Annotated in this window: 94 protein-coding genes and 5 tRNA genes (2 of these 99 running past the window's edge); 33 read left to right on the top strand and 66 right to left on the bottom strand. The window is 35.1% G+C overall.

Annotated features, from left to right (window positions below):
• From QY331_06075 to dnaK, 14 genes are all read right to left on the bottom strand, one after another.
• Positions 1-113, bottom strand: partial view of a T9SS type A sorting domain-containing protein gene (locus tag QY331_06075; GenBank protein ID WKZ70814.1) — the 5' end (the start) only. It extends 3,049 nt beyond the left edge of the window; 113 of the gene's 3,162 nt are visible here — the first part of the coding sequence; the start codon lies at positions 111-113; its stop codon lies beyond the left edge, outside the window.
• A gap of 22 nt (positions 114-135) precedes the next feature.
• The gene (locus tag QY331_06070; GenBank protein ID WKZ70813.1) at positions 136-1,266 is read right to left on the bottom strand and encodes a terpene cyclase/mutase family protein; all 1,131 of its coding nucleotides are present in this window, start codon (positions 1,264-1,266) and stop codon (positions 136-138) included.
• A gap of 43 nt (positions 1,267-1,309) precedes the next feature.
• Positions 1,310-3,379, bottom strand: coding sequence for a TonB-dependent receptor (locus QY331_06065; GenBank protein ID WKZ70812.1), 2,070 nt, complete (start codon positions 3,377-3,379; stop codon positions 1,310-1,312).
• A complete protein-coding gene (locus tag QY331_06060) occupies positions 3,369-5,528 on the bottom strand; it encodes a TonB-dependent receptor (protein ID WKZ70811.1) in 2,160 nt (719 codons plus the stop codon). The genes QY331_06065 and QY331_06060 overlap by 11 nt, the downstream gene beginning before the upstream one ends.
• A gap of 5 nt (positions 5,529-5,533) precedes the next feature.
• Positions 5,534-6,193: a YdjY domain-containing protein gene (locus QY331_06055; GenBank protein ID WKZ70810.1), complete on the bottom strand. Its 660-nt coding sequence runs from the start codon at positions 6,191-6,193 to the stop codon at positions 5,534-5,536.
• A 135-nt stretch (positions 6,194-6,328) separates the two neighbouring features.
• Complete coding sequence (locus tag QY331_06050; GenBank protein ID WKZ70809.1) at positions 6,329-7,648, bottom strand: aminotransferase class I/II-fold pyridoxal phosphate-dependent enzyme; 1,320 nt, start codon at positions 7,646-7,648, stop codon at positions 6,329-6,331.
• A gap of 285 nt (positions 7,649-7,933) precedes the next feature.
• Positions 7,934-9,067, bottom strand: coding sequence for a cystathionine gamma-synthase (locus tag QY331_06045; GenBank protein ID WKZ70808.1), 1,134 nt, complete (start codon positions 9,065-9,067; stop codon positions 7,934-7,936).
• 40 nt (positions 9,068-9,107) lie between these two features.
• Positions 9,108-10,469, bottom strand: coding sequence for a pyridoxal-phosphate dependent enzyme (locus QY331_06040; protein ID WKZ70807.1), 1,362 nt, complete (start codon positions 10,467-10,469; stop codon positions 9,108-9,110).
• Positions 10,470-10,566: 97 nt separating this feature from the next.
• Complete coding sequence (locus QY331_06035; protein ID WKZ70806.1) at positions 10,567-11,541, bottom strand: cysteine synthase family protein; 975 nt, start codon at positions 11,539-11,541, stop codon at positions 10,567-10,569.
• Positions 11,542-11,584: 43 nt separating this feature from the next.
• On the bottom strand, positions 11,585-12,490 hold the full coding sequence (gene fmt, locus QY331_06030; protein WKZ70805.1) for a methionyl-tRNA formyltransferase: 906 nt from the start codon (positions 12,488-12,490) through the stop codon (positions 11,585-11,587).
• A gap of 5 nt (positions 12,491-12,495) precedes the next feature.
• Positions 12,496-13,044 (bottom strand): peptide deformylase, encoded by a 549-nt coding sequence (gene def, locus QY331_06025; protein WKZ70804.1) that lies wholly within the window; start codon positions 13,042-13,044, stop codon positions 12,496-12,498.
• Complete coding sequence (locus QY331_06020) at positions 13,044-13,958, bottom strand: hypothetical protein (protein ID WKZ70803.1); 915 nt, start codon at positions 13,956-13,958, stop codon at positions 13,044-13,046. The genes def and QY331_06020 overlap by 1 nt, the downstream gene beginning before the upstream one ends.
• Positions 13,955-15,916 (bottom strand): M1 family metallopeptidase, encoded by a 1,962-nt coding sequence (locus QY331_06015; protein WKZ70802.1) that lies wholly within the window; start codon positions 15,914-15,916, stop codon positions 13,955-13,957. Before QY331_06015 ends, QY331_06020 begins: the two co-directional genes overlap by 4 nt.
• Before the next feature lie 114 nt (positions 15,917-16,030).
• Positions 16,031-17,968 (bottom strand): molecular chaperone DnaK, encoded by a 1,938-nt coding sequence (dnaK, locus tag QY331_06010; GenBank protein ID WKZ70801.1) that lies wholly within the window; start codon positions 17,966-17,968, stop codon positions 16,031-16,033.
• Positions 17,969-18,260: 292 nt separating this feature from the next.
• Between dnaK and QY331_06005 the strand changes: the two genes are divergently transcribed.
• Both QY331_06005 and QY331_06000 read left to right on the top strand, forming a co-directional pair.
• The gene (locus QY331_06005; GenBank protein ID WKZ70800.1) at positions 18,261-19,037 is read left to right on the top strand and encodes a biotin--[acetyl-CoA-carboxylase] ligase; all 777 of its coding nucleotides are present in this window, start codon (positions 18,261-18,263) and stop codon (positions 19,035-19,037) included.
• Between the two features lie 14 nt (positions 19,038-19,051).
• On the top strand, positions 19,052-20,206 hold the full coding sequence (locus QY331_06000) for a cysteine desulfurase family protein (GenBank protein WKZ71300.1): 1,155 nt from the start codon (positions 19,052-19,054) through the stop codon (positions 20,204-20,206).
• A gap of 14 nt (positions 20,207-20,220) precedes the next feature.
• Here the strand turns inward: QY331_06000 and accD are convergent, their stop codons facing one another.
• From accD to QY331_05945, 11 genes are all read right to left on the bottom strand, one after another.
• Positions 20,221-21,060, bottom strand: a complete 840-nt coding sequence (gene accD, locus QY331_05995; GenBank protein WKZ70799.1) for an acetyl-CoA carboxylase, carboxyltransferase subunit beta — start codon at positions 21,058-21,060, stop codon at positions 20,221-20,223.
• Positions 21,060-21,788 (bottom strand): DUF1573 domain-containing protein, encoded by a 729-nt coding sequence (locus QY331_05990; protein ID WKZ70798.1) that lies wholly within the window; start codon positions 21,786-21,788, stop codon positions 21,060-21,062. The genes accD and QY331_05990 overlap by 1 nt, the downstream gene beginning before the upstream one ends.
• Positions 21,785-22,441: a tRNA (adenosine(37)-N6)-threonylcarbamoyltransferase complex dimerization subunit type 1 TsaB gene (gene tsaB / locus QY331_05985; protein ID WKZ70797.1), complete on the bottom strand. Its 657-nt coding sequence runs from the start codon at positions 22,439-22,441 to the stop codon at positions 21,785-21,787. The genes QY331_05990 and tsaB overlap by 4 nt, the downstream gene beginning before the upstream one ends.
• On the bottom strand, positions 22,434-22,859 hold the full coding sequence (gene tsaE, locus QY331_05980; protein WKZ70796.1) for a tRNA (adenosine(37)-N6)-threonylcarbamoyltransferase complex ATPase subunit type 1 TsaE: 426 nt from the start codon (positions 22,857-22,859) through the stop codon (positions 22,434-22,436). The genes tsaB and tsaE overlap by 8 nt, the downstream gene beginning before the upstream one ends.
• Positions 22,856-24,424 carry a bifunctional response regulator/alkaline phosphatase family protein gene (locus QY331_05975; GenBank protein ID WKZ70795.1) on the bottom strand — a complete coding sequence of 523 codons (1,569 nt, stop codon included), beginning with the start codon at positions 24,422-24,424 and terminating at the stop codon, positions 22,856-22,858. The genes tsaE and QY331_05975 overlap by 4 nt, the downstream gene beginning before the upstream one ends.
• 16 nt (positions 24,425-24,440) lie before the next feature.
• A complete protein-coding gene (sprA, locus tag QY331_05970) occupies positions 24,441-31,325 on the bottom strand; it encodes a cell surface protein SprA (protein WKZ70794.1) in 6,885 nt (2,294 codons plus the stop codon).
• A gap of 196 nt (positions 31,326-31,521) precedes the next feature.
• Positions 31,522-32,211, bottom strand: a complete 690-nt coding sequence (locus QY331_05965) for a metallophosphoesterase (GenBank protein ID WKZ70793.1) — start codon at positions 32,209-32,211, stop codon at positions 31,522-31,524.
• A complete protein-coding gene (locus QY331_05960; protein WKZ70792.1) occupies positions 32,211-33,578 on the bottom strand; it encodes an acetyl-CoA hydrolase/transferase C-terminal domain-containing protein in 1,368 nt (455 codons plus the stop codon). Before QY331_05960 ends, QY331_05965 begins: the two co-directional genes overlap by 1 nt.
• The gene (locus tag QY331_05955; GenBank protein ID WKZ70791.1) at positions 33,579-34,700 is read right to left on the bottom strand and encodes an alanine dehydrogenase; all 1,122 of its coding nucleotides are present in this window, start codon (positions 34,698-34,700) and stop codon (positions 33,579-33,581) included. It abuts the gene before it with no gap.
• A 79-nt stretch (positions 34,701-34,779) separates the two neighbouring features.
• On the bottom strand, positions 34,780-35,730 hold the full coding sequence (locus QY331_05950) for a D-glycerate dehydrogenase (protein ID WKZ70790.1): 951 nt from the start codon (positions 35,728-35,730) through the stop codon (positions 34,780-34,782).
• Position 35,731: 1 nt separating this feature from the next.
• A complete protein-coding gene (locus tag QY331_05945) occupies positions 35,732-37,351 on the bottom strand; it encodes a nucleoside recognition domain-containing protein (GenBank protein ID WKZ70789.1) in 1,620 nt (539 codons plus the stop codon).
• Positions 37,352-37,481: 130 nt separating this feature from the next.
• Here QY331_05945 and QY331_05940 point away from each other — a divergent pair, with 130 nt between their 5' ends.
• A complete protein-coding gene (locus QY331_05940) occupies positions 37,482-38,243 on the top strand; it encodes a carbon-nitrogen family hydrolase (GenBank protein ID WKZ70788.1) in 762 nt (253 codons plus the stop codon).
• Between the two features lie 148 nt (positions 38,244-38,391).
• Here the strand turns inward: QY331_05940 and QY331_05935 are convergent, their stop codons facing one another.
• The 9 genes from QY331_05935 to QY331_05895 form a co-directional block, all read right to left on the bottom strand.
• Complete coding sequence (locus QY331_05935) at positions 38,392-39,633, bottom strand: NAD(P)/FAD-dependent oxidoreductase (GenBank protein ID WKZ70787.1); 1,242 nt, start codon at positions 39,631-39,633, stop codon at positions 38,392-38,394.
• A 168-nt stretch (positions 39,634-39,801) separates the two neighbouring features.
• Positions 39,802-40,251 (bottom strand): NYN domain-containing protein, encoded by a 450-nt coding sequence (locus QY331_05930; protein WKZ70786.1) that lies wholly within the window; start codon positions 40,249-40,251, stop codon positions 39,802-39,804.
• Positions 40,251-42,830 (bottom strand): putative LPS assembly protein LptD, encoded by a 2,580-nt coding sequence (locus tag QY331_05925; protein ID WKZ70785.1) that lies wholly within the window; start codon positions 42,828-42,830, stop codon positions 40,251-40,253. Before QY331_05925 ends, QY331_05930 begins: the two co-directional genes overlap by 1 nt.
• A 27-nt stretch (positions 42,831-42,857) precedes the next feature.
• Positions 42,858-43,811, bottom strand: a complete 954-nt coding sequence (locus QY331_05920) for an ROK family protein (protein ID WKZ70784.1) — start codon at positions 43,809-43,811, stop codon at positions 42,858-42,860.
• Positions 43,812-43,822: 11 nt separating this feature from the next.
• Positions 43,823-44,428 carry a hypothetical protein gene (locus tag QY331_05915; GenBank protein WKZ70783.1) on the bottom strand — a complete coding sequence of 202 codons (606 nt, stop codon included), beginning with the start codon at positions 44,426-44,428 and terminating at the stop codon, positions 43,823-43,825.
• Positions 44,425-45,414, bottom strand: a complete 990-nt coding sequence (locus QY331_05910) for a Gfo/Idh/MocA family oxidoreductase (GenBank protein ID WKZ70782.1) — start codon at positions 45,412-45,414, stop codon at positions 44,425-44,427. The genes QY331_05915 and QY331_05910 overlap by 4 nt, the downstream gene beginning before the upstream one ends.
• Positions 45,414-46,622 (bottom strand): DUF5103 domain-containing protein, encoded by a 1,209-nt coding sequence (locus tag QY331_05905; GenBank protein WKZ70781.1) that lies wholly within the window; start codon positions 46,620-46,622, stop codon positions 45,414-45,416. The genes QY331_05910 and QY331_05905 overlap by 1 nt, the downstream gene beginning before the upstream one ends.
• Positions 46,623-46,626: 4 nt before the next feature.
• Complete coding sequence (locus QY331_05900; GenBank protein WKZ70780.1) at positions 46,627-46,857, bottom strand: hypothetical protein; 231 nt, start codon at positions 46,855-46,857, stop codon at positions 46,627-46,629.
• A gap of 240 nt (positions 46,858-47,097) precedes the next feature.
• Positions 47,098-47,937 carry a DUF4097 family beta strand repeat-containing protein gene (locus tag QY331_05895; GenBank protein ID WKZ70779.1) on the bottom strand — a complete coding sequence of 280 codons (840 nt, stop codon included), beginning with the start codon at positions 47,935-47,937 and terminating at the stop codon, positions 47,098-47,100.
• 111 nt (positions 47,938-48,048) lie between these two features.
• Between QY331_05895 and crcB the strand changes: the two genes are divergently transcribed.
• The 4 genes from crcB (at position 48,049) to QY331_05875 (ending at position 50,350) form a co-directional block, all read left to right on the top strand.
• Entirely contained in the window at positions 48,049-48,414 is a 366-nt protein-coding gene (crcB, locus tag QY331_05890) for a fluoride efflux transporter CrcB (GenBank protein ID WKZ70778.1), read from the top strand.
• A 2-nt stretch (positions 48,415-48,416) separates the two neighbouring features.
• The gene (locus QY331_05885) at positions 48,417-48,764 is read left to right on the top strand and encodes a DUF190 domain-containing protein (GenBank protein ID WKZ70777.1); all 348 of its coding nucleotides are present in this window, start codon (positions 48,417-48,419) and stop codon (positions 48,762-48,764) included.
• Positions 48,765-48,771: 7 nt separating this feature from the next.
• Entirely contained in the window at positions 48,772-49,536 is a 765-nt protein-coding gene (locus tag QY331_05880; protein ID WKZ70776.1) for a phosphatase PAP2 family protein, read from the top strand.
• Between the two features lie 373 nt (positions 49,537-49,909).
• Positions 49,910-50,350: a universal stress protein gene (locus tag QY331_05875; GenBank protein ID WKZ70775.1), complete on the top strand. Its 441-nt coding sequence runs from the start codon at positions 49,910-49,912 to the stop codon at positions 50,348-50,350.
• 3 nt (positions 50,351-50,353) lie between these two features.
• Here the strand turns inward: QY331_05875 and QY331_05870 are convergent, their stop codons facing one another.
• The 5 genes from QY331_05870 to QY331_05850 all read right to left on the bottom strand — a co-directional run bounded on the left by QY331_05870 (position 50,354) and on the right by QY331_05850 (position 58,411).
• Positions 50,354-51,574, bottom strand: a complete 1,221-nt coding sequence (locus tag QY331_05870) for an alpha/beta hydrolase (protein WKZ70774.1) — start codon at positions 51,572-51,574, stop codon at positions 50,354-50,356.
• 126 nt (positions 51,575-51,700) lie between these two features.
• On the bottom strand, positions 51,701-53,083 hold the full coding sequence (locus QY331_05865) for an NAD(P)(+) transhydrogenase (Re/Si-specific) subunit beta (protein WKZ70773.1): 1,383 nt from the start codon (positions 53,081-53,083) through the stop codon (positions 51,701-51,703).
• Positions 53,084-53,093: 10 nt separating this feature from the next.
• Positions 53,094-53,378 carry an NAD(P) transhydrogenase subunit alpha gene (locus QY331_05860; protein ID WKZ70772.1) on the bottom strand — a complete coding sequence of 95 codons (285 nt, stop codon included), beginning with the start codon at positions 53,376-53,378 and terminating at the stop codon, positions 53,094-53,096.
• Positions 53,379-53,418: 40 nt separating this feature from the next.
• Complete coding sequence (locus QY331_05855; protein ID WKZ70771.1) at positions 53,419-54,564, bottom strand: Re/Si-specific NAD(P)(+) transhydrogenase subunit alpha; 1,146 nt, start codon at positions 54,562-54,564, stop codon at positions 53,419-53,421.
• A 208-nt stretch (positions 54,565-54,772) separates the two neighbouring features.
• Entirely contained in the window at positions 54,773-58,411 is a 3,639-nt protein-coding gene (locus QY331_05850) for an alpha-amylase family glycosyl hydrolase (protein ID WKZ70770.1), read from the bottom strand.
• Between the two features lie 312 nt (positions 58,412-58,723).
• On the opposite strand from QY331_05850, the gene tnpA reads away from it, so the two are divergent.
• The 5 genes from tnpA to QY331_05825 all read left to right on the top strand — a co-directional run bounded on the left by tnpA (position 58,724) and on the right by QY331_05825 (position 64,840).
• A complete protein-coding gene (gene tnpA / locus QY331_05845; protein WKZ70769.1) occupies positions 58,724-59,161 on the top strand; it encodes an IS200/IS605 family transposase in 438 nt (145 codons plus the stop codon).
• Between the two features lie 225 nt (positions 59,162-59,386).
• Entirely contained in the window at positions 59,387-61,999 is a 2,613-nt protein-coding gene (gene mutS / locus QY331_05840; protein WKZ70768.1) for a DNA mismatch repair protein MutS, read from the top strand.
• Between the two features lie 3 nt (positions 62,000-62,002).
• Positions 62,003-62,635: a DUF1684 domain-containing protein gene (locus tag QY331_05835; GenBank protein WKZ70767.1), complete on the top strand. Its 633-nt coding sequence runs from the start codon at positions 62,003-62,005 to the stop codon at positions 62,633-62,635.
• A gap of 15 nt (positions 62,636-62,650) precedes the next feature.
• Complete coding sequence (gene aroF / locus QY331_05830) at positions 62,651-63,667, top strand: 3-deoxy-7-phosphoheptulonate synthase (protein ID WKZ70766.1); 1,017 nt, start codon at positions 62,651-62,653, stop codon at positions 63,665-63,667.
• 87 nt (positions 63,668-63,754) lie between these two features.
• A complete protein-coding gene (locus QY331_05825) occupies positions 63,755-64,840 on the top strand; it encodes a prephenate dehydrogenase/arogenate dehydrogenase family protein (protein WKZ70765.1) in 1,086 nt (361 codons plus the stop codon).
• Positions 64,841-64,874: 34 nt separating this feature from the next.
• Here the strand turns inward: QY331_05825 and QY331_05820 are convergent, their stop codons facing one another.
• The gene (locus QY331_05820) at positions 64,875-66,056 is read right to left on the bottom strand and encodes an ATP-binding protein (protein WKZ70764.1); all 1,182 of its coding nucleotides are present in this window, start codon (positions 66,054-66,056) and stop codon (positions 64,875-64,877) included.
• A gap of 182 nt (positions 66,057-66,238) precedes the next feature.
• Positions 66,239-68,803, bottom strand: a complete 2,565-nt coding sequence (locus QY331_05815) for a S9 family peptidase (protein ID WKZ70763.1) — start codon at positions 68,801-68,803, stop codon at positions 66,239-66,241.
• A 157-nt stretch (positions 68,804-68,960) separates the two neighbouring features.
• On the opposite strand from QY331_05815, the gene QY331_05810 reads away from it, so the two are divergent.
• The 17 genes from QY331_05810 to QY331_05730 all read left to right on the top strand — a co-directional run bounded on the left by QY331_05810 (position 68,961) and on the right by QY331_05730 (position 82,421).
• Positions 68,961-69,404, top strand: a complete 444-nt coding sequence (locus QY331_05810) for an NADH-quinone oxidoreductase subunit A (GenBank protein ID WKZ70762.1) — start codon at positions 68,961-68,963, stop codon at positions 69,402-69,404.
• A gap of 2 nt (positions 69,405-69,406) precedes the next feature.
• Positions 69,407-69,898 carry an NADH-quinone oxidoreductase subunit NuoB gene (nuoB, locus tag QY331_05805; protein ID WKZ70761.1) on the top strand — a complete coding sequence of 164 codons (492 nt, stop codon included), beginning with the start codon at positions 69,407-69,409 and terminating at the stop codon, positions 69,896-69,898.
• Positions 69,895-70,425 carry an NADH-quinone oxidoreductase subunit C gene (locus QY331_05800; protein ID WKZ70760.1) on the top strand — a complete coding sequence of 177 codons (531 nt, stop codon included), beginning with the start codon at positions 69,895-69,897 and terminating at the stop codon, positions 70,423-70,425. Before nuoB ends, QY331_05800 begins: the two co-directional genes overlap by 4 nt.
• 73 nt (positions 70,426-70,498) lie before the next feature.
• Complete coding sequence (locus QY331_05795; GenBank protein ID WKZ70759.1) at positions 70,499-70,852, top strand: four helix bundle protein; 354 nt, start codon at positions 70,499-70,501, stop codon at positions 70,850-70,852.
• Positions 70,853-70,911: 59 nt separating this feature from the next.
• On the top strand, positions 70,912-72,027 hold the full coding sequence (locus QY331_05790) for an NADH-quinone oxidoreductase subunit D (protein WKZ70758.1): 1,116 nt from the start codon (positions 70,912-70,914) through the stop codon (positions 72,025-72,027).
• Complete coding sequence (gene nuoH, locus QY331_05785; protein ID WKZ70757.1) at positions 72,027-73,097, top strand: NADH-quinone oxidoreductase subunit NuoH; 1,071 nt, start codon at positions 72,027-72,029, stop codon at positions 73,095-73,097. Before QY331_05790 ends, nuoH begins: the two co-directional genes overlap by 1 nt.
• Before the next feature lies 1 nt (position 73,098).
• Complete coding sequence (locus QY331_05780; GenBank protein WKZ70756.1) at positions 73,099-73,716, top strand: NADH-quinone oxidoreductase subunit I; 618 nt, start codon at positions 73,099-73,101, stop codon at positions 73,714-73,716.
• A gap of 5 nt (positions 73,717-73,721) precedes the next feature.
• A complete protein-coding gene (locus tag QY331_05775; GenBank protein WKZ70755.1) occupies positions 73,722-74,219 on the top strand; it encodes an NADH-quinone oxidoreductase subunit J in 498 nt (165 codons plus the stop codon).
• Between the two features lie 14 nt (positions 74,220-74,233).
• Entirely contained in the window at positions 74,234-74,545 is a 312-nt protein-coding gene (gene nuoK / locus QY331_05770; GenBank protein WKZ70754.1) for an NADH-quinone oxidoreductase subunit NuoK, read from the top strand.
• A gap of 3 nt (positions 74,546-74,548) precedes the next feature.
• Positions 74,549-76,648: an NADH-quinone oxidoreductase subunit L gene (nuoL, locus tag QY331_05765; protein WKZ70753.1), complete on the top strand. Its 2,100-nt coding sequence runs from the start codon at positions 74,549-74,551 to the stop codon at positions 76,646-76,648.
• Between the two features lie 33 nt (positions 76,649-76,681).
• Complete coding sequence (locus tag QY331_05760) at positions 76,682-78,283, top strand: NADH-quinone oxidoreductase subunit M (protein ID WKZ70752.1); 1,602 nt, start codon at positions 76,682-76,684, stop codon at positions 78,281-78,283.
• A 12-nt stretch (positions 78,284-78,295) separates the two neighbouring features.
• Positions 78,296-79,807, top strand: coding sequence for an NADH-quinone oxidoreductase subunit N (locus QY331_05755; GenBank protein ID WKZ70751.1), 1,512 nt, complete (start codon positions 78,296-78,298; stop codon positions 79,805-79,807).
• 66 nt (positions 79,808-79,873) lie between these two features.
• The gene (locus QY331_05750; GenBank protein ID WKZ70750.1) at positions 79,874-80,284 is read left to right on the top strand and encodes an Rrf2 family transcriptional regulator; all 411 of its coding nucleotides are present in this window, start codon (positions 79,874-79,876) and stop codon (positions 80,282-80,284) included.
• Positions 80,285-80,299: 15 nt separating this feature from the next.
• Positions 80,300-80,602, top strand: a complete 303-nt coding sequence (locus QY331_05745) for a hypothetical protein (GenBank protein WKZ70749.1) — start codon at positions 80,300-80,302, stop codon at positions 80,600-80,602.
• A 2-nt stretch (positions 80,603-80,604) separates the two neighbouring features.
• Entirely contained in the window at positions 80,605-80,955 is a 351-nt protein-coding gene (gene erpA, locus QY331_05740; GenBank protein WKZ70748.1) for an iron-sulfur cluster insertion protein ErpA, read from the top strand.
• 144 nt (positions 80,956-81,099) lie between these two features.
• A complete protein-coding gene (locus QY331_05735) occupies positions 81,100-81,711 on the top strand; it encodes a superoxide dismutase (GenBank protein ID WKZ71299.1) in 612 nt (203 codons plus the stop codon).
• A gap of 83 nt (positions 81,712-81,794) precedes the next feature.
• On the top strand, positions 81,795-82,421 hold the full coding sequence (locus tag QY331_05730) for an LON peptidase substrate-binding domain-containing protein (protein ID WKZ70747.1): 627 nt from the start codon (positions 81,795-81,797) through the stop codon (positions 82,419-82,421).
• 51 nt (positions 82,422-82,472) lie between these two features.
• On the opposite strand, the gene QY331_05725 is transcribed toward QY331_05730, so the two are convergent.
• From QY331_05725 to QY331_05700, 6 genes are all read right to left on the bottom strand, one after another.
• A complete protein-coding gene (locus QY331_05725; GenBank protein ID WKZ70746.1) occupies positions 82,473-82,880 on the bottom strand; it encodes a F0F1 ATP synthase subunit epsilon in 408 nt (135 codons plus the stop codon).
• Positions 82,881-82,887: 7 nt separating this feature from the next.
• Positions 82,888-84,297 (bottom strand): F0F1 ATP synthase subunit beta, encoded by a 1,410-nt coding sequence (atpD, locus tag QY331_05720; GenBank protein WKZ70745.1) that lies wholly within the window; start codon positions 84,295-84,297, stop codon positions 82,888-82,890.
• A gap of 151 nt (positions 84,298-84,448) precedes the next feature.
• Positions 84,449-84,997: a 2-oxoacid:acceptor oxidoreductase family protein gene (locus QY331_05715; GenBank protein WKZ70744.1), complete on the bottom strand. Its 549-nt coding sequence runs from the start codon at positions 84,995-84,997 to the stop codon at positions 84,449-84,451.
• A complete protein-coding gene (locus QY331_05710; GenBank protein WKZ70743.1) occupies positions 84,997-85,821 on the bottom strand; it encodes a thiamine pyrophosphate-dependent enzyme in 825 nt (274 codons plus the stop codon). Before QY331_05710 ends, QY331_05715 begins: the two co-directional genes overlap by 1 nt.
• The gene (gene vorB, locus QY331_05705) at positions 85,818-86,897 is read right to left on the bottom strand and encodes a 3-methyl-2-oxobutanoate dehydrogenase subunit VorB (protein ID WKZ70742.1); all 1,080 of its coding nucleotides are present in this window, start codon (positions 86,895-86,897) and stop codon (positions 85,818-85,820) included. Before vorB ends, QY331_05710 begins: the two co-directional genes overlap by 4 nt.
• Positions 86,894-87,181: a ferredoxin family protein gene (locus tag QY331_05700; protein WKZ70741.1), complete on the bottom strand. Its 288-nt coding sequence runs from the start codon at positions 87,179-87,181 to the stop codon at positions 86,894-86,896. Before QY331_05700 ends, vorB begins: the two co-directional genes overlap by 4 nt.
• Before the next feature lie 334 nt (positions 87,182-87,515).
• Here QY331_05700 and QY331_05695 point away from each other — a divergent pair, with 334 nt between their 5' ends.
• Positions 87,516-90,572 (top strand): S8/S53 family peptidase, encoded by a 3,057-nt coding sequence (locus QY331_05695; protein ID WKZ70740.1) that lies wholly within the window; start codon positions 87,516-87,518, stop codon positions 90,570-90,572.
• 56 nt (positions 90,573-90,628) lie between these two features.
• Here the strand turns inward: QY331_05695 and lipA are convergent, their stop codons facing one another.
• The 6 genes from lipA to nth form a co-directional block, all read right to left on the bottom strand.
• Positions 90,629-91,534, bottom strand: a complete 906-nt coding sequence (gene lipA, locus QY331_05690) for a lipoyl synthase (GenBank protein WKZ70739.1) — start codon at positions 91,532-91,534, stop codon at positions 90,629-90,631.
• A gap of 119 nt (positions 91,535-91,653) precedes the next feature.
• Complete coding sequence (sucB, locus tag QY331_05685; protein WKZ70738.1) at positions 91,654-93,303, bottom strand: 2-oxoglutarate dehydrogenase, E2 component, dihydrolipoamide succinyltransferase; 1,650 nt, start codon at positions 93,301-93,303, stop codon at positions 91,654-91,656.
• 24 nt (positions 93,304-93,327) lie between these two features.
• Positions 93,328-95,436 (bottom strand): dehydrogenase E1 component subunit alpha/beta, encoded by a 2,109-nt coding sequence (locus QY331_05680; GenBank protein ID WKZ70737.1) that lies wholly within the window; start codon positions 95,434-95,436, stop codon positions 93,328-93,330.
• A 21-nt stretch (positions 95,437-95,457) separates the two neighbouring features.
• A complete protein-coding gene (gene lipB, locus QY331_05675) occupies positions 95,458-96,156 on the bottom strand; it encodes a lipoyl(octanoyl) transferase LipB (protein WKZ70736.1) in 699 nt (232 codons plus the stop codon).
• Positions 96,134-97,537 (bottom strand): dihydrolipoyl dehydrogenase, encoded by a 1,404-nt coding sequence (gene lpdA / locus QY331_05670; GenBank protein ID WKZ70735.1) that lies wholly within the window; start codon positions 97,535-97,537, stop codon positions 96,134-96,136. The genes lipB and lpdA overlap by 23 nt, the downstream gene beginning before the upstream one ends.
• A gap of 213 nt (positions 97,538-97,750) precedes the next feature.
• Complete coding sequence (nth, locus tag QY331_05665) at positions 97,751-98,467, bottom strand: endonuclease III (GenBank protein ID WKZ70734.1); 717 nt, start codon at positions 98,465-98,467, stop codon at positions 97,751-97,753.
• 120 nt (positions 98,468-98,587) lie between these two features.
• On the opposite strand from nth, the gene glmM reads away from it, so the two are divergent.
• Positions 98,588-99,937 carry a phosphoglucosamine mutase gene (gene glmM / locus QY331_05660; GenBank protein WKZ70733.1) on the top strand — a complete coding sequence of 450 codons (1,350 nt, stop codon included), beginning with the start codon at positions 98,588-98,590 and terminating at the stop codon, positions 99,935-99,937.
• On the opposite strand, the gene QY331_05655 is transcribed toward glmM, so the two are convergent.
• The 13 genes from QY331_05655 to QY331_05595 all read right to left on the bottom strand — a co-directional run bounded on the left by QY331_05655 (position 99,932) and on the right by QY331_05595 (position 113,086).
• A complete protein-coding gene (locus QY331_05655; protein ID WKZ70732.1) occupies positions 99,932-100,840 on the bottom strand; it encodes a DUF58 domain-containing protein in 909 nt (302 codons plus the stop codon). The genes glmM and QY331_05655 overlap by 6 nt on opposite strands.
• Positions 100,840-101,346, bottom strand: coding sequence for a tetratricopeptide repeat protein (locus QY331_05650; GenBank protein WKZ70731.1), 507 nt, complete (start codon positions 101,344-101,346; stop codon positions 100,840-100,842). The genes QY331_05655 and QY331_05650 overlap by 1 nt, the downstream gene beginning before the upstream one ends.
• Before the next feature lie 118 nt (positions 101,347-101,464).
• Positions 101,465-102,514 (bottom strand): [FeFe] hydrogenase H-cluster radical SAM maturase HydE, encoded by a 1,050-nt coding sequence (gene hydE, locus QY331_05645; GenBank protein ID WKZ70730.1) that lies wholly within the window; start codon positions 102,512-102,514, stop codon positions 101,465-101,467.
• Between the two features lie 257 nt (positions 102,515-102,771).
• Positions 102,772-105,477: a T9SS type A sorting domain-containing protein gene (locus QY331_05640; protein WKZ70729.1), complete on the bottom strand. Its 2,706-nt coding sequence runs from the start codon at positions 105,475-105,477 to the stop codon at positions 102,772-102,774.
• A gap of 52 nt (positions 105,478-105,529) precedes the next feature.
• Positions 105,530-106,471 (bottom strand): LD-carboxypeptidase, encoded by a 942-nt coding sequence (locus QY331_05635; GenBank protein WKZ70728.1) that lies wholly within the window; start codon positions 106,469-106,471, stop codon positions 105,530-105,532.
• Positions 106,472-106,783: 312 nt separating this feature from the next.
• Positions 106,784-108,421 (bottom strand): T9SS type A sorting domain-containing protein, encoded by a 1,638-nt coding sequence (locus QY331_05630; protein WKZ70727.1) that lies wholly within the window; start codon positions 108,419-108,421, stop codon positions 106,784-106,786.
• Between the two features lie 32 nt (positions 108,422-108,453).
• Positions 108,454-111,369: a TonB-dependent receptor gene (locus tag QY331_05625; protein ID WKZ70726.1), complete on the bottom strand. Its 2,916-nt coding sequence runs from the start codon at positions 111,367-111,369 to the stop codon at positions 108,454-108,456.
• 209 nt (positions 111,370-111,578) lie between these two features.
• Positions 111,579-112,385: a lysophospholipid acyltransferase family protein gene (locus QY331_05620; protein WKZ70725.1), complete on the bottom strand. Its 807-nt coding sequence runs from the start codon at positions 112,383-112,385 to the stop codon at positions 111,579-111,581.
• Positions 112,386-112,463: 78 nt separating this feature from the next.
• Positions 112,464-112,535 (bottom strand) — tRNA-Glu (locus QY331_05615).
• A gap of 118 nt (positions 112,536-112,653) precedes the next feature.
• Positions 112,654-112,725: transfer RNA gene (locus QY331_05610), tRNA-Glu, on the bottom strand.
• Between the two features lie 55 nt (positions 112,726-112,780).
• A tRNA-His gene (locus QY331_05605) sits at positions 112,781-112,854 on the bottom strand.
• Positions 112,855-112,911: 57 nt separating this feature from the next.
• Positions 112,912-112,985: transfer RNA gene (locus QY331_05600), tRNA-Arg, on the bottom strand.
• 26 nt (positions 112,986-113,011) lie between these two features.
• Positions 113,012-113,086: transfer RNA gene (locus tag QY331_05595), tRNA-Pro, on the bottom strand.
• A gap of 189 nt (positions 113,087-113,275) precedes the next feature.
• Between QY331_05595 and QY331_05590 the strand changes: the two genes are divergently transcribed.
• Positions 113,276-114,499, top strand: a complete 1,224-nt coding sequence (locus QY331_05590; GenBank protein ID WKZ70724.1) for an ABC transporter permease — start codon at positions 113,276-113,278, stop codon at positions 114,497-114,499.
• Positions 114,499-115,343, top strand: partial view of an FtsX-like permease family protein gene (locus QY331_05585; GenBank protein WKZ70723.1) — the 5' portion only. Its footprint extends 379 nt past the window's final position; the window shows 845 of its 1,224 coding nt (coding positions 1-845); its start codon is at positions 114,499-114,501; its stop codon lies beyond the right edge, outside the window. The genes QY331_05590 and QY331_05585 overlap by 1 nt, the downstream gene beginning before the upstream one ends.

Here is a 115,343-nt window from a genome sequence, read left to right as displayed (position 1 = left end):
TTAGCCAAGTACTCCAATCCACGTTCAATCATTTCATCTGATGTGTATTGGGCAAATGATAAATTAAAAACTAGAAGAAAGGAAATTGTTAATAAATGAAACGTGTGCTTCATATTATCTCCTTTTATGTTAGACTTACTCAATTCTCAATGTTTTTTGTGTACTTATATTATGAGGCAACCCAGCTATTGTTTCTAAAGCAAGGAGTGAGTATGCTGTTACCAATACTGGATTGTTCTCCCACCACCGTCCGTTCGAGTTTACCCAAGACCCATCAGAATTTTGTATTTTTATCAATTGATCTGCTAAATCACTTCTCCAATTAGCTTCACCCTTGGGGGTATTTAACTCTTCGATACCCATAACTGAAAGTGCTTTCGCCATTGTTTGATAGTAATAGTAAAGACCTTGTAAACCCATACCGGGGTTCTCTTCAACAGAATAATTATTTTTTATCCAATTAAATGCAGCCTGAACTCTTTCATCATCTTTTGATACCTTTGCAAAAATCATACTCTTAAGTCCGGCATAAGTCATCCCACCATAGGATATGGTTTCTCCAGCCTTACTTTCCCCAGGTCTGTACATAAAACCGCCATCGTTCGATGCATATGCCTGGTCATTTGTTTTATAGTTTTGTGTTCTTTCTAAAAAAGTAATTGCTTTATCAAAAAATATTTTCTTTTGTTCTGGATCAACTTTTGTTTGTAAAGCATCGGCTCTATCCAAATCTTGAGACTCATAACTAATTGCTTCCAAAGCCCACTGCAAATTTGAAAGGTCCGGAGCCTTATCCATTTTACCATATGATAAACCGCCATAATAAATACTATCAACCGTTAAACCTAGTTCTTCATCCATCTGCATAGACATTAAAAATTTCTTACCATTCAAAATAATATCAGAATATTCTGCGACTCCCAAATCTTCAAAAGTCATGACACAAATTGCGGTAGTATAAGTTTTCATATCATCCGCATAAATCCCGCCATCTGTTTGTACCAGTTTGGTCAGAAAATCTATACCTTTTTTAATTGTAGTGTCTTTAATTCCAATTGAAGGGTGGGCTCGTAAAAAAGATGACAAAACTAAGCCCGTGATAGCAGGATGATGTTGCCATGAGCCGTCATCTTCTTGCACAGATGCTAAGTACTTGAGTCCGTTTATTACCGAATGTTCTATTTCTTTTTGAAGAGATACATCAACCTGTGCATTCGCAATACTAAATGAAGTTAATAAAACAAATACATTTACCCATTTTTTCATATGACCTCAGAAAGTAATTTGTAAATATTAAAAATATACTATTTTAATATCGTAAAGCTAGCCCTAAAGTAAGACTCCTCCCGGGACTGTATAAACCTGATCCGTGAGTTTTATATAGTTCATCAAAAACATTTTCAAAATTAAGGAATAAGTCAAGGTACTCGTTTATATCAGCCATAAGCGATATGTTTTGCGTCATATAACCGGAAGTGCCGTCAATACCAATTCTATAGTCTCTGATATCGCGTTGACTAATTCGTTTCTGCGCTGAAGCAAAAAGCATATAATATTTAATTGAGAGAATCTCGTAGTTCCAAGTTACAGAAAAATAACCATTTAACGGTGGAACTCTCGAAAGTGGTTCATTTGCTGAAAGATTCTGTCCATATGTATAACTTATATTCCCTGTAAAGATCAGGTGATTTGAAAAATACCACTGAAAAAATGAATCAAATCCGCTCAACTCAGCTTCTCCAACGTTTTGCCTACTATAAGTTTGAAACCCGAATAAAGAGTCTGCTCCATTGAAAGTAGTTGGCCTAGGCTCTAGCAGATCAGTTATTTTTGAATAATAAATCGATAAGCCGGCTTCAATTTGAGACTCTCTGAATTTAACACCTATTTCGATATTGTGACTTTTTTCAGGATCAAGATTTGGATTAGGTGTATCGTACCTGGCAGCATCACCGGAACCTGATTTACCGAATGATGTGATGTCATCGACATTGGGCGCCCTGAATCCTTGCGAATAAGCCAGCACCAAATTTAATTTATTAGTAATAAGTGCATACATTACTGAGGCAGCAAATGTAAATTCACCTTTATCGCTGGATACAAGGCCAAATGGATCACCAATGTTTCCTTCAAATTGGAATTTAGAATACCGAACACCGGAAGTTAAGGCAAATCTGCCCAACTTTATTCTATGTTGTAAAAAAGCACCGAAGGTTTGGTATGATGAATTATCGGTAAATGTTGGTTGTTCTTTGATTTTAGTATTTGCGTCTGCATCAATTATAAATCGTTCACTATTTATCTTATCTCTATAGAACTCCACTCCGTAAGAAAAAATATTTTCGTCATATTTTGATATGAGAGTGATTTGACCACCTATTGTATTTACTTCATCTTTATCATTTGATTCTAAATTTGGAGTTTTACTTGAAATAATTTCTCGACTTTCTTTTTGATAATTATACGATAAGTTAGCACTCAGATCAGTGATTAATGATGAGATATTTTGGTTGGTGTAGCTCAAGTAACCTAATTGCCTAACCTGAGGATTAAATAAATATTTAATATCATTTCCGGCAGTTAATCTATCGGTTCTTGGTACCTCATTCTGACGGGTAAAATTATAATTGAGACTTAACTTCCCGTTATCTTTGAAGTTATAACTCATTGCGCCATTTAAGTCGATTCCATCAAAATTTGTAAACTCTTGTTCCTCAACTTTACCGCCGGCATTAAGATTATTAAACTTCTTATAGGTACCGCCAACTAAAAAACTAATATCACCAAATTGGTTTGAGTAATTAAGATTCTGATATATGGATTCATCAGCCGTACTTGTCCTAGTATAGGAATTTATATTATGTACAAAATTATCGGGTTTCTTTGTAATAATATTTATTACGCCACCAAGCGCATCACTTCCGTAAAGTACTGATCCAGGACCATGCATAACTTCAACCGATTTAATTAATCCAGGATCAATAGTATTTAGATATTGATTTGGACCGTATCTATATGTCGAGTTATTTAATCTAATCCCGTCAATTAAAATTAACACCTGGTTCCCCATAAATCCCCTAATTATGGGTGAACCTCCGCCGTAATTAGTCTTCTGCATATAAACAGAAGAATATCTTTGAAATACATCAGGCAGAAGCCTCACATTTTGATCAAGAAAATCATTTTGCTGAATCACTGTTACTTCATTAGGAGTATTAAATGTATCCATTTCATCTCTTAACGCCGTCACGGAAATCTGATCTAATTGAAAAGAGAGAATGGTTGAATCTTTTGGACTAACTTCTTGCCCAGATAAAGGCAAAAACACAAAGGTGAAAGAATAAATAAAGAGAAGGTAAGAAATGATTTTAAATTTCATAACTCACACCAAATATTAGGTATCTTGTTGCAGCCGGATATAAATATTTAGTCCCGTCGGAGATATATCCTGTGCTATTATATTCTTTATCCAACAAATTAAAAATGCTTAAAGAAAAAATCATGTTTTCCCATGTATAGGCAAGTTTTGCATTTGTAATCAAATAGTTATCCAGCATTTCAGTATTGTTATCATCCAAATAAATATCATTTACTGAACTAAAAATTATTCCGGCCGAAAGACCAAAATCAAAAGAATAATTAAATCCAAAATTAGTGACATGTTTAGGAATTCCTTTTAACTGCTTGCCATTATAGATACCCGATTCAAAAGTTACTTCCGAGTATGTATAATTAAGCATGGCAGTTAAGTTCTTCCCAAAATCAATATTCGATCCAAATTCAATACCGCGATGTTTAGTCTTTGCAATATTCTGATATTTGAATGTGCTCAAATCAAAATCAATTTCATCATCAATATCAATCTGATAAAATGATAATTGAAGTTCCAGAGCCGAACTTTTAGATAAACTTATACTTTGATATGTGCCAAATTCATAATTATTACTTTTCTGTGGTTTAAGATTTGAATTCGCGAACGGATCTGCCTGGTAAGGTGAAGTAGTATAAGCATCCGGACCGATGGGGATAAAAATTATAAAGTCCAATTTTTTTAAATCAGTCAGCTGATCGATAGTGGGAGCTTTAAATGATTTATTATAATTAAAATACAAGCTCGCCTTATAATCAGAGTTATTGGAGTACAAATAATTCAGACCAATTTTAGGACTAAACGCATTGTTGTCCGAAGAAATAATCGAATCTGGTTGTGAACTATTATATTTATCAAAAATATTATCGAAACGAACACCTAAGTTAAATCTAAGTCCTTCCAAAATATCTATACTGGAATTTACAAAAGCTGATAGCTCAGTTCTAGTTCCTTCCGAAGCAAAGACTTGATTTCCCCTTGTAGCATTTGAACTTTCATAATCCTCTTTGAATCCTTTATAGTAATCAAAATAACTACTGCTGTAATCAGAATAATTAACTTTTGTGCCTGCCACAAATTCCGCAGGGAAATTTGAAAAGTTGGAATTGAATAATATCTCACCGAATATTTCATTACTACGTAATTCTCGCTGCTTGGTATCTCCATATTGCGAAGTATCATAAACTCCAATTATTGAAAAATCTTGTGGATTTATTATCGGGGCAAAATTAGTAAAGGTTTGTGTCTTGTCTTCCGTCCTGTTCATGATACCAAGTTGCAAACGCAAACTAGAATATTCGTTTATATTATATTCCAAACTGGGTGAAAAAATGAATCTATTTTCCTTTCTTTCATCATACTTGTAGTAGGCGGATGAAAGATTTCTTTTCTCGTTCAATTCAGTTTCAGTAATTGGTCCTGGAAGTTCGCTATCGTTAATTTGGTTATGTGTTACCAAAGATAAGTTGAGATTATCGGTTAATTTAAATCTAATATTACCTCCGAATGATGCGTGCATCCAATCACTATGTTCTCGGAAACCAATTGCATCGTCATATGCACCATAGAACGAATATCGGTGATCACCAAACGAAGAATTTCTATAAATACTTGAGTTGAACTGACCGTATCCCCCGCCATTTAAACTTAGAATAGTTTTCTCCAAACCTGCTAAAGTGTTAATGTTAATTACACCTCCAATTGATGCATCTCCATACAATGAAGAGGAACCACCTCTTAATATTTCTATATTATTCAGAACTTCTGTTGGGATAATTTGCCAATTAGCTAAGCCACTTTGAGAATAATTAGTTTCTATACCATCCACAAGTAAATTGATATATTCGGCTTCCCCACCACCATAGAATCCTCTAGTGGTAACTACGGGATGTTTACCCAACCCATCTAAACTTACCGAGAAAAAGCCGGGTGTAAATTGTAAAGTTGAAACCAAGTCGCGAACAGGATAATTCGCTAATTGGACAGCGGATAATTTATTGATTGATGAGGTTGACTGAAGCAAAAATGTTTCATATCTATTTCCAGTTACAACAATTTCATTATAAGAGTAATTATGAACCGTGTCTTTATCAATAACTTGACAATATGTCTGAATATTAAATAGAATCAAAAAAACGAAAAGAGGTTTTATAGTCATATAGTTTATTCCTTGTTGAGCTGAATTAAAATTTTGACATCAGTTCTTTTTGGTGGAAGAACTTTTGGATTAGCTTCAAATAAAGTATCATCAATTCCACTTTTACTACCGTTATCAATAATGGTAGTTAAATCATTATATGTTGTTATTATTGATTTAACATTATCCGCCGCATAGTGACCGCTTTTTGAAAAAGAACCTGTGTAAACCCAATTAATATTATCAACAGTTGAAGAATCAGTAATATTAATTAAAGTATTTTCGGCAGGAATTCTAAAAAGGTCTCCATCGACTTCCCATTCCACAAAAATATTCAAGGAGGGACCAATAATATTTGGTGTTCGTGGATCATAATTTAAATCTTTATCTGTCTCCAAACCTAATAATAAAAGAGCACTATTCAGGTAGGACGGAACAACATTAGCAATAAATACAGATTCGTGATCTTTTCCACCCGGTGCGCACACCATTACCTCAACAAGACCTTCTGTCATATTTACCCAAGCCGGAAATTCAAGTGTTTTAGTTGTGGTGTTAATTAGAATATTATCAATTCGGTAAGTATTATCTGTGATTTTTTCAACAAGTTTAGTCGGATCATTTTGTGCTTGTAAAAACTGGTGAAAAATGATAATGGTAATTGTTAAAGTTAATCTTGATTTCATTTTTATGCCCTCTATTTATAACTTAATGAACAGGAAATAAAAAATCAAACTAATTTTACTAAAATTCAATTGACTAAATCACCTGTGATCTAAATCATATTAGTATCTTAGAAGATTTAGGCGGGAAACAACTTTTTACAATTGTTTTAACGCTTCATCCAAATCCAAAAGTATATCTTCTGTATTTTCTAAACCAATAGCTAATCTGACACCACCGGCGTCTATTCCTCTCGCTTCAAGTTGATCTGGTGGAACAACCGAATGTGTCATTGAAGCTGGATGTTCAATTAAGGTTCTTGTGTGACCCAGACTAACCGCAAGTGTCATAGTGTATGCATGATCTGCTACGTAATCCATAAACTTTGCGCCGATTAATTTTCGCTGTTCAGCCGAATCACCTTTTAATGTAAAATAGATCATACTACCGGGGGCAAAGTTTCCGTTGAAATCTACCATTTGTTGTTTTGCTAGTTCATGGTATTTATAGCTTGGTAAACCTGGATAATTCACAAAATATATTTTAGGATGTGCTTCTAGAAATTCTGCGATTCTCATTGCAGATTTAATTTGCTGTTTTTGTCTTAACGGTAATGTCGGTAATCCATAAGTTAAAATTGCCCATGCACTTTTAGTATTCAGCACTGCTCCAAAATCCTTCCGATAAAGTAAAATCATATCGCGGTATTTTTTCGGTCCGACAATTACTCCACCCATATCGGTACCAAAACCACCGATACCTTTTGTTAATGAGTGAACTACAAAATCAGCCCCGAGTTCGATAGGTCGTTGGCAGAATGGAGTTGAAAAAGTATTATCAACCACAATTTTTATGTAATCTTTTTCCGTACGAGTTTGATTAACTTCATCCACAAGTTTCTTGAGTTCTATGAGATCAATAATATCTAAATTTGGATTAGCTGGAGTTTCTAAATAGACTACTTTTGTTTTTTCATTTACAGTATTGCTAAAATTATTTAGATTAGTTAAATTTATTGGTTTTACACCAATATTGTATCGTGGATACCAGTTATTGAAAAGTGAAATTGTACATCCATATAAAGTTGAGTGAGTAATTATTTCATCACCGCTTTTTACCAAAACCCCAAGAACAGCAGAAATCGCTCCCATTCCGCTTGCAAAAGTTACAGCCATCTCCCCTTTCTCGACATAAGCGAGATTTTCTTCAAGCATATCTTTGTTCGGTTCTCCAAGACGATCATAAATAAAAATCGGCGCTTCATCTCCAAAGTTCTCTGTATTTGCAAATTGCTGAAATCCTTGTGCTCCACGCTCAACTGAATCTAATCTAAATGTAGTTGAAGAAGAAATTGGCGCGGTTACATGATGTGAGTAATCCCATTTATCCGAAACATTTTTTCCATAAATAACATGTGTCTCCATTGAATATTTGGAGTCCTCTATCTTATTATTCTTTGTGATCGTAGTGTCCGTCATTTTATCCTCCCTATTGATTTTTCTTAAACAAAATTAAGGATTTCTATGTCCTTAGAAAATAGAAAAAGGGATATCCTTTGATTTTTATTTAGGGTTAATTCTATTTGGAAATTTTTTTAAAATTTGTGAGAAATTGTGAGAATACGATCAAGAAAATATTACATAATACAATTGCCGCTGAAAAAGCAGTTTACTAAGAAATATCATAGGTTATCGGCTTTTTCTGCTCGATCTGTGCGCTATGTGGATGTTAGATTAGCTTATAATCTTTTCACAGTCGTAAATTTATTTAAGTGCCTGTTCAATATCAGCAATTAAATCTTCTGCATCTTCGATTCCAACAGAGAAACGAACAAGACTATCTGTCAATCCCATTTTATCACGTTCTTCTTTTGGAACTGAAGCATGAGTCATTGATGCGGGATGACAGACCAAACTCTCAACACCACCGAGACTTTCAGCTAGTGCAAAAACCTTGACTCCGTTTAATACTTTTTTGGCTTTTTCGAATGTGCCAAAATCAACCGAGATCATGCCGCCAAATCCAGTCATTTGTTTTTTTGCTAGATCGTGTTGAGAGTGAGATTTTAAACCGGGATAAATAACTTTTTCGGCATAACTTTGTCCTTCCAAATACTCTGCAATTTTCATCGCATTTTCATTATGTTGTTTCATTCTTAAGGCAAGAGTTTTAGTCGAACGCAGAGTAAGCCAGCAATCAAAAGGAGAAGGCACGGCACCTATAGCATTTTGCAGATATCTTAAACGTTCATTAATTTTTTCGTCATTCGTAATTAATATTCCGCCTACAACATCGCAGTGTCCATTAAGATATTTTGTAGTGCTGTGTAAGACAACATCGGCACCCAACAATAAAGGATTTTGAAAATAAGGACTCATAAATGTATTATCGACAACTGAGATTAAGTTATTTTTCTTTGCAATTTCAGTTGTTCCTTTTATATCAGTCAAGTTTAACATCGGGTTTGTCGGTGTTTCGATGTAAACCATTTTTGTGTTGTCCTTAATTGCATTCTCGATATTTTTTAAGTCAGATGTATCCACCCAAGAAAAGGATAAACCATAATTTGTCATGTTCAATTCAAGTTGACGATAAGTTCCACCATAAACATTGTTTGAGATAACTACATGATCACCTTGTTTTGATAATCCCATCAAAGCCTGAACAGAAGCGAGTCCTGATGAGTAAGCTACACCATACTTCCCTTTTTCCAAAGTTGCTATATTTTTTTCCATTGCCTCGCGAGTCGGATTATGAGTTCGGCCATATTCATATCCTTTGTGTTTACCAAGTTCTTCTTGATGATATGTAGAAGTTTGATATATCGGAATTGTTATTGCACCGCTTAGCGGTTCAGGTGTTTGTCCGGCATGCACAGCATCAGTTTGAAAACCCATTTTAATTTCCTATTTAATATTTTCTATTGACAATTTTCAATTAACTAAAATCAATTAAATCATATCTTGTAATTATATCTGTAATTCGTCCAAAATCACTAACTAAAATTGCATTTCTATCTTTCAACATTTTTTTCACTTCTTCAATTTCTGTTTTGGCATCAATTATTGGGAATGATTCTTCCATAACTTCCGATACTTTTACGTTCAATAATTTTGAATCTTCCACCAGTTTTCCCATTAATTTATTTTCACGTACGGATCCGACCGGCTTTAGATGTTCATCGAATACGGGAATTTGTGTGTACCCATATTTATTAAAAATTGAGACCGCATCTTTCACTAAATCACTATCATGAACGTAACAGATATTTTCAATTCCTCTCCGTTTCTTCTCGTCAGAAACATCACGCAGAATTTTCATTTCTACTTCGAGCATTCTATTATTTTTTAACCAGCTTTCATTGTGCACTTTGGAAAGATAACGTTCACCGGTATCACAAACGATGAAGACGGCAACATCATTTTCAGTTAAATCTTTCGCAATATCCAAAGCTACTTTAACAATTGTTCCAGTACTGCCACCACAGAATATTCCCTCTTCTTTGGTTAAACGACGAGCCATCGCAAATGATTCTCGATCACTTACATTTATTATCTGATCGATGTATTGAAAGTGAACATTTTTCGGTAGGCAGTCTTGTCCAATTCCTTCAACTAGATAGGGTGTACCTTTAATAAGTTCGCCGGTTTCCTTATACGTTTTGAAAATTGAGCCAAGCGGATCAGCTCCGATAACTTTTATATTGGGATTTTTTTCTTTTAGAAATCTTCCCGTTCCGCTTATTGTTCCACCGGTTCCGATACTTGCAATAAAATGAGTAATCTTACCATCGGTCTGTTTCCAAATCTCAGGTCCGGTCGTTTGATAATGTACTTCGGGATTTGCGGGATTTGAATACTGATAGGCAAAAATAGAATTCGGTGTTTCATCGGCAATTCTTTTTGCTACGTTTACATAATAATCCGGATGATCCGGTTCAACTGCATTTGAAACAACGATTACCTCCGAACCAAGTGCACGAAGGTAATTTATCTTTTCATCACTTACTTTATCTGTCACAACAAAAACAGCTTTATACCCCTTTACAGCTGCAGTTAGAGCAAGTCCAATTCCCGTATTACCGCTGGTTGCCTCTACAATTGTCCCACCCGGTTTAAGTTTCCCCGATCGTTCGGCATCTTCGATCATTGATCTACCGATTCTATCTTTTACACTTCCACCGGGATTGTTAGATTCGAGTTTAGCAAAAATTTTTGGCTTTAACCCATTGTTAAGTTTATTTAATTGAATTAAAGGCGTGTTTCCTATTAATTCGGTTATATTATTCTTATAATCCAAAACTACTACCCTCTAAAATGAGATTTGATGTACAAATTTATAAAGAATTGTTGGGGAAATAAAAATTTCGGGAATAGTTTTAAAAAATACTAACCATCTATATTAATTCATTTTCTTTCAACCATTGGTCATTGTAAATTGTGCTGAAATATTTATATCCCGAATCGCAAATTATTGTCACAATATTAGCTTCTCTATCTATTTCTTTAGCGAGTTTTACAGATGCCCAAATATTTGCCCCGCTTGAACCTCCGGAAAGAATCCCTTCTTCGTTTGCCAATTTTTTGGTCCATTGGAAAGCTGTTTTATCTTCAACTTGATACATGTCATCAAGTAATTCAAGTTGTGCGGTTTTGATTAAGAACTCATCACCAATCCCTTCAATTTTATAACGGTACGGTGTAATGAGTTTTTTTTCTTTAAAGTAGTTATAGAATATCGAACCCATCGGATCAATTCCAATAAGTTTAATATTGGGATTTTTCTCCTTGAAAAATTTTCCCATTCCGCACAACGTTCCCCCGGTTCCCACACCAGCAACAACATAATCAATCTTTCCGTTCATCTGTTCCCATATTTCGGGTCCGGTTGTTTTATAGTGTGATTCGTTGTTATCTAAATTATTATGCTGATCAATGTAATAATAATCGGGATGTTCATCAGCTAAGTTTTTTGCATAATTATTATATGATTTTGGATGTTCATGAGGAAGACTAGCATCGACTAAAAGAACATCAACACCGAGTACCTGAAGCATTTTAATTTTCTCTTTACTCGTAGTATCGCGAATAACGATTTTAAGTTTATAGCCCTTTTGTCTCGCAACAATTGCTAAGCCCATAGCAGTGTTACCTGATGAGTTCTCAATAATAGTATCACCCGGTTTTATCTTTCCTTCTCGTTCGGCTTTTTCAATCATGTATAAAGCAATACGATCTTTTATGCTTCCACCGGGATTTGTAAACTCTAACTTTGCCCAAATTTTTGCTTTTAATTCTTTTGAAATATTATCTAGTTTGACTAGAGGTGTGTTGCCAATTGAATCAAGTAAGTTGTAAGTTTTATTTCGCAAAATTGAATCCTATAATTTTAATTACGAAGTGCGGTAATTATATTTAGTTTATTAATCTATATCCTCTTAAAAATTCTTCGGCTGTCATACGTTTTCTTCCTTCGGGTTGAATTTCCAATATTTGTAAGGTTCCTTCACCACAACCAATGAAAATTTCTTTTTTATCTTCAAAAATTTCAGCAAGTTGAAGTATAGGTAAATCAACAACTTTGGATTTATATACTTTGTACTGCTTATCATCCAAAACGAAAAATGCACCAGGGTAAGGAGAAACTCCGCGAATTAGATTGTGAATATCCAGAGCAGCTTTTGTCCAATTAATTTCGCAAATCTCTTTAGTGATTTTGGGGGCTGGTGAAGCAGATGAATCATCTTGTGATTGCTCGTTAACTTCGCCCTTTTCAATCATAGAAATAGTTTTAAGTAGAACTTCAGCACCCACTTCTTTCATTTTATCATTTAAAGTTTCAAAATTATCTTCAGGATCAATTGCAATTTTTTCTTGAAGAATCATATTTCCCGTATCAACTTTTTCTTTTAAGAAAAAAGTTGTAACACCTGTTTCCTCATCACCATTGATTAGTGCCCATTGAATAGGAGCTGCACCGCGGTATTTAGGAAGCAGTGATCCGTGAAGATTGATAGAACCATACTTTGGAAGAGTAAATACTTCAACCGGAAGAATTCGAAAAGCAACAATTACAAAAAGATCGGCATTAAACTTTTTCAGCTCTGTAATGAATTGTTTTTCTTTTAATTTAGTTGGCTGTAGTACCGGAATGTTTTTTTCGATTGCAAATTCTTTAGCGGGAGTAAAGCTAACTTTTCTTCCTCTGCCCCGTTCTTTATCAGGTGCAGTTACAACTGCTGAAATTTTAAATTCACTTTCGTAAATCTTAGAAAGCGAGGCAACGGCAAAATCGGGAGTACCAAAGAATACAATTCTCATTTACTTTACTGCTTCTCGGTTATTGGGTAATCTACTTCAACTTTTCTATCGGAAATATCTTTTAATTCTTTCTGTAATTTCTTTTTGATTTTTTCATTAACACGGTCAGGAATCATTTTACCTATTAGATGATCATATTCATGAAGAATTACTCGCGCAAACAATTCATCTGCCTCAAGTTCTTCTTCCTGCTCATCAGTATTTAGATATTTTACTTTGATAGCAGCTGCACGATCAACATCAGCTCTTAAGTTTGGTAAACTTAGGCAACCTTCTTCAATTGTTACTATTTCATCCGATTCCAAAACTATCTCGGGATTAATCATCACTATTGGCTTGAAGGTTTCATATCCTTCTACTTCTTGTAAGTCGATCACAAATAAAGACTTATCAATTCCAACTTGATTGGCAGCTAAACCAATTCCATTTGCATAGCGCATAGTTTGAAACATGTCTTGAATATTTTGGATTAAATCGTCATTTACTGACTTAACTTTCTCCGTCTTTTTGCGAAGAATTGAATCACCGTAAACGGTTATTGGAATGATTGCCATTAATTAACTCCAACTTTCTGTTCTTTTGCTTTTAATTCGACAACTTCGGCGCTAAGATCTTTATATAGAAGAACTTCCGTAGCACAAAAATACATTCTAATAAAGAGTCGAAATATAATCAACATTTGCTGAACAATAAAAGATAGTATCAAGAAATAAAATGGTGTTCTTGGTATATATGCTTCAAGAAGATTATAAAAAATTGCGCCTGATGCTCCGATACAGGCTATAATTAAAAACACAGTAAATGTTTTATTAAAATTATTTTTAATAAAAATTACCGCTCTACCAATAGACTGAAATGTTTTTGTGGAATCATTAAGTGCCATATATACTTTGCTGTAGTCAGATATAATTGTAGTTAACCCAATAAAAAATACTAAAAGTATATACCGAGCCAGCCGGATAATAAAATCCGCCATTTGGTTCTCAGTTTCAGCAAATCCCCATTCAATTAGAAGTCCTAAATAATCATGAATTATAAACGCAGCTAAGAATGGCACTAATGAGATGAAAGCTATTTTTGTAAATCTTAACCAATGTTTAACACCACCATAAAAAAAATCAACCATGTGATTCTTTTCAGGAAAATTAAATATTGAAATCAGCCCACCGATATAAAAAATTTGAATCAGTATGTAAACACCAACCATACTGTAAATCATAAATGGAATTTCACCGATACTTGATTCATATATATTTCTAAATTGGATATACCAAGTGAAATCAAATTCCAACGCTAATTGGTCGCTCATTAATGAATGTGTCAGATTATCCATTAATAAATAATAAATTGGCATGCTTAACAAGAATGCCGCAAGAGAATTTGTTCCCCACAATAGAAAAACAAATTTGGCATTTTTGAAGATACTGCGAATTCCAAGTATCAAAGACTTTTTAATGGTAATAGTCATCCAATACTCCCAAAAACTTGTAAAGCATTTTGAACCCAGAAATACCACCGAATTGCAATTGAAAGTGAAGCCCAATATTTACTTTCAATTATATATGAGTTATTAGCATAATTTATATCAAAAATATTTTTTCTATGTGGATCAACTTCGGCGGCAAGGACTTCACCTTTGCTATAAACGATAAATTCTTTCCACCTGTCTTTGCCATCCCAATCGATATATGAAGTGTCACTTTCTGTGTAGATTGCAATTTCTGTCTGAGTTATTCCTTCCTCAAGTCTCTCTGCCAAAATCTTGTAGGAAGTATCATTAATTTGATAAATGCTGCTTATGCTGTAATCAAATTTATTTTCTTTGTTTATAAAACTATCAACAAACCAAGTAAGATCTTTTCCGCTATAATCATTAATTTCATTTATGAGATCACTTCCAGTCACATGGTTGAATTTATATTTATTATAATATCTTGAAAGAATATCCAGAACATTTTTTCTGTGAATGTATTTTTCAAGCGAATGCAATGTTAAACTTGGTTTGGCATACGTATTTGTAATTGAAGACCGATAATTAGGTAAGAAAAAACTTTTTTCGTTCAGATTACCCAATCCATCATTTGCATAGTACAACGAAAGATTAGAGACATAATGATCAATTTCAAAAGTTCGCAGAGTATAAATCAACGGAATTTCTCTGAAAGCAAGAAACTTAATACCATAAATTGGAAAGTAATCTATGAAACTAAAACTAAGAATTGGCTTACCATAATATTCATCAAGAATAACTTTTTCTAAATAAGTTGTAACTCCTTCATCGAGCCATCCCTCATAAGTTTCATTACTGCTGACTGCTGCGTAAAAATATTGATGAATTATTTCATGAATTATTGTTGATTCCGGTCTTTGTAATTCTATTGGTGTAAACAAAGGAGTGAAGTAAGTCACAATTTCAGGGTATTCCATTCCTCCTAAGTTTGAACTCCTTGGAACATCGACAAGTGTTAAGTTATTGTAGGGATATTCGCCAATATATTCTTCTAAATATTCTAAAGTATTTTCGACTGCGGTAAATTTTCTCTCAATTAGATCTTCGTTTTCCGGTTGTATTAAAAATTTAATATTAATTTCTCGTCCGTATTTACTTTGAAATATATTTTCATAAACAAGAAATTCGGGTGAAGCTGTCCATGCAAAATCAACAACATTTTTGGCAATGAAGTTATACGTCTTATCTCTTTCACCTTCTAGAAATGAGATTAATGATCCGGTTGTTCCTATAATGTAATCATTTGGTATGGTGATCGTAACATCATAATCGGCAAAATCAGAATAAAATTCAGCGTAAGGATGATATTGACTGCAAGTCCATTCCCCATTTTTAAATACGCCTAATTTTGGAAACCACTGAGCAATAAAATAAAATTCACGTCCCGCGGCATAACCAAATCGAATTAAACTTCTTGGAATCTTTAATTCGTATTCAATGCTAATTGTAACTGAATCCCCAGGGTTAATAGAATTACTTAATTCAATTTTTGCCACAGTACTGTCGAATGGATTTTCAACTTCGGGTTGGATATAGATAAACTCTTTTTCTTCTTCACTTACTCGTAAATTTTTAATATTAACTTTAGTTTTTTCGAGTTCATCAAGGAATATATTCTTTGTTAACTCAGTTTTGTAATTACTAAAGGCATTTGCGTAAAGATGAAACTGCAGCTCGTTAGTCGGATGTTTTGTTGTGTTATGCCAAATTATCCTTTCTGATACAATTAGAAGCTTATTGTGAGGATCAAATCTTACATCCAATTTATAATTTGTGTTAGACTTAATCTTATTTTCTAAAAGTACTGAGTTAGTTTGTCTAAAATCTAATTCTGGTGGTGTATTTTGAAAAAGATCTGAAGATTCTTGTGAGTAGAAAAATAAACTGAGCAAAATAAGCGGGAATATAAAAAGCATTCTTTTCATAAAATAAATATATAAAATCTGTCACTGACAGTATATAAAAAGAAACCCCGCCTGAAGCGGGGTCTCTGACAAAAGAGTAAGCCTAAGTACATCTAATGTCTAATTTTATTTACCGTCTTTTTTTTCTTCATCATCCATTACTTCGTAGGATGCATCTTCAACATCTTTTTCATTCGATTTCTCACTTTGAGGTTCACCTTGATTTTGTTGCTGTTCATTACCAGGTTGAGCTCCCGGTGCACCTTGCTGTTGATACATCTTTTGAGAAATTTCACTAAATACTTGAGTGAGTTTATCAGATGCTGCTTTTATTTTATCAGTATCATTTGTAGCAACTGCATCTTCAAGATTTTTTACTTCATTTTCTAATTTAGATTTATCGTCAGCGTTTAACTTGTCACCAAGTTCAGTAATTTGCTTCTTAGTTTGGAAGATCAAATTGTCAGCTTGGTTCTTAATCTCGATCGATTCTTTTTTCTTTTTATCCTCAGCAGCATGTTCTTTAGCATCTTGCTTCATCTTTTCAATTTCATCTTGATTTAATCCACTCGATGAAGTGATTCTAATACTCTGCTCTTTTCCGGTCGCTTTATCTTTAGCCGCTACATGTAATATACCATTGGAGTCAATATCAAATGTAACTTCAATTTGAGGAATTCCTCGTGGTGCCGGTGGAATTCCTTCTAAGTGGAATCTACCAAGTGTTCTGTTATCATTTGCCATCGATCGCTCACCTTGAAGAACATGTATTTCGACCGATGGTTGGTTATCCGAAGCGGTAGAGAATACTTCACTCTTTTTAGTTGGTATTGTTGTATTGGCATTAATCAATTTAGTCATCACTCCGCCTAAAGTTTCAATACCGAGTGATAGTGGAGTAACATCAAGCAATAGTACATCCTTAACATCACCGGCAAGAACACCACCTTGGATGGCCGCACCGATTGCAACAACTTCATCCGGGTTTACACCTTTATGCGGTTCTCTACCAAATATTTTTTTAACAAGTTCTTGTACCTTAGGAATTCTTGTCGAACCACCAACTAGAATTACTTCATCAATTTGTGAGGCGGTTAAACCTGCATCTTTTATTGCACTTTCACATGGACCAACTGTTCTTTCAATAAGATCATCTGTTAATTGTTCAAATTTAGAGCGGCTTAAATTAATATTTAAGTGCTTTGGACCGTCTTGAGTTGCAGTGATAAAAGGTAAATTAACATCTGTTGAACTTGATGAAGAAAGTTCAATTTTAGCTTTTTCAGCTGCTTCTTTTAATCGTTGTAAAGCCATCGGATCTTTTCTAAGATCAATACCTTCTTGCTTTTTAAATTCATCAGCTAGGAAGTTTATAAGTCTTTGATCAAAGTCATCGCCACCTAAGTGGGTATCACCATTTGTGGACTTAACTTCAAACACACCTTCACCTAACTGCAATATAGAAATATCGAATGTACCACCGCCTAAATCATAAACAGCAACAATTTGTTCTTTGTTCTTTTTATCAAGACCGTATGCTAAAGCAGCAGCAGTCGGTTCATTGATAATTCTTTTTACTTTTAATCCGGCAATTTCACCAGCATCTTTAGTTGCTTGTCGTTGTGAATCGTTAAAATAAGCCGGAACAGTAATCACGGCTTCAGTAACTTCCTGTCCGAGATAATCTTCAGCTGTCTTTTTCATCTTTTGTAAGACCATTGCTGAAATTTCCGGAGGTGAATATTTTCTATCATCAATTTGAACACGAGCAGTTTTCCCGTCACCTTCAACAACTTTGTACGGGACTTCTCCTATCTCAGTGCCAACCTCATCAATTCTTCTTCCCATAAATCGTTTGATAGAAAAAATTGTATTATTTGGATTAGTAACAGCTTGTCTTTTTGCCGGCTGTCCAACTAATCTTTCACCACTTTTTGTGAAGGCAACAACAGATGGTGTCGTTCTTCCACCTTCCGAATTAGGAATTACGACAGGCTCGTTACCTTCCATTACGGCAACGCAGCTGTTCGTCGTTCCAAGATCAATTCCAATAATTTTTCCCATAATTCTAACTCCTTTTTATTTTAATTACTTCTTAATTTCAGATTTCTTCTTTTTGTCGTAACTTTGTATTAATAAATCTGCTGCAATTTTTTGTGATTGTAAATTTGTCATAATTTTTAATTTATTATTACAGTTGCAATCAGTATGCCAAGAAATTATATTCTATAAATTATTGTTATATAATAAGTTAGCTTTTTGATAAAAAAATCATTATTACGCCATATTGTCAGCAAAGTTCATAAATTAACATAGATTTTCATTAGTATGCCATTTTAGCAGATAAGGAGACGAAATGGAGAACAATGCCTTTAACATTGAAGATTTTGATATAAAGCTTGATACCGAAGTAATAGGTAGACAGTTTATTTATGTTGAGCAAGTAGAATCGACAAATTCGATGCTTTTAGAAAGTAAAGAATTTAAGGATGACGGAACAGTAATCTTAGCCGAAGAACAATTAAAAGGCAGAGGTAGAAGAGAACGCGAGTGGATAAGTACACCTGAACAAAATTTAACCTTTTCAATACTTCTCCGAAAAGCTGATGGCAAAGTTATAAACATTATAAATTTGGGTGCTTCTTTAGCAGTGGCTCAATCTATTGAAAATTTGTACCAATTGAAGTGTACGGTTAAATGGCCAAACGACATTTTAATTGATAGGAAGAAAGTTTCAGGAATTCTTCTCGAATCTACTTCTAAGGGAAGTGAGTTGGATAGAGTTGTGATAGGTATTGGAATTAATGTGAATCAAACAAATTTCCCGGGTCGTTATTTGATTGAACCTACTTCGATCCGTAAGGAGTTCAAAAATAAAGTGAGCAGAGAGAGATTACTGAGTGAAGTATTAAATCAATTTGAAGAAATTCTGAATAAAATTGAAGATAACCCACAAGAGATTCTTGAAGATTGGAAGGACAGATGCAAAATGATTGGAGGGAAAGTTAAAGTTGAAGCCGAAACCGGCAGTAAGTTTGGAATCTTTGAAGATCTCGATGAAAATGGATTTCTTATTTTACGGGTCGATGATAAAACCGAAAAAATTCACTACGGTGATGTGAGTCTAAGATAAAGAAAGGAATACCTCTGAAAGTCTATTTCGATAACGCAGCAACCACTAAGCTTCATCCAAAAGTTTTAGAGAAGATGATACCATTGCTAACAGATGAATATGGGAATCCATCTTCTATTCATTCATTTGGAAGAAAAGTTCGTGTCGCCATTGAAGAAGCGCGAGAAACAATTGCCGATTTTATAAATGCAGATACAAGTGAAATTTATTTTGTGAGTAACGGAACCGAAGCAAATAATCTTCCCCTATTCGGAATTGCAAAAACGAATTTTGATGAAACTGGGAAAAATAAACTAATCACATCCGCAGCTGAGCATACATGTGTCCTTGAGACTTTTAACGCTCTTAATAAGTTAGGTTTCTCAACAAATCAAATAAACGTAACAAGCGATTGCGAAATTGATAAAAAGGAGTTGCTGAATAATCTCGATGATCAAACTTCTTTGATTTCATTAATTCATGTTAACAACGAAACCGGTTCTGTTAATGATATTAAGTCTTTAACAAGAAATACTATTGGAACTGATCGATATTTCCATACTGACGCTGTGCAAAGTTTTGGTAAGATTAAAATTGATGTAAAGGAATTAGGCGTTAATTCACTTTCCGCTTCAGCACATAAACTTCACGGTCCAAAAGGGATTGGTGTTGTATATGTTAAATCCGGTACTCCGCTAACACCAATGATTCTCGGTGGTTCACAAGAAAGGAATAGACGTGGCGGAACCGAGTTTGCAGCAGGTATTATTGGATTTGCCGAAGCAATAAAGATTGCGACTCAAAACATGGATGAAAATTTTTCAAATGTTCAAAAACTCCGCAACTATTTTATCTCGGCATTAGGTAATTCATCAATTGAAAACTATGAAATTAATTGTGAGAATACAGAATTTCCGTTTATTCTAAGTCTCACATTCAGTTCTGAATTCTACAAAAACGATTCCGAAGCAATGTTAATGTATCTGGATATAAATGGAGTTGCTGCATCAAACGGAGCGGCTTGTACTTCGGGGACATTAAAACCTTCTCATGTAATTATGAGTATGGGTAAAACGAAGGAAGATGCACAAGGAACAATTCGTCTTTCATTCAGTGCATTGAATACCTTTGAAGAAGTTGATTATACTATCGAAATCTTGGAGAAAATGTCTAAAAAATTTAAGAAATAATTCGACAAATCAAACTAACTCATATAGTCAATCAACAATGAAATTTTCTCTTTCAGATCTTTTCTATTAACAATAAAATCTAAAAATCCCTTCTCTTGCAAAAACTCAGAACGTTGAAAACCTTTAGGCAAATCCTTACCGATAGTTTGTTTAATAACGCGTGGACCGGCAAAACCAATTAATGCATTAGGTTCAGCAATATTAACATCGCCCAGCATTGCATAACTTGCCGTAACACCCCCGGTGGTAGGGTCAGTCATAACTGAAATATAGGGTAAACCGGCATCAGCCAAGCGAGCAAGCCGTGCGCTCGTTTTAGCCATTTGCATCAATGAGAATGCGCCTTCCATCATTCTGGCACCACCGCTTTGGCTTATTACTATCATCGGAATTTTTTCTTTGTAAGCACGGTCAATTGCCCTGGAAATTTTTTCACCAACTACTGCTCCCATGCTTCCGCCTATGAATTTGAAATCCATGCAAGCAAGGGATACTTTCTTACCGTCAATTTTTCCGGTTCCGGTTTTAACCGCGTCCATCAATTCACTTTTTTTGATTGTCTGATTGATACGGTCCTTATACTTCTTTGTATCTTCAAATTCGAGCGGGTCACCGGATTTCATTTTTTTATCTGTTTCTCGAAAACTTCCTTTATCAAAAAGAATACTTATGTACTCTTTACTCCCGATTCTAAAGTGATGATTACACTTTAAGCAAACCCAGAGATTCAAATCAAGTTGCTTATTGTGAATAATTTCCCCGCAACTTTCACATTTAACCCATTGACCATCGGGCATTTCAAGTTTTTTACTCTCAGGCGAAATATTTTGTTTGGAGCGTTTGAACCAGCCCATTAAGATTTCTCTCCCTTTACAACATTAGCTTTAATTGTAACCGCTACTTCAGTATGCTGTTTATCATTCGTAATTAAATCTATTGTGTGTGTTAAAGCACCGGATTTCCCTCTTGAATCAAATCTAACACTTAGAAAAGCAACTTCATTTGGACGTAATTTTTTCTTACTCACAGAAACTGCTGCACAATCACAAGAAGATTTTACACTAATAATTTCCAGTTCACTTTTACCTCTATTCATAAAAGTTATCCGTTCAGATTTTACTTCGCCCTCGCTCACCGATCCAAAATCTATTTCGTTTGATTTGATATGAAAAAGTGGTGGGTTAACGACCTCGGATTCTATCTCACCTTCAAGTAATATTTTGGTAGCAAATGCTAAACGAGATTGAGGTCTTTCCGGATCATTTGTGAAAACATAAACGTATTTTTGCTGAACACCCCTTCTACCATTTGAGTCAAATTTCACTCCTATTTTTGTAGATTCACCAGGTTTTAATTCTTTTTTCTCAGGTGCAACAGCAGTACAACCACAAGTTGCTTTCACATTTTCTATTTTTAAGATTTCGTTGCCTTCATTTTTTAAAACAAATTCATGTGACACTATCTCACCTTGTCTTATGCTTCCAAAATCATATTTCTCTTCAGAGAAGACTGCTTTTGGCTGAGCCATTACGCTAATTGACAAAACTGCAAGCAAACTGATTGTATAAAATAGTTTCTTCATAATTTCTCCTTTACAATAAATTCTTTGAAATATTTCGGCTCCAATAAATCATAGTCCGAAGTTAATAAATCTTTGCCAAATTTATAAGCCCATACTCCAATATCTAGAGCTGACAGGACTGATGTTTTATTAACCGCTAAATCTTTAATAATATTGGTAATAACTACATCAGAATTCATGGTTTGTTTTGGAAGATCGCCCACCTGAATTAAACTTAATGGCTGAACCAAAAAATAATTATTATCCTTTACTTTATATTTAGCAAAGTAAATTTCATCCCTACTTGCTTTTTTGACAATACAGAATATCGAATCATTCGGAAGAATGTTACAATATTTAAAAGCAATTGCCTCGAAAGTAGGAACTAACAGCACCGGTACTTGAGCCCCAACCGCAATTCCTTTAGCCGCAGACATGCCGATTCTCAATCCGGTAAATGAACCTGGCCCTTCAGAAACGGCAATTACTTTCAATTCACCGACTAGAATTTTATTTGTTAAAAGTAATTGTTCGACACTTGGGACAAGTTTCGCTGAATGAACGTGTTTTCCACTGACATTAATCTCGGAGTATTCATTTTGGTTCAATAATAATGCAGCACTGCAAAGTTCATCAGTCGTCTCGAAAGCTAATAATGGAAATATATCATTCATATTTTCTTATCGAAATTTTTCGCGTGGTTTGAGAATCAATTTCTATATTAATTTCGTAGTAATTTTTATGCAACAATTTCGGAAATAAATCCGCCCATTCGATAAATGTAATTGATGAATCATTTAAATAGTCATAATAACCAATATCATATAACTCATCTATCTTTTTGATTCTATAAAAATCAAAGTGATTGATTTTGTATTTTCCATCATAACTATTTACGATTGCAAAACTCGGACTCGTTACATTATCAATTTCAAAATTTTTGCAAACAGCTTTGATAAAAAAAGTTTTACCACTTCCTAAATTCCCATTTAATGCAACTATATCCCCTTGATTTAGAGTAACTGCAAACTCATTCGCGAAATTGATCGTGTCGCTTTCATTTAAGGATTCTACCGATACTGGGAATGTCATCTCTTTTCCATAGTAATAATTGGTAAAATCATTTCCTCCATGGAAATTCCTCCATGTTGAAAAGTATCCTTATAATAGCTAAGATACTTATGATAGTCTGTAGGATAAACAAAATAGTAATCTTCTTTAGCAAAGATATAGCTGATCATCATATTCTTACGCGGTAATTTGTAATCGGCTGGATTTTTTACAAAAACCGCATGTTTATCGTCAACTTTTAAATTCCGGCCAAATTTAAAGCGAAGATTACTGGAAGCATCTTTATCTCCAAGTACTTTGGCACCTCTTAATGCTCTTATACTTCCATGATCGGTAGTTATAACAATTTTAGCATTCTTCATTTTAGAAATTGTCTGAAAAGTAGCCAACAATGATGAGTGTCTAAACCAACTTGCAGTTAAAGATCTGTAGGCTGATTCATCCGGCGCAATTTCTTTTAAGATATCCGAATCGGAACGACCATGAGCAATCATATCCAGAAAATTTACCACAACTGCCATGAAGTGTGTATTATGATGCGAACTAATATTTTGTTCAAATGCTCTACCAACATCTGGGTCAATAATTTTCATATACTTAAGGTCGTTACGAAGATTTACATGCTTTCTCTTTAACAATAATTGAAGTAATTCTTTTTCATATTTATTTTGGCTTCTTTCGTCATCTCCTTCTTTTGACCAAAGTTCCGGGTAGTGTTGTTCAATTTCAGAAGGAAAGAGCCCGCTGAATAATGCATTACGAGCATAAGGTGTTGCTGTCGGCAATATGGAATAATAGTAATCTGTTTTAATATTGAATAAATTTATTAACTCTCTTTCCATGACTTTCCATTGGTCAAGTCTTAGACAATCAAGCACGAATAAAAATATCGGCCCTTCACTTTCTCTCACCATTGGTATCACTCTATCTTCAATAATACGAGGAGTCATATTTGGTGAATCATCATATTCCAAACTATCAATCCATTTTTTATAATATTTCTCAACATACTTACTGAATTCTTGGTTGCATTCTTTTTTCTGATCGCTGAGTGTCTGGCGTAAATCAACTTCGGGATGTGCATCAAGTTCTAATTCGTAATTAACTAATCGTTTATAAATATCAATCCAAGCAGAATGGTCAGGATTGTTAAGAAGCTGAGTTGAGATTTGGTTAAAATCATTTAAATAATCTCTGGCAACATATTCGCCAGAAATTTTTTGTCGATCAAAAATCTTTTTACATACAAGTAAAATTTGTGAAGGAACTACTGGTTTAATCAAGTAGTCACTAATTTTACTTCCAATAGCATCATGCATCAAACTTTCTTCTTCACTTTTGGTAACCATGACTACAGGTATATGAGAATTAATTTCCTTTATTTCGGATAAAGTTTCAAGTCCACCCATACCGGGCATCATTTCATCAAGAAAAATTAGGTCATAATTTTTTGTATTAACCTCATTAACTGCGTCAGTACCATTAGTAACAGTTTCTACTTCATAGCCTTTCTCGGTTAAAAATAAAACATGTGATCGCAGCAATTCAATCTCATCATCGACCCATAATATTCTTTTGGGTGGCATTATAATCCTTTAGCTATTATTGAATAGAAATATGAACTTCTAATCCAGCTTCATTAGTAGTAGTCGGTGGAATACGAGCTGCACCTTTCGGTTCAACCGAAGTTCTTTTGTAGAATAATGATAGTGTTACTCTAGAACTCATAACATATTTAATTCTTGGTTCAATACTAGTTCTTGTTGTACCGTCTTGAGGTGTTCCTTCTTCGTTAAAGTTATCCATTTCATAAATCACTGTTGAATTTTCACTTGTAGTATAGGAAAGTGAAATTTCAATATCATTTTGAAGAGACAAACCAAATAACGGTATTTCAAATCCGGATTTTGAATAACTAGCCGTAAAAGAAATATCTTTACTAAAACCTTCCGTTATGTTTCTAGTAGTCGTACCCAAATCATAATTTGATGTTGTATTATACTGTACTGAGCCGGTAACGTTCCCGTCAAAAATTTCGGTAAACGTTAAGCTTACACCAACAAGCGGGGCAAAACCATATGTAATTTTTTGTGTTTGGATTTGTTTATTACCATCCGGATCAATTTTCCATCCTTCAGTATACTTTGAAGTATATGCATGTTTTAACTGAACACGTTGAGCAATATCTTTTAAGAATGAAAACTTTTCTAATCCACTCCAAGTGACTGACCAATTTGGTCTAGGAATATATCTAATGAAATCCCCCAATAACGGGATTTTTGATAGCCAAGGGAATGATTCGAATCCTTCAATGAATGCATTACTTAGGTTCTCGCTTCGTCTTTCAGCGTTAGGATTATATAATGAAGCAACTTTTGCAATGTTGTTATCAAAGAAATTAAAGAATAAGAAGTTAGGAATGGATAAAAATGATCTGTCAAGTGTACCGCTCGAATTCAAGTTTGTTATAGTAACCGTTCCGTCTTCATTAGTTTCAAGCGAAGTATTTTTTTGAATTCCCCAACCGACATTCCATTTGACATCTAAAGTAGCACCTTCCCACAAAGGTCTTGAAGTGGAAAAATCAAAATTATTTTTTTGTGAAAAGTTATCACTTAAATTACCATTTGGTGCACGAGGTCCGGCATTAAATGAAAATCCCAGCATATAAGCCCTACTTGGTCCTTTTGAATAATGTTCCGAGAATCCCCAGAAATTATTAAACCCAGTACCCGCACCAGCTAATCCGGTATTCGCAAGAGAAGTAGTCTGAGTAAAGTTGAATCTAATTTGGTCATAATCAACAAGGATATATTTAATTGCGGCTTTTATGTATGAAAAGCCTTTTGAAATTGTTGATGGACCGTCATCAATTTCAGTGCTATCCGATTGAACAGTTTCTTCGTTAGCTCCTTCAATTTCCTTATCAACATCGCGTTCAGTTTCTCGACCTTGTCCTCTTGTTGTTCTCCCACCTCTGCCCTGTTGCTGTGTTGCGCCAGGTCTTGTTGCAGTTGTGGATTTAGATTCCTCACCAAACAATGGCTCCCAAAGTGATTTCCAACGTATGTTTAGTGATGCACCATATCTATTGCTCCAACTAGCGGATCGTCCTATTTCAGCTTGAGTAAAGTTGTTTCGCCAATTATAGCTAACAGAATAATTTAGTGTCAGAGAGAATGCCTTATCAATTCCCCATAATGTCGGGAGTTTTGGTTGAGCCCTTAGATCAAACGACTGCTTGAAGTTAAAATCATCACCGAAGAATGCACCGCCAAAAATATCACTCCATATTTCACTTTCGCTTCTTTCAATTATTATCGGCTGATTTCTACTATCAACACCGATTTCTTTCGTAAGTAGATTTGTTAAGGAAGATTGGAAATCCGCAGAATAGTTTAGGCCCAGATTTAACAATCCACCTTCAGTAAATTGCCAACCGAATCCAAACTTTCTAGTTGTAGTAAAGTCTCGTTGAATATTGGGTTTGGCACTATCCGTTCTTGTTAAATTAAACGAATAGTTTCTTGAAGCTGTAAATGCCGCGTCAAATTTTGTAGGACTGAAAAACACTTTCACATCTTTATAATCATCAAACAAACCAATAAAATCACCAATAATCGGAATATCAACCGGCTTGAAGTAATTCTCTTTGCTGAAATTCAAATTATAATTCATGTTAGCATTCCAAACCCATTTTTCATTTCGTTCAGTAGTAGGGTTTCTGCTTTGAGTAATATTATAATTGAACCCAAGAGTGATGTTATTAATTGTTTCTTTTATATACCAAGCGTCCGTTGGCAGAACAATTTTAACACCATTTAGTGACCAAGTGTCGGTAGTGCTTAGTGTTTGAGTTTCAAATTTGAGTCGATCAGCCTCAACTTGAGCATCTTTATCGCTTAGTCCATTTTCGATCATTCTGATTCGTAACTTTTCAGCAGCTTGATCAACATTGACATCAGTTCCGGGTAAGTACAACGGTTTTGAAATTGACTCTCTTCTCGAATAATTTAGACGAAGATTACTTCCTTGTAAGTTTACCGGGATTAGTTTTAATAAGTCGAAATTTATATTGATACCCCAACTTCTTTCATCAATACGCTTACCAAAACGTTCGGATAAACGATGGAAATATGGATCTGTTTGTGAAGTGTTAACATCAACATTTAATAAATCAGCAAACTTAACACTTGCCGAAGCCGTGTAAGCCCACCCGGGTGTATCTTCAGCATCTAGGACACGAAGTTCGTTAACCCATACACTTCCGGAAACAGGTTCACCAAAATTATTCGGTCGAGTTGAGTCCGGAGCCAATTTCGGATTTTGAATCCCAATAATAAAATAAGAAACTCTCGTTAATGTAGGTTCGCCTTTAACTGCATAAGATGCACCGGTACCATCAGCTAAGAATACTCTATAAACTTCATTTATTACTTCACGCTGTTCTTTGATAGCGGTTAACTCAGAGAAAATCATACTGACTTCGTTCCAACCTTTTCTCACAGGTTGACGGTACTCATAATAATTGGAGGTATCACTACCGAATCTAAAATAAATTTCAGCACCATAAGTTCTTTCATCCTCGTAATATGAAACAGAACCGCGTCCTGTGTACATATCACCGTGTAGAAACATTTTTAATTCGCGATAATTAAAGAGATCAAGCGGTTTGTAAAGATATTTTACAATCTCGCGTCTATCACCGTCTTCTAAATTTGTTAGAATTAAATTTAGTGATTGCTCATTTTTGAATACTTCTTCGTCAGGCTTACTTCTATCTCTCTCTCTTTGTACGCCGGGAGGAGAATTATATTCCGGATTATCCTCAATATTGATTGTTGTAACTTTCAATACTTCGTCATCTTCTGTTACTTTAGGTGGATTAAGAACCTTCCTCCATTGATTACCCACAAGATTCATTTCTGCAAATCTTAAATGAATAGGTTCATCAACATTCGAGATCCAAAGTCGAATTGTTTCAACAAGCGTTAACGAAGGATTTCCAATAGCATCCGTGAAATCTTTTAAAGGAATTCTAAATAAGTACCAGCCTTTATTATCACCACCGCCCTGAATAAATTGATTATTCTCTCTCAATGTATCCAAAGGAATAGTATAACGGAAATAACTATTTATTCTATCGAGAGTTAAGTTTCTGTTAAGATCTTCAGTATCAGGTAGGCGCCCAACATCCGTTAATGCTGCGTTTCCTTCCGTACCATTAATAAATCTATAATCACCGGAACCTTGACTATATGCAAAATTATCTCTATTTGGATCAGGATTTGTTACAGGGTCATAACCGGGTTCTTCTGAATCGAACAAACCGTCAATACCTGTATCTTCTCCTTCATCAACTAAATCGTTTTGATTTTTATCTTCTGTGTCAAGTTCGCCATTTGGTATAACATCTTCACTTATCTGTCCAAGGTCAATATTAAGCATAGCATCTTCAGGAGCTGATCTTAGCTGCATCCAAAATTCGATAAATTCAATATTCTCTTCCACCAAATTGCTTGCAGTCGATGAAAGAGGTTTCATCATTCCACCCCAATTTAGAAAAGGATTATCAATTGTTGGATTGAGAGAATTATATCTTCCTCTTTCGAAAGGATCATAGACAAAATCTAATACCGTAATTGTTTGGTTGTCTCTCGCAGCTTGTCTCTCCGGCCATATATCGTTTACATTATCTATGGCTGGGATTAAATTGAACCAATATGAAAATGCTTTATAATCCATTAGTTCAATTGGTGAGCTTTCAGGTGAATGTAACGGAACTCTATTAGGAACCGAAAGATCTCGCCATTGTCCGTAGGTGTTACCTATTGGAATAATCCGTTTTGATCCCTCAAAATCGTCAATGTAAGCAATACTTTTATCTTGATCACTTGCGATAGTACTTTTCTTAGTATTTGGATCGGGACTCATGTATGCATATTCACCACTTAAAGTTATACTTGACATTTCGCTTGTTGATATTACATTGTCAAGTAAGTCTGTAACAAAAGGAAGATCCAATTTAGTTTTCATATCAACACCGTAAATAGTGTTGTTCAATGGTTCTTCACCGATCCTAACTTTATCACTAAGTGTTTGTTGATTCAAATTCAAGAAAGAGAAACCGATGTGCGAATCTTTATCGAATTGATAAATACCGCGCAACCCGAGTAGAGTTTTTGAAGCTAATTGGAAAAGATCGTTTTGTTCAAATGTAATTCTTAGATCAGCACCGGGATTTAATGCATCGTTATTTAAAATAGTAACTTGCCCAATATTATAATCAACTGTGTAATCCGTTCCGCGATTTAATTTTCGTCCGCCTAGATAAACTTCAACCGAGTTCTCCACAACATTAAAACCGATATTAAATGTTGATGATGAAGCGGCTGAATAAACTCCGGTAAGTAAGAATTTATCTTTCGATTTTTCTTGTTGCGCAAATGTTGTTGATAAATCATATACTTCTTGGAATTTTCTTTCTTCGGGTAATTCCGGTGGATATTGTTCACCAAAAGGTTGAAGAACGGGGAAAATTATTTCACCGGTTTGCGCATTAATTGTTAGACCCGACTTAAAATCAAATGCACCGTCGGGTTGATCACTTGTACCATCCGCGTTTGTTTTGTCTAATCCGAAAGCTTGTATATAAGGTAAACCTTGGTAATCACTTTTGGGGTCACCAGTAGGTTCTTGATACTTGATTTGGAATTCAAACCCTTCTTGTTTTACATCACGCCCACCGATTGGATATATATTTTTTAGCATTAATTTCCAAGCGGTTGCATAATCTCCATCCGGTTTCAGATTAGCAGGCTTAACAAGTTTAAGGACCATTGTTACCGATGTGTCTTGTAGATTAGAATTATTCAAAAATTCACCGAAGTAAAGATCGTTATCAGGTCCGGGTTGGCCTTCTCTTCTATAGGCAACAGCAATCGCATCTTCCTTCTGAACTTGTGATCTAAAGCTTATATAACCTGTCTTGGGATGAAGTATATAATCTATATCAGGTTCCAGTTTTACGAATCGACCGCCGATTACGGTAAGACCTGGTTGAGAATCTTCATTGCCTCTGAATTCATCGCCATAAGATTCTCCCGCATTAATTGCAGGTAAATTAATGAAGGCATTTGCTCTTCGTTCTTTACTTTTATCAACTATGGCATTTGTAGTTTTCCAAACTTCAATATCCTTTACTTCATATTCATTTAGAACTATGGGTGTACTTTCACCATAGTATTTATTAAAAATATCTAAGGCAGGATCGGTATCAGCATAAACTTCATCTAAGAAATAGTGATTGGTAGAGTATTCATAAAGTCGTTTTTCAAATTCTTGCTTTTCAGAACCACCGGAAATTGAAACCTCTTGTACCTCTCCCTTCTTTTGAGAAGCTAAAGCCGTTAAACTAAAAGGCCCAAATTTAAATAAAGCTTTAACACCGAAGAGCGCTTCACTACCTCCAACCAGCGGTGCAGTTTGGAGAGATACGTTTCCGGCTTCTATACTCTGCACAATTTCGTCTTCATAACCTGTGTACTTAATCTTTAATTGATTTTCATATTCAAATGTACGTTCAGTATTCCAGTCCGCTGAGATTGTTAATTTATCACCAATAGTACCGGCAACGTTAATTTGCACTTGTTGTTTAAAGTCCGGTTCATTTCTGGTATTTCCCAGAGCTGAAGCAGTCACACCTTCTGTTGTTTCACTGCGCCAAGCACCTTTTATATCAACGGCACCGCTAATTCTCAAACTGATTTTTGGCGGACCGAAGATACTTAAGAATGAAGTACTCGGTAATGGAATTTCAATATTTGTGATATCCGCAAACAAATCAGACAATCCCCGTTTGCCATCATCAAATTCATAAGCATAACCAAGCTTAGCCCAACTTTCGTTTTCCAAAGCACTTATTCGGAGTGCTATATATTCCGAGATAGGCATTTTCATGAATAATTTTTGTTTACCAGTTGGAGTTCTTTCCTTTATAAGAACAAACTGTCCTGTCGAATCGAGTTCAACAGTTCTCTCCATAAATGTTGTTGCCGGGTAAGCAAAAAATTTCGATTTTCTTGGTTGGGTTACCGAATAAGTATACTTCGGTTGCAATGTATAATTAAAATGACGCAACCGAGCTGATGAATCCATCGATAAAGAGTCAAGTTTAACTGTATCTAACAAAGCTGTTGAATCGGAAGGAGAAAGATTTAATGTGTCTGCAAGATTAAGTGTGTCTGAAATTTGTTGAGGGACTGATAAATTTAAGGAATCAGAAATATTTTCAACAATATTAGAATCCGGGTTCAAGTTTTGAGAAACTTGTGTAAAGGAAGTATCACTTCTTAGAAGAGAAGAATCTGCAGGAGAGATTTGGAAATCGAATCTTTGTTCAAGAAAAGGAAAGTTTAAAGACTTCCCCTTACTTTCGGAAAAGATTGAAAAAACTGAAATAACTCCTAAAACAAAAATAGGAATCAATAACTTTTTGATTCCAATCGACGAAAAATATTTTAGATACTGTAGAATATGTGACCTATCTAAATTTAATAGTAGTTATAGTAGAGTTTTTTCTATCCTTCCTCCAACTTTGTTTCAAAAGTTACGATGAAAAATTATTGATTTCGCTCCATAAATTCAATTTATTTTTTTGAGGAGATCAATTTAGGGATGTCTTTCAAATTAAATCATTCAAGTGAGTTTTTTGAGAGATGACTTCGACTATTTTACTCTTATCAATAATGACAGCACTCAATGTATTCCCAACACAAGCTCCCGTATCAATATATAATGCGTTGGCAGTTTCGTCATAAACAATCTCTTTTTGTTTAGTGTGACCAACGACTTGTATCTTTCCAAGATCAAGCAGCTGGTCGCGTGTCCACAAAACTCCATTATCATTTCGAAAATCTTTGTAAATAAATGGTTCGAGTACTGATAAATCTTCTTTGTAGTTAGATGGTAAATAAGTTCTATAACCTTCAGAAATCCCAGCATGGGAGACAAAACAATCTTCTAAATTATAAAATAACGGTGCCGATTTAATTGCATCGATATGATGGAATAGAGCTTCTTCGTGTTGTTCGTATGATTCGAGAGTAGCTTCATTTCCGTTATAAATCCAAGACCTGGCAAAAACACTTGACGGATCTTTGAAGAAGTGATAAAACATATAATCATGATTGCCTGGTGTAAAAAGTATTTTTTCATTTAGAATAAATTCAATAACATCGTAACTGTTATTTCCTCGGTCAACCAGATCGCCGACAGAATAAATCGGGATTTTACTATACTTTGAGCGAATCAAATTAAAAAGTTCAACAAGTGTATAGTAACATCCATGAATATCACCAATGACAGCAACCATTATATGTTATAAGTCTCCTTGGCAAATTGTTTCAATTCATCTTTAAAAGCCGGATGAGCGATTTCAATAAGCGCTGCAGCTCTTTCTTGTACTGTTTTGCCGTAAAGATTGACCGCTCCATATTCCGTAACAACATAATGCACATCACCTCGAGACGTTACAACACCTGCTCCCGGTTTTAGGGTTGGAACTATTCTACTAATTTGGCCATGCTTAGCGGAAGATGGAAGTGCAATTATAGGCTTTCCACCTTCACTTCTTGAAGCACCTCGGATAAAATCAACCTGGCCGCCTATTCCGCTGTAAAATTTTGTGCCGATTGAATCCGAACAAACTTGACCGGTTAAGTCAACTTCAATTGCGGAATTTATTGCGACCATCTTACTATTCTGTGCAACAATAAAAGGATCATTAACATATTCCTGAGGATGAAATTCAAAAATTGGGTTATTATCAATAAAATTATATGATCTTCGTGTACCTAACACGAAACCAGCTATAATTTTTCCCGGATGAAGGGTTTTCTTTTCACCATTTACAATTCCCATTTCAACAAGATCAATTAATCCATCGGAAAACATTTCGGTATGAATGCCAAGATCATTTTTATCTTTTAGATAATGCATGACCGCATCGGGAATAGCACCGATACCCATCTGTAAAGTCGAACCATCTTCAATTAATTCAGCAATGTGGCTTCCGATATGGTTATAAACTTCAATTTCCTCTTTGGTGGCATTAGGATCAACTTGCGGTAATTCCATCAATGGTTCACTGTATTCAACTATATAATCTATTTTGTTTATATGGATGAAACTATTCCCTAATCCCCGTGGCATTTTATCATTTATCTGAGCAATAACTGTTTTAGATTTTTCTGCCGGAGTTTTGATATTACCTACATCGATTCCGTAACTGCAAAAACCGTGTTCATCGGGCGGTGACACATTTATCATTGCAACATCAGCTTTAAGTAATCCTCTCTTAAAGAGCATTGTAACTTCCGAAAGGAAAATTGGAATAAACTGGGCACGTCCTTCATTTATAGCTTTTCTTGTATTTCCTCCCATGAAGAAAGCTTTGTGAAGAAAATGTTTTTCCATCCCCGGTTGAACATAAGGTAGATCACCAACGATAAGGATGTGATAAATATTAACGTCTTCAAGCTCATCTTTTCTTCTAACCATAGCGCGAATTAATTCCATCGGTGCAGCGCATCCTGGTTGAATAACAACTTTATCACCTGAATTAATAACCTTTACAGCTTCATCAGCAGTAACAACTTTTGAATTATATTTTGCTAACCATGCAGGGCTATTCGTTTTTGTTATTTTTGTTTCTTCGGTAGTCATAATAATTTTAGTCATTTAGTTCGTTGAAAAAAAATGTAATCTTCTATATTCGAGCCCAAATGTTTCCGCTAAGGTTTCATTTGAACAATAACCGTTAAAAGTACAGACACCTTTCGCTAAACCGTTATCACTTAGTAAAGCATTCGTTAGTCCGTTATCGGCAATTTTTAATATATAATCTAATGATGCGTTAGTAAGTCCGTAACTAGCCGTTCTTGAAACAAGAGCCGGCATATTAGGCACGCAATAATGAATAACATCGTGCTCAACAAAAGTTGGATCAGAAATTGTTGTTGGCCGACTAGTCTCAACTACACCGCCTTGATCGATAGATACATCCACAATAACAGCACCTTTTTTCATTGTCTTAACCATTTCTTCGGTAATGAGATGAGGAACCTTTTCACCTTTAATAAGAACCGCACCGATGAATAAATCTGCGAACTTACATCCTCTTGCAATAGTATATGGATTTGCAACAACGGTTGTAATTCGTTTTGATAATCGAATTTCCATTTTACGAAGGCGACTTAAATCTTTATCCAAAACAATAACTTGCGCACCTCTTGAAAGCGCGGCACGAGCGGCTGTGAAACCGACAACACCGGCACCCAGGATTACAACAGCGGCAGGAGCAACGCCGGTTATTCCACCCATTAAAATTCCTCTGCTGCTTGGGATATCACTTGCAAAATATCTCTCACCTACTTGAATTGCGAGTTGTCCGGCAATTTCACTCATTGATTCTAATACAGGCAGTTCATTATTTTTTTCGATCAGTTCATATCCAATCGCAGTAATTTTCTTTTTGCACAATTGTTCGATTATTTTCTTTTTACCGACAGCCAAATGCAGAAAAGAAAAAATTATTTGATCTTCTTGAAGTAAATCAGCTTCTGCTTCAGCAAGAGGTGCAATTTTGGCAATCAATTCCGCACGTTGATAAACTTCTTCAACCGAATAGACAATGTTTGCACCTACTTCCCGGTATTCTTCATCGGGGAAATGACTGTCAAGTCCGGCATTTGTTTGAATAAATACCGTGTGTCCGGCTTTAACTAAAGCATCAACTCCGGCTGGAGCTAAAGCAACTCTCTTTTCTTCAAGTATGGTCTCTTTTGGTATGCCTATTCTCATAGTATTTGATAATTTTTTTATAAAATAATAAAGTAAAAAATACTTATAAATCCTCTTAAAAACAAAATGACAGGCAATGTTAGATCGGTGTTTTTGGTGTTTTACCGGAAAGTACCCGTATCACATTTTCTGCACAAAGCTGAGCCATCTTTGTGCGTGTTTCGATTGTGGCACTTCCTAGATGCGGTAATAGAACCGCATTTGACAATTTCAGCAAGTCCTGATCAAGATTGGGCTCGTTTTCATATACATCGAATCCAGCCGAATGAATTTTACCTTTCTTTAATAATTGAATAAGATACTTTTCATCAACCACTTCACCTCTAGCAATATTTATTAGAATTGCATTCGGTTTTAAAAGTGAAAGATGTTCTTTATCCAATAAGTGATAAGTTTCGTTGGTTGAAGGAATTTGAATAGAAATAATATCCGAATCATTCATTAATTTTTTGAGACTAACTTTCTTAGCACCGACATCTTTTTCTAAATCGTACTTGCTTGAGCGATTATAGTAAATAATTTTTGTATCGAAAGCTTTGAATCTTTTTGCAACGGCTTGCCCAATTCTTCCCGCACCGATAATACCAATAGTTTTGCCGCTCATTTCAAGTCCCAGCAAAAGGTTAGGCGCCCAACCTTTGAATTTCTTCTTCATTACAAAATCATGTCCTTCAATCGCTCTTCGTGAACATGCGAGTGCAAGAGTTAAAGCTATATCTGCGGTGGCGTTTGTTAGAATATCCGGTGTGTTTGTAACGATTATATTTTTCTGCTTTGCATAATTAATATCAATATTATTATAGCCGGCAGCATAGTTAGCAATTATTTTACACTTTTTTAAGTTGTCAATTATCTCCGAATCTATTTTATCAGTCAATAAAGAAATAACAGCACCAGCATTACGAGCATATTTGATAAGTTCTTTTTTTGTGATTGGTTTATCCTTCTTGAAGGTTACAACAGTGTGACCATTTTCACGTAATGTCTTTTCCACATTACCGGGTAAACTTCTTGTTATAAATACTTTCATCTTATCCGAATAAAAATTTTACAATAAATAAAGCGCCAAGTATACCAGCAAGATCGGCTAATAATCCCGCTGTCAGTGCGTATCGAGTTCGGCTTATATTCACAGCACCAAAATAAACAGCAATTACATAAAATGTCGTTTCGGTACTTCCCATAATTGTTGAAACTAAAACACCAATAAACGAATCGGCACCGTGAACTGAAATAATTTCAGCCATTATTCCAAGCGCACCGCTTCCCGAAAGCGGACGCATAAAAGCCATAGGAAGAGCTTCAGCCGGCATTCCGATTAAATCCGTAGCCGGGGTGACTAAAGCAATTAAATATTCCATTGCACCACCAGCACGGAATATCCCAATCGCGACAAGCATTGCAACTAAATAAGGTATTATTCTAACCGCAATTTGAAATCCTTCCTTAGCACCTTCAACAAATGATTCATAAATCTTTACTTTTTTAAAAATACCATAGGTGACAAATAATAATATTATAAACGGTATCGCCAAGGTTGAAACTATTTGTATTATCGATTTGAATACATCCGCTTCAATGTTGTTTAATATCGATGTCAACAAACCGGTAATTGAAATAAGTACAGCCAGTAAAATTATTAGTGATACGAAAATTATTGGTTTGCGTTTTTCGACTAACCATTGCTTAAACACAATATTCTTTTGCGAGAATGTTTCAAATATTTTTGCTGATGTGATGCCAACAATAGTTGCACACAACGCACCGAAAAAAGATGTCCCTATAATTATTGTCGGATCGCTGCTTCCTGCTGCAGCACGAACTGCAATTGCAGTCGCGGGTATTAAAGTTAATCCGGCAGTATTTACCGCAAGAAACATACACATTGCGTTTGTCGCTGTTCCTTTGTTTTCATTCAACTCATCAAGTTGCTCCATTGCTTTTAGACCAAAAGGTGTTGCTGCATTTCCGAGTCCCAACATATTTGCCGAAAGATTCATAATAATTGAACCAATGGCCGGATGATCATGAGGAACAGTGGGGAACAAAAATCGGGTTATTGGTTTAACTGCTTTCGCAATTATATTAATAAGTCCGGCTTCTTCCGCAATTTTCATAATACCAAGCCAAAGTGCCATAATTCCGATTAATCCCAATGCAATGTTTACGGCTGTTGAAGCATAATCCAAAGTTGAATTTGTAACTTCTTTCATATGGATGAAAGAGACTGTTTCAAATTCAACGCTACCACTTTTTCTTTTTGAGGAAATTGAATTAGTAATTTCTAAAGTACCTAGTAAATCATCAGACTTACCGACAGCGGCTGCCATTGTCTGCCAAATCTCCGGAGATGATTCATTTACTCTTAAAAACAGTGAATAACTACCTTTCTTTTCGTTATAGCTTAATTGTATAGAATGACTTATTGTATCATTCAACGAAGTGTTATAGAATTCATTAAAAGTATTGTGTGGAATTTTAAGCTGTGCTTTTTGTTGTTGAGAATGTGATTCGGATAATTCATCTAAAAATATTTCAACCGGAATGGAGTTGCCGTTCTGATATTTATTTTTCGATTCGTCAATTATATCTGTTGTTAATGCAGTTGCTATCCCGAGAAATAATAAAGCGAGCCAGATATAATTTAGCATATGTGAGTTCTTAAATTATGTTTTGTAAATTGCATCTAAGTTAAAAAATCTTTTTTCAAAAAGCATGATATTATAATTCAAGTTTGGTGTTCAAATTTTTGTTTAGAAAATATTTTTAAAAGGATTTCAAATGAAAATCGGGTTGTTACAATACTCTCCTGAGTGGGAAAATGTTGAAGCTAATATTTCAACAATAGAATCGCTCATTTCTAAAAATATTTCTGACGAAGATATAATTGCATTCCCCGAAATGACATTGACCGGTTTTACAATGAATTCAAAAAAGTTTGCTGAAGAAATTGATGGAACCGGGACAAAATATTTTATCTCACTTTCGCAACGATTGAAAAAACATCTCTTTGCAGGAATTATCGAAAAAGACGATAAAAATATTTACAACTCACTCGTACATTTCGACAGCAACGGATTAATTCGTGCACGTTATCGAAAAATTCACCCATTTAGTTACGCGAAAGAAGACGAATCTTATAGTGCCGGAAAAGAATTAGTGACTACAAATATCGAGAAAATGAAAATCGGTTTAACAATTTGCTATGATTTACGCTTTCCCGAGTTGTACAGATTTTATGGAAAAGATAGAGCTGAAATAATGATAAACATTGCAAATTGGCCTGTTACTAGAATTGAACATTGGAAACATTTATTAAAATCCAGAGCGATTGAAAACCAGTGCTTTATTATTGGAGTAAACAGAATCGGGAATGATCCATTTAACGAATACAACGGCTCTAGTGCAATCTTCGATCCGATGGGTGAGGAAGTTTTGATGTGTGATAATGAGGAAGGTCTTTTCAGCACAGAGATTGATTTGAGCAAAGTTGAAGAAGTAAGAAACAAGCTTCCGTTTTTGGAGGATATTAAACTTATTTAAAATCCTAAATCCAAATCACTAATTTCTAAACAATATCTAAATTCGAAAATTGAATGACAAAAACAACTACAAACCATTTAGAATTTTGCATATAGTATTTTTGATTTGTTTAGCATTTCGAAATTAGAATTTAAGATTTGCTTCTCAATTATTTATCATTTTTTGTAATCAGCCTAATTCCATTTCGAAAAGTTAAGTAGTACCAAATCCATTCTGTCATAACGCGGTAGCGTTTTCTGAAGTTGACCAAAAACGCAATGTGAACCAATGCCCAAACCAACCAGGCGAAGAATCCGGAAATTTTAAAGTTGCCAATTTGCAAAACTGCTTTTGCCCTACCGATAGTTGCAAGATTCCCTTTGTCGAAATACTTAAACGGTTTTCTAAATTCCTTTTGTAAATTTTTCTTTAAAATTTTAGCTACATATCTCCCTTGCTGCATCGCTACAGGTGCAACTCCGGGAAGTGGCTTTCCATTTTCAATGAACAAAGCCGCATCACCAATAACGAAAATATTCGGATCATCTTTTAACGAGCAATCCTGATCAACTATTACTCTACCGCTTTTATCCAACTCTGTTTCCAGATTTTCAAGAATCGGAGAAACTTTATTGCCGGCTGCCCAAATTACATTGGATGCTTCAATAAATTCACTTCCGACAAGAACACCATTTTCATTAATCTCTTTAACAAATGAATTAAGTCGAACTTCCACACCCAGTTTTTCTAAAGTTTGTTTTGCTTTATCATTTAATGGTTGATCAAACGTTTGTAGTATTTTATCTGCACCTTCAACAAGAATAATTTTTGTATCGGCAGTATTTATATTTCTAAAATCTTTTAGAAGAGTTTCTTTTGAAATTTCAGCAATGGCGCCGGCAACTTCAACTCCGGTGGGTCCGCCGCCTACTATAACGAAAGTCATTTCCTTTCGTTTTTCATTTTCGGTTTTAGCTAATTCAGCTTTCTCAAAAGCTAACAACATTCTTTCCCGAATATTTAATGCATCTGAAATTGTTTTAAGACCGGGCGCATAATTTTCCCACTGATCGTTTCCGAAGTATGAATGTTTATTTCCAATTGCAACAACTAAGAAATCATATTCGTATTGATCATCTTTAGTGATAACTTTCTTTTTAGCTCGGTCAATATTTATTACTTCACCAAGTATCACTTCTACGTTTTTACTGTTGGAAAATTCCGATCTAATGGGGACTGCAATATCACCAGGTGAAAGTGCTGCTGCAGCCACTTGGTAAAGCAATGGTTGAAAAAGATGATGATTAGATTTGTCGATTATTTTTATTTGGTAATCGGTGTTTTTTAATTTCTTTGCCAGAGTTATTCCACCAAATCCACCACCAATAATTACTATTTTTTTATTGTTCATAGGAATCTCAAATTATTCACATGCACAAATATACTAAACATAGATATTTTGTCTGAATATTATAATAGGAAGGTTTTATTAAATGGCTGCATGGTTTAATTGTCACATGGCTGGAATAAACTTATCAAAAACGATGTAACAATTAGACAATTAAACAATCAAAAATGCTCATACACCGAACAATTTTTTTATTTCATCGTCGTGAATTTCTTCTTGGATCTCTGATTCACTTCTACCAGTTTTCTCGTTACTAATTTGGTTAAGAAATTCTTCGGATTTTATAACTGTGCAACTGCAGACTTTAGCAAACTCCGAAAGTGGTCGATCCGATGTGACAACAACTAATTTTTTAGAATTCTTTGAGCTTTCGATTTGATCTCGAATTTTTTCATCCGCTGTTTTATTATCCGAGTAAATGATTTTCGCTTTGGATGATTTTACAATATCTTTTTGAAACCCATCGAAATGAAGTGAAACTTTTACTTTCTTTTTTGCAAAGTATCGATCAATAAGCGGAATTAGTTTTTCACGCGAAAGCTGCGGTTCAATTTGTTGAAGTTGTTTTAGTTCTCGATCTTTCCCGATAATATTATTTCCGTCCAAAATGTAATGTTGCATTATCTACCCGAGAAAATATCTCTGCTCTTAGTAACTTTTATATCTCTTAGTTCCGGAGCTTTCATTCTAATTTCAAATCTGAATCCACTGTAAGTTCCTATAGGATTCCATGTAAAATTCATTTCCCAACAATCTAGATCACGATAGATAGTTATCTGCGGAGCAGTGACTTCATGTTCTTGGAAATCATAATTACCTCTAAAAGTAAGCTTCCAAGCTTGTGACAAACTTAAGCTCAAACTGGCACCAATTGTCGAACGAATGGTTGATGCATCGGGTGTCGGCTTATTGAGACTGAAATTGTAATTAAGATTAAGATTCCAAGGAATTGAAAAATCAGAAGGGACTTCATCATATAAACCAATATAATCCGTTTTATTAAATGCCGAGTAATCACTTTCTTCTTCAACACCAAATCCACTTTGTCTAGATTCACCGGATATTTTATCGCCGCTTATGTTTGTAGAAATCGAGAGATTTAAACCCGTCATTCTAAAAAGACCTTTTCCTTTGTTAACTAAGAATTCATTTATTTGTTTGCCGTTACGGAAATCATAAAATGTATAAGAAGATGAACCGCTGAAGTTAAGATACTCACCAATTTGTGTTCTATAACTTAATCTCAATGGAGAAAGCTTAAGACTATCCGCAGCCAAATTATAACCAACATTTGCTGTTAAATTTAACAACTGAATCTTTTCTTGTTTTGAGGTTGTGTCGGTTGGATTCTTTAATGTCTTGATCTCGAAAAGATTACCGATCGAAAGGTTTAAAGATTTTTGTTCACCCGAACCAGCACCGCCAAATACTTCTCGCGCGTATTGATCATATCTAACAATATTGCCATTAACATCGACAAATTCGTTAAAATAACCGTACTTCTCTTCGCTAAAATCCGGACGATAGTTGAAGGATAAAGTTGGTGTAATTGTGTGTCTAAGCGCTTCAATACCAAAAGTGCCGATGTTAAACATGCCATAAATTTTTGTTTGTGTCGAAAGTGAAACATCGAATGTTCTAACAGCATTTATTTGTTTAATATCTCTTTCCTGTTCAACATAATTTGTATCGACAACATTGCCTGTTGAATCTGTTTCAAACTCGGGGACTAATACTCTTTCAATCTTTTTGTTATACCACTTTTCAGAATAATTAATCGATGGAGTAAAACTAAAATATCCAACCTTTGGTGAAGCTTTTACCGATGCATTATGTTGAACGCCGGCTCTGATATTTAATTGCCCGTCAACTTTGTTGCGTTGATTCTTAAGTTGCCCGGAATAATTTATTCCTATCATCTCATACCAACTTTGATCTCGTGAAGTTGAATACTTTGATTGAAATGGATAAAGAATGGGAACATTAAAGCTGATACTTGGTAAAGTTTCATAAATATTGCCGGATTCCAAATTTTGTCTGCGATTATAATTTACTGTTAAACTTGTTCCGTTATCCCAGCGTTTATTCAATGTTGCGTTCGAAATGATATCACGTTGTAAAAGATCATTATAGCTTACACTATTATTTGTAAGGAATGTTGAAGACTGAAATTGAAGATTAACATCCAACCTAGTGTTCGGATCAAATTGTTGATTATGAAAAAGTGATAAGTTCCAATCTATTTGTTCGGATCGATTAGGATCATTTTTATCGCCGATCAGAATATTAGAATAACCAGCATTAATATTCCCGCTGAAATCATAACGTTTAGCGTAGCGATAACGTCCGCGTGTTCCCCATCCGCCTCTTGTATAATAATCTCCCGTAACCGCCAAATCCATATAATCACTAATTGCCCAGAAGTAACCAAAATTTCTGAAGTACCAGCCTCGTTGACCTATTTGACCATAGCTCGGAGCTATTATACCCGAACGTCTTCCACTTTCAGCGGGAAATACAGCAAAGGGAATTGGAACAGGAACCGGAACACCACCGATGTACATGAATATCCAACGAGCAATAACTTTATCTTTATGAATTATTTTCATCTGTTTTGCAGTAAAGTACGTAACCGGATCGTCACCTCCGCAAGTTGTATATATTCCATCTTCAATAAAGTAAACGTCTTTATCAACTTTTTTTACTCGCTGACCGCTGTAAGAAGAACCTTCCATCTCATTTTTTGCTAGTGATATATAACCGCGTTGCGTCTTGAAATTATATTTTATACTTGTTCCTTGATATGTTTCGCCATCTTCGGTCAACTCGGGTGTTTGAATTAATTTTTGTCCCGTTGTATCAGATGTATCGGCGACACCAAATGCTTCTAATTCATTAGTTGGGAAATCGACAAAAATCATTCCCGACTTTAAATCGGTTTTTTTGTATTTAAGCTGACCACTTCCATACACGTTCATTTTTTTATTTTTTACATCAAAGGTAAGAGAATCTGATGCTATTGTGGTTACAACATCATCCACATCTGTTCTATTGGAAGCTTGTTGAATTGAATCAACTTTGTTTGTATCGATAATTGAAAGTGAGTCGGTAAAAGTGAATTGGGTTGTGTCTTGAATATTTACCTGAGCAGATAAACTAATGCAAGCTGTCAGCAAAATTACAAATATAATTAGCTTCATTTTCATCTGCGGATTTCATGGTTATTATTAAGATTTATAAAAAACTAATGCAGAAGCTCCTTTTATTCCGGCTTCATTTTTTAGCTTAGCCGGTTTTACAATTATACGCGGGCTAATTGGTTTCATTACTCGTTGTTTGATAGTAGCTTCAACTGTATCGAATAAAATTCTTCCAAAACCAGCAACTCCGCCGCCGATAATAACTTTAGGGATATCCAGCACATTAATAATGGAAGCCAAAGCAGCACCAAGTTTTTGAGCAAGGTCAACAATTATCATCTCGGCATACGAATCATTTAACAAGTAAGCATCATGAATTAATTTCGGATTAAGTTCATTGCCTTCACTTATCAATTGATGGAGTTTAGAATCCTTGTGATTGGGAAGTTCTTTTTTGACTTGTTCAATTAAATAATTATTACCCGCATAAGTTTCTATACATCCGCGTGAACCGCACTTACATTGTTTACCTTTTTCGTTAATTGAAACATGACCAATTTCACCGGCACCACCTGATTCACCTCGATATATTTTGCGATTAATAATAATACCGCCACCAACTCCCGTTCCAAGCGTAATCATAATAAAATTTTTATACTTTTTACCCGAACCAAATATCATCTCACCAATTGCTGCTGCATTTGCGTCATTTTCAACAAAAACTTTTTTCTTAAACTCTGTTTTAAGAATACTGCCTAAAGAAATTCTTTCCCAACCGGGAAAGTTTGGCGGATTTTCAACTGTGCCTTTTTTCTTTGTAACTACACCGGGAGTTCCGATTCCTATCCCAATTATTTTGTGTTTCGAATCATTTAGTTTAGCAATACCTTTAATTATTTGATCGATTACCGCTTGAGGTCCTTTAGCGGCATTTGTTTCGAGAGAAAATTTGTTTTTAATTTTTCCTAGCTCGTTAACTAATCCAAATTTTATAGAAGTTCCCCCAAGATCAACCCCAATTGCATAACGTTGCGTGCCCATTTTATATTTTCCTAATTAAACTCGTGACTAATTTTTATTTCATCCGGATACTCAATCTTTCCAACCGGAGTTCCGAGTACCGGTTTTGCAAAAAGTGATATTCGTGATCTTGACCCGTCTTTGCCGCCAATCGCTAAAACAAAATTTGCGAGTTCTTCAAAACTTTTGTCCTTAAAAAACTTTATAAGATCAACTTCAACAGCGATTGGGATAATTCTATTCTCACCAACACCGGGGACAACAAGAGGATTTTCAATATTCCCTGAAAGAACTTGCTTGTCATCCAATTGAACTCGAAATGGGAAAGATTCGAGAGTAATATTCGTTGCCGGGAATCCACCGCTTCGATCATTAGGGTTATTAGCTTCGACATTAATTATAAAACTAAATGGAAGTTCCCCTTTTATAAATGCTCCGGTTAATTTAACATAATCCATCGCTGCAAAATCATCGAGATCCTCTTTCCCTTCCAAAGCAACATTAGCAACTCTAAAATTGTTGTAAGAATCTACTTTGAATTTTAGCCGGGTTAAATTTGTAACGGTTTCATAAACTCCGCATGAGACAATAAATAAAGTTATGAATGAAACAATAATCAGATTGCGATTTAGCTTCATAATATTCTTGACTCCTCAATTTTCTTGATAATTTCGTCGGCAACTTTTAGAGCTTTCAAACCATCACTTCCGCTGACAACAGGTTTTGTTTTTGTGGTAATCGCATTTACAAAAAGTTCAAGTTCATGTTTCAGTGCATTAACTTGTATTATTTCCGGTTGTTCATAAACGACAAATTTCTTTTTATCACCAACTCCCATTTCGCCAAATGATAAGAAATGATTTTCATCCATTTCTTTTTGATTTATCAATCTATAAACTTCTGCTACACCTGTAATAAAATCCAAGGCAATGTATCCGCTTTGCTGGAACATACGCATCTTGCGCATTTTCTTTTGTGATATTCTACTAGCTGTCACATTTGCAACAGCTCCGTTTACGAATTCTAATCTTGCATTTGCTATGTCAATATTATCGGATACAACTGCTACACCGCTTGCCTTAATTTCTTTTACATCACTCCTAACTAAACTTAAAATTATATCGATATCATGGATCATTAAATCAAGAACAACGGCGACGTCGGTTCCGCGCGGATTAAATTGTGCAAGCCGATCAGTTTGAATGAATTTTGGATTGAGGTCATATTTTTCCAAAGACAGGAGTGCGGGATTAAATCTTTCAATATGTCCGACTTGTAAAATAAGATTTTTCTCATCCGCGATTTTTACTAATTCTTCTGCTTGTTCTATTGTCGCTGTAATAGGTTTTTCAACAAGCACATGAACATTTTTCTCGAAGGCTTTTTTCGCCAACTCATAATGTGCACTTGTCGTGGCTACAATGGAAACACCATCGACTTCATTTAATAAATCATCTAGTTTCGAGAAAGACTTAGTGTTAAATTCTTTTGCTGCTTGTGATGCTTTTGATTCATCGATATCGTAAATTCCGATTAATTCTGTGTTTTCTACATCTTTAAATAATTTTGTGTGAATCTTTCCGAGATGCCCGGTTCCGATGACTCCGACTTTCAATTTACTCATTAATATCTTCCGCTTTTTATTCTTGTGTAACCAATTATCTGATCGTATCCACCATAATTAAGTGATTTATAATAAACAAAAATGTAATACTCGTTTGTTGTTTCCCAGAAATTGCCCTCAAGTTCGTACCAGTCTAAATCATCTATAACATTGCCATTATCATACCCGGTTACATATTGATAATCATAAATTCCACGTTTTAGGTCCGTTGTAACTTTATAAATATTACCGTCCTGTGAAAGTTTATATTGCGGAAGTACTTCCCAATTGTTGAATGCTCCAACAAGAAATATATCTTTTTCAATAAATCCACCCGGTGAATATTCAAACTCGACCATCATATAGTCCGCGTAACTATCATTAAACGGAACAAGTTCAAATCCACCGTTTAAATCGGGATAGCCAAATTGTTGAAATCGATTATAATCAAAACCGTCGTAGTGTGCTGTTGTGATTGGAGGTTGATATCGGTTTCTATCATTTAGATCAACTTGTCGATATTCGTTACCCGGTCTTATATCCAGCGCAACAAAAGTAAAATCACGAGCACCGTTGGTTTCATAATATCTTAATCCACGACGGGCAGTTTTACTAATAATGATCGGGTAATCAACTTTCTTGTTTTCTATAACTTCAACATGACTTAAGTCCATTGCATACATTGAATCTTGCAATACGAAATCCACTTTTAGTTCTAATGTTCTTTGAAGTTCATTGGTTCGTTCTTGACTGCTGTTTAATCGGTAAGTATCTAATTTGGAATAAACATTCACTTGAGGTTCTATTACATAAAACTTTCCCTCGGAAAAAATTATGTCGGGATTATTTGAATCGGTAACAAAAAATTTCCATTTACCAGAAAACGGGAATGTTACATCGACATTTGGAAATTGACCTTTGTAATGATATCGAACATTACTACTTTGGTTTGGGATTTGTTCGAACCAGAGGTTATATTCCGTATTATAACTTTGATTTTGTAAAAAGTTATTATCGTAAGGTTTCCAATCTTTATCACAAAACGCAAAACGGATTAATAAATTTGGTTCATAATCCGAAGCAATATCAAACTTGATATTGAGTTTTTCTTTCCCTATCAGAATAGGAAGTTCATTATTATTTGAAGAATAAACTTGAAGGCTTTTTATCTCAACTTGTTGAGAAAAAATGGGAATTGAAATTAAAAAAAAGACTATAATTTTTTTCATATTTTTAGAATATTTCAACACATTTAATAGATGAATATGGAATAAAAACCATTACCATGTTTTTATCACGAACGGATTCAATCAAAAGTCCGTCTTCAAAAACTTCGCGAAGTTTACCGGTTTTAAAAACTATTTCGTAAAAATTTGATTGTTCTTTTTTTTCACCGTAAACAACCCCGTAATTTTCATTCATGGTTACGTTTATTGTTCTATCTAAATATTTTTCCCAATCCATACTCAAATTATCCTCCAATTTGGATAAATATTAAGTAATAAAAGTACCCAAAAATCGCTTCTTTTCCAATACGGAAGGAATTAATGGATTAATGGATTTGGAGATTAACTGCTATAGAATTATTTCAATTTTTGTTTGAATGGGTTATTTTCAAAAAAAAAGATGACTACTAAATAAATTGTAGCCATCTTCAATTTTATTTTCGACAATTCGTCAAATTCGAAAATTCGCTAAATTACATTAGAATGTTCTTACAGTGATGTCACCACCTGAAGTTTTACAAGTTAAATCCGTCCCACCGCCATTCATAATACCGAGGAATTTGCTTCTGGTGACTTCTTTTACTCTAGCTTCTACATCACATTCAATATCACCGCCACTGGTTTTTAAGTTTACATCAGCTTTTAAGTTGTCCGGAATTAAGACCGTAATATCCCCACCGCTGGTTCCGAGATCGATACCATAATTTTCACCGTAATACTCGAGTGTGACATCACCACCTGAAGTTGAAGCGGAAACTTTTCCATCCTTAGATTTAATATCAATATCGCCTCCGGATGTTGAAGATCTAACATTACCAACAGCATTAATTATTTTTACGTCTCCACCCGATGTGGTTGCGGAAATTTCACCGTCAATATTTTCAAAATCGATATCACCTCCGGATGTTTTAGCTTCTATTTCTCCATACAAATCAAGCACTATAACATCACCTCCACCGGTTCTCAAATCCAAATTAAAAGTTTTCGGAACATTAATTTCGTATTTCACTTTCACTCCACTAAACCAATTCCAACTACCGTCTTTTTCAGCATCGACTAGAACACCTTTTGAAGTTTTTTCAAAATGAAAATCTACATCTTCCTCGGCTTTTCTATTACCATAAACTTTTATGTGAACGGTATTTTCATCCCATGTCTTGATTCTTATATCACCAACATCTGATTGAATTTCCAGAAGCTCACCGGAACTCACATCAAAAGATTTTTCATGGATGGTTCTTAAACTTTGAGAGAAGGAGACGCTTGAAAGTAACAGCACAAAAAGAAAGATTGTTAAATTTCTTAAAAATAATTTCATTTTTACCCTCTATTTTATTTATTATTTTGACTATCGAATTACTTAAATGGTTACATTAACATAAATTTAGACTCATCTTTTATAAAAAAGTTGTAAAAATTCCGGTAGATTATGAATATTCTAATTGTTTTTTTCGGTGCCGGTTTGGGAGGTGCACTTCGATATTTAATTTCGGACTATACATCTCATAATCTTCCGATTTATTATCCGTTTGGAACATTGATAGTAAACTTGGTCGGAAGTTTATTGCTAGGATTTATGATCTTTGGTTTAGACGAAAAAGGATTGATTAACGAGAAATTAAAGTTATTCCTGGGTATAGGGTTCTGCGGAGGATTGACAACATTCTCAACTTTCTCTTATGAAACTTTTTATCTACTAAAAGACGCACAGTTTTTTCTCGCTTCATTAAATATTATGCTAAATGTTGTAACAACAATTCTTGGAATTTATTTAGCTTACATAATTGTGAGATAAAAATGAAAACAAATAGCAAAGCAAAATTATTAAGAATTTTTGTCGGTGAAACCGATAAGCATGGTCATGTCTCCTTATATGAAAAGATTGTTGTCGAAGCCCGAAAAATTAATCTCGCCGGAGCAACTGTTTATAAAGGGATAATGGGTTTTGGGAGCAATAGCAGAATACATACCGCAAAAGTATTAAGACTTTCCGAAGACTTACCTTTAGTCATAGAAATTGTTGATACCGAAGAAAAAATTAATTCGTTTATTCCGATAGTTGAGAAAATAATTAAAGAGTCAAATGCCGGCGGCTTGATTACAATTGAAGCAGCAGAGATAATTAAATATACATCAACTACTTAATTTTACTATGACAAAAAAGGTTTTACTTCTCTTAACATTTTTATTCGTACAGACGTTAGCTCAAAATAAATATGATTTTAATCAATTTGTTGATGAAGGAAAGGAATATTTTAGTTCACCGTTAAGCTGGCAGGCAAAAGATTTTTTATATCTCGGGCTAACAGTTGGAGTAACCTTCGGCGCTATGCAGTTTGATAATACCATTAAAGATTTTACACAATCAGATAAGCTTCAAGATTCACCACCACATATATTAATCGGAAGAATTTATGGCGAACCTGTTACACCTCTAGTGCTAAGTTCATATTTTATTATTAACGGAAATTCTACCGGAAATCGTTATCAAAAAAAACTGGGTTTTGAAATAATACAATCTACATTGTTTGCGGCGGCAACAACTCAAATTCTTAAGTCACTTTTAGGTAGAGAACGACCGAGATCAACTGATGATAAATATAATTTTACCGGACCGATTTTATACAATAACGATTTCTTTTCTTTACCATCGGGTCATACTACAATTGCATTTGCCATTTCAACCGTATTATCAGCTAACAGCAGTTCGGATTTACTTAAAATAGCATCTTTTATTCCGGCAATTCTCACGGCATATTCGAGGATTTATGAAAACCAACATTGGTTTTCAGACGTTGTTTTAGGTGGTATAATCGGATTTACTGCCGCAAAGTTTTTTGTTGATCAGCATAGTGAAAAGGAATTTATAGGAAATTCAACTCCATCACCCATCTTTTCACTTTCCATCCCATTATAATTAATTCTTGATAACACACTTCGGTCGAATGAATTTTTGGACTACCGTTCACGTTAGTGTATGTGGCATAACTGTGATTCTGAATGTAGCGGAACGGAATGAATGCAAAAGGTATAGCTATGCAAGAATCTCATTAGGGATAAATTGATATTCACAGTAATGTTCAAATGAGATTCCTCACTTACCACAAAACGGTGCGTTCGGAATGACAGTTTATGAGTTTTGCATCAATGTCAAAAAGTCGGGGCAAAAAAACTTAAGCATGAGAGTCCTTATAATAAAGTAATTTGGTTTACAAACATCTTTATCGGCTCGATAATCCCCTTGCTTCAACAAAATTATCTGATTAGATTGTATCAAAAAGGAGGATGAAATGAGACGGATATTAGTCCCAATTGATTTTTCCGATGCAACAAAAAAAATAATTGAACAAGCAATAAAATATGCAAAATCTTTAGGTGGTGAAATAAGATTGCTGCATGTTGCAGCTCCTGAACCGGAATTTATTGGTGATGAAGTCGGCCCCCAAGTTTTGAGAGATCAAAAAGCAAAAAGATTGCGAGATCAGCATAAGAAAATTCAAAAGTTAGCCGGAAACATTGAAAAGGAAGGAATAAAAACCACACCATTACTTGTTCAGGGAGTTACGGTCGATGAGATTATAAAAGAAAGTAAAAAATTTAACGCAAGCATTATAATAATGGGAAGTCATGGACATGGCGCGATGTACAATTTATTGATGGGTTCTGTTATTGAAGGAGTTATTCGCACAAGTAAAATTCCGGTACTTGTCATTCCGGTGAAGTCAAAATAATCGCTAGTAATTGATAGCTATTCTTAAATCGCTCCTATAATTTTCGAAAAAATTAATAGCATGCATAATTGCGGGTAATACCGATGAATAATGATTACCGCCATCAATTGTAATTAGTTGAACATTTGTTGCACCGTTTGCTTCCCAATTTTCTTTAGCAGTGATTGCGTTTTGATAGGGTACAAAAGTATCTGCATTTCCATGAACAATTAACACCGGTGCTTGAGGTCCCCAATTCAACAGACTATTGTTAATCAAGGCAGTTGTCATTAAACTTTCAGTACCATTTTTAATTGCATCCAATAAACTAGGAGTAAACAATTCCGAAAGTTTACCCGGTAAATGATCATCTATTTCATCTGTTGTAAGTGATCCGTTGAATAAATCCGGAATTGTAAGGTGATAAGTAGCTTGGAAAAATTCTGAAAGATTATTCCAACCATAAACAGTAGAATACGCATACGTTAAAAATGCGAGGAATGACGGCTTATCATAATTATCATTCGACACAATATATTGAGCGGTACCCATCAAATCATGTGCACCGGCCATCGGTGCCGAAGCAGTAACGTTAAATTCATTGAATAATTCCGTTTGCATTTTTTTATGAACCGCCATTGTTGTGTAACCACCCTGTGAATAACCACCCAAAAATAGATCACCATTTAAGGCAATCGATTTTTCATTTGCAAATTTCTTCACAGCTCGAATAAAATCAATAACCGTGTTGGCATTTACATCAGCAATGTGGTAAGGATGAACTAAGTTAGAGTATCCAAGTCCAAGCATATCGGCAGAGACAGCCACGTATCCAAGTGCACCGGATAGTAATGCATCAAAACTTGAAAGCGGGTTTATAGATCCTACGTTATTCTTTTTTGATTGTGTACCATGATGAAGACTTATCAGCGGGAAAAAATTGCCGCTAGAAGGAATAACAAATAATCCGGAAGCATCGGTTGGATTGCCAGTATGATCTATAGTTCTATATAAAACAGAGTAATACTTAATGTCATTTTTTAATTCAATATCAAAGTCATTTGAGCCGGCAAATGTGGATATCAAATTTTCTAATTCTTCTAAACTGACTTCTTTTTCAGAAATGATTTCAACTATCTCTCCACGTTCGTATGTCTCAATTGGATCAGTTTCGACCGAATTATTATTGCAAGATAGAAGAAATAGTGATATAAAAATTAAGAGGATCGTTGTAATAGATTTCATTTTATACTTTCATTTAATTTCATCGCAAGTATAAGAAAAAGTGAAGACACTGCAATGTCAGAATTGTGTAAAAAAAATCCCGCTAAAAAGCGGGATTTTTATAATTCACATTTCTCTTAATACGTCTTATAATTCTTTCAACTCATTAACTAATTTAACAACTGCATTTTTTGCATCACCAAAATACATTAATGTGTTATCAAGATAGAATAATTCATTATCAATACCGGCATAACCAACATTCATCGAACGTTTATTAACTATTACTGTTTTTGCATAGTCAACATTTAAAATTGGCATGCCGAATATCGGTGAATTTTTATCATGACGAGCGGCTGGGTTAACAACATCGTTAGCGCCAATAACCAAAACAACATCTGTATTTGGGAAGTCATCATTAATATCTTCAAGTGCATAAAGTTTATCATATGAAACTTGAGCTTCAGCAAGAAGTACGTTCATATGACCGGGCATTCTACCGGCAACAGGGTGAATTGCAAATCTAACGTTAATTCCTTTTGCTTCCAATGCATTAGCAAGATCACGAATTGCATGTTGTGCTTGGGCGACTGCCATTCCATATCCGGGAACAATAACTACATTACTAGCAGAATCAAACAACATTGCAAGTTCTTCCGAATCAATTGATTTATGTGGTTTTTGTGTGCCGTCACCTACCGCAGCTCCACCACTTCCGGCAGATTCCCGACCACCAAGAACAACGTTCATTAAGGAACGATTCATTCCTTTACACATAATTATAGTAAGAATAATTCCGGAAGCACCGACTAACGCACCGGCAATAATTAACATGTTATTGTTAATTACAAATCCGGTCATAGATGCTGCAATACCGGAGTATGAATTCAGTAATGAAATTGCGACCGGCATATCGGCACCACCGATAGGCAACACAAGTAATACTCCGAGAATTAATGATACAGCAACAATTCCAATTAACAATTCAACACTCGATTGATCGATTACAAGGAAGACACCGGCAACAATTACGGCAACAAAGAGAAGAACGTTTATTGGATTCTGCAAAGGATACTTAACAACCTTACCAGTTACAATACCTTGTAATTTTCCGAATGCAATAAACGAACCGGTGAAAGTAACTGCACCGATTAATATGGAAAGTACAATTGTTATTATAATATTGATTTCGAAATTTGGTGTCTCAACTTTGTAATATTCACCAAGTGCAACAACAGCTGATGCACCGCCGCCAAATCCGTTTAGTAAACCAACCATCTGAGGCATACCAGTCATCTGAACTTTTGTAGCCATAACTGAACCGATTAGAGAACCTACAACTAGGCCTGCGATAATCCACTCATAAGTTATAATCATATGATCGAAAAGTGTAATCACAACGGCGAGAAGCATGCCAATTGAAGAGAGCATGTTTCCTTGTCGTGCTGTCTTAGGAGATCCTAGTTTTTTAATACCGAAAATAAACAGTATTGAAGCAATCAAATAAATTATATAAGATACTATTAGCATGTGATATCTCTCATTTCTTTTTGAACATTTTGAGCATTCTATCGGTTACTAGGTAGCCTCCAACAACGTTGATAGTAGCAAAAATGAGAGCAACCAAACCGAGTATTGTGCTTAACATATTTTGTCCCTCACCTGCAACTATTAACGCACCCACAATAGTGATACCGGAAATAGCATTTGAACCTGACATTAGTGGTGTATGTAAAGTTGGGGGAACTTTTGTTATCAACTCAAACCCGACAAATATTGCAAGCACAAAAACATAAATCTGCATTATCAGAGCGAGTAAATCCATTGTCTATTCCTTCTATTTAATTCAATTTTTTATCAATCAATTACTGTAAAAGCGCTTTCGTTCTTTCTTGAACAACTTCACCATTATATGATATAACCGAACCTTGAACAATTTCGTCTTCGAAGTTAAGCTCAACATTACCTTCTTTGCTGATGTGTTCCAGCAATGCTTGTATATTTTTTGCATAAACATCACTCGAATGTGTAGGAACTAAGCTTGGTAAGTTAGGTTCACCAATAATTATTACACCATGCTTTTTAACTGTTTTACCTTTTTCACTTACCTCACAATTACCACCAAATTCAACAGCCATATCAAGAACCACTGAACCGGGTCGCATATTTTTAACCATGTCTTCGGTAACAAGCACAGGAGCTTTTTTGCCGGGAACCAGTGCAGTTGTAATAACTATGTCAGCATTATTAACATGCTTAAAGATCAGGTCTTTTTGTTTTTGAAGAAATTCAGCAGAAGCTTCTTTAGCATAACCACCGGCATCCTGCATATCCTCTGCGCCTTCAACTTCTATAAATTTACCGCCAAGTGATTGAACTTCTTCTTTAACTGCTGCACGTATATCAGATACTTCGACAACAGCACCGAGACGTTTTGCCGTTCCGAGTGCTTGAAGTCCGGCGACACCAGCACCCATGATAACTACTTTTGCCGGGGAGATAGTACCAGCGGCTGTCATCATCAATGGGAAAATTTTACCGAGTGAATTTGCGCACATAATAACGGCTTTGTATCCGGCTATGTTCGCTTGTGAACTTAACGCGTCCATTTTTTGCGCAAGTGTTGTTCGCGGAATAGCATCCATTGAGATAGTATTAATTTTTTTCTCCGCACATTTCTTTGCTAATTCCGGGTAGTTCAATGAATAAAGGAATGTTATTAATATTGTTCCTTCTTTCATTAAGTCGAGTTCATGTTTTCCTTCTTCGGGATGATCCATTGGTCTCTGAACCTTTGCTATGATATCCGCAGAAGCATACAACTCGGTTAACTTATCATACAATTTAGCCCCGGCTTTTTCATACTGATCATCAGTATAACCGGCATTTAATCCGGCACCTTTTTGAACATGAACTTGAAATTTTTTTTTGATCAGTTTTGAAGCGACATCGGGTGTAATCCCGACACGATTTTCACCGGGGAGGATTTCTTTAGGAACTGCTATAACCACAACACCTCTCCTTTTGTATTTTGATTTATTTTATAAATTTACGAATAATCGCACCTTTTTGTCAAATTAAAATAAGATTATGTGGTTTTATCGATCATTATTTTAATTGCTGAATTCAATAAGCCTATTAAAACTTTGGAAATAGATAAGAATTAAAAGAATTTCAAGATAAAGAAGATATTTCTATTCTTTCTTTATGCCTTCAGTATCAATTTTTTACATCGCGAGTTTCTACATTAATCATCTGCTCAAATTCTTCTAATTTGTAGCCTGATTTTATGGAAATTTCCTTTAAATATTGGTTCATGTAAAAAATATTTCTTGTTCTAATCAAAATCTCATCAGATGAGAGCTTTGATTTATTAAAAGATATTAATTCAATTGAGGAACACCAATCGATTAATTCTTCAAAATTTTCCTTGCTGTAGTACCAAATACCTTCATGAAAATTAACTCCCAGATAAGTTTTAACATAATCATCATTCAAAAATTTAGTAAACTCTTTCGCTTTATGTTTCTTTAGGAATTCTTTAAGCTCTGTATTCTCTTTTGTGATTTCAAATTCTTGCGGCGCCTCATCTGATTGGAATACATTGCAGCAATGGTCTGTTAGAATATTTAATAATGTCATCTCGGAAAATATCTCATGTTCTCCCCTTCCTAAATGTTGAAGAATATCATGCAGAGGAATATCAAGTAAGAGCGCATGCTCAAAATTATCTTTATTAACTTCACCGGTTTCACTAAAAAATTCCTTAACAGAAATTATTACCGCATATAGCAAATAGATAACTGAAGTTTCGTTATAATTTGACGAATCAGATAGCCGGAATACTTCTTTGAAACCTTTGTATTTGATGCTCTCTTTTACGGATAAAAATTCTGCTAATAATTGATTAATTGTTTTTACATTTATTATTGATTTTTCAAATTTTGTGATTGATTTTTCATCCCTATCAATATTGTAAAATTGTCTAATCTCATTGATCAGTTTTTCAAACTCAGAAGTAACTTTTATTTTTTCCCCGGATTCAAAAAGAATATTTACATCAACAAAATCTTTAATTATCTCCGACGTAAAAATATTTCTCATCGCAGAATGAATCGGCTCGAATCTAAGCTCGTTTAATTTTCTATTTATATTAGGAACTCCTTTGTTCCCTATTACTTCATAAAGTTTTCGGTATTCACCTGCTGTGTCATATACCTCTACAAAATTCATGAATACTTTATACTTGAATGCACCAAGCTCAACTCGCCATCCGTTATATACAATTTCATGTCCCGATATTATATACTCGAGATTAGCAATGCAATCCTTGTAAATATAGAAGTAATTCTGTTCAGCCTTAATGGCAAGTACCTCATAAATTTTTCTGGTCTCCGGATTTTTGTTTCCACCCTTACTCACAAGTTTTGGAGCAGAGTCATAAATTACCCCGACAGCATTTTCAAATTTATTATTAAACAACACTAACGCTTTCTCATCATTAGCAGAATTTACATATGCAAATACGTTTTCGTTAATTCCACCGTGAGGTTTATGTAAATCAAAAATCCAGAAATTTTCTACTTCACTAAAAACATATCTTTTCCTCATTAATGAAAAAATTTCTCTTTCATGTCTATCAACCAACCATTGATTTGGAGTTTCATTATAATAAGCTCGCTTATATTCCATACCGTATTTTTCCGTGTAACCTTCAACTTGTCCGTGACCGAACATCGGAAGTCCAGGCAAAGTGATCATTAAAGTAAGAACGCCAAAATATTTATCATCACTTCCAAATTGTTTGATCGCAGTTTCCTCATCCGGGTTACTCATAAAGTTCACGTATCGCTTAAGTATCTCCGGCTCAAACTCGAGAGTATTCGTAATTAAATCACGATACTTATCATTCTCTTCTTTCATCATCATATGCATGAAAGCAGAGTTATAAACTCGATGCATTCCGAGTGAACGAACGAAATATCCTTCCATCAACCAAAATGCTTCCGCAAGAAGAAGCGTTTCCGGCATCTCTTTATTGAAACGGTCAACAACCTCACGCCAAAATTCTTCGGGGAATTGTTTATCGAATTCCGAACGTGTCATCGAGTGATCTGAACGTGAAGGGATGTCACCGCCTGTACCTGGTTGAGGAAACCATAAACGCTGATAATGTTTTTTTGTTAGCGTCATCGCAGCATCAAAACGAATGATTGAAAACTTTCTTGCTACGTCAAATATTTTTTGTATGACTGCTTCGCGCACTTCCGGTTTCATCATGTTCAATTGTGCGGTATCGTTCCAAGGCATACTTGTACCGTCGTTACCATGATATAGATAAGAAACTCTACCATTACGGTTATCGATCCTTTGAAACACTACAGACGCATCGCGACGTTCATAGTAACCATCTTCAATTCTTACTTGGTAATCCGGATCTTCGGAAAGATTCGGTCCGTTAAAAGTGTAATTGGGGAACGGAGGATTATCGGCTTGAATAAAATAATCAGGTCTGTGTTTTACCCAATCACTTACAATTCCGGTATGATTCGGGACCATATCGCTTGCTAATCTAAGTCCTCTTGCTTTTGCTCTTTCATTTAAATTATTGTAGGCGTCATCACCACCAAGGTCATAAGCTATATGATAATCATATAATGAATATGCCGAGGCGACGGCATCAATATTCCCCATTATGTGTTTTATCTTTTTAGAAGCGGGACTTCTTTCCCAAATTCCGATAAGCCAAAGACCATTAAAATTCCAGCGTGCTAGTTGATCAAGTTCTTCATCCGGTACTTGATCCAAACGTTTAATTTCTTTCTTATATTTTTTAGAAAGCTGGTCGAGCCAGACAAATGCATTCTTTGCCATCAAAATTACATTTGGCATCCAAGGGATATCCTTAGTGAAATTTTCCGGCTCTTCATAAAAATTATCCACATCCTTAGCATACTGATATTTAGATTTCCCAATCATCAAAAAATCTGCATCATCCATTCCACCTTTATATTTTGGAACAACGGTTGGAGCTCCACCACCACCTCCAAAACTTTCAAAGCGGATATCTTCTTTCATTAAATCTTTGCTGGATAGAACACGATTGGAAAATTTCTCTTTAAGAATCACTCCCCATTTTTGTATAACAAAATCAAGTTGAGCTTCTAAATTATCCGGGTTGTTATCAATTGGCGTTTTAAATAATGTAAAGATATCTTGATTATCGGGACCGAAAGGTTTTTCATTTTTGAAAAACTTATCTAATTCGAAAATTGATTTATCGAATAAATCTTTATTAGAGAAATAATTTGAATCGAAGAATTCTTTCAACTTTTTGTTTGCGGGGTTATAATCAGCAAAATAAAGAATGAACATTTCTTCTAAAGCAATCTCATCATTCGATCTCTCTTCAGTAAATGTATTCAGGTATTCATGAACTGTTGATTTACCTTTATAAACATCCGTCGGTGGGAATAATGAGACAAATTCGGATAAAATTTTATTGAACGATTCTTCGCTTAAGTTTTTGTTCAATTCGACTAAAGCTTTCTTAAATACACCGGGATTTACATTTACTTCATATTCTCTCAGGATAAAGTGATAAATCTCATCAAGTAAACCCATTGCGTTTATATAACCGGGAGTAATTTTATCTTTGTCTAATCTTCTTAGATTAATCTTCTGAACTAGGCTTCGAACATCGGCAAAGTTTGCAATTATGATATTGCCGTTGGTTGAAAAAAGTGAATCTTCAATATCATATTTCTTTCGGATTTCTTTTGCAATGTGAAACTCGTAGATAACATTGTTAACAATATGACAATTCATCAATCTTAATTTCTCGATTAATATCTGCATCAAAATCTCCGGTTAAGAATTTTTGTTTCGATAGTTCAATATAGTTAAATAAGAGAATTAATTGAATTAGTCAAATTAATAACTCTTAATCGTGATCTTACTTTTAATTAGAAACCGATAAATCGGTTATGGGTGTTTGGTTGGTTGTCAAAAACCCACGGATAAATCCGTGGGTTAATGATATAATTAACACATACTTACCATTAACCAATGGCTTTAGCCATTGGTGGTAATAAATCCAACCACCAAAACTCATCTAACGGTTTCAACCGTTTTAGTTTTTACTTATATTAAAATAAAAAGGGTGAACTTATGTCTGTCCGCTCATACACAAAAGTCTGGTTGCATCTAATTTGGGGAACACAGAAAAGGGAAAAATCTCTCGTCGGTAAAGAATTAAGAAAAAATCTATCAAATTTCTTTCATAACTATTCGAAAGAAAAAGAAATCTATATGAAGGTAAACTATGTTAACTCCGACCACGTTCACGCATTAATTGATCTGCCTACCGATAAAACAATTGCAGATACGTTGCATCTCCTAAAAGGTGCTTCATCAAATTGGATAAATAAGCAAATCAACTTCAAATTTGCTTGGGCTAAGGGATATGCGGCTTTCTCGGTCTCGGAATCCAATCTTAAGAAAGTGGTTGATTACATCTTGAATCAAGAAGAACATCACAGAGTTAAGAGTTTTGCAGAAGAGTATGAGGAGTTTCTGCAGAAACACAATGTTGTGGTAAACCGATGAATCGGTTTTGGGAATATCGAGGTAATTGCTCCTGTCCCACGAATTAATTCGTGGGTTAATAAAAAATCTTCAGTCCACCTTCCCATTAACCAATGGCTTTAGCCATTGGGGCAAGATAACCCTAAATCCGCCATAACGGTTTTAACCGTTTTTCTATTCCAAAACACAAATTGAAATTCCCTATCTATTAAGGTATATTTTTGGTTTGAATTTATTTGAAGCGTTATGTCCGTAACTCCATTAATGACTCAATATTACAAGATTAAGGAGAAGAATCCCGATACAATTTTGCTTTTTCGTGTCGGTGATTTTTTTGAAACATTTGAAGAAGATGCAAAGCTAGCTTCAAAAGTATTGGGTATTACTTTAACCAAAAGAGCAAACGGTGCTGCCGGAGAAGTTCCTCTTGCCGGTTTTCCCCATCATGCAATTGATACTTACTTACCAAAACTTGTCAGATCGGGTTACAGAGTTGCGGTTTGTGAACAAGTTGAAGATCCGAAATTTGCTAAAGGAATAGTTAGGCGTGATGTTGTGGAAGTCGTTACACCCGGAGTCGCTCTTTCGGATAAATTACTCGATCACAAAAAAAATAATTATCTGCTTGCCATATACTTAAAAAGCGATATCGTCGGACTTTCATTCTGCGATATTTCCACAGGAGAATTTTTTGCTTATGAAGTTCATCAACGAGAACTTGTTAATCAATTTGGTTTAATAAGTCCCGCAGAAATTTTGATTTCAAAGAAACAAAAAACAATTATCGAACCGATTATAGAAAAAGCTACTAACTCGGTCAGAGTAACCAAAATTGACGATTGGATTTTTAATTACGATTATGCAAATGACATTTTACGAGATCAATTCAACACGAAAACGTTAAAAGGATTCGGAATTGAAAATCTTGATGCCGGTTTAATTGCCGCCGGCGGAATTCTTAATTATTTGCGCGATACACAACGAGCAAATTTGACTCATATCAATAAAATTGCTCTCTATAATCCTTCCGATTATATGCAATTGGATTATTCCACAAAGCGAAATCTCGAAATAACTTTCACTATGCAGGAAGGAACCAGAGAAGGTTCTTTAATATCAATACTTGATAAAACCGAAACGGCAATGGGCGGCAGAATGCTGAAGAAATGGATCTCCGCTCCACTAAGAAAACTTGAACCAATATTGCAAAGACAAGAATGCGTCACTGAATTTTTTGAAAATAAAACTTTGAGAAAAAATCTACAGAATGAATTCAAAGAAATCGGAGATTTGGAAAGACTGATTTCAAGAATTTGTACCGGTAGAGCAACTCCAAGAGAAATCGTACACGTAAAACTTTCTCTTAAAAAAATCCCATTAGTAAAGCAGCTTTTAGATCAAGCCGGCTCAAAAACGATTAAAGCGATAAATGAGAAGCTGATTGATTTAGAAAACCTCATCGAAAAAATTGAAACATCAATAAATGACGAACCACCATTAAGTATCGTAGACGGTGGTGTTATTCGTAAAGGTTTTTCGCTTGAACTTGATGAACTTCGTGATCTTTCGACAAATGCAAAAAGTTGGATTGCAAATCTTCAAAAAACCGAACGAGAAAGAACCGGTATTTCTTCTCTGAAAGTTAGTTTCAATAAAGTATTTGGTTATTACATTGAGATAAGCAACGCACACAAGGATAAGATTCCGGATAATTATATAAGAAAGCAAACGTTGGTAAACAGTGAGCGTTATATAACTCCGGACTTAAAGGATTACGAAGATAAAGTGCTTAACGCGCAAGAAAATATATTAAAATTAGAATCAACCCTTTTTGATCAGATCAGGAAAGAAGTTGCACTTGAGACTGAGAGAATCCAATTAAACGCAAATTTAATTGCAATGCTTGATTGCTATTTATCATTTGCCGAGTGCGCAGAGCAGTATAATTATGTAAAACCCACTATTGATGATTCGGATGAATTAGATATTAAAAACGGTAGGCATCCGGTTGTTGAAAGAATTTTATCTCCGGGTGAAAAATTCACACCAAATAATTGTCGCTTGAGTAATAGCGATAACCAGATTATTATTTTAACCGGGCCCAATATGGCGGGCAAATCGGTATATCTTCGTCAAGTTGGATTAATAGTATTGTTAGCCCAGATTGGCTCGTACATTCCGGCAAAAGAAGCTAAAATTGGTTTGGTTGATAGAATTTTTACACGTGTAGGAGCTAGTGATAATATAGCTGCCGGAGAAAGTACATTCCTTGTAGAAATGCAAGAAGCAGCAAATATTCTTAACCATGCAACCGATAAAAGTTTAATTTTATTAGATGAGATCGGACGAGGGACCAGCACATTTGATGGAATTTCCATCGCATGGGCAATAACTGAATACATTCATGAAAATCCAAATGTATCCGCAAAAACTTTATTCGCTACACATTACCATGAATTGAATGAAATGGCATCGATTTTCCCTCGAATAAAAAATTATAAAGTTGAAGTAAGAGAATACGACGATAAAGTAATCTTCCTACATAAAGTTTCTCAAGGCGGAGCAGATCATAGCTACGGAATACAAGTAGCGCAAATGGCGGGACTTCCGGAATTTGTTACAAAACGGGCAAAAGAAATTTTATTCAATTTGGAAGACAAAGAATTAACTCCTTATGAAATTAAGAAAGCAAAACTTGCAAAATTTAAAAATCATGACGAAATGCAAATAAGCATGTTTGAAGTAAAAGATGATAAACTTCGGCAAGAAATTTCGAATATGCAGCTTGAAGGACTTACTCCCCTTGACGCATTAAATAAATTAAACGAACTACAGAAAAAAATTAAGGATAATAAATAACGTATGAAAATCTTAAGCAAAATTGTTTTACTTGTAACAGTATTATTAATAATCTCTGCTTGTAAGGAAGAAGAAAAACGAGTGCTGACACCGGAAGAAATAAAGTACAGTGAACAAATCGCTCATATTAGAGAGCAGCACAATATCTATATGAAAACAAATCCAAATTCACCTTTTAATTACAAAGGTAAAGTTGAATTTCATCCTTTAAATTATTTCGAACCGGATATGCGCTATATTTATAATAGCAAACTTTATCAATATGATACTAAAGATACAGTCGTTGTCTTTGGAACAAAAGGTGAAGAAAGAGAATTTGTTAGATACGGTTATTTCAATATTGAACAAGAAAATGAAGTTTATAAATTGAATGTGTATCAAGGTTATGAAGAAGAGATCGGTGTTTATTATAGTGTTTGGTTCACCGATGAGACTACCAATGACGAAACATATGGTGTAGGTCGTTATTTAAATGTGAGAATTGTTAACGCTCCGGAGAATACTTATACGATAGATTTTAATGCTGCGTATAATCCGTATTGTGCTTATAGTAAAGAGTATTCATGTGCAATACCTCGTAAGGAAGATCATATTGGCTTCGCTATTAAAGCGGGCGAGAAAAAATTTCATGATTAATTTTGGAGAATTAAAGTGGTAGTAATAATAGAACCTAATGCAACCGAAGAACAAATTCAGAATGTAATTTCACATTTAGAAGAGTATGGATTTCAAATTCATAAGTCAGTCGGTGTTCAAAGCACAATAATTGGTGCGATCGGTGTAAAACCAGATTTCGATACACGTAAAATAAAAATACTAGATGGTGTTGCGGATGTTTATCGTGTTACTGCTCCATTCAAGTTAGCTAGTAGAAATTTTCGTGAAGTTGATACCGTCATTGATATCAAGGGTATCAAAATCGGCGGAAACAATTTAGCGATAATGGCGGGACCCTGTTCAATCGAAAGTGAAGAACAGATGTTTAAACTTGCCGAAATAGTAGCAAAATCAGGTGCAAAAATTTTGCGCGGCGGTGCCTTTAAACCAAGAACATCGCCATACTCTTTTCAAGGAATGGGAGAAGAAGGGTTAAAACTTATTCGTAAAGCTGCAGACGAATTCGGTCTTCTTGTTATAACCGAAGTAATGGAAATTGCACAAATTGATATTATCGGGAAATACACTGACATCTATCAAATTGGTGCAAGAAACATGCAGAACTTTCCGTTATTAAGAGAACTTGGTGCAACTAAAATTCCAATAATGTTGAAACGCGGTTTATCGGCAACAATAGAAGAATGGTTAATGTCCGCTGAATACATTTTGGCAAACGGAAATCCAAATGTAATACTATGTGAGCGCGGGATCAGAACTTTTGAAACTTATACACGCAATACATTTGATTTATCAGCAATCCCCGTTGTTCATAAAAAAAGTCATTTACCGGTAATTGCCGATCCCTCCCATGCAACAGGTTATCGTGATCAAGTGCCGCCAATGGCTAGAGCCGCCGTTGCTGCCGGGGCAGATGGACTAATGATTGAAATTCATCATGATCCGGAACATGCTTTTTCAGATGGACCGCAAGCGCTATTACCGGATACATACTTAAAATTAATTGATGAATTGAAAACTATTGCAAACGCAATCGGAAGGGATATTAACTAAATTTTAAACTGTCACTTCCGCGAAAGTGGGAGTTTTCTTTCCACACTAGATTCACAGTTAAATTATGCGAGAATGACATTTTGTTAGATGGAAAAGACAATAAATAAAATATCTATTATAGGCTTGGGACTTATCGGCGGATCGATAGCAAAAGCATTGAAGAAAAGTAACCTTCAATTGCAACTATATGCTTTCGATAAGAAGGATGTTCTTGATGCAGCATTAGAAGAAAAAGTTATCGACAAGCAGCATTCTTCAATAAAGGATTCAGTTGAATCTGATTTAATTTTTTTGTGCTTACCGGTTGAACTCTCTTTAGAATATCTTATTCAACTAGCACCACTTTTAATAACCGGACAAATTATCACTGATGTTTCAGGTGTAAAAGGGATTTTCCAAGAAGAATGGAGTAAACTCAATTCTAAAGGACTCTACATCGGTGGACATCCAATGACCGGCAAAGAAAAAGGCGGTTATGAAAATTCTGATCCACTTCTTTTTGAAAATTCAGTTTACATTTTATCAAATAAGGAAATAGAAAATTCACAATTCACAAGATTTACAAGAGTAATTAAATCTCTTGGAGCAAGTATTACTCTTCTCGATCCGTTTCTTCATGATAAAGTTGTTGCATACGTTAGTCATTTGCCGCAGTTATTATCAATTTCTTTAGTTAATACTTCGGCAAAAAAAGAAGACGATATTAACTTTAGTAATTTTGCCGCCGGTGGTTTTCGGGATATGACTAGGATTGCCGCAAGTGATTTTTCAATTTGGGAAAAGATTATTCAATTCAATAAAAAAGAAATTACAAATGCAATTGAATCTCTTAAAAATGAGTTGAATACCTTAGAGGAATTTGTAATCAAAGATAATTATTCATTACTCGCTGATAAATTCGAAGCATCAAGAAAAAAACGAGATGAGATCCCGAAAAACACAAAAGGTTTTTTAACTCCGCTTCATGATTTATTTGTTTTTGTAAGAGATGAGCCCGGAGTTATAAGTAAAATTTCTACAGCACTTTTCAATAATAGCATTAACATAAAAGATATCGAACTTCTGAAAATAAGAGAAGGAACCGGTGGTACTTTTCGATTATCTTTTAATTCTATAGAAGATGTAAAAAGAGCCGGAGAAATTATTAAACAAGAAGGGTTTGAGATAAAGTAGAAATAGAGGCTTTTACGTAGCCGTATAGAATTTCTTACCTTTTACCAATCTCACTTTGAAGTTTTAAAAAATCCTTTACATTAGCGACAAGAATCTTCCGCTCAATATTTAGTTTATCAAATAACATCCTTTGTTTATTATCAATTTCTCTGTTGTATTTAACCTCTATCAAAGTTTTGTTGAAATGAAAATCAAGTTCAATCCCATCCTTATAAATATAGCAAGGAGAATGTTCCTTGATTAAAAAGTAAACAAGGTTTTCAAACACTGCGCCTTTATCTCTGAATCCAGTAACCATATTTTTAATACCTAAATCCGCAGCAAATACTTTTTTAGGAGCTCGGAGTCGTTCATTTAATTTTCCACACCGCTCTATAGCATAGATTAGATAAGTATTCTGAAAATATTCGAAATATCTTTTTGCTGTCTCACTAGAGATTCCCATCACTTTCGAAATCTTAGTCAATGAGGCCTGCTTACCCGCACGTTCCATCAATAGTCTGAAGAATTCCTTAAGTGAAGTTATATCTTTCACACCGTGATAGAAGGCAATGTCTTTGTAGATTATTGCATCAACCAAATTATCGAGATATTCAAAATCATCTGATAATATATATTCTGGTATACCACCTTTCATCATAAATTCTTCGAAGTATTTTTCAGTTAAGTAATCTTCAGATTTTTTTACTGCGAAGTTTTTAAAACTTAGAAACTCAAAAAAATCTAGCGGCAGTACTTCAACAATTTTCGATCTACCGGTTAGTAGTGAGTTCTTATCTCGTAAAATTGTTGCCGATGATGAAGAGACATAGATTTTTACATTTTCATTGTCGTAAAGCGTTTTCAATTCTTGGTTAATATTTTCGCGGTAAGCCGCCTCATCGAAAAAAAGATAGATTTTTTCATTCCGTCTGAATTGATGTAGTTTTCTAAACTCACGTACAAGATCTTGCACACTAATTTTTTCTATAGCAATAGAATCTAACGATACGTACAAGATTTTTTTCGGTTCAACTCGTTCAGCAAGTTCTTTGATAAACAATTTCATTAAAGAAGATTTTCCTACGCGTCTCAAACCAGTAATAATTAAAATTTCTTTTCTTCTTTCAGAGCTTCGAAGAATTTTCAGAAATTTCTCGCGAACAATTAACTCGGGCTTGAATTCCTCTTCCCACCATGGATTGTAGTTATAAAGATCTTCATATAGGTGTTCCATCACATTACATTCTATTTGTTATAACCAAATAGAATATGATTAATTTATTTGATAAAAGCAAATAGAATTATGACCGTCGGACTGAGGAATCTGCATTAAAAATGAGTGTAGCTATAAACAATAAGGATTTGGCATAAAGTAAAAAAACTCCCGCAATTTTTGAAATCGCGGGAATCTTAATCTTATTTATACAAATTACGCCACCATTCAGGTTGATCTTTCAGGTACTTATCAAAGTACGCAAGAATTGTTTTTGTCCATTTTGTTCGTTTATCGTAATCTAATATCCAATGTTCTTGTTTATCAACTTCGACTAGTTCAACATCTTTCCCTAAAAGTTTTAATGCGACATACATCTGCATACTTTCACCCGGCGGCACATTTGGATCAATGTTTCCATGCAGTAGTAATAACGGAGTTGTAATTTTATCCGCGTTAAACAACGGACTTTTATCAACATATTCGCCTCTTGCATTCCATGGGAAACTCTCGGCTCCGGCAACTGCGTTATACAAATATCCCCAGTGACCAACTCCCCAATAACTAGTCAGATTACTAATCCCAGCATGGGAAATAGCGGCAGAAAAAATATCTGTTTTGGTAATAATATTCATGGTAAGAAATCCGCCGTACGAAGCGCCAATACAACCGACTCTATCGGGGTCAACAAATTTATGTTCTGCTAAGAACTTTTGAGTTCCTTCAATAACTTCTTGTGCAGTTATTGCTCCCCAATCATTGACGTGTTTTGCAGAGAATTCTACACCAAAACCGGTTGCACCGCTTGGCTGCAAAATGTAAACGATGTAACCATTGGCTGTATAAATATTTTTGGGATAACGACCACCAAAATCTCTTCCGACCGGACTTGTTCCGCCATAGTAGTTAACAATCATTGGATATTTTTTGTTTGAATCAAAGTTTGGCGGAAAATAAACTCTTCCTTTGATTTTTTGTCCTGAACTAGCAGTAAAATCCCAATCTTTGATTTCACCGAGTTTAATATTTACATATTCCGTTTCTTCAGGGAACATAAATAAATTTATCTCCCCGGTTAAGAGATCCATCTTATAGACTTTTTCAGGAATCACAGAACTTGATGCTCTAAAAATCGCTGTCTTAAAATTTTCCGAATAATCAATTTCGGCAATTGATTCAACATTAAGATCAATCATTTCATAATTACTTGAAGTAATATCATATCTATATAGATGTTCATAAGATTCATCCGTTGTGACGAAATAAATTACATTATTTTTGCCATCCCATTCGGCACTACTAATCTGAGGTTTGAAATTTTTTGTGATAGCGTCTACTTTTTTCGATTCAATATTATATATATATGCTTGAGTATCATAATCATTCGGGATAATCTCTTTCGATAGAGAATTGCCGACTTCACCAAATGTTGAAGAACCACCTAATATTAATAATTGCTTGCTGTCAGGTGACCACGCAACAGATGACGCAAAATAAAGTGACAAGATTGAATCGGCTTTCATTGTTTCAAGATCCAAAATATGATAATCGGTTCGGCTATATGGACGTTGAGATTCACCATAATATGTTTTGGAGAAAAGCAGTTTCTTGGAGTCAGGACTAATCTCAACAAAACTCTGATTCATATCTGCCGGAATTAAAAGTTCACTCATTTTACTTTTTACGAACAATCTATAGATCGATGTCTTGTCTCTAAAACTGCTCCACCTGTCTTCGGGATATTCATATTTTTTGAAGTTAGGATCGGATTGTTTTGAAGATTCATTTACAGTATAAATAATATAATCTCCGTTAGACGACCAAGTAAATCCGGATAAATTACTAACATCTTGTATTAATGCTTCAGTTGTTCCATTCGAGATGCTAATATTCCAAATAGTTTTTTTATCGCCGTTAGTTGAAGTGTAGGCAAATGATTTTGAATCGGGAGCCCAATCAACTTCAGGAATACTTATACTACCTTTAAAAGTCCAAACCAAACTTCCGTTATCAACATTTCTAAGTTCGATCCAATTTTCATACGCATCTTTTAGTTTATTCCTCTCTCTAACCTTTAGGGCAACGTATTTACCATCAGGTGAAAGGGAAATGTCGGTTACATTTATATTATTAAGTAAATCGGAAATTGTAGTTGTACGAATCGGGTCTAAAGTTATGTTGACATTTTCTTTGTACTTTTTGTCAAAAATCAACTTACTATTTATTGACCAATCGGAATTGATGGTTGGGTCGAACAAAGTTTTTATCAATATAAAATGCTTGCCATTTTCAAGTTGAAGTGTTGTCTTAGATTTACCTGGTTCACATTTCCCATCTTTATTCTCATCGAATGTAGTTTTATCAGATATTTTATTTCCGTCCAAATAAATTGAGAACATATTACAAGAGTTGACTTCCAATTCAGTTTCTACGAAACGATCTGTTTCAACATAAAATCCCGAATAATAAATTGAAGCTGAATTTGATTTATCGAAAGTTAGCTGTTCACCACTTTTTACTTTCCATTCTAAAGTTGAGTTTGCGTAAACGAATAATTTTTCATTTGCTTTAGGCCACCATTTAGCAACATCCATCTCCTGATAAAGTAATTTTTCGCTTGTAACTTTTTCTTCACCGGATGTTAACGTAACTTTAATAGGTCCAAATGTAAGAAAGCTGTCAATACTTAAGGTAAATTTTGAATCTTCGGCAAAAAGAATTGAAACTAGAAATAAGAACATAATAAATCGATTTTTTCTCACTAACATTACTACCTCATATTGATTATAATTGAGTCAAAACTAATTATTTTTTGTATTATAGAAAAATTCGATAAAAAGACATAATGCCTTAATTTATAATATCTTAGATATCTTGACATTAGAACATGGTTATACTATTTTCAACATCAAAATTTATTAATATATGCTCACAGAATTCGGAAAAATATTCATCTTCATTTTGCTCGCGGTTGGATTCGTTGGAATTGCACTTTTTGCCGCAAAATTGATTAGACCTGCCCGACCTACAAAAGAAAAGCTTCTTATTTATGAATGTGGTGAAAACATCGAAGGTTCACCTTGGGTAAAATTCAATATTAGATTTTATGTTGTGGCATTAATCTTTTTGATATTCGATGTTGAAGTTGTGCTTTTGTTCCCCTGGGCATTAGTCTATAAAGAATTTGGATTTTTTGGTTTCTGGGTTGGAATAATATTCTTATTAATCCTTACCCTCGGAATGGCTTATGAGTGGCGGAAAGGTGACTTGAACTGGGACCGCTCAAAACCTAACATTCCTGAACTTTCCAAAATATTATCAAACAAAAAACAACAAGCAGAAGAACAAGTAAAGAAAGTAATAAGCTAAATATGGGTTTACTAGATCAAGAATTTTCAGATAGCAATATTGTAATTACTAAAGCAGAAGACTTGTTAAATTGGGCTCGTCTTTCATCTTTGTGGCAACTTGGATTCGGTTTAGCTTGCTGCGCAATTGAAATGATGGCAACATCTGCTTCTCATTATGATTTTGACAGATTTGGTGTAATTCCCCGCCCTTCCCCGCGTCAAAGTGATATCATTATTATTTCAGGTACAGTAACTTTAAAAATGGCTTTAAGAATCAAGCGTTTGTATGAACAAATGCCTGATCCTAAATATATTATTTCTATGGGAAGCTGTTCTAATTGCGGCGGACCATATTGGGAGCACGGCTATCATGTGTTAAAAGGAGTTGATAGAGTAATTCCGGTAGATGTTTACGTGCCCGGTTGTCCTCCTCGTCCCGAAGCTTTACTAGAAGGATTATTAAAATTACAAGAAAAAATTAGGACCGAATCTTTAAGCAAAAAATCTGCATGAAAAAAGCTGACGAAATTTTAGAATTACTAAAGAGTAACTTCCCTGATCTCCCAATAGAGATGGATTCAGAAACTCCAACCGAACCCATAATTTCCGTTCCACCTAAAGAAATTGATAAAATTGGCGTGTTCTTGAGAGATAATGAAGAACTATTATTTGATAGCTTAATGTGTCTCTCAGGCGTTGATGATGCTAATGGTGAAAAAATAAAAGAAGCAGATGAATCGGAATCAATTAAGGGCGGAACACTAAGTGTTTACTATCATTTACATTCAACTTCTTTGAAGCATAAAATCACCCTCAAAGTATCAACTGAAAGAGAAAGTCCGGAAGTTGAATCAGTTGAAGGAGTTTGGAAAACCGCTGATTGGCATGAACGCGAAGCTTATGATATGTTTGGGATAATATTCCTCAACCATCCGAATTTACAAAGAATTCTTATGCCGTATGATTGGGATGCAGGTTATCCACTTAGAAAAGATTACAAAAATCCTGAGTTTTATAAAGGTATGAAGGTTCCGTATTAGTAGTAGATATGAGATCAGAGATTTGAGATGTGAGAATGAAGCTTGTTCATTTACAAAATGAGAGATATCAAGAATGCATAAATTCAAAGAGTTGAAAGTATGGCAATACTCCAAGAATCTCGTTATTGATATTTACAAAGTCACCGAGAATTTTCCTCAAACAGAAATTTTCGGACTTACTGATCAAATTAGAAGAGCTTCAGTGTCCGTCCCTTCAAATATTGCAGAAGGATGCGGACGAAATTCGAATAAAGATTTAATACGGTTTTTAGATATTGCGAATGGTTCATCATTTGAGTTAGAAACTCATCTTATAATAGCGCATGAATTAAATTATATCGATGATTTGGTTTTTAATAAGATTATAAAAAAGTTGGATGAAGTACAAAAAATGATTTATGGATTTAAAAACAGTTTAGCTAAATAAAGGAATTCGTGAGTATACGATCTCAGTACTCAGATCTCAATACTCACATCTAGTTACTTATGCCTCTTAAAACTGAAGAAATGATATTAAATATGGGTCCTCAGCACCCTTCTACTCACGGTGTGTTGAGACTCGAGTTAATACTTAATGGCGAAGTTATCGTCGATGTCAAACCTCACGTTGGGTATTTGCACAGATGCTTCGAAAAACATTGTGAAGCAATGACATATCCTCAAGTTGTTCCCTATACCGATAGAATGGATTATCTTTCATCGATGTATAATAATTTTGGTTATGCAGTTGCAGTTGAAAGATTATTAGGAATTGAAGTCCCCGAACGCGTCGAGTATATTAGAGTGATAATGGGAGAACTTCAAAGAATTGCTTCTCACCTGGTTGCGGTTGGTACTTACGGTCTTGATATCGGTGCATTCACACCGTTCTTATATACCTTTAGAGATAGAGAAAGAATACTTAGTTTGTTTGAAATGACTTGCGGAGCTCGTTTACTTTACAATTACATTTGGGTCGGCGGCTTATCTCATGACCTGCATCCCGACTTTGTGAGATTGACTAGAGACTTTCTACAATACTTTAAGCCGAACATAAAAGAATTAAATAACTTACTTAGTTACAATAAAATTTTTATTGAAAGAACTGCTAATGTCGGAATTCTGCCACTCGATACGGCAATCAATTATGGAATGACTGGTCCAAACTTACGAGCCAGTGGTTTAGCATTCGATTTAAGAAGAGAAGACCCATATTCAATATATGATAGATTCGACTTTGATATTCCGGTCGGTAAAGGTACTCATGGCACTGTTGGTGATTGCTGGGACAGATATTATGTCCGCGTTCTTGAGATGGAACAAAGTATAAGAATAATTGAACAAGCATTAGACCAGTTACCCGAAGGAGACGTCACTTCTGCAATTCCTAAAAGAATTAAACCGCCAAAAGGAACAATTTATACAAGAGTTGAAAACCCCAGAGGTGAATTAGGATATTTTATTATAAGTGATGGTTCATTAAATCCTTTCCGCGTAAAAGTCAGAGGACCCTCTTTTGTCAGTTTAGAATTAATGGGAGAACTCTGCAAAGGTCATTTGGTTTCGGATGTGGTTGCGGTTCTTGGAAGCATTGATATAGTTCTTGGTGAGGTCGATCGATAATGTATGAACTATTAAAAAATATCTTTGGCAATGATGTTATTGCCTATATTATTGGCGGGGCATTACCACTGTTCGTTTTTATTCTCCCCTTTGCTCTTTTTGCAGTTTATCTTGAAAGAAAAGTCTCCGGATTTATGCAAGACCGTCTCGGACCAATGAGAACAGGTCCCTATGGTGTATTACAAACTATTGCAGATATTTTAAAACTCATTCAAAAAGAAGATATCACGGCTTCGGACACTGACAAAAAGTTTTTTAATCTAGCACCATATTTAACATTTGCCGGTAGTTATGCTGCCTTTGCAGCAATTCCTTTTTCCGGTATGTATATTGGCACCGGAGCAGAAGTAGGAATATTCTTCATTGTTGCAATTTCATCACTTGTTGTAGCCGGATTATTGATGGCAGGTTGGTCATCCAATAATAAATACTCATTACTCGGCGCAATGAGATCAGCTGCTCAGATAATCAGTTATGAAATCCCAACCGCACTAGTGATATTAACGATCGTAATGATTACCGGAACATTGAGCTTACATGAAATGACCGAAATGCAAACAGCATATTTCTGGAATTGGATGATCTTTGGTGGTGCAGGTTGGAGTGTTACAAAGTTTTTACTAATCCCGTTCATGTTAGTAGCATTTATAATTTTCTATATAAGTTCACTCGCAGAAGTTAACAGAACACCTTTTGATATTCCCGAAGCCGAGTCTGAGTTAGTTGCCGGTTATCATACAGAATATTCGGGCATGAAATTCGCAATGTTTTTCTTAGCGGAATATGCAAATATGTTTGCCGTTTCCGCAATTGCTGTAACAATTTTTCTGGGTGGTTATCAATCACCATTTGGTTATTTAGGCAATACACTAGGCTTAACATGGTTAGTTCCAATTGAACAACTTTTCTGGTTTACGTCAAAAGGGATTTTCTTTGTGTTTGTTCAGATGTGGCTTAGATGGACTTTGCCACGACTAAGAGTAGATCAATTAATGGCACTTTGCTGGAAATATTTAATACCATATGCTATTCTTAATTTAATAATTGTAGGAATCATCACGTTAATTTAATATGAAGCAATACCTAAAAAATACATGGGAAGGACTTTACACAGTTTTTGTGGGAATGAAAATTACATTCATGCATATGTTCACTCCTGCAGTAACAATTCAATATCCCGATGTTAAAGTTCCACTTCCCGAAAGAGTTAGAAATCGTTTGTATGTTAATATGGATGATTGCATAGGATGCGATCAATGCGCTCGTGCATGTCCGGTTGATTGTATAACAATCGAAACTGTAAAGTCACTTCCGGAAGAAGATCTCGGTAAAACATCCAACGGTAAAAAGAAAGCACTTTGGGTTACTCAATTTGATATTGATATAGCTAAATGCTGCTACTGTCAACTTTGTGTTTTTCCATGTCCTACTGAATGCATTTACATGACTGATGTTTATGAATTTGCCGAATTTGAACGATCAAGTTTAGTGTTTAATTTTGCTACTCTAACAGCTGCCGAAGCCGAAGAGAAAAAAGCAAATTATGAAAAAATGATGGCAGAAAAAGAAGCTGCAAAAGCAGCAGCGGTAAAAGCTAAAGCTGAAACTGCAGCAAAGGAAAAGAAAGATGATTCTCCGAAGAAAGAATCATCAGGTAAAAAAGACGAAAACGAAAAAGGTTCAGAATAAATTAGATGTCAATTTACGATATAATATTTTATCTCTTTGCTATCCTAACCCTTGGTTCGGGATATTTGGTTGTAACCAGCAAGAATATTGTTCATGCTGCGTTTTATTTACTGTTCACATTTTTCGGAGTCGCCGGAATTTATGTCTTACTTGGTGCTGATTTCTTAGCAATCGTTCAACTTATGGTTTATGTCGGCGGTATCTTGATCTTACTTTTATTTGGTGTCATGTTGACAAATAGAATAACCGATGTAAAAATTCGTACCGGAACTGTTCATATAATTCCCGCTGTAGTCGGGACCGGACTTTTTATGGGAGTCATCGTTTCTATGATGTTAAGAACTAATTGGAAATCTGAGCCAGCTGAATTACCCATATCAACCATGTACGGCTTAGGAAGAATTTTACTGGTGGATTACGTATTAGTTTTTGAACTGCTTGCAATCTTATTGTTAATTGCACTTATAGGTGCTGCATCAATTGCAAGAAGAGATACAGAATAACTAGGAGTTTTTAATTGATAGAAGTTGGATTAAATCATTTCCTTGTCATTAGTTCGATTTTATTCTCGTTGGGAATTTACGGTGTTGTTACTAGAAAAAATGCCGTTATGGTCTTAATGGGCATTGAGCTAATCCTAAATGCGGCAAATATTAATTTTGTTGCATTTGCTAAGTACGGAAATTTTGGTTTAGGCGGACAAGTAATGGCGCTATTCGTAATTATCCTTGCCGCAGCGGAAGCCGCAATTGCATTGGCAATAGTTCTCAATTTATATAAGACATTTACAAACGTAAACGTTGACGAAATCAATAATCTAAAAGAATAAAGTATGTCGGAAATTTCAATTATAAATAGCTCGATCGCAATTTTATTACTTCCTTTGATAAGTTTTATCATACTTATCTTTTTCGGCAAGAAGTTTCCGAAATTATATTTACTCGGTACCGGGATTTTATTTGCAACCTTAGCTCTTTCAATTGCTGTTGCATATTCAATGTTATCTTCTTATTCCGGAGAGACAATCGGTTTTTCATTTACATGGATTGATTTTGGTGAAGTTGCTAATATCGGTCCCCTTTCAATCGACCTCGGTATAGAAATAACAAACATCACAGCACTGATGTTAATTGTTGTAAATCTTATCAGCGCCTTAGTACACCTATACTCAATTGAATACATGCATGGCGATATAAGATATACAAGATACTTCGCTTATTTAGGAATTTTTACATTTTCGATGTTGGGAATTGTCCTCACCGATAACATTTTAATGATGTATATATTTTGGGAACTCGTTGGACTTTCTTCATACTTATTAATTGGTTTTTGGTTTGAGAAAGATTCTGCAGCGGATGCTGGTAAAAAAGCTTTCCTTGTCAACCGTGTTGGTGATATTGGAATGTTCATCGGAATTCTGATTTTATTCACCAGTTACGAAACATTCAAATTCTCCGAAATATTTGAACAAATTTCACTTGGTAATCTTCCATTTGATAGTACTACTATCTTAACTGCGGCCGGCATTTTAATTTTTATGGGAGCCATAGGAAAATCAGCTCAATTTCCATTGCATGTTTGGTTGCCTGATGCTATGGAAGGCCCGACTCCGGTTAGTGCTTTAATCCATGCTGCCACAATGGTTGCCGCCGGTGTTTATCTTATTGTTAAGATTTTTGTAATGCTTACTGCAGATGCAATGTTAGTTATTGCTGTCGTCGGTGGAGTAACTGCATTTGTTGCAGCAACAATCGCATTAACACAAAATGATATCAAAAAGGTTTTAGCTTATTCTACTGTAAGTCAGCTTGGTTATATGGTTCTTGCAATAGGTGTTGGCGCTTATGCGTTCGCATTCTTTCATTTAGTCACTCACGCATTCTTTAAAGCATGCTTATTCCTTGGTTCCGGTTCTGTAATTCATGCTATGCATCATGAACAAGATATTCGCCATATGGGTGGTTTAAGAAAGAAAATGCCTTTGACTTATTATACTTTTCTAATTTCCACTCTTGCAATTTCCGGTGTTCCATTATTTTCAGGTTTTTTAAGTAAAGATGGAATTCTAGCAGGAACACTTGCATTCGGTAATTTAACAGGACATTGGCTATTACCAATAATTGGATTCACAGTCGCTGCAATGACTGCTTTCTACATGTTTAGATTGGTAATCATTACCTTCCATGGTGAACCCAGGAATAAAGAAAAATATGATCACGTGCATGAAAGTAAATGGGTAATGACAGCCCCGCTTGCAGTACTTAGTTTACTTTCTATTTTTATTTTTTATACGCCTAATCCACTTTCCTCCGATGCCGGTTGGTTTTTAAGTGACTGGGTACAAACACCACAGACTGTCGTTCCTGCTTCAGCAAGTTTTGATTTTATGCAATCAGGTATGAATTCACATGAAGCCGGTTTAGCACAGGAAGCTGGGATTACTCATTCGGTTCAATATACAGAAGCAATGCATCACGCACACTATCCGGCAATGATTCTCTCTTTGGTTTTAGCCGGATTAGGTATTTTGATGGCATTTACCTTCTATCAATGGAAAAAAGTCGATACGGATAAATTAGCGACAAAACTAAATTCACTATATAAATTTTCGCTTAATAAATGGTACGTTGATGAATTTTATCATGCTACATTTATTGGAGGAACGTTAAAAGGCGCCGGATTATTATCCTGGTTTGACTATTATATAGTCGACGGAATAGTAAATGCAAGTGCTTCAGCAACAAGATTTATATCACGTATCAGTGGTTGGTTTGATACTTTCGTAGTAGATGGATTTGTTAACTTTACTGCTTTGTTCAGCGGATTTGTGGGATTAACATTCCGCAGATTACAAACAGGAAAAGTTCAGACATATGTAGTTTTTGTAGTATTCGCGGTCTTAATTCTATTATTGTTATTTAGACCGTTCTAAAAGAAATTAATAAAAATAGGTATTTATAAAATCATGATTGGATTCCCAATTTTATCGTTGATAACATTCTTACCGGTAATAGGGATGATCATAATCCTTGCTTTACCAAAAGAAAAAACTCTTTGGGTAAAGTACACAGCTTTAGCTGCAACAGGGCTTCAAGTTGTACTTGCAGTAATACTTTTAGGTAATTATGATTATTCGGCAGCCGGTGTATTTCAAGAAGAGAGTTTTCAGTTCATCGAAAAATTTAGATGGATCGAAATTACCGGACTATCTTGGTTAGGAACTGTTAAAGTAGATTACTTCCTAGGTATTGACGGCTTAAGTATGCCGATGGTACTTTTAACGGCTCTGGTTAGTTTTATTGCGACCATTTCTTCTTGGAATATCAATAAATCAATAAAAGGTTATTTTGCACTCTTCTTGCTTTTAGATACCGGTATGATGGGTGTTTTCGTTGCGTTAGATTTATTCTTATTCTACGTATTTTGGGAATTAATGTTATTACCGATGTATTTCTTGATCGGTATTTGGGGTGGACCAAGAAAAGAATATGCTGCAATTAAGTTTTTCATCTATACTTTATTCGGATCTATTTTTATTCTTTTAGTAATGATCGGACTTTACTTCTCGGCTACCGAAGTTATCAACGGCGGTGATAGAGTTTTCACTTTTAATATACTTGCTTTGATGGATCAGGCAAATTATAACGCAGATGGAATACTTTCTCCTTTCAATCCGCATAATCTTAGATTAATAGCATACATTGCATTATTTGTCGGCTTCGCTATAAAGATTCCAATGTTCCCGTTTCACACATGGTTACCGGATGCACACGTTGAAGCACCGACACCAATCTCAGTTATTCTTGCCGGTGTTCTCTTGAAGATGGGTACTTATGGTATTCTAAGAATTAGTTATCCAATCTTCCCGGATATTACTCGTGATCTGATGTGGTACATTGCTCTGTTCGGAATGGTAAATATTATCTACGGTGCTCTAGTTGCTTTAGCTCAAAAAGACTTCAAGAAATTGATAGCTTATTCTTCTATCTCCCACATGGGTTATGTTCTTCTCGGAATGGCTTCACTTTCAACGACAGGAATTAATGGTGCGATATTCCAAATGTTCAATCACGGAACAATAACAGCAATGCTATTCTTAATTGTAGGTGTTGTTTATGATAGAGCACATACAAGGGGAATAAATGATTTTGGCGGACTAGCTAATCAAATGCCGGTTTATACAGGATTTGTTACTGTTGCATTTTTTGCCGCAATCGGATTACCAAGTTTAAGCGGATTTATCTCTGAAGCACTCGTATTTGTCGGAGCATTCGGAGAAAGTAGTATCAGAATATTAGCAATAATTTCTACTCTCGGAATATTATTAGGTGCGGGTTATATGCTGTGGACATTCCAAAGAATTTTCTTCGGGAAATTAAATGAGAAATGGGCACAGTTAACCGACTTAGATTCTAGAGAATATATTATGTTTATTCCTCTAACTATAATCATAATATTCCTTGGTATATATCCTTCGGCAATGTTGGATATAATGAATACATCTGTGAATACTCTCGTTGAATTTATGATTAATGGTGCAGCTAATATTTCAAATAGTGGTTTATAATTTGGATAAAGAATGACAGCGGATATATTAAATTCTATTGGTTTTATTTTACCGGAAATTGCAATTTCAGTTTTCTTATTACTCATTGTAACTTTCGATTTAATTTTTCATCTGAATAAAAAAATCATCCCCTACATTGCTGTAGTCGGTTTAGTGATTACAGGCATTTTAACACTCGATCAACTTGGCGTTACCACATTAGCTTTTACTCCACAATTGTCGGGTACTCAAAAATTTGGTATGATTGCCGTTGATCCTTTTGGTTCATTTTTTAAATTACTTGTCATAGTTACTTCTATTTTGATTGTTTTCTTTGCTCAAGCTTCCGATGAAATTAAAAAAATTGATAATAGACTTGGTGAGTTTTATGCGCTAGTCTACGGTATGGTTCTCGGAATGATGGTAATGATTTCCGCAACCGACCTAATTTTAATTTACCTTTCGCTTGAGTTATTATCTCTATCATCATATGTTCTGGCCGGATTCACCAAATTACGTGACCGTAATAGCGAAGCAGCTTTGAAATATTTAATCTATGGTTCTGTCTCTTCTGGATTAATGTTATTCGGAATTTCTATTGTTTATGGAATAACTGGAAGTACAAATCTATATATAATCAATTCGTTGATACAAGGTCCGCAGATTAATTTATTTACTCTATCTTTTGCTGCGATTTTAATCTTTGTCGGAATTGGTTATAAAATATCTGCCGCACCTTTTCATTTTTGGACGCCGGATGTTTATGAAGGCGCTCCAATTTCAATTACTGCATATTTATCAGTTGCAAGTAAAGCAGCGGGTTTTGCTTTGCTAGTTAGATTTATTCAAACAGGATTTACAGCATTTATTGATGATCAAGGTAATTGGTCATTAATTAATGTCTTTGATTGGCAAGCACTATTAATTGCTATTTCAATATTAACGATGACTCTCGGTAATTTTTCGGCTCTTTGGCAGGATAATTTGAAACGAATGCTGGCTTATTCAAGTATAGCTCATGCCGGTTATATACTTCTTGGTGTTGCTGTGCTTTCTAACCAAGGATTGATTGCTGTATTGATTTATTTCTTTGTTTATATGTTAATGAATCTAGGCGCATTTTATGTTGTTATGTTAATCGCAAACAAGACCGGTTCGGAAAATATTGATGATTATGACGGACTCGGAGCAAAGGCTCCGTTTCTTGGAGTTGCACTTGCAATATTTTTAATTTCACTAACCGGTCTTCCTCCAACCGCAGGTTTTATAGCCAAACTTTATTTATTTATTGCACTTGTTGATGCCAACATGATTGGTGTTGCAATTATTGCTTTATTAAATACGGTAGTTTCACTTTATTATTATGTTAGAGTTCTCAAGCATATGTACCTAACCAATTCAGAACGCGAGCAAGAGAACATCTCTCCTACTCTTGGCGGATTTGCGTACGTCTTGGTTTTACTTATACCAATTCTAGTATTTGGTATTTATTTCACACCAATCGTAAATTTTGCAAAAGACTGCATAACTCTTTTAGGAATCTAATTTATTTTTATTTGACATTTTTGCTTAACTTTCTTAGTTTTATATCGGACTAAATAAGTCGTATTTATGTTAAAAATTGCAAAATCAGTTGAATATTCGATATTAGCTTTGAGATTTATTGCTAACAATCAATCTTTAGAATGTATTAGTACGAAGGAAATATCAATACGTGAGAATATTCCTTATGATTTATTAGCGAAGTTGATGCAAAAAATGGTAAGAAATAAAATAATAATTTCTAAGCAAGGTAAGTTAGGCGGTTATGCATTAAACATTTCACCGGAAAATCTTTCAATAAATGATGTTATTTTAGCACTGGATGAAAAAGTTCAGTTAACTGATTGCATGGTTTTGAATCCAACAGAACATGATTGCGGAAGAGTAACAAATTGCTGTTTGAGAAGTCCGCTAAGTAAAATGCAAGAAAAAATAATTGATCTTTTTAAGCAGACAACACTAAAAGAAATTCTAAACTAAAATCGGAATACAGTAATGAACCACTTTGAGGAACTTCAAAAAAATCAAGAAATGTTTTTCAATTTCATGAAAGAAAAGTACAAAATTTTTTACAACTCAAATATTTTTTCTAGAGATCTGCAATATGCAATTAAACATTATTTTGAAAAGAAAGACATTCATCTTACGTATCCTGTCGCAGAGGAGTTAATGCAAAAATTCACTACTTATCTTGAGGGAAAAGGTGATCTCTCTAAATTAACATCAAACTCGTGGAAAGTGAATTTTTTTAAACCAAATATTGTTGAAGAAGAAAAGACAGTTGAAGAAAAGGTATAATTATGAGTGAAAAAACATTAATGCAAGAAATAACAATTACAGAAAAAGCCGCAAAACAAATACAAAAAGTTATGGAAGAAAATAATATTGATTCAGAATTTGGACTGCGTGTTGGAGTCAAAGGCGGTGGATGTTCAGGTTTAACCTATCAACTCGGTTTTGACGGAATTAAAAAAGATGGCGATACAATAATTGAACAGCACGGCATTAAACTTTTTGTTGACGGTAAAAGTTTATTTTACCTGACCGGCACAACGTTAGACTTTAGCGATGGTTTAAATGGAAAGGGTTTTGTTTTTAATAATCCCAATGCGGCAAAGACTTGTGGTTGCGGAGAATCATTCGGCGTTTAGAATTAATAATTAGAGGAAAAAATGGATAGAAGAAAATTTATTTATTCACTTGGACTTGCATCAGCCGCAATGTCTTTTAACAATATTAGTGGTTTTACAAAAATTAATACAATCAATAATAAAAATGTAAGGAGTAACGATACAATGGCTAAATTCGAATTACCAGCATTACCATATGCTTTTGATGCTTTAGAACCGCATGTTGATGCGAGAACAATGGAAATTCATCATGGTAAACACCATGCCGGTTATGTTAACAATTTAAATAAAGCAGTTGAAGGAACCGAAGCTGAAGGAAAATCTCTTGAAGAATTGATGCAAAATATGTCAAAATACTCAACTGCCGTAAGAAATAACGGCGGTGGTCATTATAATCATTCATTGTTTTGGTCAGTAATGGGGCCGAATAAAGGTGGAAATCCTTCCGGTGAATTATCAGATGCCATAAATAAACAATTTGGTTCCTTTGATAAGTTCAAAGAAGAATTCTCAAATGCCGCAGCAACAAGATTCGGTTCAGGCTGGGCTTGGTTGATTGTTAAAGCTGATGGTTCTCTGGCTGTAACTTCAACTCCAAATCAAGATAATCCTGTTATGGATCTCACCGAAGTAAAAGGTACACCGGTACTGGGCATTGATGTTTGGGAACATGCATACTATCTAAATTATCAAAACAGAAGACCTGATTATATTGCTGCTTTCTGGAATGTAATTAATTGGGATGAAGTAGCTAAAAGATATTCTGAAGCAAAATAATTTTTTCACCTCAATTGTAAATTGCCCGGAGTTGTAAAAACTTCCGGGCTTTTTTATATTTTAGAAATTAAACTTGATTAAAAATGAATTCCACTATACCTATATTTCCGTTAAACTTAGTAATGTATCCGGGAGCAGTATATCCACTTCATATTTTTGAAGAACGTTATAAAAAATTAATTCACTGGTGTAAAAGTAATGATACCGGATTCGGGATAGTTTCGAAAATTGACACTACGATCTCAACAATCGGTTGTTACGTAGAAGTGATAGAAGTAATTAATATATTTGAAAACGGAAGTATGGATATTCTTATTAGAGGTAGAGAAAGATTCCAGACAGTTTCAACTAACTTGCATGAACATGGTTACATTACTGCAAATGTTGTCCCCTATTTGGATGACGTACAATACATACAGCCTACAGCTTTAGAAGGTGAAACTGTATCTAAATTCAAGGGAATATTAGAAAGGACAGAGATTCAGTTCGATAATAAATATTGGACTAACTTTGATCGCTCAACATTCAAGTCATTCAAGATTGCTGAAAAATCCGGCATGAATTTAAAACAACAACAGAGTCTCTTATCTCTTCGTAGTGAATCGGATAGATTGAAATTTTTATTTGAACACTTTAGAAAACTTGAAGAATATTTAGACCGAACAGAGGTATTAAAGGATATAATTTCAGGTGATGGTTATATAAACTAAAAAAGGGATCATGAATAATCACAATCCCTTTTCAATAAAATAAAATCTTCATTAAAAATATTTCTTCTTCACATTCAATCTATTAATTGCTCGTTTCAAAGCCACTTCAGCTCTTAAATCATCAACTTCATGGCTATGAGATTTTAGTCGTTCTTTAGCTCTTTCTCTGGCAGCTTCAGCTCTTTTATCATCAATATCGGCAGGATCTTCAAAACTTTCGGCTAGAACTAAAACATTGTTATCCAAAACTTCTACGGTTCCACCACCAACAGCATAATGCGAAACGTTCGAAGATGAGTCAACAATTTTTATTTCACCGATTTCCAAAGAACTCAAAATAGGTGCGTGATTGAATAAAACTTGGAAAGAACCCAGTGTTCCGGGTAATGTAATACTTTGTATTTTACCGGAATAAGCTTTTTTTGATGGTGTTATAACTTCTAAATTAAGTTCTTTCATTACTTCCCTATTTCATCTTCTTAGCTTTTTCAACAGCTTCTTCAATTGTACCGCAGTACATAAAAGCCTGTTCTGGTAAATCATCATGCTTGCCATCAACAATCTCTTTGAAACTTCTTATGGTATCCTCAAGCTTAACATATTTACCGGGGAAACCTGTAAACTGTTCTGCAACGTGGAAAGGTTGACTCAAAAATCTTTGAATTCTTCTCGCTCTGCGAACAACAACTTTATCTTCTTCTGATAATTCATCCATACCAAGAATGTTAATAATATCTTGCAGATCTTTATATTGCTGAAGAATTTCTTTCACTATTGTTGCAACTTGATAATGTTCTTTACCGATAATTCCGGGTTCAAGAATTCTTGATGTAGAATCAAGCGGATCAACAGCCGGATAAATACCGAGTTCGGATATTTGACGACTAAGAACTGTAGTTGCATCCAAGTGAGAGAACGTAGTTGCCGGAGCCGGATCTGTCAAGTCATCGGCAGGAACATAGATTGCCTGAATAGAAGTAATAGAACCTTTATCAGTCGATGTAATTCTTTCTTGGAGTTCACCCATTTCTGTTGCAAGGTTGGGTTGATAACCAACCGCGGAAGGCATACGGCCAAGCAACGCGGATACTTCAGAACCCGCTTGAGTAAAACGGAAAATATTATCAATAAATAGTAGTACGTCTCTTCCCTCTTCATCACGGAAGTATTCTGCAATTGTTAATCCGGTCAAACCTACACGAAGACGAGCACCGGGAGGTTCATTCATCTGACCGAATACTAACGCTGTTTTATCAAGAACTCCGGACTCTTTCATTTCAAGCCAGAGATCATTTCCTTCACGTGTTCTTTCACCAACACCTGCAAAAACGGAATATCCGCCATGTTCTTTTGCAATATTATGAATAAGTTCTTGAATGATAACTGTTTTACCAACACCGGCACCACCGAACAAACCGGTTTTACCACCTTTAGAATATGGCTCGATCAAATCAATAACTTTAATACCTGTTTCAAAAATTTCTTGTTCAGTTGAAAGATTTTTGAAAGCCGGGGCATGTCTATGAATTGGATAAGATTTTTCTGTTTTGATCTCACCTAATTTGTCAATTCCTTTACCAAGAACATTAATTAAACGGCCAAGAGTTTGAGGACCAACTGGAACTGAGATCGGTGAACCGGTATCATAACCTTTCATGCCACGGACAAGACCATCGGTAGAATCCATCGCAACTGTTCTTACTCTATTTTCACCAAGGTGTTGCTGAACTTCAACAATTAATTCCTCTTTATTACCTTCAACATCTTCTCGTGGGATTCTGATAGAGTTATAAATTTTTGGGAGTTTACCTTCTTCAAAGTCAATGTCAACTACCGGCCCAATCACCTGGACAACAATTCCAACATTATCTTCCATTTTTCTCCTTTATCTAAATAAAATATAGAATACAAAATTAGACAATAACACTAAATATTTCAATCAAATTTACTTGCAAATATCTATTTGTTAATAAAAAAGCCCGCCATAAAAGACATGACGGGCTTCTTTACTAAATTAATATTATAATTTACGCTGTTACTTCTTCTACAATCTCCATACCTCTTCTAAGAGCTTTTTCATTAAGAGGAAGTAAATGATGATATCTTTCAGGAAGTACTTTCTTTAATCCCGCAAGTACATTATCAAAGTCCAGTATTGGTTTCTTTTTAAGGAATGCACCAAGGATTATCATATTCATAACTTTTGGATTTTCCAGTTTTGTTGCTTCATTTGCAGCTTCTATCGGTATAATATCAATATCTGATCTTGTCGGCGGATGTAGAGCTGTACTACTTTCATATATCATTAATCCACCAGGCTTAACAGCTTTTTCGAATTTGTCAATTGATGGTTGATTAAGTGCAATTACCGTATCAAATTTTGTAAGAATGGGTGAACTGATTTTTTGATCACTAATAATTGCAATACAATTTGCCGTTCCACCACGCATTTCCGGACCATATGAAGGCATCCAACTAACTTCTTTATTTTCAACAACGCCGGAGTAGCAGAGAATTTGTCCCATTGATAGAACACCCTGTCCTCCAAATCCGGATATAATTATTTCTTCAGTCATTATTCATCCTCCTTTTCCGGTACTTTCAAATCACCAAGTTGATAGAATGAGAACATATTATCTTCCATCCATTTATTGGATTCAAGTGGTGTCATTTTCCAATTTGAAGGACAGTTCGAAACTATTTCAACAAAGGAAAGTCCTTTTTCTCTTTTCTGATATTGGAAACCGTTCATTATAGCTTTTTTTGCTTTTCGAACATTTTTAGGATTGTTGACCGCTGTCCGAGTACAATAGTAAACCCCGGGAAGTTGTGCAATAAGTTCTGTAATCTTCAATGGATTTCCCATTAATTTTGTATCACGTCCGTAAGGTGTTGTGGTAGATTTCATGCCTGGCAATGTTGTGGGTGCCATTTGTCCACCCGTCATACCATAAATACCGTTATTGATAAATATGATTAGTATGTTTTCTCCACGATTACAAGTATGAAGTGTTTCGCCCGTACCAATTGCAGCTAGATCACCATCGCCTTGATACGAAAAAACATATTTATCGGGAAGTACTCTTTTAATGCCGGTTGCAACAGCAGAGGCTCTGCCGTGAGCAGCTTCGGACATATCAATATCAAGATAATTATAAGCAAAAACCGAACAACCGACAGGTGCAACTCCAATTGTTTCCTCTTGAATTCCGAGTTCATCAATTACCTCTGCAATTAAGCGGTGTGCAACACCGTGTCCACATCCCGGACAGTAGTGCATTGGTGTGTCAAGAAGTGTAGCCGGTTTTTCATAAACAAGGTTGTCATTTATACAGACACTTTCTTCGGCAATTACTTCTTCAAAATGTTTTTCTTCTTCAATCATTCTTTTCTCATTCATGCCGGAACTCCTACAAATTTTTCTTCAATTTTCTCTAATATTTCTTCCGGTGAAGGAACAATTCCACCCATTCTTCCATGAAATTCAACAGGCACTTTACCGTTAACAGCTAGTCGAACATCTTCTACCATTTGACCGGCACTCATCTCAACATCAAGGATTCCTTTCACTCTATCTGTATAACTTGCAATCTGCTTATATGGGAATGGAGATACAGTCTGAGGTCTAAATACTCCAACCTTAATCCCTTTTTCACGAGCCAACGTAGCAGCTTTCTGACAAATTCTCGCGACTAAACCATATGCGGTAATTATATATTCTGCATCTTCCATCATAAATTCTTCAAAACGAATTTCTTCCTCTTCGATTTTTTTATATTTAGCTTGAAGATGAAGGTTTATTTCTTCCATCTTATCCGGTTGGATGTGAAGTGAAGTAATTACATTTCTTTCACGATTTTTCTTCTTGCCGATTGTCGCCCATTTTTCTATATCCGCAGCATCGCTTCGTTGAACTTGTTCAAAAAGTTCGACCTTTTCCATCATCTGACCAAGTGCACCATCAGTAAGCATCATAACAGGATTTCTCCACTTAAATGCTAAATCAAAACCGAGTTTTACAAAATCTACCATTTCTTGAACAGTTGAAGGTGCAAGAACTATCATTTTATAATCACCGTGTCCGCCACCTTTTACTGATTGGAAATAATCACCTTGTGAAGGTTGAATAGTTCCAAGACCCGGACCGCCTCTTACAACATTAACTAATAAACAAGGAAGTTCTGCACATGCGATATAAGAAATACCTTCTTGCATTAAACTAACACCCGGAGAGGAGGAAGATGTCATAACTTTTTTACCGGTTCCGGCTGCACCGTATATCATATTGATTGCAGCAATTTCACTTTCTGCTTGTAAAATTACCATTCCGGTTCTTCTTTCTGCTTCTGCAGCGAGATACTCTAATACTTCTGATTGCGGTGTTATCGGATAGCCAAAATAAGCATCGGCACCTGCACGAATTGCAGCTTCTGCCATTGCTTCGTTACCCTTCATTAATCTAAGTTCTTTTTTCATTCGCTCACCGTAATATTAATATCTTTGGACACATTTGAAATTGTTGCAAGGTGTTCTTTCTTCTTTTCAACCTTGCGATAAACTTTAATAACACCTTCGGGACAAACAAGCGCACAGTTTGTACACCCTGTACAATTATCCTCAATTTTAACAATGTAATGATAACCTTTACTGTTTATTTTGCGTGATGCTTCTAACGATTCTTGAGGACAGGCTGCAACACATAATTCACACCCTTTACATTTCTCGATGTCAATTAAAATATCCCCTTTTACTTTTGCCATAGCTACCTCATTTGGTAAATAGTAGTTGTAGTCTTATTTTATTTAAGATACTGAACACTTATTTATAAGCAGAGAACGTACCAAAAAAATCAATAATTAAATAGGTTTTAAGTCACCCTAATCGATAATTTTAATTTGAAACAAGAATTCTTTTTCATTATTGAGAAGAATACTTCCCGTGAAAGGAAATTGGCGTCTAAAACTTATATTTATTCGAAATTATCCCTTTAAAACAAAACAAGCAACCGAACAAAAATTGTGACTTATCTCTCAAACTATTTCATATCTCTCAAATAATCACTAAATTCTTTAGAAACATCAGTATGGGGTCTCTATGTATAAATCAATAACAGCATTTTTACTTTTTTTACTATTCTCTGCTAGCTTATTCGCTCAATCATTAAATATAGATTACAATGATTACAATAAAATCGATCCAAGAATGCACTTTGTAATCGAGGAATTCTTAGATCATAAGGCTAAGGAGAGTAAAAACTATTTGACTGCTCAAAAAATTGATGAATTATTTTCTTTAAATGAACAGGGTCAGAAGGTATTTGGTTTAGTAATCAGATCTAACCAACCTTCCCAATTAAAAAGAAATGGAATACCCGTAAATAGTGTCTATGAAAATTTTGTCACTGCTCGCTTAACAGCTGCACAAATTATTTCGGCTGTTAAAATGGATGAAGTTGAATACATTACTCTTGGTGAAATTTACTATCCGACGAATGATGTGGCAACCGGTTTAATAGGAGCCGATTTAGTACACGATGGCTATATAAATAGCACATCTTATGAAGGTGATGGTGTTATTGTTTGTATCATTGATACTGGAATTGATTGGGAGCACCTTGATTTTAGAGATGCAGTTGATGACACCAAAAGCAGAATACTCTACATTTGGGATCAAACTCTAAGCAAAACCGGAGCTGAAGGGACTCCAGAAGACAGGGATGCAACTGATTTTTCTGGGTTAGATTATGGTGTAGAATACACCAAAACCCATATTCAAGATGAGATTGATGGCTCTCCCGCCGGGTTTGTTAGAGAGGAAGATACAAACGGTCATGGTACTCATGTTGCAGGAACAGCTGCTGGAAATGGAGCTGCATTAACCTCTAACAAGTATGCTGGTATAGCTCCTAATGCAGATTTACTAATTATAAAAGCCGGCAATGGCTCTTTCCCCACCTCTAACACGGTTGATGCTTTAACATATGCAAGAGAAGTTGCAGAGGATGAAGGAAAACCAGTTGTAGTGAATATGAGCTTGGGAGGGCATTCCGCTCCTCATGACGGCACATCAACTTTAGCTCAAGCAGTTGATGCATTTATCGGTTTATCAGGACGAGTAGTTGTCATATCTGCAGGAAACGAAGGCGGTGATAATATACATATATCGCGGACACTTCCCAGTAGCGGCTCTTCGACAATAGAATTTACCATACCCTCCTATACGCCCAATTCTGGCACTGATAATGATTATTTTGGATTTGATCTTTGGCTCGATGATGATACCGATGCGGATGCTACTGTAACTTCGCCAAACGGTGTTACATATACCCGTTCCGACAGTCAATCAGGTAAAGAAAGCGATGCTTCAGACGGTACTATATACTTATTTAATGATGTTAATGCCACTAATTCGGATAGAGAGATTTATATGTATATTGACGACGATGATGCAACTAAAACCCCAGCAGTCGGAACTTGGGAACTGGTGATTTCAAATAATACAGCATCTTCTGTAACTTATCATGGATGGTTATTTGGGTCAGCTCTTGGTTCAAAGGAGGCGACTCTTGTAGGAGGCGATTCTTTACGAACCGTCGGCTCACCTGGTACATCTGCTGAAGCAATTACGGTCGGAGCCTATGCAAGTAGATGGAGATGGTTATCAACAAATGGATCAGGCTATCTGGTTAGTAGTAGTTATGATCAATCTGACGATATCGCAAAGTTCAGTAGTATAGGGCCAACGAGAACAGGAAGTCAAAAACCCGACCTTGCTGCACCGGGTCAGAGGATCGCCTCATCTTTATCTGCTGATGATTCAAGCCCTTCTACAACTAGCACTTTACCAGGAGATAAGCATATTTTAAGCCAAGGAACCAGCATGTCCTGCCCGGTTGTAACTGGAGCGGTTGCATTGTTGCTTGAGCATGATGGGACATTAACCGGGTCTGCCATAAAAACTCTCTTAACTGATAACACCGATTCCGATTCCTATACAGGTGGAAGTTTGCCCGATTTCTTTTGGGGTGCCGGTAAATTGAATATCTTTAAAGCTTTGGCCGAGTCGATTAACTCCTCATGGACACCCAATCAAGAGATACTAGTTTATGATGAATTTGCATCAGATGCATCAACAGGAATCGGGGCGACTGTTATGATTGCCGTTAAAATTACTCCCACTATTGCTGGCAGTTTGACAGGACTCTTCTTCCACCCTTCAACCACCATAGATATAACAAGCGATCTCTCTTTGGAAATTTGGTCTGATAATGGCTCTGGTTTACCAGACTCAAAACTTGGAAGTACTGTTACATTCGATAAGGATAATATTTTGAACTTTAGTTGGAATTATGCTGATATGCAATCTTCCGGTGTAACTAGTTTGTCCGTCGGGACTGATTATCACTTAGTTTTATACTTTGCCACAGGTACTTCATTCTTTATTAGGGTAGATGATGGAAACGTTGATAATCGGTCTTCAATAAACACAGGAGCTGGTTGGTCCGCAGTCGGCTCAGGTGATTATAGAATACGCGGTGTTGTATCAACCGAAAGTTCAGTATTACCAGTAGAACTAGTTTCTTTTTCGGGAGAGCTAATTGACGGAGATGTTTTATTAGAATGGGAAACAGCAATTGAGATAAATAATTTTGGTTTTGATGTTGAGAGACGAGTTCTAACTGATGAATCAAAATGGGAAAAAATAGGTTTTGTCGATGGCCATGGAACGACTGCTTCACCAAAATACTATGAATATCTGGACGTATCTCCTCCAGCCGAAGAATTGGAATACAGATTAAAGCAAATCGATAATGACGGAACTTTTGAATATTTTAGGGAAACGGCAAAAGTAAATGCCTCTGTTACATCAGTTGAAGATCAAATACCAACTCAATTTTCTCTCCATCAAAATTATCCAAATCCATTTAACCCCACAACAACAATTAAATTTGATTTACCCGAAAAATCGGATATCTCAATTAGCTTATTCAACATCTTAGGACAAAAAGTTAAAACTATTACCAGGGGTATTTATGATGCAGGTTATCATGAAGTAAACTTGAATGTAGTTGATCTTGCTTCTAATATTTATATTTACCGACTTGAAAGCAAAATATATAATGCAACAAAAAAAATGATTTTACTTAAGTAATAAGATAAAGCCGACTACTTTGAGTCGGCTTGGTTCTTTTTAGTTTGTGATCAATTTTAAACCAATCTCGCATGCTTATCTGCGTGGTAGGAACTTCTTACAAGGGGTGAAGATTCTACAGCTTTAAATCCCAATTCAATCCCAAAATCTTTGTATTCTTTGAATTCTTCAAGAGTTACAAATCTGTCAACCGCTAAGTGATTTTTGGTTGGCTGTAAGTATTGACCTATTGTCATTATATCACAACCGCTGTTGTAAAGATCTTTCATCAATTCAAATACTTCTTCTTTCTTCTCACCGATTCCAACCATTATTCCGCTTTTGGTACGTAATCCTTTTTCCTTAAACCATGTTATTAATTCCAAACTTCTGGAATATTTTGCTTGGGGACGAACAGCGTGGTACAATCGGTTTACCGTTTCTAAATTGTGATTCAAAATATCAGGCGGGTTCTGCATTATTATTTCAAACGCATGCTTCTCTCCTTTGAAATCCGGTATTAATATTTCGATAGTAGTCTCAGGCATTTTTTCTCTGATCAATCGATTAGTTTCAGCAAAGATAGATGCACCGCCGTCTTTTAATTCATCTCTGTTAACGGAAGTAATAACAACATGTCTAAGTTTTAATTGCTCAACAGATTCGGCGACTCTACGTGGTTCATCTAAATCCAATTCGTTCGGCATTCCGAGTTTTACATTACAAAATCCACAACTTCGTGTACATGTATCACCAAGTATCATAAATGTTGCAGTACGTGCGTTCCAGCATTCAGCAATATTCGGGCATCGTGCTTCTTCACAGACTGTATTCAACTTTGAATTGCGCATCAAACTGTGAACATCTTTATAATTTTGTCCGCTTGGTAATCTTACTTTTAACCATTCAGGTCTTTTACCTAAAGGAATTTGTTCTTTCTCTAAGGTTTCCGCATATTTTTTTTGATGTTGATTAATCTTCATAAGTGTCCTTTTAATTCTTAATCCTACTCTTAATCTTAATCACTTTTTATATTTCTTAAATCAGATTAAGATTATGATTATGATTATGAGTAAGACTACCGCTTATTGCTCGCAAGTTTTTAAAAAATAGATGTATCAAAATTTTCTAAAGTATCTTTAATTGACTTTAAGAATTTACCGCCAAGCATTCCGTCAACTAATCTATGATCATGGCTTAGTGATAAATACATCATCGGTTTTATTGCAATCGTATCAGTGCCGTCAACTTCAACAACGACAGGTTTTTTAGTTACCGATCCAATTCCTAAAATTCCGACTTCAGGTTGATTAATAATTGGGGTACCGAATAATGAACCGAATACTCCATAATTCGTAATAGTAAATGTTCCGTTCATGATATCATCAGGCATTAATTTTTTTGTTCGCGATTTTTCACTTAATTCCATAATAGATTTTGTGAGTCCACGAATATTTTTTTCGTCCGCTTTTTTAATATTCGGGACAATTAGTCCATTTGGTTCTACTGCAACTGCGATACCAAGATTTATATACTTTTTAACTGCAATGTTATTCCCATCGATTGATGCATTCAAAAACGGATATTCTTTCAAAGCTTTAATGACCGCATAAGATATGAAAGGCATATAAGTTAATTTTATTCTTTCGCTTTCTAAAAACTTCTGCTTATTCTTTTGAATAAAATTATGCACTTTGGTCATATCCGTTTCAATTACTGCCGTGACGTGAACCGACGTATCTCGACTGTTAACCATGTGATACATAATTCTTTGACGAATATTATCCATCGGTATCAATTCAACACCTTCACCGGCTTCCCAGGTTGGTTGTGCAGTTTCTTTTGGAACTGATGGTTTTTGACTAGTGGTTGTTTGCTGAGATTGTTGAGGTTTCTTAGGTGCAGAAGTCTTTCCGCTTTTTCTATCTTCAATATATTTTAGTATATCATTCTTAGAAACACGTCCGTTTATTCCGGTTCCTTCGATAGTTTCTAATTCATCATAGGAAACGTTTTCGGTGTTGGCAATTTTCATAACTAACGGTGAATAAAATCTATCCGAAGAAGATGTATCTACTTTTTGTTCAGATTGTTTTTCTCGTGTTTCGGTCTTTGTTTCTTCATCAACTTTTTCTTCTTTAGCTTTTTCTGGTTTGGAACTACTTGAAATACTTTCTTTCTTTCTTGCAATTCCCGAACCTGATGATACTCTTGCAACTGTTTGTCCGACTTCAACAGTTTCATTTTCCCCGGTTATGATTTCAACCAGAGTTCCTTCAACCGGTGAAGGTACTTCGGTATCAACTTTATCTGTGCTTATTTCAAATAAAATTTCATCTCTCTCAACTTTATCGCCTTCTTTTTTATGCCATTTGATAATTGTTCCTTCCATAACCGATTCACCCATTTTGGGCATTGGTATATCAACTAACTCACCGCCAACTTGAGTGGTTGAAGGTTCCTCTTCTGCTTTTGTCTCTTCTTCTTTTTTCGAATCTTCAACAGCAGCTTCGCCATTTGTCTCGATAACTGCAACAACCGCTCCTACTTCAACTGTTTCGTTTTCAAAAGCTTTTATGTCGGATAAAATTCCGTTTTCGGGACTTGGAATTTCAGTATCAACTTTATCGGTACTTATCTCAAAAATAATTTCATCCTTTTCAACTTTATCGCCTTTTTTCTTATGCCATTTAATAATTGTTCCTTCGTTAACACTTTCGCCCATTTTTGGCATTACAACATCAACTTTCATTTTATTTTCCTTTTGAGTTCAGTTTTAATAACGAATTATATTTCTGATTGATTCAACAATATTATTTCTTGTAGGAAGTATATAACTTTCAAGATTTGGATGATAAGGAATCGGTGTATCTTTCGCACCAACTCTCATGATCGGTCCATCTAAACTTTCAAAACAATTTGCGGAAATTCTTGCAGCAATTTCGGCACCAAATCCGGAGGTAAGTGTATCTTCATGCATGATAATTGCTTTACCGGTTTTTCGTACCGATTTGTAAATTGTTTCTTCATCGAGCGGATGAATAGTTCTGATGTCAATTACTTCAATTGAACAACCTTCTTCCTCTTCAACTTTTTTTACCGCAAACTTAGCTTCATGAACGATTGCGCCCCATGTGATAATTGTTAAGTCAGTTCCTTCTTTTACAACATTAGCTTTACCAAAAGGCAATAAATATTCTGCTGAAGGTTCAGGTGCGGTTGAGTGACTCTGTCTATATAATCCTTTGTGTTCCAAGAAGAGTACCGGGTCATTCAATCGTAATGCAGTTTTTAATAATCCTTTTGCATCAGCTGCATTTGAAGGATAAGCAATTAATATTCCGGGCATATGTGAGAAAAATCCTTCAATATTCTGACTATGATAAAGTCCGCCATGAATATAACCACCGACGGCAACTCTTGTAACAACCGGAGCTTCAAACAAATTATTTGAACGATATCTATACATTACAAGTTCATCACGCATCTGCATGAATGCAGGCCAAATGTAATCGCCGAATTGAATTTCAACACAAGGTTTTAATCCCGTTAAAGCCATACCAATCGCAACACCCATAATGCTTGCTTCGGCAAGAGGCGAATTAAAAACACGATCGTTACCAAATTGAGTCGATAAACCTTTTGTTGCAGTAAATACTCCACCTTTTCCATCAGCGACATCTTCACCAAAAACATAAATTTTTTCGTTTCGCTCCATTTCTTCACGAAGTGCATGATTAATGGCATCAACCATTACAGCCGGTTTACCATCGAGTTTACCTTTTTCATATTCAAGTTTATCACGTTTGCCGCTTTCATCTAATACATATTTAATAGCTGATTCCGGTTCGGGATCAGATTGCTTTAATGCCCAATCGGCTGCTTCATCAATGTGATTTTTAATTTCTTTTTGGAATTCTTTATACGCTAATTCAGTAAGGATTCCCTTCTCAATTAATTTATTAGCGAACTGTTCAATAGGATCTTTTTTGAGATCTTCTTCAAGCGAATCTTGTGGTCTATATTTTTTTTGATCATCAGAAGATGAATGAGAAAGAAGTCTAACAACATGAGCTTCAATTAAAGCAGGTCCTTTTCCTTGTCTGGCATATTTAAATGCGGATTGAGCTGCAGCATTCACTTTGAAAAAATCAGTTCCATCAACTTCCATTCGCAATAAATTTTCGTGACCTTTCATCATCTCTGCAACCGAGTTATTTCTTCCTGAATTCTGACCTTGTACAGGGACAGAAATTGCCCATTTATTATTTTGAATTACAAAAACAACCGGAAGTTTTTCACGAGCCGCCCAATTAACTGCTTCATAGAATTCACCTTCACTCGTTGTACCTTCGCCGGCACTTACATAAACTACTGTATCATCACCTTTTTTTCTTCCAGCTAAAGCAGCACCGACAGCTTGTAAGAATTGAGTACCGGTAGGACTTGATTGCGTTGGTACATTAAACTCCTTTGATGCCCAATGACAAGGCATTTGTCTACCACCGGTCATTGGATCATCGGCTTTACCCATTTGGGCGAGGAACACATCTTCAATTTTTGTCCCAAGCGCTAACATAAATGCCATGTCTCGATAATAAGGGAATGCCCAATCTTTTTTAGGTTTCATTGCGAGTCCGAATGCAACTTGAGTTGCTTCATGACCAGAACCGGCAATGTGGAAAAAGACTTTACCTTGTTTGAGAAGATTCATGATTTTATTATCCATTTGACGTCCGAGCGACATCAAACGAAGAATATTCATTAATTCTTCTTTAGTCATTCCCCCAAAGTGATCTAACTTACCGGTAGGAGCTTTACCATTTTTTTTATTGGAAGTATTTTGTTCTTCCGTTATTATTTCTTCTTTATTCTCTTTTGCCATTAGAAAATCCTTTATCTAATTTCAATTTACTTTTTCAAATGAATCTTTTAGAACAACCTTATAAGTATCATAACTAAATGCATGTTTAAACTTTTCTACTAATTTCTCTTTCACTTCATTTATACTTACTTCTTTACCAAGTTCATGTTGTAACGATGTTACTTTTTTATTCGTAATACCGCAAGGAATAATTCCATTAAATAAATTCAAATCCGTATTGATGTTGAAAGCAAAACCGTGCATTGTTATCCATCGTGAGACCTTAATACCGATTGCCGCAATTTTACGATCTTCAATCCAGACCCCGGTTAGACCATCAATTCTTCCGGTTTGAAGTCCATAATCCGAGCAAACATCAATAATAATTTGCTCTAAGTTACGAAGGTAAAGATGAGTATCTTCTTTCCATTCACTTAATTTTATTATGGGATAACCAACAATTTGTCCCGGACCGTGATAAGTTATGTCACCACCACGATCAATATCATAAACCTTAATACCATACTTGTTTAAGAAAGCTTCATTGCTTATTAAATTTTTCTTATCTGCTGTTTTACCCAAAGTATATGTATGAGGATGTTCCAACAAAAAGAAAGTATCATTTATTTCGTCACCTGTTCTCAATTTGAATATCTCTTTCTGTAAATCCCATGCTTTATCGTAATCAATGAAATCAAGATCAATATAATCAAAAGTTCTATATGTGGATTGCTTCGCCATAAGCTTGTCCTGCAGCTTCCATCACCATCTCGGATAATGTTGGATGAGCGTGTACCGTTCCTAATATTGTTTCGTAAGTTGCTTCAAGTGATTTAGCAATTCCAATTTCAGCAATTAATTCAGTTGCTTCCGCACCGATAATATGCGCACCTAATATTTCACCGTATTTAGAATCAAAAATAATTTTAACAAATCCCTCGCGTTCACCAATTGCACCTGCTTTACCGCTTGCAGAGTAAGGGAATTTACCAACCTTGTATTCGTATCCTTTTTCTTTTGCTTTTGCTTCGGTTAATCCGATACTTGCAACTTGAGGTTGACAATAAGTACATCCGGGTATTGAGTTGTAATCAATGGAGCCGTGATTTATGCCATGAATTTTTTCTATACAATGAACACCTTCGTGTGAAGCGACATGAGCAAGCCATGGAGCACCGATAACATCGCCAATAGCATAAACTCCATCGATGTTGGTTTTGTAAGTATGCTTATCTACTTTTATATGGCCCTTTTCAATTTCTACACCTATCTCTTCCAATCCGATTCCTTCAACGTTTCCTTGAACACCAATGGCGCTAAGAACTTTCTCGGCTTTCAGTTCTTCCTTTTTCCCATTCTTTTCAATTGTTACAACAACACTTTTACCTTTAGTTTCAGCTTTTTCTACTTTTGTTCCAGTATGAATTTTTATACCACGTTTTTTGAAACTTCGAGCTAAAGTGTCGGACACTTCTTTATCCTCAATTGGTAAAATGTTATCCATCATTTCAATAATAGTTACTTCAGTACCGAGCACATTGTAGAAATACGCAAACTCAACACCTATTGCGCCCGCACCAATTACAATTAGATCTTTTGGTTGTTTATCTAAACTCATTGCTTCGGTACTAGTAATAATATTTTTATGATCGATTGGAATTGCATCTATTGAACGTGGTCTTGCTCCTGTTGCAATGATGATATGTTTACCTTCAACTTCCTCAATCTTTTTTTTATTTGAATCAAGAACTTCTAATTTATTTTTTGAAATAAATTTCCCGAATCCTTGGATGTGATCGATCTTGTTTTTCTTAACTAAGAATTGAACACCTTTTACAATTTTTTCAGAAACTCCCCGGCTTCTTTGGATAATTTTTGCGAAATCGAATTTTAAGTCGGTAAATGATAGTCCATATTCATCAGAATGATTCTTTGCCAAATCATACAGCTCTGCATTTTTTAGCAGTGATTTCGTTGGGATACAACCCCAATTCAGACAAACACCGCCTAAATTATCTTTTTCAATAATAGCAGTTTTGTACCCAAGTTGAGCGGCTCTAATTGCGGCAACATATCCGCCGGGTCCACCGCCTAAAACTACAATATCATAACTTTTACTCATGAATTTTTGTTCCTTTCGATTGCCCAAAACGATTAGATGAAGATTTTAAATATAGTGAAGATACCACTCAAAATAAAACAATGAATCTGATTATAAAGTGTCAAATTCGACCGTTTTATTCGATTTTACGATTTATAGTTTGTTGAGAGTTTGTATTGAATTGATAACCATAGAGCTAAGCTTTAGTTATTATGACTATTGTATGAATAATATCTATACGTGATCGAGCAGCATAAAATCATTTTTTTTGTATGAACATTTTAATAGCATGTTTTTTTCTTCGTAATTACAAATTTTATTAAGCGGACAGATTCCACAACTTGGATTTTTCGGTTTACATATTTCTCTACCAAGACGAATAAGATTTGTGTGAAATGAATGAGCAATTTTCGGCGGGAAATCCTTATTTAATTTTTCAAAAGTTTTGTCGGGAGTTTTTGCCGAGACAATGCCAATCCTATTTACCGTTCGATGCACATGTGTATCAACAGGGCAAATATTTCTATCCATCGCAAAAAGTAAAACACAACTAGCGGTTTTAACTCCAACTCCATTATAACTCATCAATGCTTCAATTGCTTTTTGTTCGTTTATATCTTTAAGATATTCCAACGAAATTTCATTTTCCTTTTTAACTATTTCACTTAAGAAATTTTTTATAGCATGAGATTTTTGCTTTCCTAATCCCGCAATTTTTATAACAGATTCAATTGAAATCCTTTTTGCTTTGGCTGCTTCTTCCCATGTCGGATATTTTTCTTTTAATTTTTGAAAAGCTTTGTACGAATTATTATCATTTGTATTCTGCGAAAGAATTGTAGCAATAAGCATATCAACAGGATTCGGCAGTTTTGATGCACGTTTTGGAATTCCAAAATGTTTTACCAGAAGTGCATCTACTTTTTTAATTAGTTTATTTTTTTCATTCATAAGTAAGTAGATTTTTGTTATTCATTAAGATAATTGATACAATCAATAAGACCAACTTCTTTTAAACTAAAGTCCATTTGTGTTATCTTTGTTCAATTAAAATAATATTATGGAGTAATGATGCCGACATTGATGGTTAGTGTATCCGGAATACGAGGAATTGTTGGTGATGGATTAGATCCCGAAACAATTGTAAAATATACTCAAGCATATGCCGATTTTTGCGGAAGAGGAAAAATTGTAATTGGTTCCGATGGCAGAATCACCGGAACAATGGTAAAGAATTTAATTGTCGGTACACTTTTAGCAAAAGGGAATGATGTTGTTGATATTGGCATTACTCCTACTCCTACAGTTTTATATAACGTAAAAAAACTTAATTGTATTGGCGGAATTCAAATATCCGCGAGTCATAATCCGAATGAATGGAATGCACTAAAACTATTAAATAGTGAAGGCGAGTTTATGACTCCCGAACAAAATAAAGAGATGTTACATTTGTTAGAAAAGCCCGGTAAGCTAGCTAGTTGGAATGAATTAGGAAAACTTACAGTTTCTGATGAAGCATTAAAAAATCATTTAGAAGATGTACTTATATCAAAGTATATAGATGTTGATGCAATTCGCAAAAGAAAATTTAAAGTGTTACTCGATTGTGTAAATGGTGCAGGAAGTTATATAATGCCGCAGTTATTGGAAGAACTTGGTTGTGATATTGTAAAACTAAACTGCGATAAAAGTGGCATATTTCCTCGACTCCCAGAACCAATTCCCGAAAATTTAACCGAAACTTTGCAAGCCGTAAAAGAAAGTAATTCAGATATTGGAATTGTCGTTGATCCGGATGTTGACAGGCTTGTTTTAATAACAGAAAATGGTGAGCCGTTTATTGAAGAAAATACAATCACTCAAGCAGTAAAATTTGTTTTAGGAAAAGCTAAAGGTGATGTAGTTATTAATCTATCGACAACTCGCGCTGTTGACGATATTGCAAATCAATTTGCTGTGAAAGTTCATCGTTCAGCTGTTGGTGAAGCTAATGTTGTTAAAAGGATGAAGGAAGTCAATGCAATTATCGGAGGTGAAGGAAGCGGTGGTGTAATTTTACCGGAGTTACATTATGGAAGAGATGCATTAATCGGAACTGTTCTCACTCTCCAACATTTATTAGAATTCGGCGGAAGTATGAGCGAGTTGAAAAATAGTCTACCTCAGTATCACATCGTAAAAGGGAAAGTTGAAACAGGCAATAGAAAACCGGATGAGATTGTTGACAAGTTAATTGATATATATAAAGAAGACAATATTAACACAGAAGACGGGTTAAGAATAGATTTCGAAGATCATTGGGTGCATTTCCGTAAATCGAATACAGAACCAATTATTAGATGCATTGTTGAAGCTGAGACAAAAGAAAACGCAGAAAAGTATATGAAAAATTATTTTAATGAATTAAAGAAACTGCTATAAGATTTTTGCTCGACGTTTAATAAAACTCAATAAAGCTGTATCGAACGATTCGTTGGTATTTATAAGATTGTATTCAATTCCAAAACTTAAACATTCCTTTTTAAGTTTTGCTAAATATTCAATGAAGGCTTCACGATAAGAGGCTTTAATCTGCAATGGTTGTGTTGTCATCTCCTCACCACTTTCTAAATCTACGAATACTCCGCTCCGATCAAATGCAAAACTTTGTTCAATCGGATCAAGTATTTGGAAAAGAATTACATCGTTCTTTTTGTAGTGAAGTTTCTTTAATGCGGATAGAACTTTCGCAATGTCATCAAAAAAATCCGAAATTAATATTACCATTCCCCTTCTTTTAATTTTCTCACTTACTTGACTTAAGCAGTCAGCCGTATTTGTTTTATTTGATGCTGAAACATTATTTATCTCCGTTAAAATATTTTTCAAATAAATTCTAGATGATTTTGGAGGAAGATAAGTTTCCAATCTATCGGAGAATAGACCTAGACCTACCGAGTCTTGCTGCTGTATTAACATATATGATAATGATGCTGCCAATATTTTTGCGTATTCCAGCTTTGTTATACTGCCTTGGTTTTTAAAATCCATTGACTTGCTTACATCTAAAAATATATGAGCAATTAGATTTGTCTCTTCTTCATATTGTTTGATATAGTAACGATCACTTTTTGCGTAAACCTTCCAATCAATATCTTTTAATTGATCGCCTTGCATATAGGGACGGTGTTCCGAAAATTCAACAGAAAAACCATGGTAGGGACTTTTATGAAGTCCCACCATAAAACCTTCAACAACATTACGTGCTTTTAGTTCGAGAGAGGCTAATTTTGATATGAGTGCCGGCTCTAAATAACTGCGATATTGCGATTTATCTAGTGCCACTATTTAGGCTGTGCAACTGCTCTTTCTAGGATTTCTTCGGGGGTCAAACCTAGATTATCCAATTCACTTTGTGCAGATGGTGCTAACTCATGCTCGGGATATTTTGAAAGAAAAGATTCATAAGCTAATTTCGCATTATCTAAATCATGAATTTCATTCGCTAATAAAAATCCACTCATAAATAATGCACCAGGGGCTTCCTCAATGTGAGAGTATTCGTTACTAACAACTTGATAATATTCAACAGCCTTTATATATGATTCTTTTTCACTCAAGGTCTTAATCGCTCTACCTTGATATAGTTTTGCCATTTCTAAAAAAGCTAGACCCGCTTCATCCGTTTCGGGGAAATCGTTCACTATTTTTTCAAAATCTACTAATGCCTCTGCGTACAACTGATCTTGAATTTTAGTCTTTGCCGAATTCATCAAATCTTTTTCATTTTCACCTGAACATGCGACAAATATTATACTAAACATTACCATTAATACAATAATTTTTCTCATTTTCCTTACCAATTTTAATTAAAGAATTAAGATAACTATATTTCGTTTGGCTTCAAAAATACCTCCAAAGAAATACAAATTCCAGAGTGAAATGTTCCCTAAATTTTGCAGAAATGATCTAAATATTAACTGAATTTTTTAATGAATCACCACGAGAAAAGGATATTTGACGACCGAGTTTTTCAATTCTTTGACGCAAATTTCTATGAGAAGAAATGGGATCAGATTCGGAATATCTTCGTTGGGGATACAACAAATACTTCTCCCGGTATGGCTGCGGAGTGAAATCCGGCATGACAACATTAGCGCCGCAATTTAGCCCCTTTTCCCTTCCCTCAAAGTCAAGTGAATCAAGAGATGTAGTAGCCGGGATATGTGTATTCTTTAATACCAAGCGGGCAACTGCAATAGCTTTTAACGTAGTTAGAACATCGCCAGCCGGTCTATTTTCATAGGGTGTATGTGGCGTTGGTATAAATGGTGCAAATGAAGCAATATCAACATCTAATTGTTTCATCAATAGAATATCATCAATTATATCATCGATAGTCTGCAGGGGCAGTCCAATTAAGCTACCGGTTCCGACTTGGTACCCTAATCTTTTAAGATATTTTAAATGTTGAACACGGTTTATGAAAGATTGCTTATTCGTGTATAGTGAATACTTCTTTTTATCGCAAGTTTCGTGTCTAAGTATATATCGATCAGCACCGGCGATTTTCCATGATTTATATTCATCGAAACCTCTTTCACCTAAACTGAGCATTATTGCTAAATTGGTATGGCTTTTAATAGAGTAGATTAGATAAGAAATAAAATCTAAATCTAATTTTTCATCTTCACCGGATTTAAGAACAATTGTATAAATACCAAGTTTGGCAATCTGAGAGGCAATTTCGATTATCTCATCAGGCTCCATTCTGTAGCGTTTAATAGTGTAATTTTCATCACGTAAACCGCAGTAATTACAATTCTTTCTACAATAATTAGAGATTTCAATCACTCCCCGTAAATGAATTTCATCTCCGAAATAGTTTTTCCTTAGCAAGTCCGCACGATTAAATAGCATCTCAACTTGATGCTTTTCACCAAGTTCTAGGAGGGACTTAAGCTCATCACTGCTGAAATTTTCTTTTTCTAGGATTTCATTTAAAATCTTGTCATTCATTCGGAAATCTGCTTTAGCCAGTAAAGAATATATTTATGAAGAAAAGCTCACAATCACATGAACAATAAACATACCAAGCTATCCACAAACAAAGAAGTGCGATTTTTATTCAGAATTTCACAAAAATTCTTAAAGGAGAGAACTAATCTAGATATTTATTCTAAGTGTTAAGCAATATGGGATAAGATGTGAGGGTTAAAAAGTGCATAAAAAAAGCCGGACATATACAGTCCGGCTTTTTATCAGTAAGAAAAATCTTACTTAACAAGCAACATTTTCTTAACGTCTGTGAAGTTAGAACCGTCAACACCGTTTGCTTGGATTCTGTAGATGTACATACCAGAAATCAAGTTAGAAGCGTCGAAGTTAACTGTATGGAAACCAGCAGCTAAGTTTCTGTTCATTAATGTTTTTACTTCTTGTCCTAAGATGTCATAGATCTTAACAGTAACGTCTGCAGCTTGAGGAATACCGAACTTAATAGTAGTAGATGGGTTGAATGGGTTCGGGTAGTTTTGTGATAAGCTGTAAACAGTTGGAACTGCTTCGTCCGTAACATTTGTAGTTGTATTAACTTCTTTAGAGTAAACTTTGTTACCACCATCATCAACAACTTGAATTACATAGTAGAATTCATCATTACCATCGTAATCTTGGTCATTGTAACGGATTGAAAGTGCACTTGTTTCAAGTGTAGCAATCATGTTAGCAGCAGCAGGTGTGAAACCAGCTTCAGTTCCTCTGTAGATGTTGTAGAATCTGATATCAGAAACACCATTATTTCCACCACCGTAATCTACTTCAGCGCCAACGTCAATACCTGTACCTGATTGAGCAGCAGCAGTGTATTCAGCGTCAAATCTAGGAGCAATATTGTCATATGATTGACCTAAAGCGTTAGCACTGACAGTAACAAATTCACCTTGTCTGTCTTCATTACCACCAACAGTTCTAATTCTGAATGTAGTACTTGTACTATCAAACACTGTGTTAGCTTCAACAGTATATGTAGAACCAGCTTTACCAGATGCTAATACGTCACGTACGTATTCCCAATCGTTAGAAATAGGATTCTTTCTTCTTTCAACTTGATAGAAATCAACATCAGCACCCCAGAAATCGAAATCAGCATCATCTTTAGTATCTAGTTGAGGAGCAGAGAATTGAATCTTAACATTTTTACCTTGGTCACCAGGTACATCTGCAATACTTGCAATTTCTGCAGTAGCTGTTAATTGATCAACATACATTACATAACCACCTGTGTCACCAAAACCGTACACTTCAATGAAATATCCACCAGTATATGGTAATCTCCAGATAACTCTATCATAGAAATAACCATCGTGATATGACCACAATTCACAGCATGGAGCACCAGCCACCATAGGTGATCCGCAAGAGCTGTTGTCAATTACTGAATTGAAAGGACCAACTTGTGGTAATAATGATACCATAGCGTCGATCTGAGAATTATCAACATAAATGTCAACCCAGTCACCAGCTTCGCCTTCAAAGTAGAAATAATCTACATCAGAAGCATCCCAAATATTTGCAAATTCTGAAACAAACCCATATTCAACTAATGTAGCTGTATCGCAATAGTCGTTCCATTCGTATGGATCGTTCTTCTGAATAACTTTAAAATCATCAAAGTATAGTTGTCCCGCATCAAACGTACATCCACCATTTGAGAAATACATAATACCAAATCTAACATCCGGAGCACCAATTAATGCGGTAACATCGATGTATCCGAAGTTATCTGAATAATTGACCATTGCATCACCATTTCTGAACGGGCCAACATAAACACTGCTTGTCAAGAAATAATTACCAGTAGGTAACACAGGGTGACCTGTTACTCTTGCATAAGGTCTCCAATAAGTGAAAGCACCACCTGGAGCGTTTGCATCATAAGGAATATTTGAGAAAACTTTAAAATCAAACCAAAGAGGTGCAACATCATTTCCGCCAAGAGCCGCAACTGATAAATCGGCAGGAGGACCACTTACACGGAAAGATTGATATTCACCTGGTTGATAACTACGGTGTCCCATGCTCGTGTCAGCACTACTGAATTTTGCTCCTGTTAATGCCCAAGCAGTATTCGGTCCAACAATATATGAAGGTAAGAATTCATACTTATTGTCACCACCATCAGAAATTAATTCAGGGACGTTGTTTCTTCTTAATTTTAAGTTGTCGAAGAAGAAACCACCAGGATTATTGAATCCGCCAACTTCGCCATCTTGGCTATCATATGAGCTTTCAGAAACTAGTACAAATCTGAATTTAACCCATTTTGCAGGAGAAGCAATATAGCTAGAAATATTAACTTGAACGTTTTCTAACCACTGACCACCAGTATCGCCCGTATAGCAAGCAACATATGCCCAGTTAGTGAAAGGACCAGCTGAAGTAGCAGCTGATGCAACTTGTAGGTGAACTCCATCCCAACCTTCTTCAAGATTGTAGAAAGCATCAAATTCAACAACAGCTGAAGTTAAGCTTGATTGCACTTGGAAGGATTTGAATGTTTCAAGAGCTACTCTCCAGTTATGACCGTAACCTGGTTGTAAAAATGAAGGATCATTTGAGCCAATCCACCATGAATATTCTCCACCTTCACCTTTAAAAGCATTAAAAGTAGTTGTATCACCAACACCAGCATCTGTTCTGTGGTTTACAACTTGGAATCCAGGTAATTCCTCAAAATTTTCTGAATAAACAACCACATCATTATTTTGTGGGCCATGAGGAATTTGAGTTTGGTCAGCTAATTTACCAAGCTCTTTCTTTTTGTTAAACAACAAGTGATTCATGCCTCTCGCATCAATCTCACCGGCTTTAATGGCCTTTTCCGTTTGCACTTGTTGGTCTTTTAAACTTTTAATTTCTTCTTGAGCGAAGAAGTTAGAAGCAAAAAGTAAAATAACTACTAAAGTGAGTAGTTTTTTCATGTAACCTCCTTAAGGTTATTGTTAATTAATTAATTTGTTTTCTGATAGTTTTTTATAATACTCCGGTTTCTGCTATTTCAATAAAACCTTTTGATGCATTTAACTTTGTATTTAATCCTATCGGTAAAGTGATAAGATCACTAATGTGCCCATGTTTAACGTTGTAAATTACAGGAATTTTTAGATTTTTGAAATAGTCCACAATAATTTCGTTTAAAGAGAGTGTATTTTTAGATTTGTCAGTTTCATAACAATCAACAAATCTTCCAAGAATTATTCCTTTTACACTGTTAAATATATTTGCTAATCTAAGTTGATTAAACATACGATCAATTTTGTAAGGGGGTTCATTTATTTCTTCTAACATTAAAATCGAATTCCTAAAAGATGGGAAGAATTTAGAACCCATAATTGATATGATTGTTGATAAATTACCGCCAAGAAGTTTGCCCTCACCTCTACCCTTATTCAACACGAAAAATTTTTCCTCATTCGGATTTTTCAACTTTCCTATTTTACGATTTTTTGTAATCAAATCCCAAAAAAATTCTTCAGAAAATGAATTTATTTCAGCCGAAAAATTTGTCGCTACCATTGGTCCTGCAAATGTAATTATTCCGGCTTTATGATAAAGTGCTAATTGCAATGCCGTGATATCGCTAAAACCTACAAAAATTTTATTGTTCTTACGAATCAAGTTATAGTCTAATTTATCTAATAATCTAGCCGAGCCGTAACCTCCGCGCAAAGAAAAAACAGCTTTAATATTTTTATTGCGGAACATTGAATGAATATCATTAAGACGTTCAGCATCACTGCCGGCCAAATATCCTAACACTTTACCAACAGATTTACCAATTTCGACTTTATAACCAAGGCGTTCTAAATAACTAGTACCTTTCTCGATTAAAGAAGAATCTAAAGGAGAAGAAGCGGGAGAAATAATCCCGATTACATCACCTTTTTGTAACCTTTTGGGTTTTAGTATTTTCATTAATTTATAAAAACAAGTGATTAATAATCAGCAAAGTTTAAAAATCTTTTACAAATTGGAATTAATATATAACTAAAGGTTAAATAAAACAAGAAAAATTATAATTTTTTTCCCCATAACAACTTAGTGTGATTTATATTACATCTTACTTCATGTATTCAGATAATCAGGTGGAAATTATTTCTTTATATTCAAATTAGTACAAATAAAAAGGAACACCCTAAAGTGCCCCATCAACCACAATACAGGAAGGAGAGAGATTTTTGTACACCACAATGGCAGCTAGAGTACCATCGTGATAGTTTGTTAAGCTTATTTTAATAAAGTCATTTTCTTTGTAATGATATTTGCACCGGCTTCTAGTCTATATATATACATACCGGATGATAAATTCTCAGCATTCCAGTCAACCGTATAAGTTCCTGCAGCCTTGAAGTCATTAATCAATTCAGCAACTTGCTGACCCAGCACGTTGTAAACTCTTAACTTTATATTATCAGCTTGTGGTAAAGAAAACTGAATTTTAGTCGTTGGGTTAAATGGATTCGGATAGTTTTGTGATAGTTCAAAATTGTTTGGGATTGAACTTTCGTATTCGGTTTCTACCCCAACAACTGTTGTTGTAGTGATTCCATAGGAAGATGCTGCTGTCCATCCCTCAGTCCACAAACCATTATCAGGATCAAATGCACCGTGATAATTCACATTTGTGAAAAATTGATCTTCTAATTCGACTGGAGTTGAATTTAATTGTGGTCTAGGATCTAATCCTCGATCAGTTGTTCTGCTTATTCCTCTTAATTGTGGATCAACTATTTGATTTCCGTTTGCAGCTAAATGATCTGCCGCCCATTGATCTCCCGATGCAATAGTTAATAAATCATTACCTGCTCCAAAACCAAACCAAATATTATTTGATAATACTAAATTATCGTTTTCCATCTGTGTTCTACTGTCTTGTCCATCTATATCTTCTATCTTCAAACCTACGCCAACATAATCGGTGAATATACTATTGTAATATTTTCCACCTGCATTATCTCTAAAATAAATTGCTCTATCGTTTCCATCTCCACCTACTCCAACTGAACTTGCACCAGAACCAATGTATGTTGCATTTGATATCATCGGGATTGCATATGGCTCACATGTTTCACAGTCATCCCCACCGTCGTGTTCTCCTCCTCTTCCGGCTTCATCTTCACCTTGAAGTGCAAACCAAAACTGGTTCTTGCCTCTCCAGCCTTGATCATAATCAAATGCATCATCCCCGCACATGATTGCCGCTAAGTATCTTGTATTTACTGTTCCGCCAAACCATTCATAGCCGTCATCAAAGTTTGCTATTACTTCTATATATTCTATCGTTGTGCCGCTTCCTACTGCGCCCATCGTTAATCCGTTTATTTCATCCCCGGGAACTCCACTGATTGAAAATCCTCCGTGACGGATTGATACATATCTTAATACTCCAGAGTTATCGCTATCATCATTTCCACCGTATCTTGCGTTAAATTCTCCCGGAATTCCTTCTATTTGATTTTGGGTTGTTGGTTGGTTTGTTGTTGCTTCACCTAATACTATCAATCCTCCCCACAATCCTCTATCTGTAAGTAGTAAATCATCAGGTACTGTTACGTCATCCAATTCACTTGTGAATATGATCGGACTTTCAGGTGTACCTTCTGCAAATATTTGAGCGCCGCGTCTTACAACCAATGCACTGGCTCCATCGCCGGTTGTTATGTTTGATTGTAATCTTCCTTTTATTACAGTCCCGGCTTCAATTGTTAATGTAGATAATGAATCTACAAATATTAATCCGTCTAATATATATTCATTATTCGATGTCCAGGTTACATTACCTACTATATCATTCGATACTACTACTTGAGCAAATGATCTAGTGGCAAAAAGCAACATTATAAAGATGGAAAGTTTTTTAAGCATTACTTCTCCTTTATGATTTTTGATAAAATAATTTATAGTTCATAACTAATACCTACTGAATAATTAATTCCATTTGTGTATTCACGATATATGTATTCTTGACCGTTGTATTTGTAAACTTCTTTATAGCTGGAGTTAAGTATATTCTTAACAGCAAATTTTAAAGTGAAGTTGTCAATAATTTTTTGTGATATGTTGAGGTTAAGTCTTGATACAGGTTGTTCGAAAACATCAGGAGTAATATTTGCCGATACTTTGGAAAGTCTTTCTCCGAAAACATTGTAATCGAGCGATACGGATGTACCAAAATCGTAATTGATATAATTAATACCTAGATTAAGAATGAATGGTGACTGTCCTTGTAATTGACGTTCTCGGCTTGCAGTTGAGTCAATCCCAAGTCTTTGTTGAAGCTCAGCCCCTGCAATATCAACTGTAGATTCAACTAATGACAGATTACCACTGAAGAAAAAGTTTGAGAATAAATCAGATATGTATCTTAAACCAACTCTTGCTTCAAATTCTGCACCTAATAATGTTGACTTCGGAACGTTCACGTAATTTATAATTGGATTTGATCTGTTCGAGCCTTCAGCAAATGCTAATTCTATCGGATTTTCCATTTCTTTGTAGAACCCACTAATAGCAAATATTTCACCGGGATTTATGAACCATTCCCATCTAATGTCATAATTTGTGATTAAATTTCTTTTTAGATTCGGGTTACCTTGTAGTTCAACGTCATTAACAAATTCTTTAGTGGAAAATGGAGCTATCTCTCTAAATGTTGGTCGCGCTAAAGTTTTAGTATATGCTGCTCTAAAATTCATTTCATCGTTTAGCCGATAAATTATATTAAGAGATGGTAGTAAATCAGCTTCATCAATCCTGCCTTCATTAATAGTCGGGTCTGCACTAAGTAGAGAGAGTTCTGTTGTCTCATATCGCACACCCGTAACTAAATTAAGAGAAGCAAAAATCGGGATGTCAATCATTCCGTAAATAGCTGTAACTTTTTGATCACCGTTGTATTGGTTTCTTAAACGAGTGTTGTCGGAAATAGTATTCCCAAAATTATATCTAAGATTTCCGTTGCTCATTGTATCAATTGAAGTAATACCCATATATTGAGGTGAGAATATTTCGGTAATGTTTCCATCGAGTTTATTAAACAATCTATTGTCGATATTATATGTAAAAATTCTTTCGTTAAAACTGCGATCGGTTTCTTGATAGAATGCACCAACTTTAAATTCCGCTTTCTTACCATCCCATTGTTTGAACGGAAGTTTGATGTTAAAACTATATGTATTGCTGTTATCTTCTAAGTTTCTAAAATACCTTGAAGGGCTGTCAAAACCGGAACCGGTTATAATATGATTTACTTGATCATTAATTTTTTGTTCGGCTGATGTTATAAGTCTTCTATCAGGTTCATCTTGAGTGGTTTTTGATAGTGAAACGTTCCAATCGAATCCTAGTCCTAAAATAGATTCGAAAAAGTGCTCACCACTGAATTGCAACGAACGAATATCTCTTTCAGTATATGAAAGAACTCTATTGAAATATATTGGAGCATCAGCGCCCGAGCCAAATTCTTGCGGCCATCCACCTTCCATAAAACGTGTTTCGGAAGTACCACTTTTGGTATAAAACAAGTTTGTATGTATTTGATGATAATTTGAAAATTTATAGGAAAGATTTGCCAAGCCACCTAAATTTGATTCTGCTGTTGATCGAGTATCATCAAGTAATAAGTTTGGTGTTAGTTGATTCTCACCTTGACCGGTTAATATGTATCGTCCGATTGAACCGTCATCATAAAAACTATGATCACGTGAATATGTTACACTACCTAAATAACCGAATGAAGACTCAATCCCGGTTGCAATCTCTTCACCGACAGAAATAGCAAAGTTATTACTAAGCGGAACAGTTCCTCTAGAGAAATCCATAACATTATTAAATGCTCTGCTCGCATTATCGAGTTTTGCTGCCAACTCACCATCAAATCTTGCCTGTTGCACAACGGGTAAAACTAAATTTGGGTCGCTTAAGAAACTTGGAAGATTGCGGGTTCCGTCATCAAATCCAAAAAAATTACCTTTAACACCCGTGTAATCTATATTGTTGTCATTAAAAGTAGCGTATGAATTATATGAAGATGAAGTCGAAACCTTGAGTGTGAATTGCTTTGGGAAATTTTTAGTACCTATATCGACAATTCCACCGCTGAAGTTTCCGGGTTTGTCGGGAGTAAATGTTTTTATTGTAACAATATTATCTAACAGATTGGTCGGCAGTAAATCCATTTGGAATGCTTTTCTATTTGGGTCTGAACTTGGAAGTTCGGCACCGTTTAATTGAGTAGAACTATAACGATCACCTAAGCCTCTCACAAAAACATATTTTCCGTCAACGATCGAAGCACCAACAACTTGCTTAACAGCGTCAGCCGCACTACTTGCACCTGAACGACTGAACTGTTCTGAACTGATTGCATCACTAACTACATTTGATTTTTGTCTATTGACCAACAAACCAGCTTCAGTATTCTTCGCAGCTTCTGCTGTAATTATTACTTCGTCGGTTTCAAAACTTTCAATCGGCAATACTATGTCGATAACCGTTAGTTGGCTTGCTTTCACTTCTACATTTGTTACGGTCTTTTTTGAATATCCGACCGAAGTAAAAACAAGATTATAATTTCCTACCGGCACATTCGGAATAGTATAAATACCATCTATGTCGGCGGCTGCCCCAATAGATGTACCTTCTACAATAACATTACATCCAATAACTGCATCGCCGCTTTCTGCATCAACTATTTTCCCGGAGATTTTCCCTGACTGAGCAAATGCAGCAGTAGATATAGAAATTAAGATCAATAGGTTAATTAGAGTACGCAATACAGCTCCGCCAAATTTTAGTTTGGTTTGGTAATACATTTTTTTCTCTCTCTTTATTGTGGTTTAAAACTTACGATACGAACCTAAGGATCGAATGTTAACTGGTGATTAACGGAGTGTTAAGGAATTGTTAAGAAAAGGAGAATGGTTGAAGTGTTACATAGTCTGATTGCTATATAGATAAAAACAATGCGACAATTCAGCCATTAGACAATTTTATGTGGAAGGAGTGAGAAAAATGGGAATTGTTACATTACATATTCAGGTCTTCCCCATTCTTTTAATTTGGATTGAATAAATTCTATTACAGTTTGGTTTTCTTTTGTCCCGTTTGTCTCAACTTTAAATGGTTCACCAAATGCAAAGTGAACAGATTTTGATGTATCAAGCTTGCCGAATTCTTTAACTATTTTGCCGTTTTCCCATGCATCGGTTAAAAGTGCGAGCGGAACCACATATACATCATTTCTCTTTGCCAATTTTATACCAAGTGAGTTGAAAGAACTAGCATCAAAAAAAGCACTGCGTGTTTTTTGCGGAAAAATTATGACTGATCGATCATCTTGTAATCTTGCAGAACCTTCATTTAATACAATTTGTAAATCTTCACGTGGATTTTCCCTTCCGACTAAAATTGGATGCCTGGCTGCAGCTACAGCCCCAAACAATGGATAACGTGCTAACTCTTCTTTTATTACATATACAACCGACTTAATTGGTTGAATAAAAGTTGGAAGTGCAAGTGTTTCCAAAGTACTCATGTGATTCCCGACAAAAACAGCCGGGCCTTCAAATTTACTTAAGTTATCAATTCCTTCAACATGAATATCAAGTCCGGCTTTTTCCATCGCACGAATTGTATAGAGTGAAGAAGCTACCCAGTTATATCTGTTATAAAGATTCCTTTTTGTGAAGAGATTACTTTCGGCAACGATTCTTATCATTCTTGGATAGAATAATCTTCTGCCTAAAAAACTACTTTTAATTTTTGTCCTATCAGTTTTGTATTCTGAGTGTCCTGCAAATGATATTGGGTAGTCCGTATGATTTTTCATATTCAGCCATTTTTTAAGTGCAAAAAAATAGGAATAAGATTTAAAAAAGAAAAACCCTCAAGAAAGAGGGTTAGTTTGTGACCCCAAGGGGATTCGAACCCCTATTACCGCCGTGAAAGGGCGAGGTCCTAACCATTAGACGATGGGGCCATAGCAACAAGTAAAAAGTACAAAGGAAAAAGTAAATGTGTATCAGAATCCATTTACTAAATTCAAAATAAATTAAAGTACAAAAAAAAGAGCAGCATTACACTGCTCTTAATAAGTGTGACCCCAAGGGGATTCGAACCCCTATTACCGCCGTGAAAGGGCGAGGTCCTAACCATTAGACGATGGGGCCAGGATAACAATTAAAAAGTTCAAAGTACAAAGGAAAAAGTGACTAATACATTGTGGGTGAGCGATGGGAATTGAACCCACGACCTTCTGGGCCACAACCAGACGCTCTAACCAACTGAGCTACGCCCACCATGTAAATCAAATCCTAAATACTAAACTTATTTGTTAGGATTTAACATATCCTAAGTACGCCAGAGTGGACTCGAACCACTAACCTACAGCTTAGAAGGCTGTTGCTCTATCCGATTGAGCTACTGGCGCAAATAAGCTTTGAAATAAATTCGTTGTCGGGGCGGCAGGATTCGAACCTGCGGCCTCCTGCTCCCAAAGCAGGCGCGCTAACCGGACTACGCTACGCCCCGATAAATTTATCACTCAATCTTCTGCTCAACATATCAAAAAACAAAACGCAAAAGGAATGAATTTTACTACTTTTTACCTTTTGCGAATTAATTCAAAAATGGCTAAGTAAAATATATTTTTACCCGCCTAATGTCAATCTAATGTCCCGTATTTTTATTAAATTATGACGATCGATTAACCAAGGAATAATGTCTATATCACTATACATATCAAAGAGATTTATCTCCAATAAGCAATCCTCTAAATTTCTATCGCTTATTTCTGTTATTTCTATTGGTGGTATTGCAATCGGAACTGCAGTTTTAATTATTGCCCTTACAATCTTAAATGGTTTTGAAGAAGTCGTTGCACAGAAAATTGTAAATTTTAATTCGCATATTAAAATCACATCATTTGGTAATAGGAACCTCCCCGATTCAGACGTAATTAAAAATGAAATCATCGCAGATGTTGGAGAGGATTTCAATTCTATTTCTGAATTCGTTTCAAAACTTGGGATCATAAAATCAGGAACTTTATCAGAAGGTGTTACAATATTCGGTGTTAATGAAGAATCACTTGAGAATGAAGTAGCCAGATATTTGGTCCATGGTGAATTTAATTTAAAGAGTACGGATAACAAAAAAATTCTTATAGGTAAAAAGTTATCCGATAAGATTAATGTTAAAGTCGGAGACAAAATTACACTCTTTTCATTGCGAAAAGATGAGATGCCAAGTATTGCAAATCCACCCGCTATTGAGCAGTTTATAATTTCCGGTATTTTTGAAAGCGGAATGGCTGAATACGATGATTTACATGTTTACATATCTTTCGAGACTGCTAAAGAAATGTTCGAAACTCAGAATAGTATTTCTGGTTACAATATTCGCTTAAATAGTGTTTCTAATATTGATTCGATTGCTGTTTCTCTGCAAGATAATCTCGGCTATCCATATTATGTGAGAACAATCTTTCAAGTACATCAGAACATTTTTACTTGGCTTGATCTTCAAAAAGAGCCGATTCCAATTGTATTAGGATTAATCATAGTCGTAGCAATTTTTAATATAGTCGGAACTATGTTGATGATAGTACTAGAAAGAACAAGTTCAATCGGTATATTGAAATCAATGGGATTTTCAAAAAAACATATCTTAAAAATATTTTTTATTCAAGGACTATTTTTAGGAATTTTGGGAATTACAATCGGTTGTATAATTGCATTTGTGTTAAGTTATATTCAGATGCAGTTTAATATCATCTCACTTCCCGGTTCAATTTATTTTATTTCGTCTGTTCCAATTTCAATTGATCTAGGAAATTATTTATTGGTAGCCGGAGTAGGAATTTTTCTAAGTGTACTTGCGTCATTAATACCAAGTTATATTGCGTCAAAAATGAATATTGTTTCGTCAATTAGGTTTAATTAATGTTCGAATTTTTTATAGCAAAAAGATATTTGAAATCGAAGCACAAGATTAATTTCATTACGATTATCACTTTGCTTTCGTCTTTGGGAGTAATGATCGGTGTTGCGGCATTGGTGATAATGCTCTCTGTATTTAACGGCTTCGGATCATTAGTTACATCTCTTTTAGTTGAGTTTGATCCCCATATCCGAATTACAAATATTGATAGCTTCGATGGTGATAAAAATATTCTTGTTGATGAAATATCAAAAATCAATTCAATACGAAACATCGGATATTATGCCGAAGGGAAGATAATCGCACTTAATAAAAAATCATACGAGATAATAAACTTAAAAGGAATTGATGACAATCTTCAATCAGCGGATTGGGGAGTAAAATCAAAAATAATATCGGGTGAGTTTGATGTGGGAAATAATACCGGAATTGATAAAATTATTCTCGGTCTTCCGATCGCGCTTCGTCTTTCTGCAAGAGTCGGTGATACAATTTTTGTTTCATCGGCTGCATCAATTGAAAGATCAATTCTATCGATGTCAATTCCTCAAACTAAACCATTTTTAGTATCCGGATTATTCGAAGCAAAAAGTAAGGAGTATGATTACAACTATGCGTTTACTTCTCTTGCTTCTTCACAAGTAATGCTTGCACTAAATAATAATGTTACCGGAATTGAAATCAGGTTAGACAAATTAGAGAATGCTGAGAAAGTAAAACCTCAAATCGAAACTATTACCGGTGAGAATTCTTCCGTAAATACATGGTATGATCTTCATAAAGATCTTTACAATGTGATGTTGATTGAGCGTTGGGCAGCTTACATAATTTTGGCATTAATAATTGC

The sequence above is a fragment of the Melioribacteraceae bacterium genome (assembly GCA_030584085.1).
Taxonomy (GTDB): domain Bacteria; phylum Bacteroidota; class Ignavibacteria; order Ignavibacteriales; family Melioribacteraceae; genus SURF-28.
This window is presented reverse-complemented; position numbering and strand designations above follow the sequence as displayed.

Bases quoted from the DNA above. Each gene is read 5' to 3' on its own strand.
- QY331_05755 (WKZ70751.1), top strand. From the start codon at position 78,296: ATGACAGCGGATATATTAAATTCTATTGGTTTTATTTTACCGGAAATT.
- lipB (WKZ70736.1), bottom strand. From the start codon at position 96,156: ATGGCGAAGCAATCCACATATAGAACTTTTGATTATATTGATCTTGAT.
- QY331_05915 (WKZ70783.1), bottom strand. From the start codon at position 44,428: ATGAAGCTAAATCGCAATCTGATTATTGTTTCATTCATAACTTTATTT.
- QY331_05650 (WKZ70731.1), bottom strand. From the start codon at position 101,346: ATGAGAAAAATTATTGTATTAATGGTAATGTTTAGTATAATATTTGTC.
- QY331_06065 (WKZ70812.1), bottom strand. From the start codon at position 3,379: ATGAAATTTAAAATCATTTCTTACCTTCTCTTTATTTATTCTTTCACC.
- QY331_05920 (WKZ70784.1), bottom strand. From the start codon at position 43,811: ATGGGCACGCAACGTTATGCAATTGGGGTTGATCTTGGGGGAACTTCT.
- QY331_05975 (WKZ70795.1), bottom strand. From the start codon at position 24,424: ATGCCACCCAAAAGAATATTATGGGTCGATGATGAGATTGAATTGCTG.
- QY331_05735 (WKZ71299.1), top strand. From the start codon at position 81,100: ATGGCTAAATTCGAATTACCAGCATTACCATATGCTTTTGATGCTTTA.
- QY331_05590 (WKZ70724.1), top strand. From the start codon at position 113,276: ATGTCTATATCACTATACATATCAAAGAGATTTATCTCCAATAAGCAA.
- QY331_06055 (WKZ70810.1), bottom strand. From the start codon at position 6,193: ATGAAATCAAGATTAACTTTAACAATTACCATTATCATTTTTCACCAG.
- dnaK (WKZ70801.1), bottom strand. From the start codon at position 17,968: ATGGGAAAAATTATTGGAATTGATCTTGGAACGACGAACAGCTGCGTT.
- QY331_05925 (WKZ70785.1), bottom strand. From the start codon at position 42,830: ATGAAGCTAATTATATTTGTAATTTTGCTGACAGCTTGCATTAGTTTA.
- nuoH (WKZ70757.1), top strand. From the start codon at position 72,027: ATGTATGAACTATTAAAAAATATCTTTGGCAATGATGTTATTGCCTAT.
- QY331_05930 (WKZ70786.1), bottom strand. From the start codon at position 40,251: ATGCAACATTACATTTTGGACGGAAATAATATTATCGGGAAAGATCGA.
- QY331_05820 (WKZ70764.1), bottom strand. From the start codon at position 66,056: ATGGAACACCTATATGAAGATCTTTATAACTACAATCCATGGTGGGAA.
- QY331_05950 (WKZ70790.1), bottom strand. From the start codon at position 35,730: ATGAAAGTATTTATAACAAGAAGTTTACCCGGTAATGTGGAAAAGACA.
- QY331_06060 (WKZ70811.1), bottom strand. From the start codon at position 5,528: ATGACTATAAAACCTCTTTTCGTTTTTTTGATTCTATTTAATATTCAG.
- QY331_06070 (WKZ70813.1), bottom strand. From the start codon at position 1,266: ATGAAAAAATGGGTAAATGTATTTGTTTTATTAACTTCATTTAGTATT.
- QY331_05895 (WKZ70779.1), bottom strand. From the start codon at position 47,937: ATGAAATTATTTTTAAGAAATTTAACAATCTTTCTTTTTGTGCTGTTA.
- QY331_05750 (WKZ70750.1), top strand. From the start codon at position 79,874: ATGTTAAAAATTGCAAAATCAGTTGAATATTCGATATTAGCTTTGAGA.
- hydE (WKZ70730.1), bottom strand. From the start codon at position 102,514: ATGAATGACAAGATTTTAAATGAAATCCTAGAAAAAGAAAATTTCAGC.
- QY331_06005 (WKZ70800.1), top strand. From the start codon at position 18,261: ATGGAGAACAATGCCTTTAACATTGAAGATTTTGATATAAAGCTTGAT.
- QY331_05825 (WKZ70765.1), top strand. From the start codon at position 63,755: ATGGAAAAGACAATAAATAAAATATCTATTATAGGCTTGGGACTTATC.
- QY331_05790 (WKZ70758.1), top strand. From the start codon at position 70,912: ATGCCTCTTAAAACTGAAGAAATGATATTAAATATGGGTCCTCAGCAC.
- QY331_05640 (WKZ70729.1), bottom strand. From the start codon at position 105,477: ATGAAAAAACTACTCACTTTAGTAGTTATTTTACTTTTTGCTTCTAAC.
- glmM (WKZ70733.1), top strand. From the start codon at position 98,588: ATGCCGACATTGATGGTTAGTGTATCCGGAATACGAGGAATTGTTGGT.
- QY331_05630 (WKZ70727.1), bottom strand. From the start codon at position 108,421: ATGCTTAAAAAACTTTCCATCTTTATAATGTTGCTTTTTGCCACTAGA.
- erpA (WKZ70748.1), top strand. From the start codon at position 80,605: ATGAGTGAAAAAACATTAATGCAAGAAATAACAATTACAGAAAAAGCC.
- QY331_05700 (WKZ70741.1), bottom strand. From the start codon at position 87,181: ATGGCAAAAGTAAAAGGGGATATTTTAATTGACATCGAGAAATGTAAA.
- QY331_05715 (WKZ70744.1), bottom strand. From the start codon at position 84,997: ATGACTGAAGAAATAATTATATCCGGATTTGGAGGACAGGGTGTTCTA.
- QY331_05960 (WKZ70792.1), bottom strand. From the start codon at position 33,578: ATGACTAAAATTATTATGACTACCGAAGAAACAAAAATAACAAAAACG.
- def (WKZ70804.1), bottom strand. From the start codon at position 13,044: ATGGCAATCATTCCAATAACCGTTTACGGTGATTCAATTCTTCGCAAA.
- QY331_05865 (WKZ70773.1), bottom strand. From the start codon at position 53,083: ATGCTAATAGTATCTTATATAATTTATTTGATTGCTTCAATACTGTTT.
- sucB (WKZ70738.1), bottom strand. From the start codon at position 93,303: ATGAAAGTTGATGTTGTAATGCCAAAAATGGGCGAAAGTGTTAACGAA.
- QY331_05870 (WKZ70774.1), bottom strand. From the start codon at position 51,574: ATGAAATCTATTACAACGATCCTCTTAATTTTTATATCACTATTTCTT.
- QY331_05850 (WKZ70770.1), bottom strand. From the start codon at position 58,411: ATGCAGATATTAATCGAGAAATTAAGATTGATGAATTGTCATATTGTT.
- QY331_06045 (WKZ70808.1), bottom strand. From the start codon at position 9,067: ATGGGTTTTCAAACTGATGCTGTGCATGCCGGACAAACACCTGAACCG.
- accD (WKZ70799.1), bottom strand. From the start codon at position 21,060: ATGGGCTGGTTCAAACGCTCCAAACAAAATATTTCGCCTGAGAGTAAA.
- QY331_05875 (WKZ70775.1), top strand. From the start codon at position 49,910: ATGAGACGGATATTAGTCCCAATTGATTTTTCCGATGCAACAAAAAAA.
- vorB (WKZ70742.1), bottom strand. From the start codon at position 86,897: ATGAAAAAAGAACTTAGATTAATGAAGGGTAACGAAGCAATGGCAGAA.
- QY331_05625 (WKZ70726.1), bottom strand. From the start codon at position 111,369: ATGTATTACCAAACCAAACTAAAATTTGGCGGAGCTGTATTGCGTACT.
- QY331_05620 (WKZ70725.1), bottom strand. From the start codon at position 112,385: ATGAAAAATCATACGGACTACCCAATATCATTTGCAGGACACTCAGAA.
- QY331_05880 (WKZ70776.1), top strand. From the start codon at position 48,772: ATGACAAAAAAGGTTTTACTTCTCTTAACATTTTTATTCGTACAGACG.
- QY331_05885 (WKZ70777.1), top strand. From the start codon at position 48,417: ATGAAAACAAATAGCAAAGCAAAATTATTAAGAATTTTTGTCGGTGAA.
- QY331_05935 (WKZ70787.1), bottom strand. From the start codon at position 39,633: ATGAACAATAAAAAAATAGTAATTATTGGTGGTGGATTTGGTGGAATA.
- nuoB (WKZ70761.1), top strand. From the start codon at position 69,407: ATGGGTTTACTAGATCAAGAATTTTCAGATAGCAATATTGTAATTACT.
- QY331_05725 (WKZ70746.1), bottom strand. From the start codon at position 82,880: ATGAAAGAACTTAATTTAGAAGTTATAACACCATCAAAAAAAGCTTAT.
- QY331_05635 (WKZ70728.1), bottom strand. From the start codon at position 106,471: ATGAAAATACTAAAACCCAAAAGGTTACAAAAAGGTGATGTAATCGGG.
- QY331_05745 (WKZ70749.1), top strand. From the start codon at position 80,300: ATGAACCACTTTGAGGAACTTCAAAAAAATCAAGAAATGTTTTTCAAT.
- tsaE (WKZ70796.1), bottom strand. From the start codon at position 22,859: ATGACATTCCCAGTATCGGTAGAATCCTTAAATGAAAGCGACACGATC.
- QY331_05695 (WKZ70740.1), top strand. From the start codon at position 87,516: ATGTATAAATCAATAACAGCATTTTTACTTTTTTTACTATTCTCTGCT.
- fmt (WKZ70805.1), bottom strand. From the start codon at position 12,490: ATGAGAATTGTATTCTTTGGTACTCCCGATTTTGCCGTTGCCTCGCTT.
- QY331_05990 (WKZ70798.1), bottom strand. From the start codon at position 21,788: ATGAAGAAACTATTTTATACAATCAGTTTGCTTGCAGTTTTGTCAATT.
- QY331_05760 (WKZ70752.1), top strand. From the start codon at position 76,682: ATGATTGGATTCCCAATTTTATCGTTGATAACATTCTTACCGGTAATA.
- tnpA (WKZ70769.1), top strand. From the start codon at position 58,724: ATGTCTGTCCGCTCATACACAAAAGTCTGGTTGCATCTAATTTGGGGA.
- tsaB (WKZ70797.1), bottom strand. From the start codon at position 22,441: ATGAATGATATATTTCCATTATTAGCTTTCGAGACGACTGATGAACTT.
- nuoL (WKZ70753.1), top strand. From the start codon at position 74,549: ATGTCGGAAATTTCAATTATAAATAGCTCGATCGCAATTTTATTACTT.
- nth (WKZ70734.1), bottom strand. From the start codon at position 98,467: ATGAATGAAAAAAATAAACTAATTAAAAAAGTAGATGCACTTCTGGTA.
- QY331_05905 (WKZ70781.1), bottom strand. From the start codon at position 46,622: ATGAAAAAAATTATAGTCTTTTTTTTAATTTCAATTCCCATTTTTTCT.
- QY331_06020 (WKZ70803.1), bottom strand. From the start codon at position 13,958: ATGACTATTACCATTAAAAAGTCTTTGATACTTGGAATTCGCAGTATC.
- QY331_06050 (WKZ70809.1), bottom strand. From the start codon at position 7,648: ATGACGGACACTACGATCACAAAGAATAATAAGATAGAGGACTCCAAA.
- lipA (WKZ70739.1), bottom strand. From the start codon at position 91,534: ATGAAGATTAATCAACATCAAAAAAAATATGCGGAAACCTTAGAGAAA.
- QY331_05900 (WKZ70780.1), bottom strand. From the start codon at position 46,857: ATGGATTGGGAAAAATATTTAGATAGAACAATAAACGTAACCATGAAT.
- QY331_05810 (WKZ70762.1), top strand. From the start codon at position 68,961: ATGCTCACAGAATTCGGAAAAATATTCATCTTCATTTTGCTCGCGGTT.
- QY331_05780 (WKZ70756.1), top strand. From the start codon at position 73,099: ATGAAGCAATACCTAAAAAATACATGGGAAGGACTTTACACAGTTTTT.
- QY331_05680 (WKZ70737.1), bottom strand. From the start codon at position 95,436: ATGGCAAAAGAGAATAAAGAAGAAATAATAACGGAAGAACAAAATACT.
- QY331_05710 (WKZ70743.1), bottom strand. From the start codon at position 85,821: ATGAATGAGAAAAGAATGATTGAAGAAGAAAAACATTTTGAAGAAGTA.
- QY331_05800 (WKZ70760.1), top strand. From the start codon at position 69,895: ATGAAAAAAGCTGACGAAATTTTAGAATTACTAAAGAGTAACTTCCCT.
- QY331_05965 (WKZ70793.1), bottom strand. From the start codon at position 32,211: ATGGTTGCTGTCATTGGTGATATTCATGGATGTTACTATACACTTGTT.
- lpdA (WKZ70735.1), bottom strand. From the start codon at position 97,537: ATGAGTAAAAGTTATGATATTGTAGTTTTAGGCGGTGGACCCGGCGGA.
- QY331_05860 (WKZ70772.1), bottom strand. From the start codon at position 53,378: ATGGATTTACTCGCTCTGATAATGCAGATTTATGTTTTTGTGCTTGCA.
- QY331_05955 (WKZ70791.1), bottom strand. From the start codon at position 34,700: ATGAGAATAGGCATACCAAAAGAGACCATACTTGAAGAAAAGAGAGTT.
- QY331_05775 (WKZ70755.1), top strand. From the start codon at position 73,722: ATGTCAATTTACGATATAATATTTTATCTCTTTGCTATCCTAACCCTT.
- QY331_05940 (WKZ70788.1), top strand. From the start codon at position 37,482: ATGAAAATCGGGTTGTTACAATACTCTCCTGAGTGGGAAAATGTTGAA.
- QY331_05910 (WKZ70782.1), bottom strand. From the start codon at position 45,414: ATGAGTAAATTGAAAGTCGGAGTCATCGGAACCGGGCATCTCGGAAAG.
- QY331_05945 (WKZ70789.1), bottom strand. From the start codon at position 37,351: ATGCTAAATTATATCTGGCTCGCTTTATTATTTCTCGGGATAGCAACT.
- atpD (WKZ70745.1), bottom strand. From the start codon at position 84,297: ATGGAAGATAATGTTGGAATTGTTGTCCAGGTGATTGGGCCGGTAGTT.
- QY331_05815 (WKZ70763.1), bottom strand. From the start codon at position 68,803: ATGTTAGTGAGAAAAAATCGATTTATTATGTTCTTATTTCTAGTTTCA.
- mutS (WKZ70768.1), top strand. From the start codon at position 59,387: ATGTCCGTAACTCCATTAATGACTCAATATTACAAGATTAAGGAGAAG.
- QY331_05730 (WKZ70747.1), top strand. From the start codon at position 81,795: ATGAATTCCACTATACCTATATTTCCGTTAAACTTAGTAATGTATCCG.
- QY331_05795 (WKZ70759.1), top strand. From the start codon at position 70,499: ATGCATAAATTCAAAGAGTTGAAAGTATGGCAATACTCCAAGAATCTC.
- QY331_05835 (WKZ70767.1), top strand. From the start codon at position 62,003: ATGAAAATCTTAAGCAAAATTGTTTTACTTGTAACAGTATTATTAATA.
- QY331_06015 (WKZ70802.1), bottom strand. From the start codon at position 15,916: ATGCTTTTTATATTCCCGCTTATTTTGCTCAGTTTATTTTTCTACTCA.
- crcB (WKZ70778.1), top strand. From the start codon at position 48,049: ATGAATATTCTAATTGTTTTTTTCGGTGCCGGTTTGGGAGGTGCACTT.